Genomic DNA, 115,343 nt, shown 5'->3' on the forward strand with positions numbered 1-115,343 from the left:
GGCGTCTGGGCGGCCGACCGCGCCTGCATGCTCTCGCGCAGTGCCCCGGAGCAATTGGCGGAGAGCCTGTGTGCGGCGGCTGTCGACGACAAGGCAGTGGTGGACATGGCGTCTCTCCTGGCGCGGCTGGGCCGCGCCGCCGAACCCGCTGCGGACGTGCTCGCCCCTCTCGCGGGACGGAACCTGGACCGGGGGGACGATCACGCCGACCGTGCTCTGGCCGCATTCGTGCTCGTCGCACCCGAGCAGGCTGCCCCGTTCCTCGCCGCCGGCCTCGGGCGCCGCCCGCGTGCCCTCGACGCGGCGACCGGAATGTGGGACGAGGAGAGCGCGGCTTTCCCGTTCGACAGGGAACTCCGCGATGCCGTTCGCTCCCGCCTCTCCCAGCCTGCGGCGCTCAGCGGCAACGAACCGTGGCAGCTGACCAGTCTCTTGGCCGGGTGGGGCGCCGAGGCGGCGGCTGCGCTGCCCGAGCTGTGCGCAGCGGTTCCCCATATTCCCGGCCAGGCCACACGTGCCCTTGTCTCCGTCGCGGCAGATTGCGCTCCAGCGGATCGCGACATGGCTGTCGCCGCGCTGCGTGCGGCAGCCCAACGGGACATCCTCCCGGCGGCGAAGGCCCTGTACGACCTCACGAGCGAACCCGCGCCGCTACTGCGATGCCTCGAACAGGAACTCGGCCGGGGTGGCCGCGATCCGCGCGACGCAGCCAGGACCGCTGCCGTACTCGGTTCCCGCGGAGCGGCTCTGGCTCCACTCCTGCATGGGGCGCTCAGCGACCCGGGCAAGGACACCACGCCCGCGCTGGACACGGATACGGCCCTTGCCGAAGCTCTGTGGCGCGTCACAGGAGACCCGGAACCCGTCGTCGCCGTCCTCGCGTCGGTCTTCGACCGCGCCGCGCAGAGCCAGTGGGCCCGCTGGGCGGTGGTGAGAGCCGCCCGGGCGGCCGCGCTCCTGGGCCCTGCCGGCCGTCCGCTCACCGCCAGGCTGGAAGCGGCCCTCGACGATCCGGTGCAGGCGCCGGCCGTCGTCCTGGCCCTCGTAGCCGTGGCGGACCCTGCCGCCCTGGACCACGCCGCGCTCGCCTCCGCCGCCCTGGCCTCGGCCGAGTGGGACGCCGATCCGGCAGGGGCCTGCGACGCCCTGGAAGCCCTCGGACGCGCCGCCCTGAACGACGACCACCTGCGCCGGCTCGAAGTCCTCGCAGACGGCGACCCCCGGGTCGTCCGCTCGGGAGTCGAGAACCGCATCATCCGCCAGGACGAAGCCTTCCGGGGCCGCGCCCGGGCGCTCCTCGCCACGTTCAGGAACGCCGCGGCGTCCTGAACGAACGACCACGAGCGTCGTGCCGGCGGCGCGGGACGTTCCCCTGCGCCCCGGCCTACTCGGGCACCCCGGTCGACTTGGGTTCCGGCATGTGAACGGGCATGACGCCGAGAACGAGGTTCTCCATGGCCTCGGGCATACGGCCGAATCGGGCCGGCCAGTCGTTGACGACGTACAGTTCACCGTCCTCGTCCAGCCCGAGGAACGCGTGGCCGCCGGCGAGTTCTCCGACCGGGAAGAGGTGGTGGCCGATCTCCTCGCCCCATCCGCCGAACCGGTCGGCCTCGCCCAGCGCCAAGAGCGGGTCCAGGTCGAAAGGCTCCCTGGCGCGGGTGATGCCGGCACCGCCGTGCCCGACCGCCAACCCGCCGAACTCGCGCAGGAAGTCCTCGGCAGCGTCATGGGAGCGGAAGCCGTCCTGCTCCAGTAGCTGTTTCCACCCCGCCGTATCGACGGCCCGTCCGGGGTACCAGCCCGCTTCCCGCAGGACCCGCTCCACCTCGGACGACCAGGCGTGCGGCTCCACCGGCCTCACGGCGCCATCGGTGTGCACCAGGCCCGCCGCGAACACGACGGCCTCCGCCGGGTCGGGCGTCGCCAGCCGGACGATGTCTCCCCGCCTGTCGCGGCCCACGACCTCGTACCCGTCGGGGCGGGCGAACATCGCCGGAAGCGGCGCATGTCCCCACTCCTCCCAGCTGTTCTCCCCAGACACACTCAGCTGCTGCATCGAGACCCAGGGGTACATCGCGCCGAGCATGGTGTCACGGCCGGCTGCCTCGATCAGGCGTCCCAGGGACGGCGGCCCCTGCCGCTCGTCTACAGGCCGAGGACAGTACGTCTCCAGCAGCTTCGACCAGGCTGCCGCATGTGCGGGCGACACGGAGGTGGAATCCATGCACCGACCCTGACCGCGCCGAATGCTTCCGTCAATGGACGGCTCTGTGGCCACCGGCATTAGCCGTGTGACGATCCCGGGGTGAACGCTCCAGAAGATCTCTCCGCCGCCGAGCGCGCATTCATGCTGAACGCCTTTGAGATCGACATCCTGCCGGGCGTCCGCGGCGATCTGGACGAACCCCTCGCATCGGCGCCGCCTGGAGAGCTGGTTCCCATACTCCTTCCCCTGATCGACAAGGGGTGGATCGACGTGTGCCGCGTCATCCCCTGGACGCCCCCGAGCGGAGGCAGCGGCTTCCAGCCCGGCCCGCCCCTCGCCCGCGAGGAACTGCTGAACGCCCTGACCGACGCGGACAGCTGGGAGTACCCGGAAAGCGGTGACTGGATCGGCTGCGTGACGCTCACGCACACACCGGCGGGCCGTCTGATCTCCTGGTGAGTCCCTCTCCTCTTCAGCGGTCCGGAGAAGAGCCCAGTTCGCCCGAGGCAGACGGGGAAGAGTGCGAAAGGACTGGTCACGGCCCGGGGGCTATGTCAACGTGGACGACCGCCCGAGCCCTCGACCACGTGGAGGCGCCCCTGTACCCCCAACACTCCAGCGATTCCCGTCCTCCCGAACCTCCGTACTGGGTCACTCCTCGCCACTTGGCGGGCGATGACGAGGCCCTGGCTGACCAGGTCGGCGCGGCCCTCGCCGCCGCAGACTGGCGGATGTGGCCGACCGCCCGTGACACCCTCCTCTACACGAGCCCCACCGGGCTGTGCGGCGCCGAGTGGACGCGCGCCGCCTGTTCGTTCGAACTGGGAGACCTTCCGGTTGCCTGGCAGATCTCCGCCCGGTCGCATCCCGGCAGCACCCTGCCGGAATGGAACGCGTACTTCACCGCCGGCGTCCCCCACGAGACCCTGATCGACTTCCTTCTCGCTCTCGACGCCCACACGGAGCCGGCCTTCTGCTTCGACAGCCCAGAGGCTGTGCTGGCGGCGGTCTGCGCCCAGGGCTGGGCCCGCGACATCGACCGTCCGCGCACCGCCGCTCTTGCCCCCGGACTCACGGCCGGAATCTCCCTGGAGGAAGTGCCTTCGCTCGTTCGTGATGCCGACCCGCGGCCCGGGAGACTCGGCTGGCAGGCGTGGGCCGAACCCCGCGTCGGTGATGCCTACCTGTGGTGTGCGGCCTTCAGCGGCAGTACGCCGCATGACCTGGTCGCGGTCTTCGCCTCCTCGCTCGCCTCGCCACACCCTGTGCAGCGCTCAAGCCTGCCCGCCGGAGTCGAAGGGCAGCTCACCGTCATCCACCCGGGGTCCCAACGGCAACGAAAAGCACGCGGACCGGAGTGAGGCAGGTCAGCGGGCGGCCCCGAAACTTCGGGAAGTTTTCGGGAAATCCAGCCGCCAAGGGCCGTCTCTGACCGGATCCAGCCGTACAGATCCAGCCATCGGAGGTGCCCTGGCCGACACCTCCTCCGCTGACCGAAAACCACCCCTGACCAGCAAAAAGACCCTCCCGAAGGAGGGTCTTTCGTCATGCGCCCCCGGCAGGACTCGAACCTGCGGCCAAGTGCTTAGAAGGCACCTGCTCTATCCGCTGAGCTACGGGGGCCGGTCGTGGCCTCGGGCCTGGTGGCCCTGGTGGGTGGGGTGGGGCTGCCGGGACAAGGATAGGGGTCCTGGCGGCTCGGCCCTGGTGCTTCACCTGCGTGGCACGATGTGGAGGTTCGGTGAAGCGAACCGATAATCGCAGGCAGGTGCGATTCGCGCAGCGCTTTTCACGCCACTGGGGGCGGGTGTTGTGCACTCGTTATGCCCGGGCTGTGGGTCGCCCTTCCTTTCTTCGGCGCGTAGGGCCGCAATACGCTTCAAAAACGCTCATAAATTGGGCATTCTTCGCATGTGGTGACCTTGGACGAACGGCCTCAGCTGATCGACGCACTCTCCGCACTGCGCGACCGGGTCGCGGCCGTGCGTCTTCCCCTCCCCCTTCCCGACGTGCCGCGCGCCCGGCAGACCCGGGCCGAGCTGCTCGCGCAGCTCGACGACTATCTGGTGCCGCGGCTGAAGGATCCCGACGCGCCGCTGCTCGCCGTCGTCGGCGGGTCGACGGGGGCCGGGAAGTCCACGCTGGTGAACTCGCTCGTCGGGCGGCGGGTGAGCGAGGCGGGGGTGCTGCGGCCGACGACGCGGACGCCGGTGCTGGTCTGCCACCCCGAGGACCAGCACTGGTTCGCGGGGCTCCGGGTGCTGCCGCAGCTCACCCGCGTCTGGCTCCCGCAGGCCGACGAGGACCGTACGGCCGAGGCCGGCGACGCCGAGGACAACGCCCTCCGGGTCGAGACCTCCGGCACCGTGCCCCGCGGGCTTGCCCTCCTCGACGCGCCGGACATCGACTCCCTCATCGTCGAGAACCGGCTGCTCGCCGCCGAGTTGATGTGCGCCGCCGACATCTGGGTGATGGTCACCACCGCGTCCCGGTACGCCGACGCCGTGCCCTGGCACCTGCTCCGTACGGCCAAGGAGTACGACGCCACCCTCGTCACCGTCCTCGACCGGGTGCCGCACCAGGTGATCGGCGAGGTCTCCCGGCAGTTCGAGGCGCTGCTCGACAAGGCCGGGCTCGGGGACGTGCCCCGCTTCACCATCCCCGAGCTGCCCGAGTCCACCGGCGGGGGGAGCGGGCTGCTGCCCGAGAGCGCCGTCGCCGCGCTCCGGGGGTGGCTCGCGCACCGGGCCGAGGATCCCGCCGCGCGCCAGCAGGCCGTCTCCCGGACCGCCGCCGGCGTCATCGACTCCCTCGACACCCGCCTGCCCGAACTGGCCGGCGCCGTCGCCGCGCAGTACGCCGCCGCCGTACGCCTCGGCGGCGCCGTCGAGAGCGCCTACGGCCGGCAGGGCGCCCGGGTCCGCAAGGAGCTCGGCAGGGGGGCCGTCCTCGCCGGGGACGCGCGGGCCCGCTGGCGCGCCTACCCCCGCGACAGCACCGCCGACGAACTCCTCGACGCCCTCACCGAATCCCTCGCCGCCCTCCTCCACTGCGCCGTCTCCGCCGCGGAGGAGGCGATCCGAGAGGTCCACCGGCGCGAACCCGCGGCGGGCGCCCTCCGCGGCGTCCCGGCCGGCACCGACCGCGAGGTGGCCGAGCGGATCGGCCTGGAGGTACGGCGCTGGCGGCGGGTCCTGGAGGAACTCGCCGAGGACGAGGTGCGGGTCGTGGAGAAGCCCGCCGGGCGCGGCGCCGCCCGCGCCGCCGTCCCCGACGCCGAGACCGTCGCCGCCCTGCTTGCCGCCTCCCTGCTCGGCGGCCGGCGCGCCCGGCCCGCCGGCGAACGGCTCGCCGAACTCCTCGGCGCCCAGGCCGCCCTGCGCCTGCGCGACAAGGGCGGCGACCTCGTCCTCACCCACGTCGACCGCGTCCTGCACGCCGAGCGCGACCGCCGCCTCGCGCCGCTCGACGCCCTCGGCGTCACCCCCGAGCCGCAGGCGGAGCTGATCGCCGCGCTCTCCGTACTGCAGAAGGAGAAGTGACGTGGCCGAGAAGCCGACGGAAGCGAGCGGACGCGCGCGGTGGGACGACGGGCTGATCGCCCGGCGGGCCGCCGAGCGGGCCGCCCCCGAGGAGCCCGCCGCGGCGGACGCCACGGCGGACGCCGAGGCGGAGGACCTGCGGGGGTTCGGGGGGAGTTACGGCGGCGGGCTGCGGGCCCGGCTCGACGCCCTGCACGAGCTCGTCGGCCTCTCCCGCGCGCGGGTCGAGAGCGCCGCCCTCGCCGAGGCCGGACGGGTGCTCGACGAGGCCGCCGCGCGGCAGCGGCTCTCCTCCCGGCACACCGTCGTCGCCCTCGCCGGGGCCACCGGCAGCGGCAAGTCCACCCTCTTCAACGCCCTGGCCGGGGTCGCCGTCTCCGAGACCGGACTGCGCCGGCCGACCACTTCAGCGCCGCTCGCCCTCACCTGGTCGGAGGGGGCCGCCGGGCTCCTCGACCGGCTGGGCGTGCCCGGCCGGCTGCGGCGGCGCCCCCTCGCGGGCGGGGCCGCCGACGCCGGTCTCCAGTCCCTCGTCCTCATCGACCTCCCCGACCACGACTCGGCCGTCACCGCCCACCGCGACCAGGTCGACCGGGCGCTCGGCCTGGTCGACGCCGTCATCTGGGTCGTGGACCCGGAGAAGTACGCCGACGCCGCCCTCCACGAGCGGTATCTGCGGCCGCTCGCCGGCCACGCCGAGGTCACCTTCGTCGTGCTCAACCAGGTGGACCGGCTCGGCGCCGAGGCCGCCGAACTCGTCCTCGACGACCTGCGCCGCCTCCTCGACGAGGACGGCATGGCCCTCGGCGAGCACGGTGAGCCCGGCGCCACCGTGCTGCCCGTCTCCGCCCTCACCGGCGAGGGCGTGCCCGAACTCCGCGAACTCCTCGCCCGGTTCGTCCAGGAACGTACCGCCCCCGAGCGGCGCCTCGCCGCCGACATCGACGCCGCGGCGGCCAGGCTGCGGCCCGCGTACCTCGCCGACGGGAGGTCGGGGCTCGGGGAGCGGAGCCGCGAGGAGTTCGCGGGCCGGCTCGCCGTCGCGGTCGGCGCGCAGGCGGCGGGCGAGGCCGCCGAGCGGGTCTGGCGGCGCGGCGCCATCCGCGCCTGCGGCTCGCCGTGGCTGCGGATGCACCGCTGGTACGAGCGCAAGCGCGCGCACGGCTCCGCCGACCCGCACCCGGAGACCCCCGTCGAGGACGAACTGACCGCCCGGCAGCGCGTCGAGCAGGCGGTGCGGATCGTGTCCGACGAGGCCTCGCGGGGGCTCCCCGCGCCCTGGGCCCATGCCGTGCGGGAGGCCGCGGCGCGCGGTGCCGAGGGGCTGCCCGAAGCGCTGGACGAGCTGACGGTGACCCTCGGCGACCCGGCCGCCCGGCCGCCCCGCCCCGCCTGGTGGCCGGCCGCCGTCCTCGTCCAGGCCCTGATGACGCTCCTTCAGCTGTGCGGCGCGCTGTGGCTGGTCGCCCAGATCGTGGGCGTGGTGGAGCCGGGGCTGCTGCCGCCGGTCCTGGTCATGGTGGGCGGGATCGTCGGCGGGCCGCTGGTCGAGTGGGCTTGCGAGAGCGCCGTGAAGGGACCGGCCCGGAGGTACGGGCAGGAGGCCGAACGCAAGCTCGCGGAGGCCGCGGGCGCCTGCGGCCGGGCCCGGGTCCTCGACCCCGTCTCGGCCGAGCTGCTGCGGTACCGCGAGGTGCGCGAGCAGTACGCGAAGGTGGCCGGGCCCCGGCCCTCGCCGCGGATCGTCGGGACGGGCCCGCGCGGCACCGTCCCCCGACTGGGGGCGACCCGGACGGGAGCCCGGCTCCGCTAGTGCGGGGGACGGGGACCGGGCGCGGGTGCGTCGGCACGGAGTGCGCGGAACGGGCGCCCGGCTCCGTCGGCACGGCGTACGCGGACCGGCGCCCGGCTCGGCTTGCGCGGCGGACCGGACGGGGGCCGGCTGCGTCGGTACGGCGGACAGGGTGGGGTCGGCTTGGTCGGTACGGCGGACCGGACGGGGCCCGGCTCGTCGGCGAGGGCCTCGACGGAGCCGTCCTCGTACGCCGGGCAACGGCCAGCCGGCGTACGCGGACGGCGCCCGGCTCCGCCGACACGGCGGATCGGGCGGGCCCTTGCTCCGCTTGCCCTTGGCAGGGCCCGCTTCCTCGGCATAGCGCGCCGAACCGTCGCAATTCGCCCTTGAGGGTGAGCGAGTTGTCCACAGCCCGTCGGTCGTCCACAGGCGCCGGCGGGCTTTCCGCTGCCCCGTCAGCATGGTTCCGACCAGGAGGACGGCGGCGGAAGGAGCACGCACATGAACGACACGACGGTGACGCTGGTGGGGAACGTGGCGACGGCGGTGGAGTACCGGGACACGGTCGCCGGGGCGGTGGCCCGCTTCCGGTTCGCGGTGTCCGCGCGGCGGTGGGACCGCGAGCGGGCGGTCTGGGCCGACGGTCCCACCAGCTTCTACACGGTCTCGGCCTGGCGGTCGCTCGGCGCCAACCTGGCCGCCTCGGTCTCCGTGGGGGAACCGCTGGTGGTGCACGGGCGGCTGAAGGTCCGTGAGGACGAGCGCGACGGGCAGCGCAAGACCTTCGTCGACATCGACGCCCTTGCCGTCGGCCACGACCTGACCCGCGGCACCTCGGCCTTCCGGCGCACCACGCGGACCGAGGGGAGGCCCGGGGCGCAGGCTCCGCCGGGGGCGGGCGAGGGCGACCTGACGGATCGCGAGGGGGCTCCCGAACTCGTCCCGGCGGACGGGAAGGACCCCTGGACGACCGCCGCACACCAGCTGGTAACCGCCCCTTGACCTTGTGTTGTGGGGATTTGTCGACCAACTCGCCGGGGGTATAACGATTCCGAGACGGAATGGTTATCTCGTCGTATGACCGGGGACGGAGGTCTTCCGCCTCCCTAGGATCCCTGAATACTCATGAGGCACATGAGCCCATCGAGTCAGTGAGTCTGCTGGCGGGCGCTCCCCCCACGCGAACCGATCACGTTCGCGGAGCGACTCGCCCGGAGGGGAATGCAATGATTTCAGTTCGCGGGCGCGGTGCTGCCCGTTTGGCCGCAGCGACTCTGGTCTCGGGCCTGGTCGCGTCCAGCGCGATAGCGCTCGCGGCTCCGGCGATGGCCGAGGACGGCGCCGGCGCCGCCGCCACGCTGGGTGGACTCACCGAGTCCGGCAAGATCAAGATCGAGAGCGACCGGGGCAACTCGACGCAGCGCGGTGGTCTCTTCGAGCTGACCGTCGACGGCGGCGGTGCCCTCACGGCCTACTGCATCGACCTGTGGACGTCGACCGACGCGGGCACGAAGTACCGCGAGACCGACTGGGACAAGTCGACCCTGAGCAACAACCCGAACGCGGGCAAGATCCGCTGGATCCTGCAGAACTCGTACCCCGAGGTGAACGACCTCAACGCGCTCGCCGGCAAGGCCGGCGTGGGCGCCCTGACGGGTGACGAGGCCGCCACGGCGACCCAGGCCGCGATCTGGAAGTACTCCGACAACGTCACGGCCACCCCGGAGGACCCGGAGGCCAAGGCGCTCGCCGACTACCTGGTCGCCGAGGGCGCCAAGGCCCCGAACCAGGAGGAGCCCAAGGTCTCCCTGGCCGCCGCCCCGGCCTCCGTCGCGGGCAAGGCCGGCGACAAGCTCGGCCCGGTCAAGGTGACGACGACGGCCGCCGACGGCACCGTCAAGGTCTCGCTGCCCGCCGACGCCCCGGCGAACGTCAAGGTCGTGGACAAGGACGGCCAGGCCGTCACCGCCGCGAGCAACAACTCCGAGCTCTTCCTGGACGTCCCGGCCGGTACCCCCGACGGTTCGACCAAGATCAGCCTCCAGGCCGAGACCGAGGTCTCCATCGGCCGCGTCTTCGGCAGCGTCGAGGGCCACGAGCAGACCCTGATCCTGGCCGGCAGCAGCAAGTCCTCCGTCGGCGCCGAGGTCACCGCGGCCTGGGCGAAGAAGGGTGCGGTCCCGGCCGTCACCGTCGCCGAGAACTGCGCCAAGGGCGGCCTCGACATCACCGCCTCCAACGAGGGCGACGAGGACTGGACCTTCGAGGTGAAGGGCACCTCCTTCACCATCGCCGCCGGTGAGTCCAAGACCGTGACCGTCCCGGTCGGCGAGGACGAGGCGTACGACTTCACCATCACCGGCCCGAACGGCTTCTCGAAGTCGTTCCAGGGCGTCCTGGACTGCAAGACCGCCCCGAGCCCGGAGCCGTCCACCGGCACCCCGTCGGAGGAGCCGTCCGAGACCCCGTCGGAGACCCCCTCGGAGACGCCGTCCACCGGCACCCCGTCCGAGACCGCTTCGGCGAGCCCGTCCACCCCGGCGCCCAGCACCACCACGGACGCCTCCACCGGTACCACCGGCGGTGACCTGGCCGAGACCGGCAGCTCCAACGCCACCCCGATGATCGCCGGCATCGCCGTCGCGCTCGTCGTGGCCGGCGGCGGCGCGGTCTTCTTCCTCCGCAAGCGCAAGGCCGCCGGTCAGTAAGCACGGCACGGCATGACGTCACGGGGTGAACGCACCCCGTGACGGACGGCCCCGGACGCTCCCGCGTCCGGGGTCGTCGCACGTCCGGGGGCCGTCGCACGTCCGCAGTGCCCGCGACCGACGCCGGCCCGCCCGGCCCGGACCGGACGACGAGCTGGGGCCGAGGCGCCCCAGGGACGCGCCGGGAGACGCCGGGGAGACGCCAGGACACGTCAGGGACACGCCAGGGGCGCCGGGATGCGCCCAGGGACACGCCGGAAGACGCCCGGAGATACGCCGGGACACACCGGCGTCGCGGGCCGGGGACATGCCGACGGTCGCCCCGGGCAGCGGCCGGACGGTACTGGTTTCCGCCTGGGGGCGGCGGTGCGGCAAGATGGGTGTATCTGCCCACTCACTCTTTGCCGGACGGTTTCCTTTGGCTGAGTACATCTACACGATGCGCAAGACGCGCAAGGCGCACGGCGACAAGGTCATCCTCGATGACGTGACGCTGAGCTTCCTGCCCGGTGCGAAGATCGGTGTGGTCGGCCCGAACGGTGCCGGTAAGTCCACCGTTCTCAAGATCATGGCCGGTCTGGAGCAGCCGTCCAACGGCGACGCGTTCCTGAGCCCCGGCTACTCGGTCGGCATCCTCATGCAGGAGCCGAAGCTCGACGAGTCCAAGACCGTCCTGCAGAACGTCGAGGACGGCGTCGCGGAGATCAAGGGCAAGCTCGACCGGTTCAACGCCATCGCCGAGGAGATGGCCACGAACTACACGGACGCGCTCATGGAGGAGATGGGCAAGCTCCAGGAGGACCTGGACCACGCCGAGGCATGGGACCTCGACACCCAGCTGGAGCAGGCCATGGACGCCCTGGGCTGCCCGCCCGGCGACTGGCCCGTCGAGAACCTCTCCGGTGGCGAGAAGCGCCGCGTGGCGCTCTGCAAGCTTCTCCTGGAGGCCCCCGACCTGCTGCTCCTCGACGAGCCCACCAACCACCTCGACGCCGAGTCGGTGAACTGGCTGGAGCAGCACCTCGCCAAGTACAAGGGCACCGTCGTGGCCATCACCCACGACCGGTACTTCCTCGACAACGTGGCCGAGTGGATCCTGGAGCTCGACCGCGGCCGCGCCATCCCGTACGAGGGCAACTACTCGACCTACCTCCAGAAGAAGGCCGAGCGCCTCAAGGTCGAGGGCAAGAAGGACGAGAAGCGCGCCAAGCGCCTCAAGGAAGAGCTCGAGTGGGTGCGGTCGAACGCCAAGGGGCGTCAGGCCAAGTCCAAGGCGCGTCTCGCGCGCTACGAGGAGATGGCCGCCGAGGCCGACAAGATGCGGAAGCTGGACTTCGAGGAGATCCAGATCCCGCCGGGCCCGCGCCTGGGCTCCGTCGTCGTCGAGGTCAACAACCTCAACAAGGCCTTCGGCGACAAGGTCCTCATCGACGACCTCTCCTTCACGCTGCCCCGTAACGGCATCGTCGGCATCATCGGTCCGAACGGCGCCGGCAAGACCACGCTCTTCAAGATGATCCAGGGCCTGGAGACTCCGGACTCCGGCGAGATCAAGATCGGCGAGACGGTCAAGATCTCCTACGTCGACCAGGGCCGCGCCAACATCGACCCGAAGAAGACCCTCTGGGCCGTCGTCTCGGACGAGCTGGACTACATCAACGTCGGCCAGGTCGAGATGCCGTCCCGCGCCTACGTCTCCGCGTTCGGCTTCAAGGGCCCGGACCAGCAGAAGCCGGCCGGTGTGCTCTCCGGCGGTGAGCGCAACCGCCTCAACCTGGCGCTCACCCTCAAGCAGGGCGGCAACCTGCTGCTCCTCGACGAGCCCACCAACGACCTCGACGTCGAGACCCTGTCCTCGCTGGAGAACGCGCTCCTCGACTTCCCCGGCTGCGCCGTGGTCGTCTCCCACGACCGCTGGTTCCTCGACCGGGTCGCCACGCACATCCTGGCGTACGAGGGCGAATCCAAGTGGTTCTGGTTCGAGGGCAACTTCGAGTCGTACGAGAAGAACAAGGTCGAGCGGCTCGGCCCGGACGCCACCCGTCCGCACCGCGCCACGCACAAGAAGCTCACCCGGGGCTGAGCGGGCCGTGGCGAGACACCTCTACAGCTGCCCTCTGCGCTGGTCGGACATGGACGCCTTCGGGCACGTCAACAACGTCGTCTTCCTGAGGTACCTGGAAGAGGCGCGGATCGACTTCATGTTCCGGCTGGCGCCGGGGGACGGCAGCCCGTCCTTCTCCGGCGGGTCCGTCGTGGCCCGCCACGAGATCGACTACCTGCGGCCGCTCGTCCACCGGCACGCGCCGGTGACCATCGAGTCCTGGGTGACCAAGATCGGTGCGGCCTCCCTGACGATCGCGTACGAGATCAAGGACCCCGACGTGACCTACGTCCGGGCGTCCACGGTCGTCGTGCCCTTCGACCTGGAGGCGCAGCGACCGCGGCGCATCTCCGAGGAGGAGCGCCGTTTCCTCCAGGAGTACGTCGACGACGGGATGACGTCCGCCGCATGACCGTGCTCGCCCCGCTGCACTTCGCCGACCCCAGGGAGGCGGCGGCCCTCGCCGCCTTCCTGACCCGGCTCGTGCACTACGACCGCGCCGCCGCCGTCCGCCTCCAGGCCGGGGGCGGCGCGCTCGCCGTGTTCGGACGCCCGCCGTCCTTCGAGGTGCTGGCGATCCGTACGGCCCGTCTGGTGGACGACGTCGACCTCGACGTCACCGTCTCCGCCGGAGAGCTCCTCGACGGCGTGGAGGAGTCGGCCGGCAAGGCCGTCGTCCCCGGCGCCGTCACCGGCCCGCCCTGGGCCGGCGTCCTTCCCCCGCGCTCCGGCTGGCGGCCCGTCGAGGGTCTGCCCGGCGCGGCGGAGCTGCGCGGGGCGGTCGCCGCCGCCGTCGCCGAGTTCCGCCGCCGCGACGAGGAACTGCCCGAGGAGCGGCGCACCCGTGCCGAGCGCGACCGCATCGGCCGCGAGATCTGGTCCCGTACCCTCGGCGCCACCGGCCTGCCCCTGCGGGCCGTGCACGCCGCCCAGTCGCTGGGCTTCCTGCCCCCGCTCGACGCGCCGGTCGCCCTGATGGCCGCCGGACCGTGGCTGCGGTTGCGTACCCCCTACGGCTCCGTCGCCCTGCGTACGGCGCCCACCGCGCTCACCTTCACCCCGGCCTGATCCGGGCGAAGGCGCGCCGGACGGCCTGATCCGAGCGAAGACGCCCCCGGCCTGGCCGCAATACAGGCGGAGACGCCCCGGCCGCGGCTCACCAGATCCGCTTTCCCCTCCCCGTGAGCTCGTGCCGGAGCGAGGCGGCCGTGAGGGCCGCCGCGAGCAGCAGCAGGGCCGCGGGGACGAAGGGGGCGCCCCGCGCGATGTTCTCCTCGGCCGGGACCGGGTCCATCCGCCGCGCCGGGTCGTACGCGATCCGGACCGGCTTCCCCGGCTCGCCCAGCTGCCGCTCCCAGGAGAACTCCTCCGGGTAGCCGCCCGGGCAGTCCAGGGTGTGGTGGTACAGCCGCTTCGCCTCCGGGGCGCCCTCGCCGAAGGTGGGATGGTCGGTGACCCGCACCTTCCCCACCACCACGCACTCCGCCGTCGCCCCGCGCACCCGGGAGTCCCGGGCCTCGACCCACACCGCGCCGAGCCCGGCCAGCAGCACCACGAGGGCCAGGATGCTGCCGCCGGCCCGGAAGAGCCCGTTGAGCGCCACCACCGCCAGTGCGGCGACGACCAGCCCGCCCCCGTCCACGAGAGCGTTCGGCAGGCCGAGCGGGCTCCGCGCCGCCCAGCCCGTCCACAGGTGCAGCAGCACGCCCGCGCCGAGCGGCACGGCCACCGCGCCCGCGTACGACAGGGCCCCGCCCTTCTCCATCCCGACCACCCCCGGGACGTGGACGCGCCGGCCCGCGCCGCGGTTCCTCAGCCCTCGGCGTCGTCCGGCCACACCCCGATGTGGTCCTGCTCCAGCTCCAGCGCCACGCGGTGCTCCATGCCCAGTGCCTCGGTGTAGTCCGCGGGCAGCTGGAGCCGCCCGGCGCGGTCGAGCATCGCGTACTCCCGTGCCACCAGGGACTCCCGGCCCGCCTCGTCGACCTCGGTGCGGCGCAGCACCTCGGAGGAGGTGCGGCCGTCGCGGATGGCGACCGTGCGGCGCACCTCGGTGGCGACCGCCTGGTCGTGGGTGACGATCACGATCGTCGTGCCCAGTTCCTCGTTGGCCCGGCGGAAGGCGGCGAAGACCTGCTCGCCGGTGGCCGAGTCCAGCTCGCCGGTCGGCTCGTCGGCGAGCAGCACCTTCGGGTCGTTGGCGAGGGCGACGGCGATGGCGACCCGCTGCTGCTGTCCGCCGGAGAGCTGGTGCGGGCGCCGGTCCCGGCAGTGCGCGATGTCCATCATCGCGAGCAGTTCCTCGGCCCGCTCCGCCTTCTTCGCCTTGCTCCCCGCCAACTGCATGGGCAGGGAGACATTCTGAGCTGCCGTCAGGTAGGGGAGGAGATTGCGGGCGGTCTGCTGCCAGACGAAGCCGACCACCTCGCGCCGGTAGCGCAGCCGGTCCTTGCCGGTCATCGCGAGCAGGTCGCAGCCCGCGAGCCGGGCCGCGCCGGCGGTCGGCACGTCGAGACCGGCGAGGATGTTCATCAGCGTCGACTTGCCCGAGCCGGACGCCCCGACCAGGGCCATCAACTCGCCTTCCTTCACCAGGAGGTCGAGCCCCTGGAGCGCCTGCACCTCCACCCCGTCGGTGGTGAAGATCCGCACCAGGCGGTCGCAGGCGATCAGTGCGTCGTGGCCGTACGAGGGCCGGTCGCGGTGCGCGTTGGCCCGCCGCTCCAGCTCCTCCAGGGTCGCGTTCGCGGTCGTCGTCATCGTGCGTCTCCTGCCCTGAGTTCCTTCACCGAGCTCCTCCGCCCCGTCCACCACGCCTGGACGCCGGCCGCCACCCCCGTCAGGAGGACCACGGCCACGGCCGGCAGCACCAGCGACCACGGATCGGTCCGCAGCGGCGTACCGGTCAGCGCCGCCCCGCCCTCCGCCGTGGCCAGCGCCAGCCGGCGCAGGTCCACGCCCGGCGCGAGCAGCGGCACCGTCGCCCAGCCGGCGAGCGCCCCGCCGAGCGCGGCGAAGACCGCCGGCGGCAGCGCCTCCAGGCCGAGCAGCCGGCGTCCCTGCCGCCGGGTCAGGCCCATCGTCCGCAGCCGGGACAGCAGCGTCGCCCGCTCCGGGCCGCTCTGCATCAGCGACAGCAGCACGGCGGCCACCGCGTAGGCGGCGCCCGCTCCGATCGCCGCCGCGTAGAGCCCCTCGGCGCCGGACTGGAGCGGCGAGTCCACGTACGCGGCGCGGGCCTCCGCGCTGAGCGTCACCTCGGCGTCCCGGGACTTCGAGGCGACGGCCTTCCGCAGCGCGGGGCCGTCGACGTCCCCGCTGACCAGCACGGCGGTCGGCCGCTGGAGGGTGATGTCGGCGGCGTTGACGACGAGGAAGTTCTCGCCGCGGACCCCGGGCGTGGAGTCGCGGACCGCGACCACCCGCACGCGGAAGCCGCCGGCGTCGGAGTCGATCCGCTGCGGCTGGTCGCCGAGGCGCGCCGCGACCGCGGGGGAGGCGATCGCCGGCAGCACCCGGGCGGTGTCGAGGGCCGCCTCCCGGCCGCCCTTCCCGGTCGAGGCCAGCAGCCCCGCGGGGAAGGCGCCGTTGTCGGTCCGCCGGGCGAGCCCCGCGTAGGCGGCCGGGTCGACGGCGACGAGCGGGGCGTTCATCGGCGGGGCGGTGGTGACCGGGGACGGCAGGGCCACCCCGTACTCGATCTGCACGGACTGCGCCTCGCGGACGCCCTTCGCGCCGCGCACCGCCTCCGTCAGCCCGGCCGGGATGCCGCTCTCGGCGGCGGCCTCGACCCGGGCGTCGGCACCGGTGACGAGCAGGGACGCCCGGTCGCGGGCCTCGGTGACCCCGGCGAGGACCGAGCCGCCGAACGCGGCCGTGGTCAGCGACAGGACGAGCGCGAGCAGCGGCAGCACGCCGCCGGCCGGGGAACGCCCGGCGCGGGCGATCGCCAGGGGTCCGACGACGCCGCGCATCCGGCGGGCCTGGCGGGCCAGCAGACGCAGCGGCAGCGGCTGGAACCGTACGAGGACCAGGGCGGCGATCACACCGACGAACACCGGGGCGGCGCTGACCAGGTGGTCGCCCGCGTCGGCGGTCCCGCGCAGCCGCAGCGAGGCGATCGCGCCCGCCGCGAGGACGAGCAGGGTGAGCTCGACGACGGTGCGGCGGCGGGACGGCCGGGCGTCGACCAGATCCTCGCGGGCCCCGTGGACCCTCGGCGCCCGGTGCCGCAGCACGGCCCGGACGGGCAGCACCAGCGCGGTGACCAGGGCGACCAGGGCGGCACCGAGGACGGACGGGAGGAGCGGCGCGGAGCCCGTGAGAGCCGGGGCGCCGGGGGTGCCGGGGCCGCGGACCAGGGCGACCGCGGCCACCAGGCCGAGTGCGGCGGCCGGGACGGCGACCGCGGAGGTCTCGCCGAGCAGCCGGAGCCCGATCCCGGGCAGGGAGGCGCCGCGGGCGCGCAGCAGTGTCAGTTCGCTGTCGCGGCGGAAGAGCAGGAGCCCGCCGGTCATGGCGACGACCACGGCCCCCACCGCGCCGACGCCGAAGACGGCGACGGCCACCACCGGGGCGATCGCGGCGCCGGTGGCGTCGTGGGTGCCGAGGACCGTGCCGAGGTCCGTGGCGACCCGGACGGTGGGACCGGTGAGCTCATGGATCTTCGCCAGGGCCGGGCCGCCGGACAGCGAGTCGACGGAGGCGGCGAGCGGTCCGGCGTCCGCGGCGGTGAGATGCCCGGAGACCGGCGGGAAGCGCCAGTACGCCTCCGGGCTGCCCGTGGTCGAGGCCAGGGCGGAGCCCGCCTGCGGGGAGACGAGGAGGGCCGCCTGCCAGAAGTAGATGATCTGCGTCGGATCCGGCTTCGTGGCCAGCACCGGGGTCCGCAGCAGCGGCTCGACGGCCCAGTAGGGGCGCTCGGGTTCGCGCGGCTCCACGATGCCGGTGACGGTGACGGCCACCGGCTCGGGGGTGATGCCGGGCACGTGCACGACCGACCCGGGCTTGATCTTGAGGATCTCGGCGGTCCGCGCCGTCACCGCGGCCTCCGGCCGGGTGGGGCTGCCGGCGGGCATCCGGCCCTGGAGCAGCGTCGAGTGGTCGGAGAGGTCCGAGGGCGAGGCGAGGACGAACTCCGGTGCCACGTTGCTCGGCCGGGGCAGCCACGGGTCGAGCCCCGGGATCAGGACCATCGTCCGGATGCCGTGCGCGGTCTGCCCCGGGTCGGTGAGCAGCGGCGGCGGTATCAGGCCCCGCAGCCCCTCCTGGAGCTCCCGCAGCGTCTCCGGCGAGATCGTGGCCCCCTGCTCCAGCGGGACGGTGACCTCGACCTGGGAGAGATGGGCGGGGGCGGTGCGGACGCCGTGCCGCAGCCCCTCCGTCTCGTACGCGTCGACCACCCGCGGCAGCGCGGCGGCGAGCAGGGCGGTGACGAACACCAGCAGCGCCAGGCCGGCGGCGGCGCCCGGCGCGGCCCGCAGCCGGGTCCGCACCCAGGGCGCGACCGCCCGGACGCGGGCCTTCCCGGACCCGGCCGCCACCCGGGCCTCGGCCTTCTCGGACTCGCCTGCGGGCTGCATCGGGCGGGACTCCTCGCGCGGGACGTCGGACATCAGTTGTCTCCCTGGTGGCGCAGGGACACCGCCGGGTCGTTGCGGCGCAGGGCGATGGCCGCGACGACCGCGAGCGGCAGGGCGGCGACTCCGGCGAGGAGCAGGGCGACCTCGCCGAGGGGCAGTTCGACCAGGACGGGCGGCACGGGCCGGGTGGCGCTGCCGGTGAGCACCACCAGCGGGACGACGACCCGGGCCAGCAGGGTGCCGAGGGCGACGCCCACCAGGAGCCCCACGCCGATCAGGAGGCCCTGTTCGGCGGCGAGGAGCCGGGCGAGCCGGCGGCGGGGCGCGCCGAGGGCCCGCAGGACCGCGAACTCGGCGGCCCGTTCCCGTACGGAGCCGGCCGCGCCGACGGCGAAGCCGACCGCGGCCAGCGCCACCGCGGCGGCGGCCACCGCCATCAGGGCGGTGTGGGGGCCCGCGCCGAGCGGGTCGCCGAGCAGGCCCTCGGCGATCGCGTCACGGACGACGATCTCGCCGGGCTCGTCGTCGGCGGCGGCGCGCAGCGCCTGGGCGACGGCGTCCGCCCGGCCCGGTTCGGGGGTCAGCCACCACTCGGTGGGCGCCAGGGGCACGGCGGGGTCGCCGGTGGCCAGGACCCGGTTGACGGCCGTCAGGTCGACCAGCACGCCGCCGCCGTCCTGCTCGGCCTGTCCCGCGGCCCCCGCGCCGGTGGTCCGGCCCGCGGTCCCGGTGGTCGGCAGGCCCTCCACGACCCGGGTGACGACCACGTCGATCCGGCGGCCGCCGAGGGCGAGCTGGACGACGTCGCCCTGCTGCGCCCTGGACGCGGTCATGAACGCCTCGGTGGCGATCGCGGGCAGGTGCTTCGGCTGCGCGGCCATGGGCGCGGTCAGCCGCACCGTGTAGTCCTCCGCCAGGGGCCCGTCGAGGTCGTCGAACAGACCGCTGAGCGTGTACGGGACGGTGTACGGGGTCGTGCCGCCGGCCGCGGCGCGTCCGGCCGCGCCGGACAGCGTCTTCGGGTCGTCGGGCTCGCCGTTGACGGTCTGCCGGGCGACGGCGGTCCAGCGGGCGAGCGTGCGCGCCGGATCGACGGTGCGCGGCTTCCCGTCCGCCCCGGTCGTGGCGATCCGGTCGACGCGGAGGGTCTGGGCGCGGTGGGCGCCCTCGGTGAAGTCGGCGGCGAGCTCGACGCCGGTGAGGCTGAGCCGGCCGCCGGGGCGGGTACTCCCGGAGGTCAGCGGGGAGAGGTCGAGCGTGAGGCGGTGGGTGCGGCCGTCGGCGGGCAGGGTGCCCGCGGACTGCCGGTACGGGACGCCGTACGCGTCCTCCAGGGTGAGGACGATCCGGCCGGCGCCGGTGCCGGGCGGCGCCTCGCCGCGCAGGTCGACGGAGAGCGAGCGGCTGTCCTCCGGCAGGGCGAACCCCTGCCGTCCGGTGCCCTTCGGCTTGAGCGGGGCGAGCAGTCCGTCCGCGGGGACGCCCGCCAGGTCCTCGCGCAGCAGCAGGCCGCCGGCGAGCCGGTCGGTGTGGGCGGCGAGCACGGTGGCGGTGCGGCCGGCCACGTCCATGGAGGCCCGGTGGACCGGCGCGACCTCGCGCACCCCGGGAACGGCGGCGAGCCGGGAGGTCCTGGTCGGATCGCCGGAGCCGACGCCCAGGACCCGCACGGGCGCGCCGGACCGGAAGTCGGCCTGGTCGTGCTGCGAACGCTCCCAGGAGTTGCTCTGGCCGATCGCCAGCATGCCCATCGCCACGGCGAGGACGAGGAGCAGGACCGGGCCCGCGCCGCGCAGCGGCCGGCGGCTGAACTGCCAGCCGGCGAGCGCGGCGGACAGGCCGCGGCCGCCGGCCGCGCGCCGCTCGGCGAGCCTGGCGGCGGGCGGCAGCAGACGCAGCGTCAGGACGGTGCCGGCGAGCAGCGCGAGGGCGGGCGCGGCGACGAGCACCGGGTCGACCGAGGAGCCGTCGGCGGCTCCCTCCGGATTGCGCTGGAGCTGCCAGAGCGCGATGCCGGCGACGAGCAGCAGCGCGAGGTCCGCGCCCGCCCGCACCGACCGGGGGAGGCCGCCGCCCCGTGCCCCGCGGAGCGAGACGGCGTCGCCGTCCCGGGCGGCGAGCGCGGGGGCGACGACCGCCGCCGCGCAGGCGAGGGCGACCCCGGCGGCGACCAGCCAGACGGTCGCGGAGGGCGAGGTGTCGAGCCGGACGCCGAGCGAGGTGAGCGCCGACCGCTCGGCGAAGAGGCGGGTCAGCGGGCCGGCGAGCAGGGGGGCGAGGAGGGCGGCGGGCAGTGCGAGGAGCAGCGCCTCGGCGGCGGCGAGTCCCGCGACCCGGCGCCGGGAGCCGCCGCGAGCGCGGAGCAGCGCGGTCTCGCCGGAGCGTTCGGCGCTCAGCAGCCGGGCGACGAGCAGCAGCGCGTACGCGGCGAGCAGCACCAGCTGCACGGCGACGACGAGGAGGGTGGAGCGGGAGACGGTGAGGGCGCGTTCGGTCTGCGCGAGCAGGGTCGGCAGGCCGGTGGTCGCGTTGATCGTGGTGCCGAAGGATTCGCCGTCGGCGGTCATCGCCTCCGGCTCCCGGGTCGCCGCCTCGCGCAGCGCTCCGATCCCGCCGGTGTCGAGGCGGGAGAAGTCGGCGGTGCCGAGCCAGGACGTCCCGCCGACGCTGACGGAGCCGGAGGTCAGCACCGACGGGTCGGCGAGCAGCGGCCCGTACGTGGTGAAGGAGACGGTCCGCACGCCGCGGCCGCCGGCCGGGTCGAGCAGCCAGTACGGGTCGGTCGCGTCGGCCGGCGCGTAGACGCCGGTGATCCGTACCCGGAGGCGCTGCTCGGTGAGCCGGTCGGTGATCTCGAGGACGGAGCCCGGGCCGGTGCCGAGCCGCTTCGCCGCCTCCTGGGGCAGCGCCGCCTCCACCACGCCGTCGCCGGCGGTCTTCGGCCAGGCGCCGCGGACGAGGGTGAGGCGGGTGCGGTCGAGCGCCGCGAAGTGGGTCAGGTCGGGCTCGCCCTGGCGGGCCGCGGGCGACTGGAGCGAGCGGGGCAGCGCGTACGGCCCGGAGCTCTCCAGGCGCCGGACGGTGACGGGCAGTCCGTCGAAGGCGCGCCGGGCGCCGTCGGTGACGGCCCGGTCGGTGGCGGCCCGCCGCTCGGCGGGCACCTGCCCGGAGACGAGCAGGGTGGCGGCGGCCGCGGAGCGGTCACGCAGGACGGCCTGGAGCGCGGCGTTCCCGATGGAGCCGGAGAACCCCGCGAGGGTCGCGAGGACCGTGGTGGTCAGGACGACGGCGAGCAGTGCCGCGCCGAGCAGCAGCCGGTGTGCCCTGACGCGCAGAAGTACGAACCCCGTCACCCATCCCCCTGGCCGCTCCACGCGCCCCGGCATGTCACCGAACGCCTGTCGGAGTCTCGAAACGTCTCGAAACGTTCGGGGAATGCTTTCATCGGCCACGGGCCGCTGGAAACCGCTTGCGCACCGACCTTGATGGGATCGTGACCGTTATTCGGTCGGCGTTCCCCGGAATGTGTTCATCCGGTGGCGTGGAGTGGTCTGAACCTGTCGGTGGGGGAGGAATCCGCCCCGCGGTCTCAGCCGGCGGTGTTCACCATCGAGGCCGCCGCGTACGTCATGTACCGCCACAGCTGGGCCTCGTGCTCCGGCGCGAGCTCCAGGCTGTCGATCGCGTCCCGCATGTGCCGGAGCCAGGCGTCGTGCGCGGCCCGGTCGACGGCGAAGGGGGCGTGCCGCATGCGCAGGCGGGGGTGGCCGCGGCGCTCGCTGTACGTGCCGGGGCCGCCCCAGTACTGCATCAGGAAGAGCGCGAACCGCTCCTCGGCGGGGCCGAGGTCCTCCTCCGGGTACATCGGGCGGAGCAGCGGGTCCTCGGCGACGCCCTCGTAGAAGCGCCGGACGAGACGGCGGAACGTCTCCTCGCCGCCGACCTGCTCGTAGAAGGTCTGCTCCTGCACCGTGCCGTCCCCGGGAATCTCGTTCACCGTTCCATCGTCTCAGACGGGGCGGCGGAGGACCGGAGGTCTAGGACCTCCGCTCCTCCGCTCCACCGGTCCTCGGAGGTCAGCCGCGCCGGACGGTGATCGTCGTCCAGGCGCCGACGTGGACCCGGTCGCCGTCCTGGAGCTGGACGGGTACGTACGGCTGGATCGGCTCCTCGCCGCCGTTGACCGTGGTGCCGTTGGTGGAGTTCTGGTCCACCACCGCCCACGAACCGTCGGGCTGCTGCACCAGCACGGCGTGCTGGTGCGAGACGCCCGGGTCCTCCGGCGGCACGGCCAGGTCGATGTCGGGGGACTCGCCGGTGGAGTGCCGGCGGCGCCCGATCGAGACCTGGTTGCCCTGGAGCGGCAGCTGCTTCGGCGGCGCGTACGCGGGCAGGTTGAGGCCTGACGCCTCCGGGCCGCTGCGGCGCATCATCGCCAGGAAGTAGTCGCGGTCCGGCCCGATGTGGGCGGTCCACCCCTGCGGGCGCTGCGGCTGCTGCGGCTCCGGCGGCTGTGCCTGGGACGGCGGGGAGAGCACCCAGTCGTCGTCGGCGCGCGGCTGCGGCGGGGCCGGCGGGGCCGGGGCCTGAGCCTGTGCCTGGACGTACGGGGGCGGCGCCTGCTGGTGGGTCGGCTCGGCCCCCAGCGGCTCGGCCGGCCGGTTCACCTGCGACGGCCGCGAGTCGTGGTACCCGAACGGATCCCGCGGCGCGCCGGGAGCGCCGGGAGCGCTGGGCGCGACGGGAGCGGCCGGCGGCGGCCCGGCGGGCCGGTTGGCGGGCGCGATCGGCGTGTACGAGGTCGCGGTACCGGTCAGGAAGTTCCAGCGGCACTCCTCGCAGTACGGCGCCATGTGCTCGCGCGGCGTACGGCACTGCGGGCACAGCTCCGCCTGCGCGGTGGCGTTCGGATCCCCGCCGGCCCCGCCCCGGAAGGCGGCCGGAGGGCCACCGGGCCCACCGGGCCCACCGGAGAACGAGGACGCACCGGGGCCACCCGGTCCGGCGGGGGCGCCGGGACCACCCGGGAAACCGGGCGCACCGGGACCGCCGGGCGCACCGGGACCACCCGGACCGTCAGGGAAGCCGGGACCACCCGGGAATCCGGGACCCGCCGGGCCGCCGGGCGCACCGGGGAAACCGGGCCCGCCGGCACCGGCCGGAGCGCCCGGTCCGCCGGGAGCACCGGGGAACGAGGGGCCGCCGAGGGCACCCGGACCGTCGGGGAAGCCGGGGCCGCCGGCCGGACCGCCCGGGAATCCGGGACCGCCGGAAGCCGCCGGGCCACCGGGCGCACCGGGGAAACCAGGACCGCCGGCACCGGCCGGAGCGCCGGGAGCGCCGGGCGGGAAGCCGGGTGCACCGGGTCCGCCCGGCGGGGGCGGGAAGCCGGGACCTCCGGCGCCCGCCGGAGAACCGGGACCGCCCGGGAAACCGGAACGACCGGCGTCGGCCGGGCCCCCCGGACCACCGGGAAAGCCGGGACCGTCGGGTGAGCCGGGCCGGCCACCGCCCGCCGGGGCACCCGGACCACCAGGGAAGCCGGGGCCGTCGGCGCCGGGACCACCGGGCGCACCCGGGCTCCCGGGGAAGCCGGAGCCACGGGGACCGTCGGGCGCACCCGGACCGCCGGCGAAGCCGGGACCACCGGGACCGCCCGCACCCGGGCCGCCGGGGAAGCCGGGGCCACTGGGACCGCCCGGACCACCGGGACCGCCCGCACCACCGGGAGCACCCGGGAAGCCGGGACCACGGGGACCGTCAGGAGCACTCGGTCCACCAGGGAAACCGGGTCCGCCGGGTCCACCGGGACCGCCGGGCGCACCCGGACCACCGGAGAAGCCGGGGCCGTCGGGCGCCCCCGGACCTCCGGGAGCACCGGGACCGCCGGGGCTGCGGGGCCCCTCGGGAGACCCCGGGCCGCCGGGGAAGCCAGGACCGCCGGCACCGCCGGGCGCACCAGGGCCGTCGAAAAAGCCGGGACCGCGGGGACCATCAGGGGCGCCCGGACCACCGGGGAAGCCGGGGCCGCCAGGGCCACCGGACGCACCCGGACCACCGGGGAAGCCGGGGCCGCCAGGGCCGCCGGAACCACCAGGCGCGCCGGGGAAGTCAGGGCCACCGGGCGCACCCGGAGCACCGGGGAAGCCGGGGCCACCCGCGCCGCCCGGGCCGCCGGAGAAGTCAGGACCGCCGGGAGCTCCCGGGCCTCCGGGAGCACCGGGGAAGCCGGGCCCGCCAGGGCCGCCGGGGCCACCCGCGCCGCCCGGGCGACCCGGGCCGCCGGAGAAGTCAGGACCGCCGGGAGCTCCCGGGCCTCCGGGAGCACCGGGGAAGCCGGGACCGCCGGGGCCGCCGGAGAAGTCAGGACCGCCAGGCCCGCCGGGGCCACCCGCGCCGCCCGGGGGGTTCGGGTGGGGGTAGCCGTAGGCCGGCGGTGGGGGAGGGGGGCCGGGAGGGCCGGGGGGAGGGGGCGGTACGGCACCCGCAGGCGCGCCCGCCCCGGCCATGCGATGGCCGCAGACCTCGCACCAGTCGTCGGAGACCGACTGGTGTCCGTTCGGGCAGGTCGGCATGTCGGTGCTTCCCCCTCTCGTCGTCCGGCCCGGTGGGCCGGGCTACCTCTTGACGCGAACGGTCTTGGTGGAGCGGGTCTCGAGTGTCATCTCGTCCGCCTCCGCGACCTTCGCCTTCAAACGCACAGTACCCGCCGCCGCATCGACCACGTCCACCACCTTCGAAAGGAGTTTCGCCGTATCGGCGTTGCCGGAGGCCGCCGCGAGCTGCACCGCGCGGCCCAGTTTCGCGGTCGCTCCGTCCTGATCGCCCGATTTGCGGGCGTCCAGGCCCTCCTGAATGGCGTCCGCGAGCTCCGCCTGGCCCGTGTAGTGGGCGACCTGGGGGTTGATCGCGGTGGTCATCGCCACGTCGTGCGACCACACCGCTCGTATCAGCCCTTGGGACACCGGCCGGGCGTCCCCGCCCGCCGGGTCGGGCACGATCAGCGAGACCCGCGCGGCGAGCATCTCCTGCCCGACCGCGTTCGCCGGGACCCGTACGCGCACGTGGTAGTCGCGGGACTCGTCGCCCCAGGAGCCGGTCGGGTACTCCCCGGCGCGCGGCCCGGTGTCGGCCCGGCGGGTGGTCAGGTCGGCGACCGAGGGGGCGACCTGCTTGACGAAGACGAGCTCCGCGCCGACCGGCGTCCACAGCCGCAGCGCCACGTCGGCGACGCCCTTGCCCATGACGTTCTCCATCATGGCCGTGAAGTCGGCGGTGAGACCGGCCGGATCGGCGACGATGTCGGCGGAGCCGAGCAGCGCCGAGGCGATCCCCGTGACCTCCTTGACCTCCCAGTCGGTGCCGACCCCCCGCGCGTCGCAGGTGAAGCGGCCCGCGCAGGCGTCGAGCGCGCTCCGCAGCGCCTCGGGGGACTCGTGCTCGTTGCGTCCGTCGGTGAGCAGCACGGCGTGCCGGATGACCAGGTCCTCGTCCCCGAGGAGGGTGTCGGCGAGCCGCAGCCAGGTGCCGATCGCGGTGCCGCCGTCGGCGGTGAGCCGGGCCAGGGACGCCTTGGCGTCGGCACGGGTCCCGGCGCCGGCGACGGCGAGCCGCCCCCGCTCCGGGTAGACGGGGGTGGCGACGTGGTTGCCGGCGACGACGGCGAAGGAGGTGCCGTCGCGGAGGGTGTCGATCGCGGCGGCGGTGGCGGCGCGGGCGCCCTCCATCTTGGTCGGCGGGTAGTCCATCGAGCCCGAGCAGTCGACCATGATCACCACGCCGGCCGGTCCGCCCGCCGTGACGCCCCCGGCGCCGCTGGTGCCCCCGCCGGTCGCGGTGACGGTGACGATCGCGTCGACGTCCCGCCCGCCGGCCGGCAGGTACTCGTTCTGGTAGACGTCCACCGAGAACTGCGGCAGGGACGGCTTGGCGAAGTTCGCCATCTGGTTTCGGCTCCTCGGCGAGGGTGCGGACGCGGGTGGTGACGGGGGGTCAGGAAGAGCCTGCCCCCGGGGCCGGCGGGGCGAACGGCGTCAGGGCGACCGTGATGTTGTCGTGTCCGCCGCCGTCGAGCGCGTGCCCGACGAGGACCCGCGCCGCGTGCAGCGGCCGGGTCGCCGCGTCGGCCGGGACGGCCCGGGCCATCGCGTCGGCGGCCTCCGCGTAGTTCCACAGGCCGTCGGTGCAGACGACCACCACGCCGGGCCGGTCCGGCTTGAACGCGGCGGTGTGCGGCTCCAGTTCGTACGCGTCGGCGCCGAGCCAGCCGGTGATGGCGTGGGCGCGCTCGTCCGCGTACGCCTGCTCCTCGTTCATCAGGCCCGCCTTGACCATCTGCGCGGCCCACGAGTCGTCCTCGGTGAGCCGGGCGGCGGGCGCGGAGCGGTCGTCGGGCACCCAGTAGGCGCGGCTGTCGCCGACCCAGCCGACGACGAGCAGCCCGTCGGCGACGACGGAGCCGACGATGGTGCAGGCGGGGGAGTTGCCGCCGTGCGAGGAGTCGGGGCCGGCGCCCTCCGGGCCGTTCTCACGGGCCAGGGCGGTGACGGCCTCGGCGGCGGCGACGATCGCCTCGTGCAGGGCCTGCTGCGGGTGGGTGCCGCGGGGCAGGGCCTCGCCGAGCACGCGGCCGGCGGCGCGGGCCGCGGCGGCGGACGCCTCGTCGGGCCGGTGGGCGGAGGAGACGCCGTCGCAGACGATCGCGACGGTGGCCGGCCGCCCGTCGGGCAGCGCGGTCTCGGTGATCGCGAACGAGTCCTCGTTGCGGTGGTGGCGCAGTCCGCGGTCGCTGACCGCGGCGACCGTGCCGAGCTCCCGCTCCATGTGGTCCCGCTCGCGGGGCTGGGCGTGCCCGCAGTTCTCGCAGTAGCCGTCCCCGTCGACCCGCCCGGCCCGGCAGGCCACGCAGACCCCGTCGGGCACGTCCCCCGCGGCCTCGGCCGCTGCCACGGGCTCCGCCTGCACGGCGGTCCGCGGATCGGGCGCGGCCAGCTCGAAATCGCCCCCGCCGCGCACGGTCTCCCCGCGCGGCGGCACGGGCCCGTCGGTCCGGACGTCCCCGTCGGCCCGTACGGCCCCACCGCCGGACCCCGCCGGAGGTACGGCCGGCGGCGCGGACGGAGGTGCGACGGGTGGCGCGGCCGGTGGCGCGGACGGAGGTGCGACCGGTGGTGCGACCGGTGGCATCGGCGGTGCGGTCGTCAGGTCCCGGCCGCCCGAGTCGGTGCCGGGCAGCTCGCCGGGGTGCTGGGTCATCGTCGACAGCGAGCCGGGGTCCCGGGGCGGCGCCTCGGGCCAGACGGGCGCGGCGATCGGCATGGTCGGCCGGTCCTGCCCGGCGGGCAGCTCCACGACGGCCGACAGGTCATGGCCGCAGGCACCGCAGAAGCGGTCCCGCGGATCCACGGGCTCGCCGCACTCCGGGGCCGGGCAGACGGCGAGGCCGTGCGACGGCGGCTGGGGCTTCTGGGACATCCTCACACCCACGTCCTGGGGCGGTAGCGGTTGGCCCGCTCCACCAGTTCGATCCTCTCCTCGCCCCGCTGGGCGAGCCGGGCCAGCACCCGGTAGGCACGCTCCAGGCCGAAGCGGAGTCCGCTCTCGTCCAGAGCGCTCCCGAGCAGCGGCTCCCCGCCGCCCGGCGCGGCACCGGGACTACCGGAGAGTACCCAGTCGAGCGCCGTACCGAGCACCTCCGTCGCGAGCCGCTCCCGCCGCACCGGGTCGAGGCCGAAGCCGCCCAGCGCCGAGACCTGCCCGGCGGCCGCCGTCAGGTCGGCGCCGAGCGGCTCCCGCGGCGGACGGCGCCGCAGCCGGGCCCGGACGGCCGCGACCCGGGCCGCCGTGTAGTGGATGGACGACTCCGGTACGGATTCCAGCGCGGCGACCGCGCCCGTACGGTCCCCGGCGGCGAGCCGCACCCGGGCCAGTCCGAACGCGGCGCTGACGAAACCGGGGTCGGTCGTCCACACCAGGTGGTAGTACTCGGCCGCGTTGTCGAGCTGGCCCAGGACCTCCGCGCAGACGCCGAGCGCCAGCTTGGGCGCGGGCTCGCCGGGGAAGGCGTCGTAGACCGCGTCGAAGGCGAGCGCCGCGTGTGTCAGGTCGCCGCCCACCAGCGAGGCCACGCCGCGGTGCCACACCACCCGCCAGTCGTCCGCGTCCCACTGCTCCAGCGCGCCGAGCGTCTGCCCGGCCGCGACCAGGTCCCGCAGGTCGAGCTGGGCCCGCAGGGCCCGCAGCCGCAGCTCCGGGGTGTCCGCGGGCGCGGCCCGCAGCGCCCCGAGCAGCTCGGCGGGGGCCGCGGCCAGCAGACCGGCGAGGAAACCGGCGTTGGCGTCCGCCGGGTCCACCCGCGGCACCGGCAGCGCCAGCGCGGTGGCCGCCACGTCGAGCGGCGCGAGCAGCGCACCGAGCCCCTGCCCGGCGGGGACGCCCGCGGCGGCCGGCGGGGCGGCGCGCCGGGCCCGGCCGGTCCGGCGCGCCCCCAGCACCGACACGTCCTCGGTCAGCTCGCCGAAGAGCACGGTGTCGGTGACCCGCGTCTCCGCGCCGAAGAGCGTGGACAGCGCCGGCCGGGGCCGCCCCGACTGGAGGGCCACGACCTCCCGCAGCACCCCCGTCAGCTGCTCAGCCATCTCCTCCGCGGAGGAGAAGCGGCGCGCCGGGTCCGGGTCGGTCGCCCGCACCAGGAACCGGTAGAAGGACTCGTACCGCTGGAAGACCTCGATGTGCTGCGGCTCCGGCAGCGAGCTCGCGAAGACGTTGGTGTAGCCCTGGAAGTCGAAGGTGAGCACGGCGAGCGTGCGGGCCACCGTGTAGAGGTCGCTGGCGACCGAGGGGCCGACCTCCGCCACCTCCGGAGCCTGGTAGCCGACCGTGCCGTAGATCGCCGACTCGTCGTCGTCCATCCGCCGGACGGCGCCCATGTCGATGAGCTTCAGCTGGTCCTCGGTCTGGAGGGCGTTGTCCACCTTGAAGTCGCAGTACAGCAGGTTGCGGCTGTGCAGGTGGCCCAGGGCCTCCAGCGCCTCGATGCCGTACGCGCACGCCTGCTCGACCGGCAGCGGGTCGCGCCGGCCCTCCGGGGTCCGCCGGTCGTTGGCGATCTCCTTGAGCGACTTGCCGCCCACGTACTCCATGACGATGTAGCCGTCCAGGGAGCCGGTGCGCGGGTCGAGGTGCTCGACGAAGTTGTAGATCCGGACGATGTTGGAGTGCTCGATCTCGGCGAGGAAGCGGCGCTCCGAGATCGCCGCCTCCATGGCGTCCTGGTCGCCGGTGTCGAGCAGGCCCTTCAGGACCACCCACCGGTTCGCCACCGCCCGGTCCACGGCCAGGTAGATCCAGCCGAGTCCGCCGTGTGCGAGGCATCCCGCCACCTCGTACTGGCCGTGCACGACGTCACCGGCGCGCAGCTTCGGCACGAAGGAGTACGGGTGCCCGCACGAGGTGCAGAACCCCTCGGTGCGGCCCGGCCGGTCACCGCGCGCACGCCCCACCGGCGCACCGCAGTCGGAGCGCGAGCAGAAGCGCTTCCGCTCCGGGACCTCGGGGTTCGCCATCACCGCCGCGCGCGGATCCGGGCGCGGCACCTCCGGGATCGCGACGAGCCCGACGCCCAGCCGCTTCCTGGCCGACCGCTCGGCGGACGCACCGGAGCTGCGCACCGACACCGAACGGCCCGTGGCCTGCCCGGACAGCGACCTCGACAGACGCCCGGAGACCGAGCGGCGCGAGGACGCGGAGCGCGACGAGGCCCGCGACGACGCCCGCGAACCGCTGCGCGCGGACGCCGAGTCGGGCCCCCAGGCCGCCGCCTCGGACGGCGTGCCGAAGCCCGCGCCCGTCCCGGAGCCCCGGTCGCCGCCGTGCTTCCCCGGCACCGCGACCCCGGTCGGATTGGCCTGGAGGTGCCCGCTGGGCGCCACCACCGGCGCGAGCCCGCACGTGTCGCAGTACAGCTCGCCGCCGCCCACGTCCTCGTACGCGCCCTCGCAGCCGGGCCGCTGGCAGCTCCCCGGCGCTCTGAGACCGCTCACCACTGTCGTCCTCCCGTCTCCGACGGACCGGACAGCAGATCCGCCACCGCCCGCTGGAAGCGGAGCACGGCCTGCTCCGCCGCCCGCAGATCGCAGGGCGCGCTCCACAGCATCCGGCGCGCCGTGTCGTACCGCTCGGTCAGGAAGGGGTCGTCCGCCCCGCCGAGCCGGGCCGCCTTCGCCCGGTACGCGTCCAGCCGGCCGCGCAGCTCCGCCCGCACCGCGAGCGGGGCCGTCACCGCCGTCAGCGAGTCGCGGGCCCGCAGCAACTCCTCCTCCGCCTCCCGCTCCAGCGCGTCGAGCAGCGGCGAGAGCCGGTGCCACCGGGCGTGCCTGCGGTGCTCGGCGGCGGCCTGGAGCCGCTCCTGGAGCGCGGTCGGCGGCCCGCTCACGGCCGGCACCTCGGAGGCGGCGATCTTCGCCAGCACCTCGCCGCGCGCCACCCGCGCCTCCGCGAGCGTGCGGTCCGCCCGGGACAGCACGTCCCGCAGCCGCAGCAGCCGCTCCTCGGAGTCCTGCCGCACCGCGAGGACCGCCTCGATCTCCCGCCGCACGTCCTCCAGGGCGAGCGCCGCCCGGTCGTACCGCACGGTGTCCGGCCGGCCGCCGCCCGGTGCCGAACTGCCCTCCGCCGGGCGCCAGAAGGCCAGCGGATCGGTCACCACCCGGGACCGCAGCTCGGTCAGCTCGGCCGTGATCGACTCCAGCTCGTCACCGGCCGGGTGTTCCCCGGGCCGCACCCCGACGGAGTGCGCCAGCGAACGGGTCCGGCCCAGCTCGGCCGCGAGCAGGTCTATCCGCGCGGGCAGCGCCGACCACACGGCGTCCGCCGTGACCACCACGTCGAGCGAGTCCGCGTACAGCTCGTTCATCCGCCGCACCAGACCGTCGAGGGTGAACCGCTCGGCCAGCAGCGCCTGTTCGCCCGCGCCGCCCGGTACGTGCACCGAGTCGCCGCGCAGCCGCTCGGTCAGCTCCGCCAGCTCCTCCCGGTTCGGCCACCGGTGCCGCGACCGGACCTCGCGGGCCTCCCGCAGCGCCGCCGTGTACGCGTCGAAGCAGTTCCAGAGCGCGGTGATGGTCCGCTCGGTCGACTCCCACCGCTCCCGCGTGGTGCCGGTCAGACCGGCGCCTTCGAGGAGCCGCCTCCCGGCGTGGTCCTGGAGGGCGAGGAGCGAGTCCTCGACCGCCTTGTGCTCCGCGCCGAGGCGCGCCAGCGCACGGTCCACCTCGTCCCGGTCCATCACCGGCCCAGGGGGTCCCGTGACGCCCATCGCTCTCCTCAACTCCTTCTACTTGTACAGCGGGAGGGGCGGCTCGGCCTTGCCGAGCCCGGCCTCCAGCCAGGTCCTGTACGCGTCCTGCCAGGGGCCCTTCCGGTAGTCCTCCAGCACCTTGTTGACCCGGCGGACCAGGTCGTCGTTGCCGAGCCTCGCCGCCACCCCGTAGTACTCCTCGGTGAACGGCTCCCCCTTCAGCTCCACCGCCGGGTCCTGCGCGGCCTGCCCGGCCGCGAGCGCGTTGTCGGTGACGACCGCGTCGACCTCGCCCATCTGGAGCCGGGCCAGGCAGTCGAGCTGGTTGGGGACGGTCAGCAGGTTCCGGTCGGCGGGGGTGCCGTCGCCCTCGTCACGGAAGACCGCGCCGAAGGACTTCTCCTCCAGCGCCTCGTAGGCCGTGGAGCCCTCGGCGGTGCAGACCCGCCGGTCCTTCAGCGTGGTGTCGTAGCCGGTGACCGGGGAGTCCTTCGGGGCCAGCACCTGCTGCCCGGCACGGAAGTAGGCGGTGGAGAACGCCACCTGCTTGATCCGCTTGCAGTTGATCGTCATCGTGCGGACCACCAGGTCCACCTGGCCGCTGTCCAGGGCCGCGATCCGCTGGTTCGTGGGCACCGCGCGCAGGACGATCGCCTCCTCGTCGCCCAGCAGGTCCTTGGCGATCGCCCGCGCCAGGGTGATGTCGAACCCCTCCAGGGTGCCGGTCTCCGGGTTCCGGAACCCCCAGCGGTAGCTGGACTGGTCGACGCCGACGATCAGCTTCCCCCGCTTCCTGATCGCGGCGACCGAGGGCCCGTCCACCGCGGAGGGCCGCAGCGACGCCTGCGGGTCCTCGCAGGTGTCGGCCTTCACCTGGACGCCGGTGCCCACGCCGGGACCCGGCCCGAAGGGGCCGACGGGGGCGGTGCCGCCCGTGTCCCGGGTCAGCGGCAGCAGGGTGAGCGAGGCGGTCAGCGCGCAGGCCACGCCCATCGCGGCCACGCCGCCCCAGCCCCGCAGCCGCCGTGCCGCCCGCCGTGCCACCGACGCGCCGTCGTGTGCCATCCCGCCCCCTCTCACCGGTCCTCCGCCCCCTCTCACCGGTCCTCCGCCCCCTCTCACCGGTACTCCGACAGTCTTCGGTTGATGCCGAGCACCGCGCCCAGGGCGCCCAGCGCGCCGAGCGCCGCCGCCCCCAGCGGAAGCCCGGTCAGCGCGTCCACCGCCCCGCCCGCGGAACGGGTGAACTCGGCCTGCTCGTGCGCGAGGGCACGCTCCAGGGCCGCGTCGACCTTGTCGAAGCACCAGCCCGCCGACTCCTTGGGCTCCGCCTCGCCCTTGGGGCCGATGATCAGGTCGAGGGCGTCCCGGTACTCGCCGCTCTCGCCGAGCTCCCGCGCCGCCGCGTGCCGCTTCTGCCACTCGCCGGCCCCGGCGGCCGCCTCCCGCAGGGGCGCCTGGCCCGCCTCGTCGTCGGCGAGCCGCGTCGCCCGGGCGAGCGCGTCGGTGAGCGCGGACATGCCGGTCGCGTACTCGGCCTCGTACTTGTCGTTCTGCCCGTCCTCGGTGAGCACCGCGCCCCGGGCCACCTGGGTCAGGTTCTCGTTGGCACGGGCCTTGAGGGAGCTGATCCGCGCCTCGTTGAGCAGCTGGAGCGACTGCTGGCCCTCGGACTGCGCGGCGCCCAGTCCCGCCCGGGCCACGGTGTGCGCCCCGGCCACCCACAGCAGCACCAGTACGGCGGCCGCGGCGGCGGCGAGCAGCCCCCGGCTGAACACCCGGTTGGTGCGCCGGTACTCCCGCCGCTGCGCCCACACCAGGACGCCGAGAGCGAGCACCCCGGCGCCGAGCGCCAGGTACGGCCAGGCGCGGGCGGCCTCGTCGTCCTGGTGGAGCCGGGCGGTCTCCGCCCCGTAGAGCCTCTCCGCCGCCGGGAGCAGCCGGGTCGTCATCTCCTGGTTGGCGTAGCGGAGATACGCGCCGCCCAGCGGCAGGCCCTGCCGGTTGGCGGCCCTGGCCCGCTCGATCAGCCCGGTGTAGCGCGGCAGCAGTTCGTTCAGGGTGGCGATCTCGCGGGCCGCCTCGCCCGAACCGTCCGTGTTCGCCGCCGCCTTCACCAGGAGACGGGAGGCCGTCGCGATGTCCCGGTCGTAGCGGGCCCGGGACTCGGCCGGTTCGAGTATCCCGGCGAGGAAGCCGGCCGCGGCCGTCGAGTCGGCGTCGGCCAGGGAGCGGTAGATCGCGGCGGCGTCGGCGCTCAGCGGCTGGCTGCGCCCGACGACGTCCTCGGCGGAGCCGGCCCGGTCGGCGGCCTCAAGCCCGGCGACCGTGCCCAGCGCGAGGACCAGCAGCGCCAGCACGGCGCCCAGGATCCGCAGCCGGCCCGGCTCGGTCGTCGCGGCCTCGCGCAGCACCTCGCGCCCGGTCGCCCACGCGCCCTTCGCGGGCGGCGGGGCGGCGCCGACCGCGGCGGCGCGCGAGACCTGCCCCGGCACCGTCGGCCGGGCGGGCGCGGATGCCGGGCCCTGCGCCGCGGCGGGCGCGCTCGGCGGCTGTGTCACGTGACCTCCCCCTCGGTCTCGACGTCGATCGACCCCGGCGAGCAGTATGGCCGCAGGCGGCCCGCCCGCACACCGGGAATGACACGATCTTGTGCCTATCGTGCCCCACTCCCAAGGGAGTTCCGCGGGCGAGCCCCCTCCCGCCGCCTCCCCGGACCTCCGCGCACCCTCCCCGGGCTCTTCTCGAATCCTCCTCGAACCCTCCTCGAACACCCTTCCCTCTGTATACGTCGGCCGACCCCGACCGGTTCCGCCCCGGGCGTCGCTCGAACAGGTGAACATGCCGGTGGGGCGCCCCCCCGGAAGGAAGGGCGCCCCACCGCGACGGAAGCGGACCCACGTCAGACCGCGTAATGCCCCCGCAGCCGCTCCGCCGCCCCGGCGTCCGCCCCCGACTCGTCCAGGGCGAGCAGCCCCGCGCCCAGCACCGGCGGCGCCGTCACGAAGCGGACGACCGCCTTCGGGGCCCGCTCCGCGAGGAGTTCACGCAGCCGGTCCTCCAACTGCGGGTGCCGGGCGGCCAGCACGCTGCCGCCCAGGACCACGGGCGCCTCCTCGTCGAGCAGCCCGAGCCGCCGCAGCGCCACCGTCGACAGCGCCACGACCTCCTCGGCCATCCGGTGCACCAGGGAGAGCGCCACCGCGTCGCCCTCCGTCGCCACCCGGAACAGCACCGGCACCAGCTCGTGCCGCCGCGCCTGCGGGATCAGGCCCAGGTGCAGCGCCTCGATCAGCGCGTACATGGTCTTCCGGCCGAAGTGCGCGGGCAGCGCCACGGCCAGCTCGGTCGGCTCGCCCCGGCCGTCCTCGGCGCGGGCCGCGAACCACATGGCCTCGTCGGAGAGGCCCCCGCCCCCGCCCCAGTCCCCGGAGATCTTCCCGATCGCCGGGAAGCGGGCGGTCCGCCCGTCCGGGGTCATGCCCACGCAGTTCACGCCGGCGCCGCAGACCACCGCCACCCCGCGCGGCTCGTCGAGCCCGGCCCGCAGGATCGCGAAGGTGTCGTTGTGGACCCGTACCGAACGGCTCCACCCCCGTTCGAGGAGTTCCTGCTCCAGCGCGGCCTCCTCGACCGGCAGGTCGGCGTTGGCGAGGCAGGCGGTGACATGGGCGAAGTCGAGGGGGACGCCCGCGTCCGCGGCCGCCCGTCCCACGATCTCCTCCAGCCCGTCGACCGCCGCCGCCACCCCCACCAGCGGCGGCTGGAAGCCTCCGCCGCGCGCGGTTCCCAGCACCGTGCCGTCCGGCGCGAGGACCGCCGCGTCGGTCTTGCTGTTGCCCGCGTCGACCGCGAGCAGTATCCCGTTCACGCCCACGCGAGGTGCTCCCGGTTGTGGGCGATCAGCCGGTCGGTGAGCTGCTCGGCGTACGCGTACTGGCCGACCAGCGGGTGGGCGAGCAGCGCCTTGAAGACCCGCTCCCGGCCGCCGCGCAGGGCCGCGTCGAGCGCCAGGTCCTCGTACGCCGTCACGTTCGCGATCAGACCGGCGTACAGCGGGTCCACCGGCGCGACCGGCAGCGGCACCGCCCCGCCGGGGCCGACCGCCGCCTGCGTCTCGATGACGGCGTCGTCCGGCAGGAACGGCAGCGTGCCGTCGTTGCGGGTGTTCACCACCTGGTACGGCGAGCCCGAGCCGCCCAGCAGCGAGGCCGCGAGGTCCACGGCCGCCTCCGAGTAGAAGGCGCCGCCGCGCTTCCCGAGCAGCGCCGGCTTCTCGTCGAGCGCCGGGTCGCCGTACATCTCCAGGAGCTCCTTCTCCATCGCCGCGACCTCCGCGGCCCGCGACGGCTTGGTGCGCAGCTCCTCCACGACCTCGTCGTGCGCGTAGTAGTAGCGCAGGTAGTACGAGGGGACGACACCGAAGCGGTCCATCACCAGGCGCGGCAGGTGGAGGTCGCCGGCGATCGTGTCGCCGTGCTCGGCGAGCAGCCGGGGCAGCACGTCCTCGCCGTCCGGGCCGCCGAGCCGGACGCCCGTCTCCCAGGTGAGGTGGTTGAGGCCGATGTGGTCGAGGTGGATCTCGGAGGGGGCCACGTCGAGGAGGCGGGCGAACTTGCGCTGGAAGCCGATGGCCACGTTGCACAGGCCGACGGCCTTGTGCCCGGCCCGCAGCAGGGCGCGGGTGACGATGCCGACGGGGTTGGTGAAGTCGATGATCCAGGCGTCCGGGTTGGCGCGCCGGACCCGCTCGGCGATGTCGAGGACGACCGGGACGGTGCGCAGCGCCTTGGCGAGGCCGCCGGCGCCGGTGGTCTCCTGGCCGACGCAGCCGCACTCCAGCGGCCAGGTCTCGTCCTGGTTCCGGGCGGCCTGGCCGCCGACGCGGAGCTGGAGGAGGACGGCGTCGGCGCCCTCGACGGCGGCGTCGAGGTCGGTGGTGGTGGTGATCCGCCCGTCGTGGTCCTGCTTGGCGAAGATCCGCCGGGCCAGGCCGCCGACGAGGTCGAGCCGGTCGGCGGCCGGGTCGACGAGGACGAGTTCGGTGATGGGCAGGGTGTCGCGCAAGCGCGCGAATCCGTCGATCAGTTCGGGGGTGTAGGTCGATCCGCCCCCCACGACAGCGAGCTTCATTCTTGTCTCAGCCCTTCACTCCGGTCAGGGTGACTCCCTCGACGAACGCCTTCTGCGCGAAGAAGAACACGAGGATCACGGGGGCCATGACCAGGACGGTCGCGGCCATGGTCAGGTTCCAGTCGGTGTGGTGCGCGCCCTTGAAGGACTCCAGGCCGTAACTGAGCGTCCAGGCGGCCGGGTTCTCGGAGGCGTAGATCTGCGGCCCGAAGTAGTCGTTCCAGCAGTAGAAGAACTGGAAGAGGGCGACGGCGGCGATGCCGGGCTTCGCCATCGGCAGCACGATCCGCAGCAGCGTGCGCAGTTCGCCGCAGCCGTCGATCCGGGCCGCCTCGACGTACTCGTCGGGGATGGTGAGGAGGAACTGGCGCAGCAGGAAGATGGCGAAGGCGTCGCCGAAGGCCAGCGGGATGATCAACGGCCAGAGCGAGCCGGACAGGTCCGCCTGCTTGGCCCAGAACAGGTACATCGGGATGATCACGACCTGCGGCGGCAGCATCATCATCGAGATGACGAGCAGCATCGACAGGTGCCGGCCGCGGAAGCGGAACTTGGCGAGCGCGTAGGCGACGGGGATCGACGAGACGACGACGAGGACGGTGCCGAGCCCCGCGTACAGCAGCGAGTTCTTCCACCAGGTGAGGAAGCCGGGGGTCTCGAAGACCTTGACGTAGTTCTCGAAGTGCCAGGAGTTCGGGGTGAGGTCGCGGGTCAGCGCCTGCTGGTCGCTCATCAGCGAGGTGAGGACGACGAAGACGAACGGCAGGACGAAGAAGAGCGCCGCGGCGATCCCGAGCGAGTGCACGGCGATCCAGTGCAGCAGCGCCTTGCGGCGGGCCTGCCGCGCCGCGGGGGTCGCGGGGGCCGGGGCGGTCGGTGAGGTCGGGGAGGGGGCGGTGAGGGTCATGGTTCAGTCACCCGAGCCGATCAGGCCGCCGCGCCGGCGCATGAGCAGGGCGGTGAAGGCCATGGAGAAGGCGAAGAGCACGAGCGCCACCACGCAGGCGGCGCCGTAGTTGAACTGGCTGAAGCCGAGGCTGTAGACGAGCTGCGGCAGGGTGAGCGTGGAGTCGTCCGGGTAGCCGGGGACGAAGGTGACGCCGGAGCCGCCCATCACGCCCGAGGCGACCTTGGAGGCCACGATCGGCTGCGTGTAGTACTGCATCGCGCCGATGATGCCGGTGACCAGCGCGAAGAGGATGATCGGCGAGATGTTCGGCAGGGTGATGTGGCGGAACCGCTGCCAGGGGCCCGCGCCGTCCAGTTCGGCGGCCTCGTACTGCTCCTTCGGCACGTCGAGCAGGGCGGCCATGAAGATGACCATGAGGTCGCCGATGCCCCAGACGGCGAGGACGGTGAGCGCGGGCTTGGCCCAGGCCGCGTCGTTGAACCAGGCGGGGGCGGGCAGGCCGACCGCTTCCAGGAGCGAGTTGACGGGTCCGGTGCCGGGGTTGAGCAGGAAGACGAAGGCGAGCGTCGCCGCCACCGGCGGGGCCAGGTAGGGCAGGTAGAAGAAGGTCCGGAAGACCCCCGCGCCCGTCTTGATCTTCGTGATGAGCAGGCCGATGCCGAGGCCGAAGACGACCCGGCAGCTCACCATGACGACGCAGAGCCAGAGGGTGTTCTGGAGGGCCGGCCAGAACTGCGGGAAGGACGTGAAGACGTACTCCCAGTTGGCCAGGCCCCGCCACTCCGGCGGGTTGAGGCCGTCGTACTTCATCAGCGAGAAGTAGACGGTCGAGACGAGGGGGTAGACGAAGAAGAAGCCGAAGCCGATCAGCCAGGGCGACATGAAGGCCAGGGTGCGGAGCGCGTTCCGCCGGCGCTTCGACCGGAGCGTGTTCCGTCCCCCGGGGGCGGAGGCGGCCGGCGCGGCCGCCTCCGTCGCGGGCAGGGTGTCCGTGCTCATGGGTGGGGTCCGGCCGTCACTTCGCCGCGGCGATGTCGCGGTCGATCTGGGCGGCGGTGTCCGCGAGGCCCTTCTTCAGGTCGGTGACCTGGCCCTTCTCGTACTGCTGGGCGAACTTCTGGAGGGTGTCCTGGTACGCGGAGCCGTTCACCGCGCCGTCCGAGGTGGTGGACTTCGGGTGCTGGGCGATGTCCAGGAAGGTCTTGAAGCGCGGGTCGAAGGCCAGCTTCGGGGACTTCAGGGCCTCCAGGGTGGAGGGGACGTTCCCGATGGAGTTGGCGAAGCTCACCACGGCCTCGGTGTCCGTGGTCATGTACTTGACCAGCTCCCAGGCGGCGTTCTGCTTCTTGCTCTGCGGCGCGATGCCCATGATCGTGCCGGAGAGGTAGCCCTTGCCGTACTCGGCGACCTCGTCGTCGGCGACCGGCAGCGGCGCCACGCCGACCTCGAACGGCACCTTGGCCTCCTTGACGAAGTTCAGCCGCCACTCGCCGTCCAGCTGCATGGCGACCTGGCCGGTCTGGAAGGGGTGCTTGGCGCCCCACTCGTCACCGAAGGTGGTGCGGTACTTGTCGAGCTTCTGGAAGCCGCCGAGCGCGTCCACCAGCGACTTCTGGTACGTCATCATCTCGGCGAAGCCGGGGTCGGTGGCCACGGTCGACCTGCCGTCCGCGCCGAAGTACCCGTCGTGGCTCCACTGCGACATGTAGTGCGAGACGACCGTCTCGTAGCCGAGGTAGTTCGGCATGAAGCCGAGCCGCTCGTACGAGTCGCCCTTGGCCTTCGTCAGCTTCTTGGCGACCTCGGTGAACTCGCTCCAGGTCTTCGGCGGCGCCTCCGGGTCGAGGCCGGCGGCCTTGAAGGCGTCCTTGTTGTAGAAGAGCCCGTACGCGTCGGAGAGCAGCGGCAGCGTGCAGCGCTTCCCCTCGAACTGGGTGTACTCCTGGAGGACCTTCGGGAAGATCTTGTCCAGGTCCAGCTTGTCCTTCTCGACGAAGGGCTGGAGGTCGGCGAGCGCGCCCGTGTGGCAGAACTTGCCGACGTTGGCCGTGGTGAAGGAGGCGACCACGTCCGGGCCGTTGGAGCCGCCCGCGCGGAGCGCCTGGCCGAGCTTGTCGTCGTTGATGTTGCCGACGACCTTCACCTTGATGTTCGGGTGGGCCTTCGTGAAGCGGGCGACGTTCTCCTCGATCGCCTTGACCTCGGAGGGGGCCGACCAGCCGTGCCAGAAGGTGAGGGTGGTCTCCGCCTTCGGGTCGTCGCTCGCGGCGTTCCCGGCGGAGCCGGTACAGGCGGTGGCGAAGAGGGCGAGCGAGGCGGTGGCGGCGAGCGCGGCGGCCGTTCTGCGGGTGCGTACGGGCATGGCGGTGTCTCCCTGGAGGGGTGGAGGGCGTGGCGGGCCGGCCCCGGGCGCGCGGGGGCGGCCGGGACGGTCGTACGGGGGTCGGGACGGTCGTACGGGATCGGGGAAGGCGTACGAGGGGTCGGGAAGGCGCGGTCGGGCGGGTCAGCGCGAGGTGTCGAATACCTCGTCGCGGGTGGTGGCGAGGGCGCTCTCCAGCGCCCCGCGCAGCACGGGTTCACGGGGGACGGCGGCGAGCACGAGCCGGGGCCGGGAGGCCGCGAGGTCGGCGAGCTCGGCCTGGACGCGGGCGCGCAGCGGTTCGCCGCCCGCGACGAGGACGTCGCCGGAGAGGACGATCAGCTCGGGGTCGAGGACGGCGGTGAGCGAGGCGAGACCGGTGGCGACCCGCTCGGCGTACCGGTCGAGCAGCTCCGCGTACGGCCCCTCGTCGGGGGTCTCGGCGGCGCGGGCCAGCAGTCCGGACGCCACCGGTACGTAGGGGTGGTCGGGGGTGTCGAGGCCGGCCGCCCGGGCGATCCGGGGCACCGACTGGACGCCGGCGAGCTCCTGGAAGCCGCCGGAGTTGGCCTTGGTGACCTGCCGGACCAGCGGGGTGCCGGGGACCGGGAGGAAGCCGACCTCGCCGGCGCCGCCGGTGAAGCCGCGGTGCAGCCGGCCGCCGAGGACGAGGGCGGCGCCGATGCCCTCCTCGTTCCACAGCAGGACGAAGTCCTCGTGCCCGCGGGCTGCGCCGAGGGCCCGCTCGGCCACGGCCACCAGATTGACGTCGTTCTCGTACTCGAAGGGCATGGGCAGGACCGCGGCCAGCTCCTCCAGCAGGGTGGGGGAGTGCCAGCCGGGCAGGTGGGAGGCGTACCGGAGCCGTCCGGTGGCCGGGTCGAAGGCACCGGGGGTGCCGATGACCAGGCGGCGCACGTCGGAGCGGGTGAGCCCGGCGGCCTTGACGGCCCCGTCGAGGGCGTCGGTGACCTGGCGGACCACGCCGTCACCGGTGCGCCCGCCGGTGCGGAGCTCGTACTCGCCGGTGACGGCGCCGGTGATGTCGGCGACCGCGGCACGGATGCGGTGCTGGTTGACGTCGAGCCCGGCGGCGTACCCGGCGTCCGGCGCGAGCGCGTACAGCTGGGCGCTGGGGCCGGGGCGGCCCTCGGTGGTGCCGGTGACGCGGACCAGCCCCGCGGCTTCGAGGCGGGCGAGGAGCTGGGACGCGGTCGGCTTGGAGAGGCCGGTGAGCTTGCCGATCCGGGTCCGCGAGAGGGTGCCGTGCTCCAGGAGGAGGTCGAGCGCCGCGCGGTCGTTCATGGCCCGCAGGACGCGCGGGGTGCCAGGGGTTCCCTGGGTACCTGCCATGACGGTCGCACCTGCCCTTCGACGCCGGGAGGCCATTGTGGGGCCTGACGGCCGCCGCTTCCTCCACCACACTGTTAGGAAAGTTTCCTATCCGGTGGGAGGACGGTAGGACGGGCGTCGGCGGGGCGTCAATACCCCCACACGCACGACACCCCCGACGGCAACCGAAGCGTTACCGGCGGGGGCGTCGTGGGGGTGTCGTGGGGTCGGTCCCCGGGTCAGTTCTTGCCGAGGTCCGTCTTCGGCAGCGGGGTGGCCGCCGCCGACTGCGGCGAGGTGGCGCTGGAGAACGCCGAGGGGGCCGCCATGCCCGCCGTCGGATCGGGCGTCGCCTCCTCCGCCTGCGCGGGCAGCCCGCCGACGATCCGGATGCCGGCCTCGTCCAGGCCCCGCTTGATCCGCCACCGCAGCTCGCGCTCGACGCCCAGCTTCTTGCCGGGCATCGTCTTCGCGGAGACCCGGACCGTCATCGAGTCCAGCAGCACCTCGGTCAGGCCGAGGATCTCCACCGGGCCCCACAGCCGCTCGTTCCACGGCTCGTCCTTGGCCATCGCCTCGCCCGCCGCAGTGATCACGGACTGCACCTGGTCCAGGTCCTCCGTCGGCCGGACCGTCACGTCGACCGAGGCCGTCGCCCAGCCCTGGCTGAGGTTCCCTATCCGCTTGATCTCGCCGTTGCGCACGTACCAGACCTCGCCGTCGACGCCGCGCAGCTTGGTCACCCGCAGCCCGACCTCGACGACCTCGCCGGAGGCCACGCCCGCGTCGACCGAGTCACCGACGCCGTACTGGTCCTCCAGGATCATGAAGACGCCGGAGAGGAAGTCCGTCACCAGGTTCCGCGCGCCGAAGCCGATCGCCACACCGGCCACACCGGCCGAGGCGAGCAGCGGCGCCAGATCGATGGCGAAGGCGCCCAGGATCATCAGCCCGGCCGTGCCCAGGATCAGGAAGGAGGCCACCGAGCGCAGCACCGAGCCGATCGCCTCGGACCGCTGCCGCCTGCGCTCCGCGTTGACGAGCAGACCGCCGAGCGCGGTCCCCTCCACCGCCTGGGCGGAGCGGTTCATCCGCTCGATCAGCTTCGTCAGGGCGCGGCGGACGGCCCACCGCAGCAACAGGGCGACCACCACGATCAGCAGGATCCGCAGACCGGTGTTCAGCCAGGTGGACCAGTTCTGTTCCACCCAGCTCGCCGCGTTGGTGGCCTTCTCCGCCGCCTCGTCCAGAGTCACCGGGATGGACTCGGGGTCGTTGGCGGCCGCCAGGACGGACCAGGACACGGGACAACCTCCAGGCATCGCGTACGCAGGCCATCCACCCTACGGGGCCCAGGACACCGAACCGTTGCCCGTGTTCGAGGGAGAGACCGACCTCACCCGGGCACATACCGGGAAGACATGCCGATGTGGTCGAGAACACGTCCGGCCCGCCCCACGCGATCGCGGGAACGTGGTGGCGCTCCGACCAGGCATGAGGAGAGACTGAGAGCAGTTCGTCCCGGCGCGAGCCACGCGCCGCCGGCGCCATAGGAGGCATCCGTGCCGCATGTCCTGGTCCTCAACGCGTCGTACGAGCCCCTGGGCGTCGTACCGCTCCGCCGCGCACTCGTCCTCGTGCTCGAGAACAAGGCCCTCTGCATCGAGGAGTCCGGCGCCTTCCTGCACAGCGAGCATCAGATCGTCCCCGCGCCCAGCGTGGTACGGCTGAAGCGCTTCGTGCGGGTCCCCTACCGGGGGCCCGTTCCCTTGACCCGCCGGGCCCTCTTCGCCCGCGACGGCGGGCGCTGCATGTACTGCGGGGGAGTGGCGACCAGCGTCGACCACGTCATCCCGCGCAGTCGGGGCGGGACGCACGCGTGGGAGAACGTGGTGGCCGCCTGCCGCCGCTGCAACCACGTCAAGGCGGACCGGCACCTGCGCGAGCTCGGCTGGCGGCTGCGCCACCAACCCGCGCCGCCGACCGGCCTGGCCTGGCGGATCATCGGCACCGGCCACCGGGACCCACGGTGGCTGCCCTACCTCACGCCGTACGGCGCCGAGGACGCGATGGCCCGGATCGACTCCGTCGCCGACACCCCCGCGGGGGCGTTGACGACCGGCTGAGATCCGGGCCTCTCGCGTTCCCCGGCCTGCCGGGGGCGCGCCGGACGGAGGAGGGCGCCGCTCAGGGAGCGGTGCCCTCCTCCGGCGCGTCCCGCTCCGGCGCTCCGGACGTCCCGGTCGGTGCCGCGGAGGCCCCGGTCGGCGCCGTGGAGGCCGCGTTCGGCTCCGCGGGTGTCGCGGAGCCCTCCGGAGTGCCGGGGCCCTTCGGGGGCTTCGGCGTCTTCGGGGTCCCGGGGGCGTCCGGGGTCCGCTCCGGCGTCACCGCGTACGTCTCCACCGACCAGAGCGAGTAGCCGTACGGGGTCGCCCGCTTCTCGCCCTGCACCCGCAGGAAGCGGGTGTCCGCCGCGTCCATCCGGACCGACTCCCGGCCGCCCCGCCCGTCCGTGACGGTCGCCGCGGTCCGCCAGTTGCGGCCGTCGGCGGAGACCTGCACCCGGTAGCGGGAGGCGTGCGCGTCCTGCCAGTGCAGGACCAGCTGCCCTATGCGGGCCGGCTCGGCCAGCTCCAGCTGGAACCAGGCGCCGTCCTCCGCCGGCGAGGACCAGCGGGTCTCCGGATCGCCGTCCACCGCCAGCGCGGCAGGGAAGTCCGCCGTCTCGTCGCCGGAGGAGGAGGCCGTCGCCGACCTGGCCAGGTCCGGGCCGCCGGTGCGCGGGAACGCCCGCACCGTCAGCACCCGCTCCTCGCCCGCGAACGACACCGGCACCCGGTACTCCCCGGACGCCGTGCCCGGCGCCACCGACACCTCCATCGGCACCGTCCTCGTGCCGCCGCGCTCCACCGCGGCCCGCTCCGGCAGCCGTACGGTGATCCCCTTCGGCGCCTTCGCCGTCAGCGGGCCCCGCACCCCGGCCGCCCGCCGGCCCGTCAGCTCCACGTCCACCCGGCCCGCCGCGCCGCCGATCTCCAGGTCCGTCTCCGTCCTGGCCAGCTCCAGACCGGCCTCGGGACCGTCCGCGAACCACGGCACCAGGGAGCGCACGTCGGGCGCCGGGCCCTCGCCGTCCCAGACGATCCGCAGCGCCTCGGCGCGCAGCCCCTTCAGCTCGGTCTGCGTCCAGCCGGAGGAGGACAGCGGGCCCAGCGGCCGCCAGCCCTCGCCCGCCACGTACGCCTCCACGCGCGCGTGCGCCGGGACGTCCGCCCCGGGCTCGCCGTCCTCCGCCGGCCTCCCGGCGTCCTTCCGGTCCGCCGGCGGGCCCGCGAGCACCGTCACCGCCTCCACCGGACGCTCCCGGTCCAGCTTCACCGTGTACGAACCGGCGGCCCGGTCCACCTCGCGCTCCGGGTCCCGGTCGGTGCCCGTCCAGGCCGCCGCCTCCTTCACCGCCCGGTCCAGGAACGGATCCAGGACCCCGTCGCCGACCGTCGCCCCGCTCGCCGCGATCCGCGGCCGCAGCGGCTCCAGGCGCAACTGCGCCTGCCAGGCCGCGGGACCGTCGCCGCGCCCCTGGGCGAGCAGCATGTCGACCGCGGCCTCGCCCGCCGCCCCGTACCGCGACAGCTGCTCCAGCCACGGCCCGGACTCGGCCCGCAGCGCGCCGCCCGCGGTCTCCGCCAGCCGCTCCGGCGCCTCCCGCATCACGGTGAAGGCGTCCCGCAGCTCGCGCCCCGCCCGCTCCCGCGCCGCCGCCGTGCCCGACGCCCGGGCCGACCAGAAGGCGCTCATCAGCGGCTTCAGACCGGCCGACTCGGCGTCCGGCGCGAGGAGCGACGAGGCCGCGTTCCCGGCCAGCGCGCCGAGCGCCTCCCGCGCCGCCGGCGCGGGGCCCGCCAGTTCGTCGACGGCCGCCCGCCAGGATTCCGCGGGCCGGTAGCCGCGCGGGTTCCAGGCGAAGTCGGCGGTGGTGAAGAGCGGGATCCGGGAGGCCGAGGGCTGCTCCATCGCGTGCGCCAGATAGGCGGCGGAACCGGCCGCCACGGCCGGCTCCCGGCCCGTGGAGGGCCCCAGGAAGAGCCGGTCCTGCGCGTAGTCGTTCACCGGGTAGTTGTCCATGGTGACCAGCGGCCGCTGGCCCAGGGCCGCCCGCACCCCGGCCAGTTCGGTGCCGGTGATGGTGCGCGGCACCACGCCGACGCCCGTCCACGCCACCCGCACCCGCCCGTCCAGCGCCCGCGCGAGCGCCGAACGGTACTCGCTGGTGCCCTCCTGGTAGTACTCCGTCGGCAGCACCGTCAGCGGCTCCAGGCCCGGATACCGCTCGGCGAGGTGCCGGGCCACCGCGTTCGCCACGCGCGCGTGCGCCCGGGCCGCGCCCGCCGCGTCCCGCCCGAAGGCGTCGGCGTCCTCGTCGCAGGTCCACTCGCCGAACCCGGCGTCCGGGAACTGGAGCTGGAAGGAGCGGAAACCGAGCTCCCGCATCGCGTCCAGCTTCCGCGTCAGCACCGCCAGGTCCGCGTCCGAGGACAGGCACATCGACTGGGCCGGGGCCACCGCCCAGCCCAGCGACACGTGCCGGGCCCTGGCCCGCTCCGCCAGCGCGCGGAAGCCGGCCCGCTGCGCCTCCGGGTAGGGCTCGCGCCACTGCGCGGCGCGGTACGGGTCGTCACCGGGAGCGTAGAGATAGCGGTTCTGCTTGGTGCGGCCCAGGAAGTCGATCATCTCCAGGCGCTGCTCCGTCGTCCACGGGGTGCCGTAGAAGCCCTCCGTGATCCCCCGCTCGGCGGTGCCGGGCCAGTCCCGGACGACGACGCCCGGCACCTCGCCGCCGACGCCGTCCGGCCCCGGGCCGAGCAACTGGCGGAGCGTCTGCACCGCGTGGAACAGGCCGTCCTCGCCGGTCCCGTCCAGCACCACGGTGTCCCGGCCGCCGAACCGGCCGGTGGCGAGCCGGTAGCCGCCGTCCGGCAGGTCGCCCCGCTCGGCCACCCCGAAGGAGGCCAGTGCCTCCTGCGCCGCCGCCCCGGAGGGCCCCGAGAGGCGGAGCACCGGGCCCGCGCCGGGCAGCCCCTCGTGCACCGTCCGCACCCCGGCGTCGGCGAGCAGCTCCCGCAGCGCCCGCAGGGCGTACTTGTCGGCGTCCTCGTCCGCGACGAGGGTCACCCGCTCCCCGAGGCGCACGGCGGGCCCCGCGGCCGTCAGCGACTGCGGCCGGGGCCACACGGAGGGCGTGCGCGCGCGGGCGGAGCCGGTCCGGGGCGCGGGCGCGGCCGGGGCGGCGGCCGGCCCGGAGGGGGCCGCGGGAGCGGCGGCGAGGTCGGGCACCGAGGCGGGGAGCGGGGCGGCGCCCGCCGAGCCGGGCACGGCACCGCCGAGGAACCCGCCGATCACGGCGGCGGCGACCGCGGTCGCCGTACGAGGACCGCGGCCCGGACGCACGGGGGTCACGGGGTCTCCCTTCACCGGGACGGGGACCCGCCGGATCGTCAGACGCTGTCCCTGCCCGGCCGGTTGGTCACGAGCGGGTTACGACCCCACCACCCTTCGCACGGGGGTGTCAATGCGACGGGGCGAAGTGTCGGCTTTGCCCGGTGAACCTCCGGCGAGCTGTCGCCCTTTCGCCGTCTTCCCCCGGTAAAAGGGGCAAAGCGAGGCGCGATGGGTAGGGCTATCTCTCGTCGCACCCACGGCCCCGGCCACCAGCCGTACGGCCGGCCACCACGTCGAGACGAACCGGGAGACCCCCGTGACCACGACCGCCCGCCCCCAGAACGGACGGATACGGATTCCGCGCCAGACCGCCCCCGGCGGCGCCCCGCCGGACGCAGCGCCCGCGCCGGCCGACACCGCGCCGCTCATCAGCGAGCCCTCGTGGGCGGCGGTCGCCCCGCTGACCAGCGAGCCGCCCCTGGCCGGCGCCCCGCCCCTCACCAGCGAGCCGCCCCTCACCGGCGCCGCACCCCTCACCAGCGAACCCACCGCCCCCGGAAACCGGTGCGGCACGGAGTCAACCGGAGTGTGAAGTGACCCTGGCCCGCCTCGCCGCCCGTCACGGCGTCGCCACCGCGTTCAGCCCGTCCGAGGGCGTCACCGTGCCCGTGCCCGAGGCCACCGTGGTCGCCGTGCTCGGCGCCCTCGGGGTGGACGCGACCACCCCGGAGGCGGTCGCCGCCGCCCTCGGCGCGGCGGAGCGGGCCGACCGGGAGCGGCTGCTCCCGCCCACACTCGTCCGCCACACCGGGGACGGTCCGCCCGCCCCGCCCGCCGGCCTGCCCGAGGGGACCCTGCTCCGGGTCACCACCGAGGACGGCGACGTCCACACCGGCGGCGACTGGGAGCGGCTGCCGCTCGGCGTGCACACCGTGGACGCCGAGGCGCCCGACGGCCGCACCGCCCGCGCCACCCTCGTCGTCGCCCCCGCGCGGGTCCCGGCCCCCGCCACGCGCGCGTACGGCCTGCTCGTCCAGCTCTACTCGCTGCTCTCCGAACGCTCCTGGGGCATGGGCGACCTCGGCGACCTGCGCGACCTCGTCTCCTGGGCGGGCCGCGCGCACGGCGCCGGATTCGTCCAGGTCAACCCGCTGCACGCGGGCGTGCCCGGGGCCCCCTCCGACCCCTCCCCGTACCGCCCCTCCTCCCGGCGCTTCCCCGACCCCGTCCACCTGCGGATCGAACAGATCCCCGAGTACGCCCACCTGGGCCCCGGCCGGCGCGAGGAGCTGGACCGGATCCTCGCCGCCGCCGCCGAACTGCGCGAGCGCGTCCTCGGCAAGGGCACCGCCATCGACCGGGACGCCGTCTGGGCGCTCAAGCTGCGCGCCCTGGAGCTGATCGCCGCCGTCGAGCAGGGCCCGGGACGGCGCGCCGACTACCACGACTTCCTCGCCGAGCGCGGCCGCGCCCTGGAGGACCACGCCACCTACCAGGCCCTCGCCGAGCGCCACGGCCCCCACTGGCGCACCTGGCCCGAGGAGCTGCGCACCCCGGACGGCGCCGGGGCGGCCGTCCGCGCGGACGCCGCGCTCACCGCCCGGGTCGACTTCCACTGCCGGCTCGCCTGGCTGACGGACCGGCAGCTCGGCGAGGCCGCCGACGCGGCCCGGGAGGCGGGCATGGCGGTCGGGATCGTCCACGACCTCGCCGTCGGCGTGCACCCGGAGGGCTCCGACGTCTGGGCCCGGCAGGACGACTTCGCCACCGGGATGTCGGTCGGCGCCCCGCCCGACGCCTTCAACTCCCGCGGCCAGGACTGGGGTCTGCCGCCGTGGCGCCCCGACGCCCTCGCCGCCGCCGGCTACGCCCCGTACCGCGGCCTCCTCCGCGAGCTCCTGCGGCACGCGGGCGCGCTCCGGATCGACCACGTGATGGGCCTCTTCCGCCTCTGGTGGGTGCCGGAGGGCCGGGAGCCCACCGAGGGCACCTACGTCCGCTACGACGCCGAGGCGATGCTCGCCGTCCTCGTCCTGGAGGCGCACCGGGCCGGCGCCCTCGTCATCGGCGAGGACCTGGGCACGGTCGAGCCGGGGGTCCGCGAGGCGCTGGCCGCGCGCGGGGTGTTCGGCACCTCCGTGCTCTGGTTCGAGCGGGACTGGGGCGGCGGCGGCGCCCCGCTGCCGCCCGAGGCGTGGCGGTCCGGCTGCGTGGCCACCGCCACCACCCACGACCTGCCGTCCACCGCGGCCCGGCTCTCCGGCGACCACGTGCTGCTGCGCCACCGGCTCGGGCTGCTCGGCGGCGACCTGACCCGCGAGCGCGCCTCCGACGCGGCGGAGACCGCCGAGTGGCGCGGGGTCCTCCAGCGGCTCGGGCTGCTCCCGGAGGGGCCGGGGGACGAGGAGGCCGAGATCCGGGCCGTCCACCGCTTCCTGGCCCGCACCCCGGCCCGGATGGTCGGCGTGTGGCTGCCGGACCTGGTGGGGGACCGCCGGCCGCAGAACCTGCCGGGCACCTGGGACGAGTACCCCAACTGGCGGCTGCCGGTCGCGGGCCCGGACGGGCAGCCGCTGACCCTGGAACGGATCGCCGCCTCGCCCCGCGCGCACGCGCTGCTGCGGACCGTCGCGGAGGGGGTGGGAGCCCGTACGGCACCCCCGGGCGCGCGGGCCGTTTAGGTGTTCGCTACTTTTGCACCGTGGACAAGAAGAACGCCCTGCGCGCCGGCGCCGTCGCGGCCGGTACGACGCTGATGATGCTGCTCATGTCGTCCCCCGCGCTCGCGCTGACCCGCGACGACGGTGACGACCCGGCCCCCAAGCTGGAGGTCGTCGAGACCCTCGGCCTCTTCGTGGTGGCCCCGGTGGTGCTGTTCCTGGTCATCGTCGGTCTGGTGATGGTCCTCGACAAGTCCCGCAAGAAGGCATAACCGCCTCCCCCGTCCGTCTCCGAGGGCGCCGCACGGCCGACACCGGCCGTGCGGCGCCCTCGCACGTTCCGGGCCCGCTCACGCGGTCGTCGCGAGCAGCTTCCGCAGCAGTCCGGTCAGCTGCTCCGCCTCCTCCTCGGTCAGCGCCCCCTCCAGCGCCTCCCGCTGCCGCTCCAGGCCGGCGCCTACCGCCTGGTCCACCAGCTCCCGGCCGCGCTCGGTGAGCGTGACGCGCAGCCCGCGCCGGTCGTGCGGGTCGGGGCTGCGGGTGAGCAGCCCGGCCTTCTCCAGCTTGTCCAGCCGGCCGGTCATCCCGCCGGTGGTGATCATCAGCGTGGCGGTCAGCTCGCGCGGTGAGAGCGTGTACGGCGCCCCCGAGCGGCGCAGCGTCGCCAGGACGTCGAACTCCCCGAGCCCCATCCCGTAGGGCGCGTACGCCTTGTCCACCCGGCCCCGCATCGCGGCGGCCAGCCGGTAGATCCGCCCGAAGACCTCCATGGGGAGCGTGTCCAGGTCCGGGCGGACGACCGCCCACTGGGCGGCGATGGCGTCGACGGGGTCGGGCGCGGGCGGCTGCGTGTTCATGACCTCAGTGTTCCGCCTCCTTCCGGTCGATGGCAAGAAAGCCACTTGCAAGTAAGTAGCTTAGTGCTAAGTTAATTACCGCCAAGCAAGAAGTGCTCCGGGTCCACCGGAACCGCATCGCTCAGGGGGAGTCCTGTCATGTCCCGTAAGGCGGCCACCGTCGCGCTCACCGCCCTCGCCCCGATCTCCTGGGGCTCGACCTACTTCGTGACCACCGAGTTCCTGCCGGCCGACCGGCCCCTCTTCACCGGCCTCATGCGGGCCCTGCCGGCCGGCCTCCTGCTCCTGGCGCTCACCCGCAAGCTCCCGCGGGGCGCCTGGTGGTGGAAGTCGGCGGTCCTCGGCGCGCTCAACATCGGCGCCTTCTTCCCGCTGCTCTTCCTCGCCGCCTACCGGCTGCCCGGCGGCGTCGCCGCCGTCGTCGGCTCCGTCGGCCCGCTCTTCGTCGTCGGCCTCGCCGCCCTCCTCCTCGCCGAGAAGCCCACCACGCGGACCCTGCTTACCGCCGTCGCCGCCGCCTTCGGCGTCAGCCTCGTGGTCCTCAAGGCCGGGGCCGCCTTCGACCTGATCGGCGTGGGCGCCGGACTGCTCTCCTCCCTCTCGATGTCCGCCGGCGTCGTCCTCACCAAGCGCTGGGGCCGCCCCGAGGGCGTCGGCTCCCTCGCGCTCACCGGCTGGCAGCTCACCGCGGGCGGCCTGGTCATCCTGCCCGTCGCCTTCCTGGTCGAGGGCGCCCCGCCCGTCCTCACCGGCACCCACCTCGCCGGCTACGCCTACCTCGCCATCGGCAACACCGCGGTCTCGTACTTCCTCTGGTTCCGCGGCATCGAGCGGCTGGGCGCCTCCTCCGCCACCCTCCTCGGCCCGCTCTCCCCGATCACCGCCGCCGTCATCGGCTGGGCCGCGCTCGGCCAGGCGCTCGGGCCCGTGCAGGTGGTGGGCATGGTGATCGCCTTCGGCGCCACGCTGGTGGGCCAGATGGCCCCCGTGAAGTCGGCGCCCGCCCCCGTATCGTTCAGTTCTGCTGAAAAGAACGGTCAGGAAGTTTCGATGGACCTGGAGATTTCGGGGGTGCGACGGTAGGCGGCATGACCCTCACGACACCCCGCCACCCGCCCACGACCACCGCCCCCGACGACCTCCCGCCCACGACCGCCGCCCCCGGCGAATCCCCGAGACCGGCACCCGCCAAGGGTGCCGGTCTCGGTCTGCTCCTCGCCCTCCTCGCCACCGTCGTCTGGTCCGGCAGCTTCGTCGCCACCCGCGACATGGCCGACTCCGTGCCACCCGTCCAGGCGGTGTTCTGGCGCTGGATCATCGCCCTCCTCGCGGTCGCCCCCTTCGCCGCCCGCCGGCTCTGGCGGCAGCGGGCGGTCATCCGCCGCCACCTCGGATTCACCGCCCTCGCCTCGCTGTTCGGGGTCGCGCTCTACAACACCCTCGTCCACCAGGCCGGCCTCACCACCTCCGCCACCAACATGGGCATGATCATGGCCGCCTCCCCGGTGATCATGGCCCTCTACGCCCGGCTCGGCGGCGAACGCCTCGGCGCCCGCAGGATCCTGGGCACGGCCGTCGCCGTCCTCGGCGTGCTGCTGCTCGTCGGCAAGGGCTCCCTCACCGTCGACCTCGCCGCCGGCGACCTCTGGATGTTCGCGGCGGCCCTCTCCTTCGCCTCGTACAGCGCGCTCCTCAGGCGCAGGCCCCCGGAGCTCGACGGACTCGCCTTCCTCCTCACCACCTTCGTGCTCGGTGCCCTCATGCTCGCCCCCGCCTACGCCGTCTCCCTCACCGTCCAGGGCGGCTTCCCCGTCGTCCCCGGCACCGTCGGCCCGCTGCTCTACATCGGGGTGTTCTCCTCCGCCGTCGCCTTCTTCGCCTGGAACAAGGCGATCTCCCTGATCGGCGCCGCCCGCGCCGGAGTCGTGTACTACCTCCAGCCCGTCTGCGTCGCCCTGCTCTCGTACGCCCTCCTCGGCGAGCGGCTCGGCCCGGCCGGCGGCGCCTGCATGGCGCTGATCCTCGGGGGAGTGGCGCTCAGCTCCGCCTCCGGGCGCCCGGCCCCGACCGGGCGGGGGCGGACCCCCAGGTAGGTTGCGCCCATGACCGAGTGGGACATCAAGAAGCTGCACATCCTGCGCACCCTGCGCGACCGGGGCACTGTCACCGCCACCGCGGAGACCCTGCTCATGACCCCCTCGGCCGTCTCCCAGCAACTCACCAACCTCGCCAGGCAGCTCGGCGTGCCGCTCCTGGAGGCCCACGGCCGGCGCGTCCGCCTCACCGACGCCGCCCACCTCGTGCTCCGCCACGCCGAGGCCGTCTTCGCCCAGCTGGAGCGCGCCGACGCCGAACTCGACGGCTACCTCCGGGGCGAGGCGGGCCAGGTGCGGGTCGCCGCCTTCTCCACCTCCGTCCCCGCGCTCCTCGTCCCGGCCGTACGCCGGCTCCGCACCGCCCACCCCGGTCTCGACGTCCGCGTCCGCGAGGCCGAGGCGGGGGAGGCGTACGAACTCCTCACCGCCGGCGAGGTCGACCTGGCCCTCTCGCTCGCCGCCCACGCGCCCACCGCGCGCGACCCCAAGTTCAGCCGGATGCCGCTGCTCGCCGACCCCCTCGACGTCGCCCTGCCCGCCGGCCACCCCCTCGCCGACGCGCCCGGCCTCCGCCTCGCCGACCTCGCCGCCGAACCCTGGATCTTCGGCGGCTCGGGCCCCTGGTCCGAGATCACCACCGCCGCCTGCGAGGCCGCCGGCTTCGTCCCCGAGCAGGCCCACAGCGCCTCCGGCTGGACCGCCATCCTCGCCATGGTCGAGGCGGGGCTCGGGATCGCCCTCGTCCCCCGGATGGCCTCCGCGGAGCGGCGCGGCGGCACCGGGGTCGTCATGCGGGTCCTCTCCGCCGACCAGCCGCGCCGCCACGTCGTCGCCGCCGTCCGGCGCGGGGCCGAGGACGGGCCCGCGGTGGCCCGGGTGCTCGCCGCCCTCCGGCAGGCCGCCGCCGACCGCGCGACCTTTCAGCAGAACTGAACGACACCATCGAAAACATTCGATGGACCCCGGGCTCCCCCCGGAGGAGAGTCGAAGCATGACCGCTCTCGAAGACGCCCAGGACCCGCACGCCAACGACGCCGCCCCCTACGGCGGAGGCGACCCCTACGCCGACTACCGCACCGGTGACTTCCCCTTCACCGAGCTGGTCGACCTCGCCGACCGCCGCCTCGGCGCCGGCGTCGTCGCCGCCAACGACGAGTTCTTCGCCGAGCGCGAGAACCTCCTCGTCCGCGAGCGGGCCGTCTTCGACCCGGAGCACTTCGGGCACAAGGGCAAGATCATGGACGGCTGGGAGACCCGCCGCCGCCGCGGCGCCGACGCCCACAACGTCTTCCCCGCCCCCGAGGACCACGACTGGGCGATCGTCCGCCTCGGCGCCCCCGGCGTCATCAAGGGCCTGATCGTCGACACCGCCCACTTCCGCGGCAACTACCCGCAGAAGGTCAGCGTCCAGGCCACCGCCGTCGAGGGCAGCCCCGGCCCCGCCGAACTCCTCGACGCCAAGTGGGAGGAGCTGGTCCCGCCCACCCCCGTCCGCGGCCACGCCGCCAACGGCTTCACGATCGACAGCGACCGCCGCTGGACCCACGTACGCCTCTGCCAGCACCCGGACGGCGGCATCGCCCGCCTCCGCGTCCACGGCGAGGTGCTGCCCGACCCCGAGTGGCTCGACCTCCTCGGCACCGTCGACCTGCTCTCCGTCCTCAACGGCGGGTCGTACGAGGACGCCTCCGACAAGTTCTACTCCTCGCCGACCCAGATCATCCTGCCGGGCAGCTCCCGCAAGATGGACGACGGCTGGGAGAACCGCCGGCGCCGCGTCCGCGGCACCAACGACTGGGTCCGCTTCCGCCTCCCCGCCCAGGGCGCCGTCCGCGCCGTCGAGATCGACACCGCCTACCTCAAGGGCAACTCCGCCGGCTGGATCGCTCTCCAGGGCCGCAACGGCGAGGCCGGCGAGTGGTTCGAGATCATCCCGCGCACGCGCCTCCAGCCCGACACCCTGCACCGCTTCAAGCTCCCCGCCCACGCGGTCGTCACCCACGTGCGCCTCGACGCCTTCCCCGACGGCGGCGTCGCCCGCATGCGCCTGCACGGCTCGCTGACCGAGGAGGGCGCCGCCGACCTGCGCGCCCGCTTCGACCGCGCGAGCCGGTAGGGCCTGTCCGGCACCAGGAACCGGCGAAGGGGCGCCTCTGTGGGGGAGGCGCCCCTTCGTCGTACGGACATGGCCGCTCCCCACCGGTGGACACCGCGGGTGCCCACCGGTGGGGAGCGCCGGTCAGCGCCCGGCCGCCGCCGCGTCCGCCGCGCGGGCCTTCAGGGCCCGCTCGACGCCCGCCCGCGACTCCGTCACCAGGCGCCGCAGCGCCGGGACCGGGTCGGTGGCCGCGATCCACGCGTCCGTCGCGTCCAGCGTCTCCTGCGAGACCTGGAGCGTCGGGTAGAGACCGACCACGATCTGCTGGATCATCTCGTGGCTGCGGGTCTCCGACACGCGCTTGATCGACGCGAAGTACTTCTCCGTGTACGGGGCCAGCAGCTCGCGCTGGTCGGCCTGGACGAAGCCGCCGATCACCGCCTCCTGCACCGCGTTGGCCAGCTTGTCGTCCTCGACGACCGCCGCCCACGCCTCGGCCTTCGCCGCCTCGGTCGGACGCGCCGCACGGGCCGTCGCCGCGTGCCGCTCACCGGCCGCGGTGCGGTCCCGCTCCAGCTCGGCGGCGATCTCCGGCTCGTCGAAGACACCGGTCGCGGCGAGCCGCTGCACGAACGACCAGCGCAGCTCGGTGTCGACGGCCAGGCCCTCGATCGTCTCCCGGCCCTCCAGGAGCGCGGCGAGCAGGTCGAGCTGCTGCGGCGTCCTGGCGGTCGCGGCGAAGGCCCGCGCCCACGCCAGCTGGTGGTCGCTCGCCGGCTCCGCGGCCTTGAGGTGGGTGAGCGCCGCCTCGGTCCAGCGGGTCAGGCCCGCGTCCCGCCACTCCGGCGCCGCGTACAGCTCCAGGGCCGCCTTGACCTGGCCCTGGAGCGACTGCACCACGCCGATGTCCGACTCCTTGGCGATGCCGGACAGCACCAGCTCCAGGTAGTCGCGGGTGGCCAGCTCGCCGTCCCGGGTCATGTCCCAGGCGGCGGACCAGCACAGGGCGCGCGGCAGCGACTCGGTGAAGTCGCCGAGGTGCGCGGTGACGTTGTGCAGCGACACGTCGTCGAGGCGGACCTTGGCGTACGACAGGTCGTCGTCGTTCAGCAGGACGACCGCCGGGCGGGACTTGCCCACGAGCGCCGGCACCGGGGTCAGCCCGGCCGCGTCGATGTCCAGCTCCAGGCGCTCGGTGCGGACCAGCTTGCCGGCCGCGTCGAGGTCGTAGAAGCCGATCGCGATGCGGTGCGGGCGGAGCACGGCCTCGCCCTTGGCGCCGGCGGGCAGCGCCGGGGCCTCCTGCTTCACCGCGAAGGCGGTGATCGAGCCGTTCTCGTCGGTCTCGATCTCCGGGCGCAGGATGTTGATGCCGGCCGTCTCCAGCCACGCCTTCGACCAGGTCTTCAGGTCGCGCCCGGAGGTCTCCTCCAGCGCGCCCAGCAGGTCGCTCAGACGGGTGTTGCCGAAGGCGTGGCGCTGGAAGTACGCCTGCACGCCCTTGAAGAACTCGTCCTGGCCGACGTAGGCGACGAGCTGCTTGAGGACCGAGGCGCCCTTGGCGTACGTGATGCCGTCGAAGTTGACGAGCACGTCCTCCAGGTCGTTGATCTCGGCCATGATCGGGTGCGTCGACGGCAGCTGGTCCTGGCGGTAGGCCCAGGTCTTCTCCGCGTTGGCGAAGGTCGTCCAGGCGTGCGGCCAGCGGGTGCCCTCGACGGCCGCCTGGCAGGCGACGGAGGTGTAGGTGGCGAACGACTCGTTCAGCCAGAGGTCGTTCCACCACTCCATGGTCACGAGGTCGCCGAACCACATGTGGGCCAGCTCGTGCAGGATGGTCTCGGCACGCCGCTCGTAGGCCGCGTCCGTCACCTTCGAGCGGAAGACGTACTGGTCGCGGATGGTGACCGCGCCCGCGTTCTCCATCGCGCCCGCGTTGAACTCCGGCACGAACAGCTGGTCGTACTTGGCGAACGGGTAGGCGTACGCGAACTTCTCCTGGAACCAGCCGAAGCCCTGCCGGGTCACGTCGAAGATGTGGTCCGCGTCCAGGAACTCGGCCAGCGACGGACGGCAGTAGATGCCCAGCGGCACGACCTGCCCGTCCGGGCCCTCGTACGCCGAGTGCACCGAGTGGTACGGGCCGACGATCAGGGCGGTGATGTACGTGGAGATCCGCGGGGTCGGCTCGAAGGCCCACACCCCGTCCTTCGGCTCCGGCGTCGGCGAGTTGGAGATGACGCTCCAGCCCTCCGGGGCCTTCACCGTGAACTGGAAGGTCGCCTTCAGGTCCGGCTGCTCGAAGGAGGCGAAGACCCGGCGCGCGTCCGGCACCTCGAACTGGGTGTAGAGGTACGCCTGGCCGTCGACCGGGTCGACGAAGCGGTGCAGACCCTCACCGGTGTTGGTGTACGCGCAGTCCGCGACCACCCGCAGCTCGTTCGCGCCCTGCTTCAGGTGGGGCAGCGCGATCCGCGCGTCGCGGAAGACGGCGGCCACGTCCAGCGAGCGCCCGTTCAGGTCGACCTCGTGGACGGCGTCGGCGACGAGGTCGATGAAGCTCTCGGCGCCTCCCTCGGCGGAATCGAAGCGGACGGTGGTGACGGACCGGTAGGTGCCGCCCTCCTGCGCACCGGTGAGGTCCAGTTCGACCTCGTACGCGTCCACGGTCAGCAGCGCCGCCCGCTGCTGGGCCTCTTCACGGGTCAGGTTCGTACCAGGCACCCGGTCAACTCCTCGGTTTCGTGACGTTTGGGCCATCCTTCCACGGGGCGCTCGGCCCGCGCATCGAACATTTCCCAGGGCGAACACGACGAGGGGGCGGCCGTCCCGCGGACGGCCGCCCCCTCACCGGGAAGATCCGGCTCAGCCCTGGAGCTCGGCCGCCACCAGCTCCGCGATCTGCACCGCGTTCAGCGCGGCGCCCTTGCGGAGGTTGTCGTTGGAGAGGAAGAGCGCGAGGCCGTTCTCCACGGTCTCGTCGACGCGGATGCGGCCCACGTACGAGGCGTCCTTGCCGGCCGCCTGGAGCGGCGTCGGGATCTCGGACAGCACGACGCCCTCGGCGTCCTTCAGCAGCTCGTAGGCGCGCTCGACGCTGATCGGGCGGTCGAAGCGGACGTTCACCTGGAGGGAGTGGCCGGAGAAGACCGGGACGCGGACGCAGGTGCCGGAGACCTTCAGCTCCGGGATCTCCAGGATCTTGCGGGACTCGTTGCGGAGCTTCTGCTCCTCGTCGGTCTCGAAGGAGCCGTCGTCCACGATCGAGCCGGCCAGCGGGACCACGTTGAACGCGATCGGGCGCTTGTAGACGGCGGGCTCGGGGAACTCGACGGCCTCGCCGTCGAAGGCCAGCTGGTCGGCCTGCTCGGCCACCGCGCACGCCTGGGTGCGCAGCTCGGCGACGCCGGCCACGCCCGAGCCGGAGACGGCCTGGTAGGTGGTGGCGATCAGCGCGGTGAGGCCGGCCTCCTGGTGGAGCGGCTTGAGGACCGGCATGGCGGCCATCGTGGTGCAGTTCGGGTTGGCGATGATCCCCTTGGGGCGGTCCTTGATCGCGTGCGGGTTGACCTCGGAGACGACGAGGGGGACCTCGGGGTCGCGGCGCCAGGCGGAGGAGTTGTCGATCACGACGGCGCCCTGGGAGGCGACCTTCTCGGCGAGGGCCTTGGAGGTGGCGCCGCCGGCGGAGAAGAGCACGATGTCCAGGCCGGTGTAGTCGGCGGTCGAGGCGTCCTCGACGGTCACGCCGTCCACGACCGTGCCGGCGGACCGGGCGGAGGCGAAGAGCCGCAGCTCGTCCACGGGGAAGCTGCGCTCGGCCAGGATCTTGCGCATGACTGTGCCGACCTGACCGGTGGCTCCGACGATTCCGACCTTCACGGGGACTCCTCCGTACGTTTGTGCAGGCTGCTGCTGCTGTCCATGATGCGTATGTCCCGGCCCGCCTTGTCCAATCGATTGTCCGAGGGGCGGACGCGGCGCGGACGCGGGGCCGGACGCGGGCCGTGGGCGGGGCCGGACGCGGAAGGGGCGGGCACCCCGGTGGATGCCCGCCCCTCGTACCGCCCCGGGTGTTACGGGGTGACGCTGCCGATCAGGACGCTGCCGGTGCCCGCGACGGTGCCGCGCGCGTTGAGCAGCTGGACCTGGCCGAAGAACTGGCGTCCCTCGGGGGCCGGACCGCCGACGACGACCTCGGCCGGGACCTTGGTGCTCGCGCCGTTGGCGAGCGGGTAGGTCTTGGCCTCGTCCACCTTCACGGAGCCGAGCGCCGCGGAGTAGTAGACGTCCTTGTAGTCGTAGGTCGTGCCGCCCTCGGCGTGGACCGCGTAGCCGTCGATGACGACGGTGTACGTGCCGGCCTTCGGCTTGACGAGCGAGACGCTCTCCTCGGAGTCGCCGTCGGCCGACTGGGCGACGCGGACGCCGTCCAGGAGCACGCTCAGGTCGAGGTCGGCGGCCTTGTCGGAGGTGTTGCCGATCCCGATGTCGAGCCGCTCGACGCCCTCACCGATGGTGACGGTCTTCGTCTGCTGCTCGTGGTGCTGGATGGTCGGGGTCTCGACCTTGGCCGAGCCCAGCGGGCCGCCCTTCAGCTTGCCGTCGATGCCGGCGAACTTGTTGGTGACGGTCCACTCGACGGCGGACGGGGTGCCGACCTTCGCCTCGGCGACCGTCTGGACGGCCGGGTCGAAGGAGGCGCCGAGCACGGAGACGCCGAGCTTGTACGGGTTGTTCAGGTCCGGCGAGGTGCGGCGCGCCTCGACCTCGATCTCCCAGACACCGGCCTGCGGGTTGGCGTAGGAGCGGAGGTCCGGGCGGCAGGTGTTCGCCGGGTTGTAGTGCGGGTAGCAGCCCGTGGTCGCGGTCGGGTCGACCGGGACGCCGTACGGGTGGATGGCGATGAACCGGGTCTGGCTCTTCTCCTTCAGGCCGCCGATGGCGACCTCCAGGGAGGTGGCGCCCTGCGGCACGGTCACGAAGTACGACTTCGTGCTGTTGCGCTGGACCGAGCCCGAGGCGGAGAAGGAGTAGCCGGGGGCGGTCAGGTCGCTCGCGGCGACGACGGTCGACATGATCTGCTTGTCGACGCCCTCGGTGCGCCAGTCGTCGACCTCCAGGAGGACGCTGTGCACACCGGCGGTGCGCGGGCGGGCCTCCAGCTTGACGGTGACCGGCTTGTTCAGCGGCAGCGCGATCCAGTGGCTTCCGGAGATCCGGAAGGTGCCGTCGTCGTGCTTGAGGTCCAGCTCGTGCAGGAGGGTCCGGTCCGGGCCGCTGGTGCGGGTGACGGTGACGTCGTAGACCTTCTTCTGGCCGACCTTGAGGCCGCCCTCGCGGTCGTACACGCCGGAGCCGGTGTGCGGGGCCGGGAAGATCACGGTGTCGACCGGGGCCTCGACCTTGTAGGAGTGGGCGGTGGCCCCGTCCTTGATCGACTCCCAGGCCTCGTTGATGTCGATGAGACCGGCGCCCTGCTCGTGGGCCCCGACACCCGGGATCCGCTGCGCGGTCGAGGTGAGGGCGGTACGGAGGGTCAGCGGGGAGAGCTCGATGCCGCGCTGCTTGGCGGCGGAGAGCAGCAGCGCGCTCGCGCCGGCGACCTGCGGGGACGACATCGAGGTGCCGTTCAGCATGCCGTAGCCGGCCGGGAGGCTGTAGCCCGCCTCGGCGACGCCGGAGCCGGCCTGCCAGGTCGGGATGGTGTTCACGGCCGAACCCGGGCCGGTGATGGTCGGGGTGGCGCCGCCGTCCTCACGCGGACCGCGCGAGGAGAAGGGGAACATGGCGTACTTCTTGTCGACGGCAGAGCCGTAGTTGGCGGCCCAGGTCGACTGGGAGACGGCCGCGCCGACCGAGACGACCTTCTCGGCCAGGCTGGGGTCGCCGATGGTGTTGGTGCCGGGGCCGGAGTTGCCGGCCGAGATCACCAGCTGCACGCCGTACTCGTCGATGAGACGGGTGTAGAGGCGGGCGCGGACGTTGTCGCCGTCGTTCAGCGCGGGCAGGCCGCCGATCGACATGTTGACGATGTCGACGCCGCGGTTGACGACGAGGTCGACCATGCCCTCGGTGAGGGCGACGTTGGTGCAGCCGCCGTCCCAGGTGCAGGCGCGGGAGGAGACGAGCTTCGCGCCGGGCGCGGCGCCGTTCATCTTGCCGCCGAAGAGGCCCTTGGCGGCGGTGATGCCGGCGACGTGGGTGCCGTGCGAGGACTCGACGATGCCGATGTTGACGAAGTCGCGCTTCTGGCCGACCCAGGTGCCGCCGTACGGGTCCATCGGGACGTCCTTGCGGATCTCCACGACGAACGGGGTGCGCTCGACGACCTCGGTGGCGGGGTTGTCGGTGCCGAAGTGGCCGATGCCGTAGCCGTCCTTGTACGGCTTCAGCGGCGCGTTGTCCGTGAAGTCGTTGTTCTGGTCGGTGTCGACGCGGACGGTGCCGGCGGCGGGGTCGTACAGCATGCCGAAGACGTCGGTGGTGTCGCCGTCGCGGTTGATGTCACCGGCCGGGTCACCGCCCGCCGTGACGGACTCGCTGAAGCGGCTCCACTGGTAGGCGCCCGCGGGGGCCTTCCAGGACTGGGTGCCGGCGGTGAAGACAGGACCCGTGACCGGGGCGTTCTGGACGCGCCAGGTGAGGTCGCCCTCGGTGATCGGGTCGGTGGCCGTCACCCAGTCGACGATCTTGCGCTCGCCGGTGGTGGTCTTCTGGAGGGCCGGGTGGCCCAGGTCGACGCCCGAGTCGAGGATGCCGATGGTCACGCCGCGGCCGTCGGCGCGGGAGTGGTCCTCGACGAACTCGACGGCGCCCGTCTCGTGGGACGGGTTGTACGGGTTCTTCGCCGGGGTGCGGTTCGACGGCGCCGGGTAGGTCCGGTCCACCGTGGTGCCCTCGACGGCGCCGGCGACACCGGCGTCGGGACGCGGGTCGTCCAGCTGGATCTCGGCCTGGAGGTCGACCGACTGGACGGCGGAGAGCTTGGTGGCGGCCTTGATCGCGGCCTCGGCCTTGCCGGTCGGCAGGGTGGCGCGGACGTAGCCGAGCTCGTCGTTGCGGTTGCCGACCGAGCCGCCGGGGACGGCGTCGAGCTGGCCGGCGACCTGCTCGGTCGCGCCGGGCGCGGTCGCGACCAGGATGGTGACGTGAGCCTCGCCGGCGGCCTCGGCCTCGGCGAGGCGCTGCGCGTCGGTGGCGCCGAGCTTGTCGGCGGGCTCCGCGGTCTTCACCGGGGGAGTCGTCACCGGGTCGTCGGCGGCGAGGACCGGGGCGGCACCGGCCGCGACGAGCGCGGTCACCAGGCCGGCGGCGGCGGCGATCCGGGCCGCTCGTCTGGTCCCGGTCGAGCGCCCGGGTATGGAGCTCTGCGTTTCGGGGGTGGTCATTTACATCCCTGTTTGTGAAAGAAGAGGGTCCGGAATCCGGTACCGGATGACCGCTCAGCCTTTCGTAAATGACCAGCCTTTGTGGAGAGTTCGCGGAGGGCGGGTTGTCCCCGTGGCGTACATCCGCCACCGCGCGTCCTCCGCCACGGACGACGAATCGCCCCCAACGAGGGCGATTCGACCGCCGGTTGTGGATCACCGCTCCTTCGCCCGGGCGCGGCTTCGTCCGTGCCGAGGACCGGCGCGCGCCGGAACGCCGCGCGCCGGAACGCCGCGCGCCGGAACGGCGCGACTGTCGGGGCGGCGCGATGTTCCTCACGCTCGGCGACCCGGAGACCGGCGGCGGGGCCGGTCTCCGCTTCCTGGGCCGGGAGGACGGCGCGACCCTCCGGCTCGGCGGTCGGATGCAAATGGTATACCGTTTAGGGGGCGGTTCGTCCGCTTCCGGGTCGACAGCGTCGTCGAGACCCCGGCCGCCGGCCCCCGCGCCGGTCCGCGCCCGAGCGCTCCCCGGCCCGTCCGACCACCCCCTGAACCCGCTCCACCCGCTCCACCGCACCTGCCGCCCGCACGCGGACTCCCGATCCACGATCCCGAGGAACCCGTGACCACCACCCCGGCTCCCGAGGCCACCGTGCCCGCGCCGTCCGCGCCCACCGCCACCGCCACCGCCATCCCGACCTCCGCCCCCGCCCCCGCTCCCGTCCGTCCGGGCCCGCCGCCCCGCCCCCGCCCGCTCGCGGTCCTCGCCGCCACCGGCGCCAGCACCGCCGCCCTGCTCCTCCTGGTCGCGCTCGGCACCGTGCTGCACCACCCGCTGCTGATCCCGCCGCTCGCCGCGAGCATGGCCCTCGTCGCCGCCTCCCCGGACCTGCCGCTCTCCCAGCCCCGCTCGCTGATCGGCGGCCAGCTCCTCGCCGCTCTCGCCGGCTTCGCCGTCCTCGCGGTCGCGGGCCCCGGCCTGTGGAGCGCCGCCGTCGCCGGCGGACTCGCCCTCGGAGTGATGATGCTCGCCCGCGCCCCGCATTCCCCGGCCGCCGCCACCGCCGTGATCGTCGCCCTGGAGGCCCCGCCGTTCTGGACCTTCACCGGCCTCCTGCTCACCTCCTGCCTCCTCCTCGTCGCGGTCGGCCTGCTCGCCGCCCGCGCCGGCCGCCGCCGCTACCCCGCCTACTGGTTCTGACCGGCCGTCCCTCACCCCCCATCGCCTAACCTCGGCGCATGAGACAGGAGTTGAGGGTGGCGGCCTACGCCGTGTGCGTCCGTGACGGCGAGGTCCTCCTCGCCCGCTGGGTGGCCAAGGACGGGACGAGACGCTGGACCCTGCCCGGCGGCGGCATGGACCACGGCGAGGAACCCCTCGCCACCGTCGTCCGCGAGGTCGAGGAGGAGACGGGGTACGTCTCCGAGCCCGTCGCCCTCCTCGGCGTCGACTCGGTCGTACGCGAGTGGCTGCCGCGCGTCGGAGCCCCGGGCTCCTGGCAGGGACTCCGCCTCCTCTACGAGGCCCGGATCACCGGCGGCGCGCTCCGCCCCGAGACCGGTGGCTCCACCGACCTGGCCGCCTGGCACCCCCTCGACACCGTCCCCGGCCTCCCCCGGGTCCACCTCGTCGACGTCGGCCTCGACCTCTGGCGTGCCCGCCCCCCGCTCGGCCACTCCGGCCTCGCCGACCCCGGCCGCAACTGAACCCCCGCCGCACCCCGCGGGCCCGTCCGGCGCCCCTCCTTCCGCCGCCCCCGCCGAACGGCTGAAAACGGCTCAACCGGTACGCGACCGCTCAACCCTCCCGCCCCGCCCCCGGTCCTCCCGGCCGACCGCAGTACCGGAGCACCAGGGACACAGGGGACCCACATGACCGCCACCCGCACCACCCGCACCACCCGCACCGTCGTCGCCGCGGCCCTCGCCGCCGGCCTCACCGTCACGGCGCTCGCCGCGCCCGCCCTCGCCGCGAGCCCGGCGGCCCCCGCCCCCGCCGCCCCCGCCGCCCCCGCGAAGAAGGGCCACGCGGCCACCCAGGCGGCGCTCGACGCCAACGTCGCCGCCGGCGTCCCCGGCGCCGTCGCCCAGGCCCGGGTGGACGGCCGCTCCTGGACCGGCACCGCCGGCGAGCGCCGCGGCGACGACCGCTACCGCGTCGGCTCCATCACCAAGACCTTCACCGCCACCGTCCTCCTCCAGCTCCAGGCCGAGGGCCGGATCGACCTGGACGACCCGGTCGAGAAGTGGCTCCCGAAGCTGGTCCGGGGCAACGGCCACGACGGACGGAAGATCACCGTCCGCCAGCTCCTCAACCACACCAGCGGCGTCTACAGCTACACCGAGGACCCCGCCTTCCAGGAGAAGGTCTTCGGCCCCGGCTTCCTGAAGCACCGCTACGACACCTGGAACCCGCGCGATCTCGTCGGCATCGCCATGGAGCACGCCCCCGCCTTCGCCCCCGGCACCTCCTGGAGCTACTCCAACACCAACTTCGTCCTGGCCGGCCTGGTCATCGAGAAGGTCACCGGCCGCCCCTACGGCAAGGCCGTCGAGAACCGGATCATCAAGCCCCTCAAGCTCCGCGCCACCAGCGTCCCCGGCACCAGGGTGAACATCCCCCGGCCCAGCAGCCGCGCCTACTCCACCCTCGTCCCCGACGCGTCCGCCCCCGTCCACGACGTCACCGCGCTCAACCCCTCCCTCGCCCATGCCGCCGGCGAGATGATCTCCGACTCCGCCGACCTCCAGACCTTCTACCGCGCCCTCCTCAAGGGCCGGCTCCTCCCCGGGGCCGAGCTGCGCGAACTGACCACCACCGTGCCGGTCTCCCCCCAGCACCCCGACTTCCGCTACGGCCTCGGCATCTCCTCGCAGAAGCTGAGCTGCGGCACCGAGATCTGGGGCCACGGCGGCGGCATCCACGGCTCGCTCTCGGAGGCGTACACCACCCGCGACGGCCGACACACCCTCGCCGCCAACATCAACGCCGACTGGACCGGAGACACCCAGGCCGTCATCGAGGCCGAGTTCTGCGGCACGCTCCCGCCGAAGAAGTAGCCCTCACCGGGGCAGGACGACGACGTACGCGGCGGGCTGCCGCTCCGACGCGGCCATCAGCGCCGTACGGACCACGGTGGCCTGCTGGTCCATGGCCTCCCGCAGCTTGCGGGGGGTCAGGTGGACCACCGTGATCCCCAGCCGCTCCAGGTGCTCCCGCTTGCGGGTGTACTCGGACCACAGGGCGTCCTCGTCCTGCCGGGGCGCCCGGGTGTCCAGCTCCACCGCCACCGCCTGGTCCGGCCAGTAGGCGTCCACCCCGCCCAGGTGCGGGCCGCCCGGCAGCCGCAGGTCCACGTTCCACACCGGGTCCGGCAGCGCGAAGTCCCGCACCATCTCGTACAGCCGCTCCTCCGACAGCGCCCGCCCCTCCACCAGCAGCGAATCCACCGCGTCCACCACGTGCGGCCGGGTCAGCAGCCGCGCCCGGCTCAACTCGCGTACCAGCAGAGCCGGCTCGCAGTGGCCGCCACGCACCGCCTCGGTGAGCAGCCGGCGGACCGTCTCGGCGTCCTGGAGCCCCGACACGGCGTCGGTGACCGCCCGCGCGACCGGCGCCACCGGCAGCCCGGTCAGCTCCACCGGCTCCGGGGACTCCGGCGCCCGCACCACCCGCACGAAACCGGTCGAGCGCAGCCGCCGGGTCCGCCCCACCAGCACCTCGATCCGGTCCAGGGCGGTCAGCGGGGGAGCGGAGGAGAAGCCGTGCAGGGCGAGCGCGGCGAGTCCGGTGACCATCGCGCCCGGCCCGTCCAGCGGCGCCTCGCCGTCCCTGCGGGCGTACAGCAGCGCGGCCCGCAGCCGGTCGTCGCTGGTCGGCGCCCCGGGGTGGAGCAGGAAGACGCCCGGCAGCAGCTGCTGCCAGTCGCCGCCCGCCGCGGCCCGCCCGGCGACCTCCGCGGCGGGGACGCCCATGGCGCGCAACTGGCCGGTGGACGCGAGGCGTTGCGTGAGACCCGCGGGGGAGGAGAGGGGGCGGGGGCGGGGGGTGATGGGGGTGTTCTGGTTCATGCCGGGGGTCTTCCGCTCCCCGGTCCGGTCCTAACGGCCTGTTACAAGGCAGTGGCCGAACCAGCACAAGACGGGGCTAAAGTACGCACGTTCGACTGCCGAGAAGGACCGCGCGGACCAGCCCGCCGACCGCGGCCGGGCGGGTCCCCCACGCGTCACCCGCCGGCCCCGGACGTCGGGAGGGGCCCGCGCCCGCGGGCCCCTCCCGACCGCCGGTCAGTCCTCCAGCGCGTCGCACTCCTGGGCCCGCAGCGCGCGGGCCAGGTCGTCGCGGGCCTCCAGGACGAGCCGGCGCAGCGCCGGAGCCGCCTCCGCGTGCTCCGCCAGCCAGGCGTCGGTCGCCGCCAGCGTCTCCGGACGGTCCTGGAGCGCCGGATAGAGACCCCGCACCACGTCCATGCCGATCTGGATCGACCGCTCGGCCCAGATCCGCTCGATCGCCGCGAAGTACTTCTCCGCGTACGGGGCGGTCAGCTCGCGCTGCGAAGGCTGCGCGAACCCGGCGATCACCGCGCCGGCCAGCGCGTTCGACAGCGTGTCCGACTCGACGACCTGCGCCCACGCCTGCGCCTTGACCGCGGCCGACGGGCGCGCGGCGAGGAGGCGCACCTGGTGGCGCTTGCCGCTCGCGGTGTCGTCCCGGGCGAGCTCCTCGCCGATCCGCTTCTCGTCGGCCCGCCCCTGCTCGGCGAGCGCCGAGAGCAGCGCCCAGCGCAGCTCCTGGTCGACGTCCAGGCCGTCGATCCGGGCCGTGCCGGCGAGCAGCCCCTCCAGGAGCTGGAGGTCGGCGTCCGAGGAGGCGGTCGCGGCGAAGAAGCGGGCCCAGGTCAGCTGGTGCTCGCTGCCCGGCTCGGCGAGCCGCAGCTCACGCAGCCCGCCCTCGGCGAGCAGCCGGCCGCCCTCGGCGCGCCACGCCGGGGAGGTGTAGTGGGTGACGGCGGTCCGCGCCCAGGTGTGCACCATCTGGAGGACGCCGATGTCGGTCTCGCGGCCCGCGAAGGCGAGCACGGCGGCGACGAAGTCGCGGGCCGGCATCAGCCCGTCCCGGGTCAGGTTCCACAGCGCCGACCAGCACAGGGCGCGCGCCAGCGGATCGGTGATGTCGCCGAGGTGCTCGCGGAGGGTGTCCAGCGAGCCCTCGTCGAAACGGACCTTGCAGTAGGTGAGGTCGTCGTCGTTGACGAGCACGAGCGCCGGCCGCTCGCTTCCGGCCAGTTCCCCGACGACGGTCCGGACCCCGGCGACATCGGCCTCCACGCGCGCGTACCGGACGAGTTCGCCGTCGGTCAGCCGGTAGAGGCCGACCGCGACGCGGTGCGGGCGCAGCTCGTCGCCCTCCTGGAGGACGGCGAGCTCGGTGATCCGGCCCTCGGCGTCGTAGGTGAGCTCGGGGGCGAGCACATTGACGCCGGAGGTCTGCAGCCAGGACTTCGACCAGTTCCTCATGTCCCGGCCGGAGGTCTCCTCCAGGACGGCGAGCAGGTCGGCGAGGCGGGTGTTGCCGAACGCGTGGCGCTTGAAGTAGCGGCGGGCGCCCTCCAGGAAGGCGTCCCGGCCCACGTAGGCGACGAGCTGCTTGAGGACCGAGGCGCCCTTGGCGTAGGTGATGCCGTCGAAGTTGAGCTTGGCGGCCTCCAGGTCACGGATGTCGGCCGTGACCGGGTGGGTGGACGGCAGCTGGTCGGCGCGGTAGGCCCAGGCCTTGCGGTTGTTGGCGAAGGTGACCCAGCTGTCGGTGAAGCGGGTGGCCTCGGCGAGCGAGAAGGAGCCCATGAAGTCGGCGAAGGACTCCTTGAGCCACAGGTCGTCCCACCAGACCATGGTGACGAGGTCGCCGAACCACATGTGGGCCATCTCGTGCAGGATCGTGTTCGAGCGCCGCTCGTACGCCGCCCGCGTGACCTTGCCCCGGTAGATGTACTCCTCCATGAAGGTGACCATGCCGGGGTTCTCCATGGCGCCGAGGTTGTACTCGGGCACGAAGGCCTGGTCGTACTTGCCGAAGGGGTACGGGTAGTCGAAGGTGTCGTGGAAGAAGTCGAAGCCCTGCTTGGTGACGAGGAAGACGTCGTCCGCGTCGAAGTGCTTCGCGAGCCCCTTGCGGCACATCGCGCCGAGCGGGATCTCGATGTCGCCGCGCCGGTAGGTGTCGGTGACGTAGTGGTACGGCCCGGCCACCACGCAGGTGATGTACGTGGAGATCGGCGCCGTCTCGGCGAACCGCCACACCCCCTCGGCGTCGCGCTCGCCCGCGCCGTTGCTCCACACGTTCCAGCCGTCGGGCGCGGTGACCTCGAAGCGGTACGGGGCCTTGAGGTCGGGCTGCTCGAAGTTGGCGTAGACCCGGCGGGCGTCGGCCGGCTCGTACTGGGTGTACAGGTACACCTCGCCGTCCTCGGGGTCGACGAAGCGGTGCATGCCCTCGCCGGTGCGGCTGTACGCGCACCGCGCGTCGACGACCAGCACGTTCTCGTCGGCCAGCCCGTCCAGGGCGATCCGGGTGCCGTCGAAGACGACCGCGGGGTCGAGCGCCCGCCCGTTGAGGGTGACGGAGGTCACCGACGGCGCGACGAGATCCGCGAAGGTCGCGTCTCCCTCGCCGGTGCGGCGGAAGCGGATCGTCGTCACCGAGCGGAAGGTGCGTACCGCCTCCGTGGACTCGCCGACCGCGGAGCGCAGGTCGAGGGCGACCTCGTAGCCGTCGACGGACAGCAGGGCCGCCCGCTCGTGGGCCTCGTCGCGGGACAGGTTCTCACCGGGCACGGTCACTCCTTCGTGGCGTGTTCGAAACAGCACCGATCCTCCCATGCGCTCCTTTCACCGGGCGCACGGGAATGCCGACACGGACGCGTGGTGTTGCGACAGGTCGGCACATCCGTACCGCACGTCCGCATCCGAGGAGTGACATGTCCGAGAGCAGGACCACCGCCGAGTTCTTCTTCGACCCGCTGTGCCCCTGGGCCTGGATGACCTCCCGATGGATGCTGGAGGTGGAGAAGGTCCGCCCCGTGGACGTGCGCTGGAAGGTGATGAGCCTCGCCGTCCTCAACGAGAACCGGCTGGACGAGCTCCCCGCCGAGTACCGCGAGATGCTGGAGACCAAGGCGTGGGGCCCGGTCCGCGTCGTCATAGCGGCCCAGCAGCTGCACGGCGACGAGGTCGTCGGCAAGCTCTACACGGCGCTCGGCACCCGCTTCCACAACGACGGCGAGGGCCCCACCCGCGAGGCCATCACCGGCGCCCTGCGGGACGTCGGCCTCCCGGAGGACCTGGCGGACTACGCCGGCAAGGACACCTACGACGCCGAGCTGCGCGCCTCCCACGCGGAGGGCATCGACAAGGTCGGCCAGGACGTCGGCACCCCGGTGATCGCGGTCCCCGGCCCGGACGGCGACGAGGTCGCCTTCTTCGGCCCGGTCGTCACCCCCACCCCGCGCGGCGACGCCGCGGCCCGGCTGTGGGACGGCACGCTCCTCGTCGCCGCCACCCCGGGCTTCTACGAGATCAAGCGCACCCGGACGGCGGCGCCCAGCTTCGAGTAGTCCCCGGAACATGGAAGAACCCCCGCGATTCACGTCATCGCGGGGGTTCTTCTTTCATCCGCCTGCGAGTGAAGGTTGAGAAGACGATCACGAGCAGGACGAGCGGGGGGCCGCCGGACGGGGCGGCCGGACGGTCAGAACGAGATGAGCGGCACGCTGGCCTTGGCGGCCTGGTAGCGCTTGTTCACGTCCTGCCAGTTGACGACCTGCCACATGGCGTCGATGAAGTCGACCTTCTGGTTCTTGTACTGCAGGTAGAAGGCGTGCTCCCAGGCGTCGAAGACGAGGACCGGGATGGAGCCCTGACCGACGTTGCCCTGGTGGTCGTAGACCTGCTCGACGATGAGGCGGCCGCTGATCGGCTCGTAGGCGAGGACGCCCCAGCCGGAGCCCTGCGTGGTCGCCGAGGCCTTGGTCAGCTGGGACTTGAACTTGGCGAAGGATCCGAAGGACTCGGTGATCGCGTCCGCCAGCTCGCCCACGCCGTCGGCCGCGAGCGGCTCGCCGCCGCCGTCGCCGGCCTTCGGGCTGGCCATGTTGTTCCAGTAGATGGAGTGGAGGATGTGGCCGGAGAGGTGGAAGGCCAGGTTCTTCTCCAGGCCGTTGATGGAGCCCCACTGCTCCTTGTCGCGGGCCTCCTCCAGCTGCTCCAGGGTGTCGTTCGCGCCCTTGACGTAAGCGGCGTGGTGCTTGTCGTGGTGCAGCTCGATGATCTGCGGGTTGATCACCGGCTCCAGCGCCGCGTAGTCGTACGGCAGCTCCGGAAGTGTGTAGATCGCCATGTGTGCCGAGCCCTTCGACTGACTGGTTATTGCAACCTATATGCAAGTGCAGGCTAACAGCACGTGCACATGTTGTTGATCAGCCCTTCGACCTAGGCCCGTCGGCCCCCCTGTCTGCTTCCGCGCGCTCCGCCGATCGGCGTATCGGGTCCTGTCCACGGCCCGTTCAAGATCCATAGCGTGCGGGGCATGAAGCTCCCCCTGAGACTCGCCTCCGCCGCCGTCCTCGCCGCCCTGCTCGCCGGCTCCGCGCAGGCCGCCGCCCCCTGGCGGGAGGCCGGCTCCGGCGCCCGCGGCGGCGTCAGCGGCCTCGCCCACGAGGACGCCGGCACCGCCCTCGTCGTCCACGACGACAAGCGCCCCGGACAGCCGCGGCTCTCCCGGCTCGCGTACGGCACGGACCCCGTCACCGTCACCCCGCTGGACTGGGAGGGGGCCGAGCCCGTCGACCTGGAGGCGATCGAGGCGATCCCCGGCAGGCCGGGGGAGTACCTCGCGCTCGCCGCGCGCGGCATCGTCTACCGCCTGAAGGCCGAGGGCGCCACCGCCACCGTCGTCGAGTACACCCCGCTGCCCTCGATCGGCGACGGCGACGACTTCGAGGGCTTCGCGCTCGTCGCCCGCGACGGGCGGCTCGCCGCCCTCTGGGCCGACCGCGGCGCGGGCCCGGACCGGCCCGCCACCCTCTACTCCGCCCCGCTGACCCTCGCCGCGTGGGGCGAGCCGCGGTTCGGCGCCGTCACCCGGCGCGCCTTCACCGCCCCGCACCCCGCGGACGCGGGAGCCCGCCACATCTCCGACATCACCGTCACCGACTCCGGCCGGATCCTGGTGAGCTCGGCCTCGGACGCGGGCGACGACGGCCCCTTCGACTCCGCCGTGACCGACGCCGGGCAGGTCGTGCTGACCGCCGCCGGCCGGGTACGGGTGTCCCTCGTCGCCCGCCCGGTCCCGCTCGGCACCTTCCCCGGCCGCAAGGTCGAGGCCGTCGAGTGCCTGCCCGGCGGCGACGCGCTGCTCGGCACCGACGACGAGAACCTGGGCGGACACGTCCGCACGGCCCCCTACTGCGGGATCTGACCCCGGACACGCGGACGCCCCGCCGGGCGGGGCCCGGCGGGGCGTCGTGACGGGGGTGCGGGGGCGGGTCAGACCTTCTCGGCCGCCGCCCCGCGCGCCTTCTGGAGGCCGAGACCGACCGCCGCGAGGACCAGCGTCAGCGTGCCCGTCGCGTACAGCTGCACCCGGGTGCCCTCCTCGCGGGCCATCAGGAAGAAGATGGCCGCCATGCCGGCCAGCGCCACCCAGGTCAGCACCGGGAACGCCCACATGCGCACGACCAGCTTCTCGGGCGCCTCGCGCTCGGTGCGGCGGCGCAGCACCAGCTGCGAGGCGGCGATGAAGAACCAGACGACGAGGATGATCGCGCCGATCGTGTTGAGCAGCCAGATGAACGCCTTGTCCGGCGACCAGTAGCTGAGCAGGACGCAGCCGAAGCCGACGACCGACGAGGCCAGCACCGCCGCGCGCGGCACCCCGCCGGAGGTGCGGCCGAGCGCCTTGGGGCCCTGGCCGCGGGCGACCAGCGAGCGGGCCATGCGGGAGGCGCCGTAGATGTTGGCGTTCATCGCCGAGAGCAGGGCGACCAGGACGACCACGTTCATGATCTGGCCGGCCGCCGGGATGCCCAGGTGGTCGAGGGTGGCGACGTACGGGCCCTTCTCGACGACCGCCTTGTCGTCCCAGGGGACGAGGGTGACGATGACCGCCATCGAGCCGATGTAGAAGAGCGCGATGCGCCACATCGCCGTGCGGACCGCCTTGGCGACGCCCTGCACCGGGTGCTCGGACTCGGCCGCCGCGATGGTGACCGTCTCCAGACCGCCGTACGCGAAGACGGAGGCGAGGAGGCCGACGATCAGGCCCTCGGAGCCGTGCGGGAAGAAGCCGCCGTCACCGGTCAGGTTGGCGGCGCCGGGGGCGTCCGAGCCGGGCAGCAGGCCGGTGATGGCGAGCACGCCGATGCCGAGGAAGAGGACGATCGCGCCGACCTTCAGCGCGGCGAACCAGAACTCGAACTCGCCGAAGTTCTTCACCGCGGCGAGGTTGGTGCCGCAGAAGACCAGCATGAAGAGCGCCACCCAGGCCCACTCGGGGGTGCCCGGGAACCAGCCGGTCATGATGTTGGCGGCGCCGATGCCCTCCAGGCCGACGGCCACGCAGAGCAGGAACCAGAAGGCCCAGCCGGCGGTGAAGCCGGCCCAGGGGCCGAAGGCGCGCTCGGCGTGGACGGAGAAGGAGCCGGAGGCCGGGTTCGCCGCCGACATCTCGCCGAGCATCCGCATCACCAGCATGACGAGCACGCCGGAGATCGCGTAGGCGACGACGATCGAGGGGCCGGCGGCGGCGATGCCGGCACCGGAGCCGACGAAGAGGCCGGCGCCGATGACGCCGCCGAGGGCGATCATCGACAGGTGGCGCTGCTTGAGGCCGTGGGAGAGGCCCTCGGCGGGCGCGGCGCCGCCGTCCTGGCGGTCGGCCTGCGCGGGCGCGGTGGTCCGAGACATGGGCAACCCTGTTCATAGGCTGAGACGGGGGAGGGAAGCCCACAGTCTGGGCGCCCGCACCGCTCAGAGGGAACGGGTGTCCGCTATACGGTCACCACCTTCACACAAGGTGAAGATTCAATTCCGTTTCGTCGTGGACGTGCGGTCTTCCCCGGACGCCGCCCGCGAGGCCCCCCGTGACGCGCGCAGCTCCCGCAGCCACGCCACCCCCAGGACGGCCGCCGTCGCACCCGCCGACCACAGCACCTGCGGCCGTGCCCCGTCGTCGGTGAGCATGAGCACCAGCACCGCGCCCATCGCCGCCAGCGCCGTCCACGTCAGCCACGGGAACCCCCACATCCGCAGCGTCAGGGTCTCCGGGGCCTCCCGCTCGATCCGCGGCCGCAGCCGCAGCTGCGACACCGCGATCAGCGCCCACACGAAGAGCAGCACCGCGCCGACCGCGTTGAGCATGTAGAGGAAGACGGAGTCCGGCCACTTCAGATTGAGCAGCACCGAGACGAACCCGAAGGCCACCGAGGCGAGCACCGCCCGTCGCGGCACCCCTCCGCCCGACACCTTCAGCAGGCCCCGCGGCGCCTCGCCCCGCTCCGCCAGCGAGAAGACCATCCGCGAGGAGCCGTACAGATTGGCGTTGAGCGCCGACAGCAGCGCCACGAAGACCACCACGTTCATGATCTGGCCCGCGCCCGGCACCCCGATCGCGTCGAGCACCGCCACGTACGGCGACTCGCCCGGCACCATCGACGTCCACGGCAGCAGGGTGACGATCACCAGCATCGAGCCCACGTAGAAGAGCAGGATCCGCCACACGGCGCTGCGCACCGCCCGTGCCACGTTCCGCGCCGGGTCCTCCGACTCGGCCGCCGCGATGGTGACGACCTCCAGACCGCCGAAGGCGAAGACCACCGCGAGCACCCCGGAGACCACCCCGGACCAGCCGTTGGGCAGGAAGCCGCCCTGCCCGGTCAGGTTCGCGAGGCCCACCGGATCGGTGTCCGGCAGCCAGCCGGCGATCGCCAGCGTGCCGAGGACCAGGAAGAGGACGATCGCACCGACCTTCAGCGCGGCGAACCAGAACTCGAACTCGCCGAAGTTCTTCACCGCCGCCAGGTTGGCGAGGGTGAAGACCACCATGAAGAGCAGCACCCAGCCCCACTGCGGGACCCCCGGCACCCAGCCGTGCGCGATCCGCGCCGCGCCCGTCGCCTCCACCGCGAGGACGACGACCAGCAGGAACCAGTACAGCCAGCCCACCGAGAACCCGGCCCAGCGGCCCAGCGCCCGCTCCGCGTGCACCGAGAAGGCGCCGGAGGCCGGCATGGCCGCCGACATCTCGCCCAGCATCCGCATCACCAGCATCGCGAGCGTGCCCGCGATCAGGTACGAGAGCACGATGCCGGGCCCGGCGACGGCGATGCCCGCGCCCGAACCGACGAAGAGGCCGGCGCCGATGACCCCGCCGAGCCCGAGCATCGTCAGATGACGCTGCTTCAGGCCGTGGGAGAGGGGCTCGGGTTCGGCGAGGGAGGTGGGCGGTGCGTCGTCGCGCATGGTGGGGGACTCGCGCTCTGGAAGGAGGGGCACGTACACAGACACTTTATGGAGACCCCACAGTCTCTCCGCTGAGCGGCCCAGGACGCAAAAGGGGCGACACGTGCCGACTCCCCAGTGACAAGCGTCACGTGGCGCCCGGCGCCGCCACCCTCCTTTGTCGGAACCGCATGAAACCCCGGCCATCGGCTTTGTCGGCGGCTGACGGTGATCGGGCGTTCACTCCTGGCATACCGTCAAGCTGTCCCGACCTCCTCACCCTCGCGGAGTACCGATGAGTAGCACCGCCGCCGCCCCCGTCAGCACCCTCCGTGCGGGCACCGTCCTCGCCGACCTCCTGCCGTCGAGCCGCGTCCGCGACGTCGCGCTCGTCGTCGGCGGCGCCGCCCTGACCGGCCTGGCCGCGCAGATCTCCCTCCCGGTCCCCGGCTCCCCGGTCCCGGTCTCCGGCCAGACCTTCGCCGCCCTGCTCGTCGGCACCGCCCTCGGCGCCCGCCGCGGCTTCCTCTCCCTGGCCCTCTACGCCGTCGTGGGCATGGCGGGCGTCCCGTGGTTCGCCCAGGGCTCCTCGGGCTACACCATGCCGTCCTTCGGCTACATCCTCGGCATGCTGCTCGCCGCCACCGTCGTCGGCGCCCTCGCCCGCCGCGGCGCCGACCGCTCGGTCCTGCGCACCGCCGGCACCATGGTCCTCGGCTCCGCGATCATCTACGCGGTCGGCGTGCCCTACCTGGCCCTCGCCACCGGCATGAGCCTCGGCCAGGCGGTCGCCGCCGGCCTGACCCCCTTCCTCATCGGCGACGCGCTCAAGGCCGCGCTCGCCATGGGCGCCCTCCCGGCCGCCTGGAAGCTCGCCGGCCGCAAGGGCTGACCGTCCGCCGCACACGCCGGAGCCCGGCCCGCCCGAGAGGGGCGGGCCGGGCTCCGGCGTACGGCGTGCGGGCGGTGCCCGGCGGGAGCTAGACCGAGGCGGTCGGCTTCCGGCGCTTCATCCGCTCCTTGACCAGGCCCACCGCGACCACGAGCGCCGCGACCAGGGTGGACAGGAGCACGATCTCGCGGTTGGCGTCGTCGAAGAACATGTAGCCGATCACGAACATGATCAGGCCGGCGGTGGCCCAGGTCAGGTACGGGAACAGCCACATCTTGACGGTCAGCTTCTCCGGCGACTCGCGGAGCAGGATCCCGCGCATCCGCAGCTGGGTGAAGCAGATCACCAGCCACACGAAGAGCGCGATCGCGCCCGAGGAGTTCAGCAGGAAGTTGAAGACCGTGTCCTTGAACGCGTAGTTGAAGTAGACGGCGACGAAGCCGAAGACCACCGAGCTCAGGATCGCGACGGCCGGCACGCCCTTGGCGTTGACCTTGGCGAAGGACTTCGGGGCGTCCCCGCGCTCACCGAGCGAGAAGGCCATCCGGGACGCGGTGTACAGGCCCGAGTTCAGGCAGGACAGCACGGCGGTCAGGACGATGACCTCCATGATCGTGCCCGCGTTCGCGATGCCGATCGAGTCCAGGGCGGCGACGTACGAGCCCTTCTCGGTGATCGACTTGTCGTTCCACGGCAGCAGGGTCAGCACCACGAAGATGGAGCCCAGGTAGAAGACGCCGATCCGCCAGATCACGGAGTTGGTCGCCTTGGTCACCGCGCGGCGCGGGTCCTCGGACTCGCCGGCCGCCAGCGTGACGATCTCGCTGCCCATGAAGGAGAAGACGACCATCAGCACACCGGTCAGCACCGCGCCGTAGCCGTTGGGGAAGAAGCCCCCGGTGTCGGTCAGGTGCGCGAAGCCCGCCCCCGGGTTGTCGGAGCCCGGCAGCACGCCGAAGACGGCCAGCAGGCCGATCACGACGAAGGCGCCGATCGCCACCACCTTGATGCCGGCGAACCAGAACTCGAACTCGCCGTAGGAGGCGACCGAGCCCAGGTTGGTGACCGTGAGGAGCGCCGTCACGATCAGCGCCCAGGCCCACTGCGGGACGGCCGGCATCCAGTTCTCCAGGATCACCGCGCCGGCGGTGGCCTCCACGGCCAGCACGACGACCCAGAAGAACCAGTAGAGCCAGCCGATGGAGAAACCGGCCCAGCGGCCGAGCGCCTGGTCGGCGTAGGCGGAGAAGGAGCCGGAGTTCGGGCGGGCCGCGGCCATCTCGCCGAGCATCCGCATCACGAAGACGACCATCGCGCCGACGAGGGCGTACGAGATCAGGATCGCGGGGCCCGCCTTGGCGATGCCGCCGCCGGAACCGACGAAGAGGCCGGCGCCGATGACGCCGCCGATCGCGATCATCGACAGATGGCGGTTCTTGAGCCCCGCCTTGAGGCCGTCGGAGGGCGGAGTCCGACCGGGGTCACCGGTGCCGCTGCCTTCCTTGACGAGGGTCGGCTGCGTGTTCATGAACGCTTCCTTCGAATCCGGGGGTGGCTCGGGTCACGAGCCTGAGATATGAAACCTGGCGACGGGCCGGTACGGAAGAGCTAATTCCGGATCGTGATTCGAGCCACGTACAGGTGAAAAGGTCCGGACCAGCCAGGGGCGGAGGTCCATGACCCGTCGGGACCAAGGTCCCGACCCCGCTGACGCCTGCCCCGTCCCGGCCGTGCCACACTCAAAGCCATGCGCGTCTACCTCGGTTCCGACCACGCCGGCTACGAACTCAAGAACCACCTCGTGGAGTGGCTCACCGCCCACGGCCACGAGCCCGTCGACTGCGGCCCCCACATCTACGACGCCCTCGACGACTACCCGCCGTTCTGCCTCCGCGCCGCCGAGCGGACGGCCGCCGACGCGGGCAGCCTCGGCATCGTCATCGGCGGTTCCGGCAACGGCGAGCAGATCGCCGCCAACAAGGTCGAGGGCGTCCGTGCCGCCCTCGCCTGGAGCGAGCAGACCGCCGCCCTCGGCCGCGAGCACAACAACGCCAACGTCGTCGCCGTCGGCGCCCGCATGCACAGCGAGGAGGAGGCGACCAAGTTCGTCGAGATCTTCCTCGCCACCCCGTACTCCGGCGACGAGCGCCACACCCGCCGCATCGAGATGCTGAGCGCGTACGAGACCACCGGCGAGCTCCCCCCGATCCCGGCCCACCACCCGCAGGAGCCCACCGCCTGATGCCCGAAGGGCACACCATCCACCGGCTGGCCGCCGACCACCGCGAGCGGTTCGGCGGCCGGCCCGTGCGCGTCTCCAGCCCCCAGGGCAAGTTCTCCGACTCCGCCGCCCTCCTCGACGGCGCCACCCTGGAGACCACCGAGGCGCACGGCAAGCACCTCTTCCTCGGCTTCCCCCGCGACGAGTGGATCCACATCCACCTGGGCCTCTTCGGCAAGGTCGCCTTCGGCGACGCCCCCGCGCCCCCGCCGACCGACACGGTCAGGCTGCGCCTCACGAACCCCGAGTCGTACGTCGACCTCCGGGGCCCCACCACCTGCGCGCTCCTCACCGACGCGGAGAAGCGGGCGATACACGCCCGCCTCGGCCCGGACCCCCTCCGCGCCGCCGACGGCCCCGAGGCCGCCTGGCGCCGCGTCTCGAAGTCCCGCACGACGATCGCCGCCCTGCTGATGGACCAGAAGGTCATCTCCGGCGTCGGCAACGTCTACCGGGCCGAGGTCCTCTTCCGCCACGGCATCGACCCGTACCGCGCCGGCAGGGACCTCACGGCGGGGGAGTGGACCGCGATCTGGGACGACCTGAGGGCCCTCATGCGGGAAGGCGTCCGGCTCAACCGCATCGACACGGTCCGCCCCGAGCACACCCCCGAGGCGATGAACCGCCCGCCCCGCGTCGACGACCACGGCGGCGAGGTCTACGTCTACCGCCGCGCGCACCTGCCCTGCCACCTCTGCGGCACCGAGATCCGCACCGCCGACCTGGCCGCCAGGAACCTCTTCTGGTGCCCCACCTGTCAGCGGCGCTGACGCGCCCGCGCCCCGCCCGCCCGCGCCGGGCGGCACCGCTCAGCCCACCGTCACGTCCGCCATCCGCAGCGCCTCCACCAGATCGCGGTACAGCCCGTCGTCCGCCAGGAGCTCCGCGTGGGTCCCGCGCGCCCGGATCCGGCCGTTCTCCATCACCACGATCACGTCCGCGTCGACCACCGTGGAGAGCCGGTGGGCGATCGTGACCACCGCGCCCTCGGCCGCCCGGCGCCGGACGCAGTCGTGCACCGCCGCCTCGGTGAGCGCGTCGAGCTGCGCCGTCGCCTCGTCCAGCAACAGCACGTCCGGCCGGCGCAGCAGCGCCCGCGCGAGGGCGATCCGCTGGCGCTCACCGCCGGAGACGGCGGCCGTGGACAGCTCGGTGTCCAGCCCCTCGTCCATCGAGGCCACCTTCTCCGTGAGCCGCACGTCGGCCAGGACCCGGGCCAGCTCGTCCTCGCCGGCGTCGGGCCGCGAGAAGAGCAGGTTGTCCCGGACGGTGCCGGGCACCACGGGCGTGTCCTGCTCCACGTACGCCAGCCGGCTCCGTACCGCCGCGTGCCCGTGCTCGGCGAACGGCACGCCGTCCAGCAGCAGTTCGCCCCGCTGGGGCTCCAGGAACCGCAGCAGCAGCGAGAGCACCGTCGTCTTGCCCGCTCCGGACGGTCCGACGATCGCCACGTGACCGCGCCGCGGCACCGCCAGGCTCAGGTCCCGTACGGCCGGCTCCTGACCGGGTCCGTACGCCGCCGTGACACCGCGCAGCTCCAGCACCGGCGCGTCGCGGTCCGCGCGCGGCCCGTGCGGACCGTACGCCGACCGCCCCGGTCCGCTCCGGGCGTCTCCCCCGGCCCGGCCCGGCGCGTCCTCCTCCAGCGGCAGTTCCTCCACCGCCCTGATCCGCTCGGCCGCGGCGATGCCGGACTGGAGCGCGGTGAGGTTCTGCGACAGCTCGGTGATCGGCTCCATCAGCCCGAACGCGTACAGCAGGAAGGCGATCAGGCTGGAGACCTCCAGGTGGCCCTCGCCGATCCGCCACGCCCCGACGCCGAGGACGAGGATCACCGCGAGCTGGATCCCGGTCCAGGCGATCGTCCACACCGCGGCCTCCAGCCGCACCGACCGGATGCCGTACCGGGCGGAGGTCCGCGCGTCGACGGCGATCCGCTCGGCCTGCCGGTCCTCGGCGCCGCCGGCCTTGACCGTGCGGATCGCGCGCAGCGCGCCCTCCAGCGTGCCGCCGACCCGCCCGACGTGCTCCTGGGCCCGCTCCTGCGCCTTGGCGATCTTCGGCATCAGGGCGGCGAACAGCACGACCACGACCAGCACCGCGGCGACCGTGGTGCCGAACAGCACCAGATCCAGCACGCTCATCAGGACCAGGGTGCCGACGAGCATCACGACGCCGTTGATCAGCCCGATGACGCTGGACGACGCCGCCTCCCGCAGCAGCACCGTGTCGGAGACGGCCCGTGAGACCAGCTCGCCCGGCGGACGCCTGGTGACCGCCGGGACCGTGGCGTGGAACAGCCGCCGCACCATCCGGTCCCGCGCCTCCAGCACCACGCGCTCACCGAGCGTGCCGAGGAGGATCCACTGGACGCAGTAGAGGACCGCGCCCAGGACCAGGAGCCCCAGCAGCGCCAGCACCGGCCCGCGCAGCGAGGCGCCCTCGCCGAGCGCGTCCAGCACCCACTTGGTCACCATGGGTGTGGCGAGGCCCAGCGCGGAGGCGGCCAGCGCCAGCGCCAGCCCGCCCGCGAGCGACCTCCTGTGGGGCCGGGCGTAGGACCAGAGGACACGCAGACTCTCCGGAGCGTTCATGCTCATCAATGGAACACCACTGTTCCATTGTGGTCAATCTCGTTTCCCTCCGGAGCCGCGCTACGGTATGGCCATGGACACCGCCGTGAGCACCGACGCCAAGCGGGAGAGCGGCGCGCGCGGCCGCACCAGGCGCGCCATCCTCGACGCCGCCGCCACCGTGCTGTCCAAGAACCCGGCGGCCTCCCTCTCCGACGTCGCCGCGGCGGCGGAGGTCGGCCGCACGACGGTGCACCGCTACTTCCCCGAACGCTCCGACCTGCTGCGCGCCCTCGGCGCGGACGTCCTCGACAAGGTCGCCGCCGCCACGGAACGCGCCCGGCCGGACGACGGCCCCGCGCCGGCCGCCCTGGAGCGGCTGTGCCAGGAACTCTTCGGACTCGGCGAATCCCTCACCCTCGTCTTCGACGAATCGCTGGCGGCCACCTGGAACTGGGAGGGCTGGGAGGAGGACACCGAGGCCGACCGCGCCATGACCCGACTCGTCGAACGCGGCCAGGCCGAGGGCGCCTTCGACCGGGACCAGGACGCGCCGTGGATCGTCCAGGTCCTCTGGTCCCTCCTCTACGTCGCCTGGCAGCGGGCCCGCGAAGGCGCCACCCACCACCAGGCCCTGACGCTCTGCCTGCGCACCCTCCGCAAGGCGGTCGCGCCGTAGGGAGGGGGCGGGACCGCGTCCGTCAGAACCCGTGCGGCAGCCAGGGCGCGACCTCGGACCCGAACGCGAGCGACGCCTCCGCCAGCGCGCCCTCCCGCAGCTCCGTGACCCGCCCCGCCCCGGCCAGCGCCGCGAGGGACGTGCCGCCCAGGTACGCCGCACCCAACTCCCGTACGGACAAGGCCAGATCGGCCGCCTCGGACGTCCGTGAGCACACCGCGCCCTTCGCGTCCCCGGAGAGCCGCCACCGCCCCGCGTTCCACGGACAGAACACGTCCTCGACCTCGAACACCACGTCCACCGGCGCCCGGTACGTCCGCGCCTCCAGAGCCGCCCCCACCTCCACCGGCCGGACGAACAGCGCCTCCCGCACCACCGGTTCGCACCGCCGCACGTCCGAGACCAGATGCTGCCAGGCCGCGTCCACCGGCGAACTGTCCACCCGCACCTTCGCCGTCAGGTCCACCGAGCAGAGGAACCGCCACAGCGCCGCCTCCGCGGCACCGTCGAGCGCCATCACCTCCTGCGCGTTCACCGAGCCGTCCGCACCGGCCCAGCTCCACTCCGGCTTGATCGTGTAGTAGGCGTACCCGACGACCTCCCCGTCCCGCTCGGCCAGCACGCACTGCTTCGGCGAGGCGCCGTTGCGGGCGCCCGGCGGGTCCAGCAGCGGCAGCCGCTCCCAGCCGGGCGCCCGCGCCACCATCCCGGGCCGGCGCGGCACCATCCGCGCGTACACCGCCTCCGTCGCCGCCGAGGAATCCGCCGCCGGCACCGCCCGCAGCGCCACCGCGTCGGCCCCCGCCGGCACGTCGAGACGCACCCGCGCCGTGTCGATCACCGCCCGCTGCGACCAGCTCGCCGCCCCGTAGCCGAACCGCCCGTAGATCACCGGCTCCGAGGCGGTCAGCACCGCCAGCGGCTCACCCAGCGCCCGCACGTCGTCGAGCTGCCGTCGCATCATCGACGTCAGGATGCCCCGCCGGCGATGCGTTCCGGCCACGCTCACCATCGTGACGCCGGCGGCCGGCACCGAGGACCCGCCCGGAACGGTCAGCCGGAACGAGAACGCCCCCGCCGTCGCCACCGCCCGCCCGCCGTCCCAGACCGCCAGCGACCGCCCGCACTCGGTCAGGTCCCGCCACAGCGCCCGCTCCTCCGGCTCCTCCGGCACGCCACCGAAAGCGAGCTCCAGCGCCGCGAACCAGCCATCCCACTCCGACGGGTCGAGAACCCGCAGTTCAGTCGTCATATGCCATCGATATCAGCGCCCCGCGCCCGAGGCGACCCGATTTCAGGCACCTTGTCACCGGGGTACCCCTGCACGGACACAGCCTGGGTGGATAGGGTCCAGGCCAATGGCCCACCACGGAGTGAACACGTTCGCGGCCCGGTTGCGCAGACGCGCCCACCGGGCCCGCGTCGCGCTGCGCCGGACCGGCGTCGACTACTTCCGCGGCGGCGCCTCCGACCGGCTCGCCCTCGCCGGTCTCCTCCTCACCGTCCCCGCCATCGTCTGCGGCACCGTCGTCGACCCGGTCTGGTGCTCGCCCGCCGCCCTCGTCCTGCCGATCGTGGCCGGTGGCCTGCTGCTGCGGCCCGCCAGCCTTCTCGGCCTGTACGCGGCGGCCGCCGGCGGCCTGATCGTCGAGTCCGCGATCCTCGGCCCGTACGGCGAGGGACCCGCCCGCGTCACCCCCGGAATCGTCCTGGTGGTCGCCGCCTGCGGGCTCTTCGGCCTGCTCATCGCCCAGTTCCGGGCCCGGGTCGGAGTGCCCTGGCGGCGCGGCGGCACCATGCTCTTCGACCTGCGCGAACGGCTCCGCGTGCAGAGCGCGCTGCCCCGGCTGCCCCGCGGCTGGCACCGCGAGATGGCGCTCCGCCCGGCCGGCGGCCAGTCCTTCTCGGGCGACTTCGTCGTCGCCGCCCGCACCCACGGCGGCCGCACCCTGGAGGTCGTCCTCACCGACGTCTCCGGCAAGGGCATGGACGCCGCCTCCCGCTCCCTGCTGCTCTCCGGCGCCTTCGGCGGCCTGCTCGGCTCGCTCCCGCCGCACGGCTTCCTGCCCGCCGCCAACGGCTACCTGCTCCGGCAGAACTGGGACGAGGGCTTCGCCACCTCCATCCACCTCGTCCTCGACCTGGACTCCGGCGACTACGAGCTCTTCTCCGCCGGCCACCTGCCCGCGCTCCAGCTCCACTCCGGCACCGGCCGCTGGGAGGAGAAGGACGGCGAGGGCCCCCTCCTCGGCGTCTACGACGGCGCGGAGTTCCACCCGGTCAAGGGCACCCTGCACCCCGGCGACGTCCTCATGCTCTTCACCGACGGCCTCGTCGAAGCCGCCGACCGCGACCTCGCCGAAGGCATCGACCGCCTCACCGGAGAGGCCGACCGCTGCGTCTCCGGCGGCTTCGAGGGCGTCGCCTGGCACCTCATCGAGGCGGTGGCCAAGGACGTCAACGACGACCGCGCGCTCCTCCTCATCTCCCGCCCCGCCTGAACCTTTCGGACCCTGTGGCGCGTCCCACGATTCGTCACCCCCCGCCGAGGGCAGAGGGGTTGGTGGCACGATGGGGGCGCGGGGGTGTCCGGATGCATACCCCGGGCTGGGCAGGGACCGACCGAGGGTGTGATCAGTTGTGGCCATTTCGCTGTCTGTGGTGTTGCTGTTGGCGATAGTCCTCGTGGTGCTGATCCGCGGCGGAAGCCTGAAGGGCGGGCCGGCCGTGGTCGCCGTCCTCTTCGGCTTCTTCCTCGCCTCCACGGGCATGGCCGACGACATCCAGCGCTTCCTGGACTCGATAACCCAGACCGTCGGCTCCATCAAGTTCTGACGGAGATCCGACGCAGAACGGCTCCGGCCCGGTCCCTCGACGAGGGACCGGGCCGGAGCCGTACACAGAGCGGGCGACGGGAATCGAACCCGCGTAGCTAGTTTGGAAGACTAGGGCTCTACCATTGAGCTACGCCCGCACAGGACGCGCCACAGGCCTGAAGGCCGCGGCACGGACAGCATCGTAGCCGGTCCGGAGCCGTCCGTGCACACCCGCGAAAAGAGGGGGCGTCGCAGCGTCTCCGTGCATGTACCCTACGTGTCGCACCGACGGGGTGTGGCGCAGCTTGGTAGCGCGTCCGCTTTGGGAGCGGAAGGCCGTGGGTTCAAATCCCGCCACCCCGACCAGCATGATCCTCACGATCCGCCGCGGTCCCCGACCTCGACGGTTCTTGATCACGTTGTGGGCCTGATCCCACGTGCGGTTACTATGCAAGCTGCGTGCCCGTGTGTCTTTCTGACCGGGCCCATCGGCCGGAACCGCCCCGCGCGGCTCCGCCGGAATCCAGGAATCAGCCACAAGGAGACCGAACCGTGAAGAGCGCCGTGGAGACCCTGAACCCGACCCGGGTTCGGCTCACTGTCGAGGTGCCCTTCGAGGAGCTCAAGGACAGCCTCGACGCGGCGTACAAGAAGATCAACCAGCAGGTCACGGTCAAGGGCTTCCGCAAGGGCAAGATCCCCGCGCGCGTCATCGACCAGCGCTTCGGCCGTGGCGCCGTGCTGGAGGAGGCCGTCAACGACGCGCTTCCGAAGTTCTACACCGAGGCCGTGAACGAGGCCGAGGTCAACCCGCTGGGTCAGCCCGAGGTCGACATCAAGGAGCTGAAGGACGGCGAGCTGCTGTCCTTCACCGCCGAGGTCGACATCCGCCCGGCCATCGAGATCCCGGACTACTCCGGCATCGAGGTCGAGGTCGACGCCATCGAGGTCACCGACGAGGACATCGAGAAGTCGGTGGAGCAGCTCCGCGAGCGCTTCGCCTCCACCAACCCGGTCGAGCGCGCCGCCGCCGAGGGCGACGTCGTCACCCTCGACCTGACCGCCCAGGTCGACGGCGAGGTCCTGCCCGACGGTATCGCCGACGGCGTCTCGTACACCATCGGCTCCGGCGAGCTGCTCGACGGCATCGACGCCGCCGTCACCGGCCTGGAGGCCGGCGGCGAGGCCACCTTCACCTCGCAGCTGAAGGGCGGCTCCGCCGCGGGCAAGGACGCCGAGGTCACCGTCAAGGTCACCGCCGTCGCCGCCCGTGAGCTCCCCGAGCTGGACGACGAGTTCGCGCAGATGGCGTCGGAGTTCGACACCCTCGACGAGCTCAAGGCCGACAGCCGCAAGCGCCTCGAGAACATGAAGCAGTTCGACCAGGCGACCCAGGCCCAGGAGCGCGTCCTGGAGAAGTTCCTGGAGCTGGCGGAGATCCCCGTCCCCGAGAAGCTCCTCGAGGACGAGGTCAACACCCGCAAGCACAACCTGGAGCACCACCAGCTCGGCCAGATGGGCCTGAGCCTGGAGAAGTACCTGGAGCTCCAGGGCAAGACGGTCGAGGAGTTCGAGGCCGAGACCAAGGAGCAGGCGGTCAAGGGCATCAAGACCCAGTTCCTCCTCGACGAGCTCGTCTCCAAGGAGGAGCTGAACGTCGAGCAGGACGAGCTCACCGAGCACCTGTTCCGCCGTGCCGCCTCCTCCGGCATGTCCCCCGACCAGTTCGCCCAGGCCGTCGTCCAGGGCGGCCAGGTGCCGATGCTGGTCGGCGAGGTCGCCCGCGGCAAGGCCCTCGCGGTCGTCGTCGAGGCCGCCAAGGTCGTCGACACCAACGGCGAGGTCGTGGACCTCTCCGACGACGAGGACGAGGTCGAGGCCGCCGCCGAGACGGTCGAGGCCGTCACCGGCGAGGCCGAGGTCGCCGAGGAGAAGTAGGCCCCACCAGGCCGACCGCCGGGGCCCCGCCCCGCGCGCTCCGTATCGCGCCACGGGCCCGGCCGCACTGCTGTGCGGCCGGGCCCGTGGACGTACGCGGACCTTTTATGCGCCCCCAACTACCTTGCGCTCCCAGCGAACAGTTCGGGAACCGGGATGGCGTTGTCCCACCTGCGCGTTAGGGTCCATGAATACGGGGGCACTGCCCTCTGAACGAGACGCTGAGACGGCCTGGGGGCCGTCGGAGACGAGCAGGTGGATACGTGACGAATCTGAAGCCTTACGCCGCGGGTGAGCCGTCCATCGGTGGTGGCCTCGGCGACCATGTCTACAACCGGCTGCTCGGCGAGCGCATCATCTTCCTCGGCCAGCAGGTCGACGACGAGATCGCCAACAAGATCACCGCCCAGATGCTCCTCCTGGCCGCCGACCCGGAGAAGGACATCTACCTGTACATCAACAGCCCCGGTGGCTCCGTGACGGCCGGCATGGCCGTCTACGACACCATGCAGTACATCCCGAACGACGTCGTCACCATCGGTATGGGCATGGCGGCGTCGATGGGCCAGTTCCTGCTCACCGGCGGCACCCCCGGCAAGCGTTTCGCGCTGCCGAACACCGACATCCTGATGCACCAGGGCTCCGCCGGCATCGGCGGCACCGCCTCCGACATCAAGATCCAGGCCGAGTACCTCCTTCGCACGAAGAAGCGCATGGCCGAGATCACCGCGCACCACTCCGGCCAGACCGTCGACGCGATCATCCGCGACGGCGACCGCGACCGCTGGTTCACCGCGGAGGAGGCCAAGGACTACGGCCTCATCGACGACATCATCACGCACGCCGCGGGTGTTCCGGGCGGCGGCGGCACGGGCGCCTGAGCGCCGGCAGCCAGCCCCAGAGCCCCAGCCCCCCGCCGAACGCCACCAGGACGGTGAACACCCACATGCAGAACAACCTCTCCCCGAGCGGCCTGTACACCGGCGCGCCGATGGACAACCGCTACGTCGTCCCGCGCTTCGTCGAGCGCACCTCGCAGGGCATCCGCGAGTACGACCCGTACGCGAAGCTCTTCGAGGAGCGCGTCATCTTCCTCGGCGTGCAGATCGACGACGCCTCCGCCAACGACGTCATGGCGCAGCTGCTGTGCCTGGAGTCGATGGACCCGGACCGCGACATCTCGATCTACATCAACAGCCCCGGTGGCTCCTTCACCGCGCTGACGGCGATCTACGACACGATGCAGTTCGTGAAGCCGGACATCCAGACGGTCTGCATGGGCCAGGCGGCCTCCGCCGCGGCCGTGCTCCTCGCCGCCGGCACCCCCGGCAAGCGGATGGCCCTGCCGAACGCCCGTGTGCTGATCCACCAGCCCTCCGGCGGCACCGGCCGTGAGCAGCTCTCCGACCTGGAGATCGCGGCCAGGGAGATCCTGCGGATGCGCGACCAGCTGGAGACCATGCTGGCCAAGCACTCCACCACGCCGATCGAGAAGATCCGCGAGGACATCGAGCGCGACAAGATCCTCACGGCCGAGGACGCCCTCGCGTACGGCCTGGTCGACCAGATCGTCTCGACCCGCAAGAGCACGGCCGCCGCGGCACACTGACGCCCGACCTTCCCCTGGCACGGTCTCCACAGGCTCGCGTGGCCGAATCGCGACCATGTGAACCGTGCCAAGGGGGGCCCGAACGGGGGGCCCGGCAAGGTACCGTCGAATATGAGGCACCAGGAGTCGCTGAACCAGGCGCTCCCAGGCGAAGGGGAAGCACCTCGTGGCACGCATCGGTGATGGCGGCGATCTGCTCAAGTGCTCGTTCTGCGGAAAGAGCCAGAAGCAGGTGAAGAAGCTCATCGCGGGACCCGGTGTGTACATCTGCGACGAGTGCATCGACCTCTGCAACGAGATCATCGAAGAGGAACTCGCGGAGACGAGCGAGGTGCGCTGGGAGGAACTCCCCAAGCCCCGCGAGATCTACGAGTTCCTGGAGGGGTACGTCGTCGGCCAGGAGCCGGCGAAGAAGGCCCTCTCCGTCGCGGTGTACAACCACTACAAGCGCGTCCAGGCCGGCGAGAACGGCGGCGGGGCGGGCCGTGACGACGCCATCGAGCTGGCGAAGTCCAACATCCTGCTGCTGGGCCCCACGGGCTCCGGCAAGACGCTCCTCGCGCAGACGCTGGCCCGGATGCTCAACGTCCCGTTCGCCATCGCCGACGCGACCGCGCTGACGGAGGCCGGCTATGTCGGCGAGGACGTCGAGAACATCCTGCTCAAGCTGATCCAGGCGGCCGACTACGACGTCAAGAAGGCCGAGACCGGGATCATCTACATCGACGAGATCGACAAGGTCGCCCGTAAGAGCGAAAACCCGTCGATCACGCGCGACGTGAGCGGCGAGGGCGTGCAGCAGGCCCTCCTGAAGATCCTGGAGGGCACCACGGCCTCCGTCCCGCCGCAGGGCGGCCGGAAGCACCCGCACCAGGAGTTCATCCAGATCGACACGACGAACGTGCTCTTCATCGTGGGCGGCGCCTTCGCCGGCCTGGAGAAGATCATCGAGTCGCGCGCGGGCGCCAAGGGCATCGGCTTCGGGGCGACCATCCGCTCCAAGCGCGAGATCGAGGCGAGCGACCAGTTCCAGGAGGTCATGCCGGAGGACCTGGTGAAGTTCGGGATGATCCCCGAGTTCATCGGCCGTCTCCCCGTCATCACCTCGGTCCACAACCTGGACCGCGAGGCCCTCCTCAAGATCCTCGTCGAGCCGCGCAACGCCCTGGTGAAGCAGTACCAGCGCCTCTTCGAACTCGACGGCGTGGAGCTGGACTTCGACCGCCCCGCCCTGGAGGCCATCGCCGACCAGGCCATCCTCCGCGGCACCGGCGCGCGCGGCCTGCGCGCCATCATGGAGGAGGTCCTCCAGTCGGTGATGTACGAGGTCCCCTCCCGCAAGGACGTGGCCCGCGTCGTCATCACGGCGGACGTCGTCCGCAACAACGTGAACCCGACCCTGGTCCCCAGGATCGTCAAGAACGACGGCCGCCACGAGAAGTCCGCGTAGCGGCAGGCACGAACGCCGAAGGGGCGCCCCACCGGACCGGTGGGGCGCCCCTTCGGGCGTGTTTGGCCAACAGTGAAGGTGATCAAGCCGTTCTGCGTCCTCTTGTTGACCCCCCGCCCGCGTGAATCAAATGATTAATGCGCGGGTTCGGTTACCGAGATGAGGGGCTTTGCATTGTTGAGTTCAAGATTGAGGAAGACGCTGGTCGTCACAACTGTGATCGCCGCTGCGGGTGTCTTGCCTGTTGCGACCGCGGCTCCTGCGCAGGCTACGATCACTCAGTGTCAGACCTACCTGCGGAACCAGGGCTACATCGTCGGCTCCGGAGTCACAAACGCCTGCAACTATGGCGATTGGTGGGAGTGGGGCTTCTGTGTCAGAGGCCTGATGGTGCTCGGCGTACGGCAGGAGCACGCGTCGGTGGCGTGCAACTTGGCTTGACCGGCAGACTCGGCGATGAATCCCCCAGGTTCCGCTGGGGGATTCATCGCCCCCCAGCGGAGCATCGTTTGGCGAGCGCTCAGACCTTCGTGCGTGAGGTGTTGTAGAGCTTCGCGGTGAGGGCGGCGACATCTGCCTGCGCGAGCGGCTGGCCCGCGCCCATGATCTGCTGCATGTCGATCACGTTCACCGCGCCGACGGTGCTGTAGTCGGCCCAGACGCACATCGGGACCTCGAACTCCTTGGCCATCAGGGCCGCCGTGTCACCGGTCGCCGCAGGCTTGAACTTGGCGTTCTGGCACTTCATCAGTGCGCCCTTGAAGTCGTTCGGCGTCACCGAAGTCGGGTCACCGACCAGCTCGACGGTGAACTCCTCTTCCTCTTCCTTGGCGCCTTCCTTCATCTTCTGGAAGAAGCCGTCGATCGCCTTCTCGGGGTCCGTGACCTCGCCCCAGAGGCCGCTCAGGCTCAGCATCTTGCCCTTGAGGGGCTCGGACTCCGACCCGCTCTTGTAGGAGGCGCTCGCCTCCTGCGGGTTCTTCATGCCGAGGTAGGTCTCGGCTTCCTTCTTGTCCTTGTCGTCCATCGGCGAGCTGTCGCCGTCCTTGGACTTCTTGTAGTCGTCCACCGCCGCCGGAGGCGTCAGCTTGTAGCCCTTCGTGTCGGCGGCCACGTCGCCGTTGCCGCCGCCACCGCCGCCGATCAGGAAGTACGCGCCGACCGCGATCGCCGCGACGACGGCGACCGCGCCGATCATCAGCGGGGTCTTGGACTTCTTCGGGGCCGGGGGGTGGGGCACGTAGCCGCCGGGGCCCTGGGGGGCGCCGTACTGGGGCTGCTGGCCGTAGGGGCCGGGCTGCTGCGGGTAGCCGTAGCCGGGCTGCGGCGGCACGCCCTGGGGGGCCTGCTGGGGGTAGCCGTAACCGGGCTGCCCCTGCGGCTGGCCGTACGGGCCGGGCTGCTGGCCGTAGGGCCCGGGCTGCTGAGGCTGCTGGCCCCCGTACGGACCCGGCTGGTTGTAGCTCATCTACTGCTTCCCCTCACAGGACGTTTATGCGTAGCGAACATCCTGTCGGAAGCCGAGGGCCGGTGGAGCGGTGGGGGTCACACCGTTACGGAACAATCGCGTTTCGGGACAAGGCCGAGACCCCCCTAAACTGGGCCCGTGACCGAGAACACTCAGCAGCAGACAGCGCCCACGACCGAACTGCCGACCCAGTACGCGCCGGCCGAGGTAGAGGGGCCGCTGTACGAGCGCTGGGTAGAGCGCGGGTACTTCGAGGCGGACCCGAAGAGCGAGAAGCCGGCGTACACCATCGTCATCCCGCCGCCGAACGTCACCGGCCAGCTCCACCTGGGCCACGCCTTCGAGCACACGCTGATCGACGCCCTCACCCGCCGCAAGCGCATGCAGGGCTTCGAGGCGCTGTGGCAGCCCGGCATGGACCACGCCGGCATCGCCACCCAGAACGTCGTCGAGCGCGAGCTCGCCAAGGAGGGCAAGTCCCGCCACGACCTGGGCCGCGAGGCCTTCGTCGAGCGCGTCTGGGAGTGGAAGGCCGAGTCCGGCGGCCAGATCGCCGGCCAGATGCGCCGCCTCGGCGAGGGCCTGGCCTGGAGCCGGGACCGCTTCACCATGGACGAGGGCCTGTCCCGCGCCGTCCAGACCATCTTCAAGAAGATGTTCGACGACGACCTGATCTACCGCGCCGAGCGCATCATCAACTGGTGTCCGCGCTGCCTGACCGCCATCTCGGACATCGAGGTGGACTACCAGGAGGACGACGGCGAGCTCGTCTCCATGAAGTACGGCGACGGGGACGAGACCATCGTCGTCGCCACGACCCGCGCCGAGACGATGCTCGGCGACACCGCCGTCGCCGTCCACCCCGACGACGAGCGCTACGCGCACCTGATCGGCAAGCGGATCAAGCTGCCGCTGACCGACCGCACGATCCCGGTCGTCGCGGACACGCACGTCGACCCGGAGTTCGGCACCGGTGCCGTCAAGGTGACCCCGGCGCACGACCCGAACGACTTCGCGATCGGCCAGCGCCACGACCTCGAGTCCATCGAGGTCCTCGACGAGCGCGGAGTGATCACCACCCACGGCCCCTTCCAGGGCCTGGACCGCTTCGAGGCCCGCTCGGCGATCGTCGCCGCTCTGCGCGCCGAGGGCCGGATCGTCGCCGAGAAGCGCCCGTACGTCCACTCCGTGGGCCACTGCTCGCGCTGCAAGACGACGCTGGAGCCGCGTCTGTCGATGCAGTGGTGGGTCAAGGTCGAGACTCTCGCCAAGGCCGCCGGTGACGCGGTCCGCGACGGCCGGGTCGGCATCCACCCGGCCGACATGTCGCAGCGCTACTTCGACTGGGTCGACAACCTCAACGACTGGTGCATCTCGCGCCAGCTGTGGTGGGGCCACCGCATCCCCGTCTGGCACGGGCCGAACGGCGAGCTGGTCTGTGTCGGCCCCGACGAGCAGCCCCCCACGGGCGAGGGCTGGACGCAGGACACCGACGTCCTCGACACCTGGTTCTCGTCCGGTCTGTGGCCGTTCTCGACGATGGGCTGGCCGGAGCGGACGCCGGACCTGGAGAAGTTCTACCCGAACTCCGTCCTGGTCACCGGCTACGACCTCATGTTCTTCTGGGTCGCCCGGATGATGATGTTCGGCCTGTACGCGATGGACGGCCAGCCGCCGTTCCGCACGATCGCGTTCCACGGCATGGTCCGCGACGAGTTCGGCAAGAAGATGTCGAAGTCGTTCGGCAACACCGTGAACCCGCTCGACTGGATGGACAAGTACGGCTCTGACGCCCTGCGCTTCACCCTGGCCAAGGGCGCCAACCCGGGCGTCGACGTCCCGATCGGCGAGGACTGGGTCCAGGCGTCCCGGAACTTCGCCAACAAGATCTGGAACGCGACCCGCTTCGCGATGATGAACGGCGCCACCATCGAGGGCCCGCTGCCGGACGCCTCCGAGATGTCGGCGACCGACCGGTGGATCCTGTCCCGTCTCAACGAGACGGTCGCGCAGGTCGACGCGTACTACGACGACTTCCAGTTCGCGAAGCTGAGCGAGTCGCTCTACCACTTCGCGTGGGACGAGGTCTTCGCCTGGTACGTCGAGCTGTCGAAGACGACGTTCTTCGCGGGCGGCGAGGGCGCCAAGGTCTCCGGCCGGGTCCTCGGCGAGGTCCTGGACGTCATGCTGCGGCTGCTGCACCCGATCGTCCCGTTCGTCACGGACACCCTGTGGACCACGCTCACCGGTGGCGAGTCGCTGGTGATCGCGGACTGGCCGAAGGACTCGGGCTTCCGCGACGAGGCCGCCGAGCGGGAGATCGAGCTGGTCCAGCGGGTCGTCACCGAGGTCCGCCGCTTCCGCAAGGAGCAGGGCCTCCAGGACGCCCAGAAGGTGCCCGCCCGGCTCACCCTGACGGGCACCCCGCTCGTCGCGCACGAGGCCGCCATCCGCCAGATCCTGCGGCTCCAGCCGGAGGGCGAGACGTTCGCGGCGACCGCGTCGCTGCCGGTCGCCGGGGCCGAGGTCGCGCTCGACCTGTCGGGCACGATCGACGTGGCCGCCGAGCGGAAGCGGCTCGCCAAGGACCTGGCCGCCGCCGAGAAGGAGAAGGCGCAGGCCGAGGCCAAGCTCGGGAACGAGGCGTTCCTGGCGAAGGCGCCCGACAACGTCGTGGACAAGATCAAGGGCCGGCTGGCCAAGGCGGACGAGGACATCGCCCGCATCCAGTCCCAGCTGGAGAAGCTGCCGCAGGCGTAGCGCGTACGAGGGAAGGGCCCGGAACCGTCACGGTTCCGGGCCCTTCCGCGTCTCCCCGCCCCGCTCCGTCAGGACTCCGTGGCCACCGGCCCGACGCCCGCGCTCTCCGCGTTGCGGCGGGTCTTGGCCCAGCCGGTGCGGCCGCGCAAGAGGCGGACGAAGCCGCGGGCCGAGACGACGAAGAGGTGGTACGCGTAGAGCCAGAGCGCGAGGCCCCACAGGACGCCCTTCAGCCGGGAGCGGTCGGAGGCGAACTCGCGGCGGTAGACCGGGCCCCAGAGGACGAAGGGGACGATCGAGACCAGGGCGAGGCCCAGGGCGAGCGGCCAGGCGGCGAGGACGACGGCGGCGGCGCTGCCCCCGGCGAGGAGCGCGACGAACATGACGGCGGTCAGCAGCAGCGTCGCGAGGTGCGCGACCGGCTGGAAGAAGGTGTAGAGCGACTCCAGCACGCCGCGGGCCCTGTAGTGGCGGGAGGAGACGATCCGGCCGGCGTAGCGGACGCAGGCGATGTTGCCCTGCGCCCAGCGGGTGCGCTGGGTGAGGAAGCGGCGGGTGTACGGCAGCGCCTCCTGGCTGACCCAGGTGTCGTGGACGTGGGTGACGCGGTAGCCGGCGAGCCGCATGTGCAGGCCGAGTTCGTAGTCCTCCAGGAGCGCGTCCCGCTGCCACGGGCGGCGTTCGGCGGCGGCGATCCGGTCCAGCGCGGTGAGACGGGTGAACTGCCCGTTGCCGCCCAGGCCGACGGAGCCGGTGCGGCGGCGCAGCAGCTGCATCGCGGTGTTGGAGACGGCGAACTCCGCGTCCTGCATGCGGATCAGGAGCCGGGCGTACGCGTTGGCGGCCCGGCCCCGGTCGGGCAGCGGGCGCTCGTCGTCGACGTTCCGCATCCGGACGCCGATCTGCACGCCGCCCATGTCCGGGTCGCCGAACGCCTCGGGGCCGCTGACCAGGTCCAGGGCGTCGGGGGAGAGCTGTCCGTCGGCGTCGACGACGCAGACGACCACCCGGGCGCGGTCGGTGCCGGCCGGCAGGTGCTCGCCGAGCGCGTCGTAGGCGGCGTTGAGGGCCGCGCCCTTGCCGATCCGGGCGTCCGGGCGGTGGCGCCGGACGAGGTGGACGCGCGGGTCGCGGGCGCCGAGCGAGGTGACGATCGGGGCGGTCAGGTCGTCGCTGGCGTCGTCGATGACCCAGACGTGCCCGAGCGGGAAGCCGGCCCTCAGCCGGGCGACGGTGGTGGCGATCACGGCCTCCTCGTCACGGCAGGGCACGAAGAAGTGCCAGTCGTACGCGGCCGGTTCACCGGGCCGGGTGGGCCGGCGCCGGGCGTACGCGTGCCGGGCACCGGCCCAGTACACGAGGAAGCCGGCGAGGAGGGCGAACGGGAAGACGTACAGGACGAGTGGGAGGGTCATGGGGAACGGACTCCGCTGGGGTGGAGGGCAGGAGGGTGCGGACCGGCAGCTCAGGCGGCCATCGCGGGGACCCGGTCGGGGACGGCGCGGGCGACGGCCAGGCGGGCGGTGAGGGTGGCGATCCGGCGGGAGGCGGTGCCGTCGCCGTACGGACTGGGCAGCGCGGCCAGCCGGGCGAGGCCGGGCGCGCCCTCGGCGAGGCGGCGGCGGACGGCGGCGCCGATCCGCGGGCCGGGGGTGACGAGCTCGGCGAAGTCGGCCATGGCCTCGGGGCGTTCGGTGGAGCGGCGGACCACCACCAGCGGGCGGCCGAGGACCGTCGTCTCCTCCTGGACGCCGCCGGAGTCGGAGACGAGGACGGCCGCGTGCCGGGCGAGCGCGAGGAAGGTGCCGTAGCCAGCGGGCGGCAGCACGGTGACGCCGTCGAGGAGCCCGGTCAGTCCGGCGGCGTCGATCCGGGCCCGGGTGCGCGGGTGCAGGGGGAGGACGACGGGGAGCTCGGAGGTGAGGCCGGCGAGCTCGGTGAGGACGGCGCGCAGCGCGGCCGGGTCGTCGGTGTTCTCGGGCCGGTGCACGGTGGCCAGCAGGTAGGTGTCGGGCGCGAGGCCGTGCGCGGCGAGCAGCGCGGCCCGGACACCGGCGGGCGGCAGGTGGTCGCGTACGGCCTCGACGACCGGGTTGCCGGTGACGGCGATCCGCTCCTCCGGCAGGCCCTCGGCGAGCAGCAGCGCGCGGTTGTCGGGGGTGGCGGCGCAGAGCAGGTCGGCGAGGCGGTCGATGAGGACGCGGTTGTGCTCCTCGGGCATCGCCCGGTCGTGGCTGCGCAGCCCGGCCTCGACGTGGACCAGGGGCAGGTCGCGGGCGTTGGCGGCGAGCGCGCCGGCGAGGGCGGCGTTGGTGTCGCCCTGGACGATCACCGCGAGCGGCGGTTCGGCGGCGAAGAGCTCGTCGAGGGCGGCGAGCGCGGCGGCGACCTGGACGGCGCGGGGGCGGCCGCCGACGCCGGTGAGGTACTCCGGTTCGGGCAGGCCCAGCTCGGCCAGGAAGCCGCCCGACAGCTCCTCGTCGTAGTGCTGGCCGGTGTGGACGACCCGGGCGGCGGGACCGAGCACCCGGACGAGCTCGGCGAGTTTGACCAGCTCGGGGCGGGTACCGAGGACGACGGCGACACTGCGGGCAGGAAGGGTGTGCATGGAGCCGACGGTGGCGCCGGCCGGTGGCGCGCTCCGGTGGCACATGGTTGCCGGACGGTTGTCTTGGGCGATTCGCCCGTTCTTGTGACGGTGGGCCCGGGACCTTGGTCCCTCGCATCAGCTGCCCTCCGTCAGCCCGGCTCGTACCGGTAGCCGAGGCCCCGGACGGACTCGATCGGGTCGCGGGAGTGCGGCCCGCCCGCGTACCGCAGCTTCCGGCGCAGCCGCAGCACGCCGAACTTGACCCGGTCGCGGCCGATGGCCGAGGCGTCGTCCCACACCTGGTCCAGGAGCTGCTCGGTGGTGACCACCCGGCCCCGGTTGCGGACCAGGAGCTGGAGGAGGCGGTACTCGATGTCGCTGAGCCGGATCTCGGAGCCGAGCCAGAGCGCGGAGCGGCGCTCCGGGACCAGCCGCAGGTCCTCCTCGACCGCCTCGCCGGCCCAGGAGCCCGGCCCGGTACGGCGGAGCAGGGCCTCGATCCGGGCCAGCAGCTCGGCCTGGGCGAACGGCTTCACCAGGTAGTCGTCGGCGCCGGACCGCAGTCCCCGGACCCGGTCGTCGAGCTCGCCGAGCCCGGAGAGGACGAGGACCGGCAGGTCGCTCATGTCCCGGGTGCGGTCCAGCACCTCCCAGCCGTCGAGCTCGGGCAGGCGGAGGTCGAGCACCATCAGCGCGGGCCGCTCGGCGAAGAGCAGCCGCAGCCCTTCGCGCCCGTCGGCGGCGAGGGAGACGTCGTACCCGCTGCGGGTCAGGAGCACCCGCAGGGCGAGCGCGAGGTCGGGGTCGTCCTCGACGACGAGCAGCCGGGTCACGGGCGGGAGCCGCCTTCGGCCGTGGGCCCGTGGTCGGAGTCGGCTCTGGTCGTGGGTCCGTGGTCGAAGCCCCCGCCCGCCACGGGTCCGTGGCCGGAAGTGCCGTCGGTCGCGGGCCCATGGTCGGAGCCGCCGTCCGCCGTGCGTCCGTGGCCGGGGTCCTCCGTACGTCCCGGGGCTTCGTCCGGCCCCGTCAGCGGCAGCCGTACGGTGAAGACCGCGCCCGGTCCGTCGCGCCGGTCCCGGACGGTGAGGGTGCCGCCGTGCAGCCGGACCGCCTCCAGGGCGCTCGCCAGGCCGAGGCCGGTGCCGGGGTGGCCGCCGCGCCGGGCGTTGGGGGCGCGGACGTACGGCGTGAAGACCTCCTCCTGGTACTCCAGCGGGACGCCGATCCCGGTGTCCCTCACCTGGACGGTCCAGTGCCCGTCCTCCGCCCGCGCGCCGATCTCCACCCGCCCGTCGGCCGGGGTGAACCGCAGCGCGTTGGCGACCAGCTCCTCCAGCGCCCCGGTCAGCAGCCAGCCGTCGGCGGTCAGCGGCGGACCCCCGGCGGGCACGTCGACGCTGAGGTAGGGCCCCGCCCCGCCGGTCCGCTGGAGCGCTTCCAGGGCCACCCGCTGGACCAGCTCGGGGACGAGGACCCGGTCGCGGCGGGGCGCGGCGTGCCGGGGGTCTGCGGGGTCCTCGCCCGCGGCCCGGGGGAGGTTCTCGGTGATCGAGGTCATCCGGCGGGCGTTGCGCAGGATCGCCTCCAGATAGGCGGTCCGCTCGGGGCCGAGCGGACCGCTCGCCGGGTCGAGCAGCAGCTCGGTGAAGCTGACGACCGTGGCGAGCGGGGTGCGCAGCTCGTGCAGGGCGCGGCCGGCGAAGGCGGTGCGCTCGTCGGTGAGCTCCGCCAGCCGGCGTACCCGCCGGTCGAGCTCGTCCCGGGCCTCGTACGCGCGGGTCACGTCCTCGATCAGGAGCAGATGGGCGCCGGCGCCGGCGGGGGAGCGGCGGCGGCGCAGGATCCGCCCGTCCGCCAGGTGGTAGTCGGCGGTCCGGGTGACGGGGCCGTGGGCGCGGGCATCGGCGAGGAAGCGGGCGCGTTCCTCCGGACGGGCGAGGAGCCCGGCGACGTGGGCGAGGAGCAGCTCGCCTCCGTCCCGCCCGGTCGGGTCCAGACCGTCCGGCAGCCGAAGCAGGGCGCGGAAGCGCCGGTTCGCCCCCAGGACCCGGGGGCCGTCCCCGACGACGGCCGCTGCCTGGGGCAGGGCGTCGAGGAGGTCCGCGACCGAGGGCTCCGGGGCGGGGTGGGAATCGGGCACGTCTCCGAGTCAAACAGGAATCAGGACGAAGTGCCCGATCTCACAACAGACGGGACTTCAGGTCCACGGCGTCGGGACCAAGGACCCTGGATGATGGAGGCATGGTCCGCCTCCCCACCGTCCCCGCGCTGCGCCGCCGCGCGGACCGGTGGGCCGCCTCGCCGCGCGCCCTGGACGTCGTCGCCGCGCTCAGCGCCTTCGCGCTGATGCTCCTGGACGTGCCCGGGCTCGCCCGCGCCGACAACTCGCTCACCGGCGTCACCGCCACCCTCGTCCTCGCCGCCGGCGCGGCCACCCTGGTCCTGCGCCGGCGGGCCCCCTGGGTGCCGTACCTCGTGGCGCTCGGCCTGATGGGCTGGCTGCACGAGGTGACCCTGATCCAGTTCGCGCTGTACTCGATCGGCCGCTTCCGGGGCCGCCGGGCCGCCGTGGCCGCCACCCTGCTCTACATCGGGGTGGCGTACGGGTACTTCCTGACGCCCGGCTGGCCCGTCCGGCACGGCGCCACGCTGAGCGACTTCCTCAGCCTCGTCATCCCCATCGGGGTGCTCGCGGCCGGCGTCGGCATCGCCGCCCACCGCCACGACCTCGTCCGCGCCCTGGAGGTCCAGGGGTGCGAGGCAGCCGCCCGGCAGGCCGTCCAGGAAGAGCGCATCCAGGTCGGGCGGGACGTGCACGACCTGGTCGGGCGGGAGCTGACGGTGCTGGCGGTACGGGCCGAGGTGCTGGCGGTACGGGCCCGCGGGGAGGCCCACCGGAAGGACTTCGAGGAGCTGGCCGACACCGCCCGGCGCGCCCACCTCATGCTGAACGAGACGATCGTGCGGCGCGCCGACCGGGAGGGCGCCACGCCCGGCCTGGAGGGCCTCGCCGACCTGGCCGCCGAGAGCGAGCGGATGGGCAGCCCGGTGGATCTGGAGGTGGCCGAGGAGGTCAAGGCGCTGTCGCCGCTGCGGCAGACCGCCGTCCACCGGGTGGTCCAGGAGTGCCTGACGAACGCGGCGAAGCACGCGCCGGGGCTGCCGGTGCGGATCGCGATCGGCGTCGAGGGTCCCGACCTGTGGATCGAGGTCCGCAACCCGCTGCCGAAGACCCCGCCGGACCGTGCCCCCGTCTCCACCGGCACCGGTCTCGTCTCGATGGACGAACGGGTCGCCAGCATGGGCGGCGCCCTCACGGCGGGCGCCCGCGACGGCACCTACACGGTCCGCGCCACCCTCCCGTCCGGCCTCCGCCGCTGAGCCTCACGGCCGCCCCACGCTTCCCGCGGGTTCCTGCCCGCCTCCATGCCCGCCGGGTCCGCCGGTCCGCCCCGCCGGACGGCGGGCCGGAGGCCGCGAAAGGGGTGGGTCCACGGTCCTGTCGGCGGGTCTCCGTAGACTTGGGTCCGTGAGTGACCCGAGCGACCCGCGCGACCACGCCGACGAGACCGCCGACGACTTCGACGAGCTCGTCGACGAAGCGACGAGCCGAGACCCCGACCTGGCGGTGATCGAGGCCGGCAGCCGCACCCTGCGCACCCAGGCCGGACCGCCGCAGGGCGACCCCGTGCCGACCCGCCCCGAGGACCCGGAGCTGGACAAGGCGCTGCGCGAGGTCGAGACGGAGCTCTCGACCCGCTGGGGCGAGACCAAGCTGGAGCCCTCGGTCACCCGGATCGCGGCGCTCATGGACGTGCTGGGCGAGCCGCAGCGCGCGTACCCCTCGATCCACATCACGGGCACCAACGGCAAGACGTCGACGGCCCGCATGATCGAGTCCCTGCTCGGCGCCTTCGAGCTGCGCACCGGCCGCTACACCTCGCCGCACGTGCAGACCATCACCGAGCGCATCAGCCTGGACGGCGCCCCGATCTCCGCCGAGCGGTTCATCGAGACGTACCAGGACGTGAAGCCGTACGTGGAGCTGGTCGACGCCCGGGAGGAGTACCGCCTCTCCTTCTTCGAGGTCCTCACCGGAATGGCCTACGCGGCCTTCGCGGACGCCCCGGTCGACGTGGCCGTCGTCGAGGTCGGCATGGGCGGCACCTGGGACGCGACCAACGTGATCGACGGCTCCGTCGCCGTCGTCACCCCGATCGACCTGGACCACACCGACCGGCTCGGCGAGACCACCGGCGAGATCGCCGGCGAGAAGTCCGGGATCATCAAGGAGGGCGCCACCGTCATCCTGGCCCAGCAGCCGGTCGACGCCGCCCAGGTGCTCCTCAAGAAGGCCGTCGACGTCGACGCGACCGTGGCCCGCGAGGGCATGGAGTTCGGCGTCGTCTCCCGCGAGGTGGCCGTCGGCGGCCAGCTGCTGACCCTGCGCGGCCTCGGCGGCGAGTACGAGGAGGTCTTCCTCCCGCTGCACGGCGCCCACCAGGCGCACAACGCGGCCGTGGCGCTCGCCGCCGTCGAGGCGTTCTTCGGCATTGGCGCCGAGCGGGCCCGCACCCTCGACATCGACACGATCCGGCGCGCCTTCGCCGCGACGACGTCGCCCGGCCGCCTCGAAGTGGTCCGCTCCTCCCCGACGGTCATCCTCGACGCGGCGCACAACCCGCACGGCGCCCGCGCCACCGCCGAGGCCGTCTCCGAGGCGTTCGGCTTCTCCCGGCTCATCGGCGTCGTCTCCACCAGCGGCGACAAGGACGCCCGCGGGCTGCTGGAAGCCTTCGAGCCGATCTTCGCCGAGATCGTCGTCACCCAGAACTCCACCTCCCGCGCCACCGACGCCGACGCGCTCGCCGCGGTCGCCGTCGAGGTCTTCGGCGAGGACCGGGTCGTCGTGGAGCCCCGGCTGCCCGACGCCCTGGAGGCGGCGATCACGCTCGCCGAGGAGGAGGCCGAGTACGGCGGTGCCGGCGTGCTGGTGACCGGTTCGATCTTCACGGTCGGCGACGCCCGGCTGCTGCTCAAGAGGGGCTGACCCGGAATGCGTACGCTCTGCTCCTCCACCCTCATCGGCGAGTTCTTCGTGATCGGCTTCGCCGGTCTCGTCGCCATGAAGGACGACTCGCTCACCACCTCCACCGTCTGGTGGGTGTGTGGCGTCGCCATGGTCCTCTCCGTGCTGCTCTGCGGGATGATCACCCGCCCCGGTGGGGTGCAGCTCGGCTGGGCCCTCCAGATCGGCCTGATCCTCAGCGGCTTCTTCGTCCCCGTGATGTTCTTCCTCGGGGCCGTCTTCGCCGTGCTGTGGTGGTGCTCGGTGCACTACGGGCGCAAGGTGGACGAGATCAAGGCCCGCTGGGCCGCCTCGAACACCGCGGCCCAGGGCTCCGCAGGGCCTGACGCTGCGTGACGGAGGGCGGTGCGGGCCCTGTAGATTCATAGGCCCGCACACCCCTCCCGAAGGAGTTCCCCCCGTGAGCCAGCGCACGCTCGTCCTGCTCAAGCCCGACGCGGTCCGCCGCGGCCTGATCGGCGAGATCATCGGCCGCATCGAGCGCAAGGCCGGCTGGACCCTCGCGGCCCTGGAGCTGCGCGAGCTGGACCAGGAGACGCTGGAGCAGCACTACGGCGAGCACAAGGGCAAGCCCTTCTACGAGCCGCTGATGGGCTTCATGTCCTCCGGTCCGGTCGTCGCGCTCGTCGTCGAGGGCGAGCGGGTCATCGAGGGCGTCCGGCAGCTGGCCGGCCCGACCGACCCGATCGCCGCCGCCCCGGGCTCCATCCGCGGCGACTTCGGCACCATCGTCCGCGAGAACCTCATCCACGCCTCGGACTCCGAGGAGTCCGCCGCGCGCGAGCTGAAGATCTTCTTCCCGGGTCTCGCCTGACCCGTCCGCCGCGCACGGGTCGCGCCTGACCCGTTCGGCCGTGCGGCCTCCGGCTGAGCCACCGTCGGCCGAACAGCAGCCAGTTGTGGGGCGACCGAAGGAATTCGGCCGCCCCCAGGCATATGAACGCCAATCCCGGGAACGGATCGCCGCGTCCTACCGTCACCTAGTACAGAGGTGGACCAGCGCGCGCCATCCGCGTGAGCGGCACTACGATGAAAACTCTTCGCCGCACCACCCTCAGCCATGGGAAACAAGGGGAACTTCATGTCGTTCATCGGCCGTGACATGGCTGTCGACCTCGGGACCGCCAACACGCTGGTGTACGTCAGGGGTCGAGGCATCGTCCTCAACGAGCCGTCCGTCGTCGCGATCAACACCAACACCGGCGGAATCCTCGCGGTGGGTGCCGAGGCGAAGAAGATGATCGGCAGGACCCCCGGCAACATCGTCGCCGTGCGCCCTCTGAAGGACGGCGTCATCGCCGACTTCGAGATCACCGAGCGGATGCTCCGCTACTTCATCCTCAAGATCCACAAGCGGCGCTACCTCGCCCGCCCCCGGGTCGTCGTCTGCGTGCCCTCCGGCATCACCGGAGTCGAGCGCCGCGCCGTCATCGAGGCGTCCACCCAGGCGGGCGCCCGCCAGGTGCACATCATCGAGGAGCCCATGGCCGCCGCCATCGGCTCCGGCCTCCCCGTCCACGAGGCCACCGGCAACATGGTCGTCGACATCGGCGGCGGCACCACCGAGGTCGCGGTCATCTCCCTCGGAGGAATCGTCACGGCACAGTCGATCCGGGTGGCCGGCGACGAGCTGGACAACGCGATCATCCAGCACATCAAGAAGGAGTACTCGCTCCTCCTCGGTGAGCGCACCGCCGAACAGATCAAGATCACCATCGGTTCGGCCTACGACCTGGAGCAGGACGAGCACACCGAGATCCGCGGCCGCGACCTCGTCTCCGGCCTCCCCAAGACCGTCGTCATCTCGGCGGCCGAGGTCCGCAAGGCGATCGAGGAGCCGGTCAACGCGATCGTCGACGCCGTGAAGACCACCCTCGACAAGTGTCCGCCGGAGCTCTCCGGTGACGTGATGGACCGCGGCATCGTTCTCACAGGTGGCGGCGCCCTGCTGCGCGGCCTGGACGAGCGGCTCCGCCGGGAGACCGGCATGCCGATCCACATCGCCGAGGACCCGCTGGACTCGGTCGCCCTCGGATCGGGCAAGTGCGTCGAGGAGTTCGAGGCCCTCCAGCAGGTCCTGGACGCCCAGCCGCGCCGCTGACCCGTCGGCCGGGCGCGAGCCCGTACGGTACGGACATCTGCACAACGAACCACGAGGAAGGGCACGGCCGCCGCACGTGAGGGACACACGAGAGAGCCGGCTGCTCCTGGTGCTGCTGGTCGCCGTCGCGTTCGCGCTGATCACGGTCGACATCCGCGGCGGCCAGGAGTCGCCGGTCGACGGCGCCCGGCAGGCCGCCGCCGCCGTCTTCGGCCCGGTCGAGAACGGCGTCGCCGCCGCGGTCGACCCGATCGGCAACGCCATAGGCGCCGTCCGCGACTCCGGAGAGCGCCACAACCGCATCGCCGCCCTGGAGAAGGAGAACGCCGCGCTCAAGGCCGAGCTCGGCAGCGACGACCGCAACCGCAACCGGGTGCGCGAGCTCGACGCCCTCCTCAAGACCGCCGGCGCCGGCCAGTACGGCATCAAGGGCGCGCAGGTCATCGCCATAGGAGCGGCCCAGGGCTTCTCCTGGACCGTCACCATCGACGCCGGCGCCCGCGACGGCATCCAGCGCGACATGACCGTCCTCAACGGCGCCGGACTCGTCGGCCGGGTCACCACGGTCGGGCCGTCCACCTCCACGGTCCTCCTCGCCAACGACCCCGACTTCACCGTCGGCACCCGGATGGAGAAGTCCGACGAACTCGGCTTCGCCACCGGCCAGGGCGACCGCCCGCTCCTCGTCCAGCTCCTCAACGGCAAGGCCAAGGTGAAGGCGGGCGACCGCCTCGTCACCTTCGGCTCGGCCGGCGACCGGCCCTTCGTACCCGGCGTGCCCGTCGGCGAGATCGTCCGCGTCGACCCCCTCGGCGGCGGCCTCACCCGCAACGTCTACGTCCGCCCGTACGTCGGCTTCAGCAAGCTCGACATCGTCGGCGTCGTCGTCCAGGCCCCCCGCTCCGACCCGCGCGACACGGTGCTCCCGCAGAAACCGAAGCCCGCGCCGACCGTCACCGTCACGGTCACCGCGAAGCCGCCCGCCGACGGCGAGCAGGCGAACGCGCAGCCCCAGGGCCAGGCCGAACAGCCGATCCAGGACCCGGCCCGGGAACAGGACCAGGCCCCGCAGGACCAGGCCGGAAAGCCCGACGGCCAGGCGGCGAACCCGAACGACCAGGAGGACGCGACACCGTGAAGTTCAACCGCATCCTCCTCTCCGCGACCCTGATCGTGGTCGCCCTCGTCGTCCAGGTCTCCGTCCTCGCCCGGCTCCAGCTCCCCGGCGCCGTACCCGACCTCGTCCTCCTCACCGTCGTCGCCCTCGCGCTCGTCCACGGCCCCGTCACCGGCTCGCTCGTCGGCTTCTCCGCCGGCCTCCTCGCCGACCTCGCCCCGCCCGCCGACCACGCCGCCGGCCGCTACGCCCTCGTCCTCTGCGTCGTCGGCTACCTCGTCGGCCTCGCCCGGCCCGAGAACGGCCGCTTCACCTCAGCGATCGGCCCGATGGCCGCGGTCGTCGGCGCCGCCGTCGGCTCGACCCTGCTCTACGCGGGCGTCGGCGCCCTCGTCGGCGACACCGCCGCCCGCCACGTCGGGCTCGCCTCCCTGCTCTTCACCGCCGTCGTCTACGACCTGCTGCTGGCCCCCTTCACGGTGCCGCTCATCATGGCGCTGGCCCGCCGCGCCGAGAACGACCCGGTCGCGGACGCCACCGGAGCCGGCGCGGGAGACGTCGCCTCCGGCTGGCTCTCCTCCGGCACCGGCCTGAGGATCGGCACCCAGCGCGGCGGCCTCCGCGTCAAGACCGCACGCACCCGCGCCGGACGCGCCGGACGCATCAAGGGAGTCAAGCGACTGTGACCGAGGGGGCACCGGCAGCATGAGCAACATCCCCGAGACCGGACGGACCCCACGGGTCCAGACCCGGCTCATCGTCATCCAGGTCCTCGTCTTCTCGCTGCTGCTCACCCTGGGCGGCCGGCTCTGGTACCTCCAGATCCGCAACGGCAAGGAGTACGCCGACGAGGCCAAGAGCAACAACATCCAGCAGGTCGTCACGCCGGCCGTCCGCGGCTCCATCCTCGACGCCCGCGGCGTCCCGCTCGCCGACAACGAGACCCGGCTCGTGGTCTCCGCCTCGCGCACCGAGCTGATGAAGATGAAGGACGACGGCAAGGAAGTCCTCACCCGGCTCGCCGGCGTCCTGAACATGAAGCCCGAGGACGTCGTCAACAAGATCCGGCTCTGCGACTCCAAGACGCCCAAGCCCTGCTGGAACGGTTCCCCCTACCAGCCGATCCCGGTCACCGACGAGGCCACCGTCCAGCAGGCGCTCACCATCCGCGAGAGCACCGAGGACTTCCCCGGCATCACCGCCGAGCTCACCGCCGTCCGCCGCTACCCGGCCCCCGGCAAGGCCCGCACCGCCCAGGTCCTCGGCTACCTCTCGCCGGTCACCGACGACGAGATCACCAAGGCCAAGGACACCGACTCGCCCTTCCTCCGCTCCGACCAGGTCGGCCGCTCCGGCATCGAGCGCACCTACGACAAGGAGCTGCGCGGCAAGGCCGGCGTCACCCGCTACGAGGTCGACAACCTCGGGCGCGTCATGGGCCAGACCAAGTCCGACCCGGGCGTGGCCGGCTCCACCCTGGTCACCAGCATCGACGCCCGCGTCCAGTCCGTCGCCGAGTACGAGCTCGCGCAGGCCATGAAGACGGTCCGCGGCGAGACCGACAAGATCACCGGCCGCAAGTACGAGGCCGACTCCGGCGCCGTCGTCGTCATGGAGACCAGGACCGGGCGGGTCGTCGCCATGGCCTCCCAGCCCGACTACGACCCCAACGTCTGGATCGGCGGGATCTCCGCCAAGGACTACGCCGCCCTGACCAGCAAGAACTCCAACTACCCGCTGCTCAACCGCGGCATCCAGGGCCAGGCCCCGGCCGGCTCCATCTTCAAGGTGATCTCGGCGAGCGCCGCCGTCCGCGCGGGCTACGACTTCAACGACAAGTACAACTGCAGCGCCTCCTACAGCCTCGGCAGCCGCAGCTTCGCCAACTTCGAGTCCCAGGGACACGGCCCCATCACCCTCGGCGACGCCCTCAAGTACTCCTGCAACACCGTCTTCTACGCCCTCGGCCACAAGGAGTGGCAGAAGGACGGCGGCATCACGGCGAACAAGGACTCCAAGGACTGGTTCTACGTGACCGCCCGCGACTTCGGCCTCGGCTCGGAGACCGGCGTCGACCTGCCCAACGAGGTCAAGGGCCGGATTCCGGACCGCCAGTGGAAGCAGGCGTTCTGGGAGGCCAACAAGGACGCCTGGTGCAAGCAGGGCAAGAAGGGCGGCAGCTACGTCGAGCAGATCGCGTACGAGAACTGCCTCGAGGGCAACCAGCTGAAGGCGTACGACAGCATCAACTTCGCCATCGGCCAGGGTGACGTCCTCGTCACCCCCATCCAGATGGCCACCATCTACGCGGCCATCAGCAACGGCGGCACCCTCTACGACCCCTCCGTCGGCAAGGCGATCATCAGCCCCGACGGCAAGCAGGTCCGCGAGATCAGGCCCAAGGCCCACGGCAAGCTCCCGGTCGACGCCGAGACCGTCCGCGACCTCGACAAGGGCCTGCGCTCCGTCGTCGAACCCGGCGGCACCGCCGCCTGGCGCTTCGGCGGCTGGCCCCAGGACAAGATCCCCATGCGCGCCAAGACCGGCACCGCCCAGGTCTACGGCAAGCAGACCACCTCCTGGCTCGCGACCTACACCGACGACTTCACCATCGTCATGACCATCTCCCAGGGAGGCACCGGCTCCGGCGCCTCCGGCCCCGCCGTCCGCAACATCTACGACGCCCTCTACGGCCTCGACGACGCCGGCAACCAGGACCTCAAGCGCGCCCTTCTCCCCGGGCCGCAGAAGACGCTGCCGAAGGTCGACGCCGACGGCACCATCGACGCGCCGACGATCAAGGCGTACGACCCCAAGTCCCAGCTGGTCGACCCGAACGAGCAGAACGGCGCCGCGCCGCCGCCGCTCGCGGGCACGCCCCCCAACAGGAGGGACTGACCCGATGCCGACGCGGACGAGCTTCTCCGTCTCCCGCTACGCCCCCGAACGCGGCACCGTCGCCCGGCTGACCGCCCGCGACTCGGTGCTGCGCCGGCTCGACTGGCCGATCCTGCTCTCGGCCCTGGCGCTCTCCCTCATCGGCTCGCTGCTGGTGTGGTCGGCGACCCGGGGCCGTACCGAGCTGAACAACGGCGACCCGTACTACTTCCTCTTCCGGCACCTGCTCAACACCGGCATCGGCGTGGCGCTGATGATCGGCACGGTCTGGCTCGGCCACCGCACCCTGCGCGGCGCCGTCCCGGTCCTCTACGGCCTGTCGATCGTGCTGATCCTCGCCGTCCTCACCCCGCTCGGCGCCACCATCAACGGCGCCCACGCGTGGATCGTGGTCGGCGGCGGCTTCTCGCTCCAGCCCAGCGAGTTCGTCAAGATCACCATCATCCTGGTGATGGCGATGCTGCTGGCCTCGAAGGTGGACGCGGGCGACCAGCTCCACCCGGACCACGGCACCGTCGCCAAGTGCCTGGTGCTCGCCGCCCTCCCCATGGGCATCATCATGCTCATGCCCGACCTCGGCTCGGTCATGGTGATGATCGTGATCGTGCTCGGCGTCCTGCTCGCCTCCGGCGCCTCCAACCGCTGGGTCCTCGGCCTGATCTTCTCCGGCATCGGCGGCGCGGTCCTCGTCACCGCCCTCGGCATGCTCGACGAGTACCAGATCAACCGCTTCGCCGCCTTCGCCAACCCCGACCTCGACCCCTCCGGCGTCGGCTACAACACCAACCAGGCCCGCATCGCCATCGGCTCCGGCGGCCTCTACGGCGCGGGCCTCTTCAACGGCCACCAGACCAGCGGCCAGTTCGTCCCCGAACAGCAGACCGACTTCGTCTTCACCGTCGCCGGCGAGGAGCTGGGCTTCGTCGGCTCCGGCTTCATCCTGCTGCTGCTCGGCATCGTCCTCTGGCGGGCCTGCCGGATCGCCCGCGAGACCACCGAGCTGTACGGCACGATCGTCGCCGCCGGCATCGTCGCCTGGTTCGCCTTCCAGGCCTTCGAGAACATCGGCATGAACCTCGGCATCATGCCCGTCGCCGGCCTGCCGCTCCCCTTCGTCTCCTACGGCGGCTCCTCCATGTTCGCCGTCTGGGTCGCCATCGGACTCCTCCAGTCGATCCGGGTGCAACGCCCGATGACCGCCTGATCCGCCACCGCCCCGGCGGCCCGATCCGGCGCGAGGACGCATGGAGGGCCGCCCCGGCGGTTAGATTCGACCTATGGCGGAGACCACACGCGAGATCGAGCGGAAGTACGAAGCCACCGCGGACACCCGGCTGCCGGACCTCACCCGCGCCGCCGGCGTCGCGGCGGTCACCGGCGAGGGCGTCATGGAGCTCGACGCCGTCTACTACGACACGGCCGACCTGAGACTCGCGGCCGACTCCCTCACCCTTCGGCGCCGCACCGGGGGGAAGGACGCCGGCTGGCACGTGAAGTTCCCGGTCGCCGCCGGTGTCCGCGACGAGATCAGGGCCCCGCTCTCGGAGACCCTCCCGCCCTCCCTGGCGGAGCTCCTGCGCTCCCGGCTCCGCCACGCCGAGGTCGTCCCCGTCGTCCGGCTCCGCTCCTCCCGCGACGTGCGGCACCTGAGGGACGCCGACGGCACGATCCTCGCCGAGCTCTCCGTGGACACCGTCCGCGCCGACCGGCTCCTCGGCGACGGGGGCTCGGCCGCCTGGACCGAGATCGAGGTCGAGCTCGCCGGCGACACCGACCCGGAGGTCCTCGACGCCGTCGAGAAACGGCTCGGGAAAGCCGGCATCCACCCCTCCGACGCCCCCTCCAAACTGGCCCGCGCCCTCGACGAGACCGGCCTCGCCCCCGAGCCCCGCGACCCCGCGGAGACGGCCGGCGACTCCACGGCGGGCGCCGCCGTCCTCGCGTACGTACGGGAACAGGCCGAGGCCGTCGTCCGGCTCGACCCCGCCGTCCGCCGGGAGCTCCCCGACTCCGTCCACCAGATGCGGGTCGCCTGCCGCCGCCTCCGCAGCGCCTTCAAGACCTACCGCAAGGTCCTCGACCGGGACGTCACCGATCCGATCGGCGACGAGCTGAAGTGGCTCGCCGGCGAGCTCGGCCACGCCCGCGACCAGGAGGTCCTGGACGCCCGGCTGGGCGAAGCGCTCGACGCGCTGCCCCGCGAGCTGCGCCACGGCCCCGTCCGCGGCCGGCTCCGCACCTGGGGCAACGCCCGCTCCCGAGCCGCCCGGCACCGCGCCCTCGACGCCCTCGACTCGCCCCGCCACCTCGCGCTCCTCGACGCCCTCGACGCACTGCTCGCCGACCCGCCGCTGCGCCCCGCCGCCCGGAAGAAGGCCGCCAGGGTCCTGCCGAAGGCGATCCGCCGCGACCACCGCCGCCTCGCCGGCCGGATGGGCACCGCGCTCGCCCTCGCCCCCGGCCACGCACGCGACCTCGCCCTCCACGAGGCCCGCAAGGCCGCCAAACGGGCCCGCTACGCCGCCGACGCCGCCGTACCCTCCCTCGGCAAGCCCGCGAAACGGTTCGCCAAACGGGTGAAGGCCGTCCAGAGCCTCCTCGGCGACCACCAGGACACGGTCGTCGCCCGCGCCGCCCTGGACGATCTCGCCCACCAGGCCGAATCCGCCGGCGAACCCTCCTTCACCTGGGGCGTTCTCCACGCCCGCCAGGAGGCCGCCGCCGAGGCCCAGGAGCGGAGGCTGCCGGGGGTGTGGAAGCGGGCCGTCGCCCCCGGACTCCGGGCGGCACTGGGCCGCTGAGCGACGGGGTACGCTGGAGAGTCGCCCCCCTGCCAGCTCACGAAGGTTCGAGATGTCTGCTGCCGAGTCTGTCTTCCCGCAGCTCGAAGCTCTGCTCCCGCACGTGCAGAAGCCGATTCAGTACGTCGGTGGAGAGCTGAACTCCACGGTCAAGCCGTGGGAGTCCGCCGACGTCCGCTGGGCGCTGATGTACCCAGACGCGTACGAGGTCGGTCTGCCCAACCAGGGCGTCATGATCCTCTACGAGGTGCTGAACGAGCGCGAGGGCGTCCTCGCCGAGCGCACCTACAGCGTGTGGCCGGACCTCGAAGAGCTGATGCGCGAGCACAAGGTCCCGCAGTTCACGGTCGACAGCCACCGCCCGGTCGGCGCCTTCGACGTCTTCGGCCTGTCCTTCTCCACCGAGCTGGGCTACACCAACATGCTCACGGCCCTCGACCTGGCGGGCATCCCGCTGGAGTCGAAGGACCGCACCGTCGACCACCCCATCGTGCTCGCCGGAGGCCACGCCGCCTTCAACCCCGAGCCGATCGCGGACTTCATCGACGCGGCGATCATCGGCGACGGCGAGCAGGCCGTCCTCGACATGACCGAGATCATCCGCGCCTGGAAGGCCGAGGGCCGGCCCGGCGGCCGCGAGGAGGTCCTCTTCCGCCTCGCGAGGACCGGCAGCGTCTACATCCCGCGGTTCTACGACGTGGAGTACCTGCCGGACGGCCGCATCGGCCGTGTCGTGCCCAACAGGTCCGGTGTGCCGTGGCGCGTCTCCAAGCACACCGTCATGGACCTCGACGAGTGGCCCTACCCCAAGCAGCCCCTCGTCCCGCTCGCGGAGACCGTCCACGAGCGCATGTCCGTCGAGATTTTCCGCGGCTGCACCCGCGGCTGCCGTTTCTGCCAGGCCGGCATGATCACGCGCCCCGTGCGGGAGCGAAGCATCACCGGCATCGGCGAGATGGTCGAGAAGGGTCTCAAGGCGACGGGCTTCGAGGAGGTCGGCCTCCTCTCCCTCTCCTCCGCGGACCACTCGGAGATCGGCGACATCGCCAAGGGCCTCGCCGACCGGTACACCGAGGACAAGGTGGGCCTCTCGCTCCCCTCGACCCGCGTCGACGCCTTCAACGTGGACCTCGCCAACGAGCTGACCCGCAACGGCCGCCGCTCCGGTCTCACCTTCGCCCCCGAGGGCGGCTCCGAGCGCATGCGCAAGGTCATCAACAAGATGGTCTCGGAGGAGGACCTGATCCGGACCGTCTCCACCGCGTACGGCAACGGCTGGCGCCAGGTGAAGCTGTACTTCATGTGCGGCCTGCCGACGGAGACCGACGAGGACGTCCTCCAGATCGCCGACATGGCGATGAACGTGATCGCCGAGGGCCGCAAGGTCTCCGGCCAGAACGACATCCGCTGCACCGTCTCCATCGGTGGCTTCGTCCCCAAGCCGCACACCCCCTTCCAGTGGGCCCCGCAGCTCTCGGCGGAGGAGACGGACGAGCGCCTGCGCAAGCTCCGCGACAAGATCCGCGGCGACAAGAAGTACGGCCGCTCGATCGGCTTCCGTTACCACGACGGCAAGCCCGGCATCGTCGAGGGCCTGCTCTCCCGCGGCGACCGCCGCATCGGCGCCGTCATCCGCGCGGTCTACGAGGACGGCGGCCGCTTCGACGGCTGGCGCGAGCACTTCAGCTACGACCGCTGGATGGAGTGCGCCGGGAAGACCCTCCCCGAGTTCGGCCTGGACGTCGCCTGGTACACCACCCGCGAGCGCTCCTACGAGGAGGTCCTGCCCTGGGACCACCTGGACTCCGGCCTCGACAAGGACTGGCTCTGGGAGGACTGGCAGGACGCCCTCGACGAGACCGAGGTCGAGGACTGCCGCTGGACCCCGTGCTTCGACTGCGGCGTCTGCCCCTCCATGCAGACCGAGATCCAGATCGGCCCCACCGGCAAGAAGCTGCTGCCGCTCTCCGTGGTCAAGTAGGTCCCCGCACGCACGAGAAAGGGGCGCCCGGACGGAACTCCGTCCGGGCGCCCCTTTCTCGTGCGCGGGTGCCGGGGTCAGCTCGTGATGTGTTCCGGGCGGGTGGTGACGGTCTCCGCCGCCTCGGGGGTGGGGGCGGGGGTGCGCTCGGCGACCGGGACCACGGGCGGGGTCGGGGTGTTCTCGGCCAGGAAGACGGCGCGGGCGACGCGCTCGGCGGCATGGCCGTCGTCCCAGGCGCAGAAGCGCTCGCGGAAGGCCCGGCGCAGCTCGGCGGCGGGCTCGGCGGCCCAGGCGCCGCCGCGGAACGCCTCGATCAGCTCGTCCTCCGTGGTGGCGATCACACCGGGGGTGTCACCGGGCTCGCCGGAGAGCAGGTCGAAGGTCACACCGCGGCAGGTGCGGTACATCTCCCAGTCGTCGGCGTAGGTGACGATCGGCCGGTCGAGGTTGGCGTAGTCGAACATGATCGACGAGTAGTCGGTGATCAGCGCGTCCGCCGCGAGGCACAGCTCCTCCACCGACGGGTGGCGCGAGACGTCGACCAGGGCGCCCCGCTCGGCGAGCGCGCTCAGCTCCCGGTCGGCGCCGTAGAAGTAGTGGGCGCGGACCAGGAGGACGTAGTCGGGGCCGAGCTCGCGGGCGAAGCGGGCGAGGTCCAGACGGGAGACGAACGCGTCCCTCTGGTGGTCGCGGACGGTGGGCGCGTACAGGATCGCCTTCTTGCCGGGGGCGATGCCCAGCGCGCCGCGGATCCGGCGCACGTCCTCGGCGCCGGCCCGGTAGTAGACGTCGTTGCGCGGGTAGCCGGTGTTGAGGGTGCGGAAGGGCGCCGGGTAGACCCGCTCCCACTGCTCGGTGGAGTGCTGGTTGGAGGAGACGCTCCAGTCCCAGCGGTCCACCCGCTCCATGAGCTTGTCGAAGTCCATGCTCCTGGCGACGGCCGGGTAGTGCTGCTGGTCCATGCCCATCCGCTTCAGCGGGGTGCCGTGGTGGGTCTGGAGGTGGACCTGGCCGGGGCGCTTGACCACCGAATCCGGGAAGTTCACGTTGTTGACCAGGTACTTCGCCCGGGCCATGGCCTTCCAGTAGCCGAAGGTGGCGGGGGCGATCCGGGTGATGCCCGCGGGCAGCTTGCCGGCGTACGCCTGGTTGACCACCCAGACCCCGCGCAGCTTCGGCGCGACCTTCTTGGCGGCCTCGTGGACGGCGAGCGGGTTGCAGCCGGGGGTGCGGCCCCAGTAGGCGGAGTAGACGGCGAGGTTCTCGTCCACGGGGAGCCTGCGCTGCACCGCGTAGTACGTCTTCAGGGCCTTGCGGCCGCCCCAGCGCTTCGACCGGCCCAGCGCGCGGAAGGTGGTCTCGCGGGTGCCGTTGGCCGCCTTGAGCGACTCGAAGGCCGCGTACGAGCCGGTCCTGAGGACCTTGAACTTCAGGCCGGTGATGCCGGGCGGCGGGGTGAAGCCCTTGGGCTCGTTCCTGCGGTACAGCTTGCCGGCCTCGCGGATGTAGGCGCGGCGGTGGCTGCGCGGTATTCGGAAGCCGCGGGCGAGGGTGTAGAGAAAGTGGCTGACCATCCGCTCGAAGACGATCTTGCGGTACTCGTCGAGGCCCGGGCGGCCTTCGAGCTGGTCGAAGACCCGCTGGTACTGCTCGAAGATCACGAAGTGCTTGCGCGGCGAGCTGCTCCGCATGGAGCTGCCCTGGCGGCGCTGGCGGTACTCGACGACGACGTACTCCAGGCCGGCGACGCGCCGGGCGGCGGCCATGGTCGTGTAGACCATGAGCGCGTCCTCGTAGAGGCCGTCGGTGAAGCGGAAGCCGCCGGTGGTGAAGAAGTCGCGGCGGTAGACGCGGTTCCAGACGACGGCGAAGAGCCGCAGCAGTTCGAGGTGGTCGACGGGGTCGACCTCCTCGCCGCGGATACCGGCCAGGATCGGGCCGCTGCGGCTGGGCTCGACGGAGCCGTCGACGTGGGTGCGGACGTGGTCGAAGACGAGGATCGCGGGGTCCCGGGCCTCGCCGAGCCGCCGCGCCAGGGCTTCGAGGGAGCCGGGGCGGATCGAGTCGTCGCCGTCCAGGAAGAGGAGGTAGTCGCCGCGTGCGTGCTCGACGCCGGTGTTGCGGGCGGCGCCGATGCCGCCGTTCTGCTCGCGGTGGACGGCGCGGACGCGCGCGTCGCGGGCGGCGAACTCGTCGATGATGGCGCCGCTGCTGTCCTGCGAGCAGTCGTCGACCGCGATGATCTCGAAGTCCGGGTAGCTCTGCGAGGTGATCGATTCGAGGCACTCGCGTATGTAGCCCTCGACCCCGTAGACCGGGATGATCACGCTGAACCGGGGGGTAGCTGCAGACGGCATACCGTGTGTCTCTCCTCAGTCGAACCGCTCAAGCGCAGTATGACAGGAGTACTCGAACGCCTCTCGGGGACGCGGGTGCCCGCACGGGCCTCCGACCGGGTGAACAGCGTGCTCCCAGTGGGTGAGGTGCGGGCCAATCGGGCTCGAACAGCCGGGGGGACCATCGTCTATTCTGAAGAGCTGTGGCGGTGCTGCGCTCCGGCGCCGGGACGCAGCGGGCCGGCGGACCTCCCCTCTGGGACGGGGAGGACACCTCTTACGAGCCCGCTGGAACAACCGAGAGCACTGCCCGTCACTCTCTCAGACGCTCGAGCCTGTCGAGCGGGTCTGAACCGGAAAGGAACGCAGAACTACATGACTCCCAGGCTCAGTGTCATCGTCCCGATCTACAACGTGGCGGAGTACCTGCCCGCTTGCCTCAACTCGCTGGCCGTCCAGACCTTCCAGGACCTGGAAGTGCTGATGATCGACGACGGGTCGACGGACGAGTCGAATGCCATAGCCGCGGAGTTCGCGGAGCGGGACGAGCGCTTCCGGCTGATCCGCAAGGAGAACGCCGGCCTGGGTGCCGCGCGCAACACGGGCCTCGACGCCCTGTCCCCGGAGAGCGAGTACTTCGCCTTCGTCGACAGCGACGACATGATCCCGCCCGACGCCTACCGGATCATGGTCGAGACGCTGGACGAGACCCAGTCCTCCTTCGCCGCGGGCAACGTCGAGCACATCAACTCGACCAAGGTGTGGCAGTCGCCGATGCACCGCTTCATCTCGCAGGGCACGGTGCGCAAGACGCACGTCCGCAAGAAGCGGATCCTGCTCAACGACCGCATCGCCTGCAACAAGGTCTTCCGCCGCTCCTTCTGGGACCAGCACGCGTTCCGCTTCCCCGAGGGTGTGCTGTACGAGGACATCCCGGTCACCATCCCGGCCCTGTACCTCGCCGAGTCCGTCGACGTCATCAGCCAGACCACGTACTACTGGAGGCTCCGCGACGGCGTCTCCAACCCGTCGATCACCCAGCGCCGCAACGTGCCCAAGGCCGTCCGCGACCGCGCGTCCGCCGTGACGGGCGTCAGCCGCTTCCTCGCCGAGCAGCCGGGCGCCGAGGCCCTGAAGCGTGACTACGACCGCACGGTGCTCACCGGCGACCTGCGCATCTTCCTCAACGTCATGCCCGACGGCGACGCGGAATACCACGCCGAGTTCATGCGCACGACCAACGAGTTCCTCGACGGCATCGACTTCAGCCTGATCGAGACGCTCCCCACCCCGCTGCGCGTCAAGTGGCTGCTCACCCGCAAGCGCGCCGTCAAGGAGCTCATCGCCTTCGTCCAGGCCGAGCGCATCGGCGAGCCGGTCCCGCTCGAGGGCGTCCTGCGCAAGTACGCCAAGTACTCCGCGCTCGACACCCAGCCGGACCTGGTCCCCAAGAAGCTCCTCCGGGTCGACAAGGAGCTCCAGCTGCGCGCCCCGCTCACCGAGCTGTGCTGGGAGGACGGCAAGCTGAAGATGGCCGGCCACGCGTGGATCGACCGCGTGGACCACTCCGGCAAGCGCAGCGTCGTCAAGCTGCTCCAGCTGAAGAAGGACGGCAGCCAGCGACGTACGCTCATCCCGCTCGGCAACACCTTCGCCCCCGAGGCCACCACCGAGTCCGGGCACAAGGGCCGCGGCCACAACTTCGACTGGGCCGGCTGGGAGACCGTCATCGACCCGGCGCGCCTGCGCAAGGGCGACCAGTGGCAGGAAGCCATCTGGCACGTCGGCATGCGCGTCATGTCCGGTGGCCTCGTGCGCTCCCGCTCCGTGCACTCGTACGGCTACGACCGCCTCTCCTACCCGCCCTACCAGTGGCTCGACGAGGACTACCGCCTGCTCCCCGAGGTGCGGAAGGCCGCGCTCAAGCTGCGCGTCGAGAAGGTCTCGGCCCTCGTCACGGCCTTCCGTC

The 115,343-nt window shown here is 73.1% G+C and carries 84 protein-coding genes, 3 tRNA genes and 1 pseudogene (2 of these 88 cut by a window edge); 47 read left to right on the forward strand and 41 right to left on the reverse strand.

Annotation, left to right across the window (positions count from 1 at the left end):
• On the forward strand, positions 1-1,329 hold the 3' portion of the coding sequence (locus ACFYT9_RS01270) for a hypothetical protein (RefSeq protein ID WP_389160166.1). Its footprint begins 819 nt before the window's first position; the window shows 1,329 of its 2,148 coding nt (coding positions 820-2,148); the start codon falls outside the window, past its left edge; the stop codon is at positions 1,327-1,329.
• Between the two features lie 55 nt (positions 1,330-1,384).
• Here ACFYT9_RS01270 and ACFYT9_RS01275 read toward each other — a convergent pair whose 3' ends face one another.
• A complete protein-coding gene (locus ACFYT9_RS01275; protein ID WP_389160168.1) occupies positions 1,385-2,227 on the reverse strand; it encodes an SUKH-3 domain-containing protein in 843 nt (280 codons plus the stop codon).
• An 81-nt stretch (positions 2,228-2,308) separates the two neighbouring features.
• Between ACFYT9_RS01275 and ACFYT9_RS01280 the strand changes: the two genes are divergently transcribed.
• Both ACFYT9_RS01280 and ACFYT9_RS01285 read left to right on the forward strand, forming a co-directional pair.
• Positions 2,309-2,668 (forward strand): hypothetical protein, encoded by a 360-nt coding sequence (locus ACFYT9_RS01280; protein WP_150228245.1) that lies wholly within the window; start codon positions 2,309-2,311, stop codon positions 2,666-2,668.
• Positions 2,669-2,796: 128 nt separating this feature from the next.
• Positions 2,797-3,570 (forward strand): DUF317 domain-containing protein, encoded by a 774-nt coding sequence (locus ACFYT9_RS01285; RefSeq protein WP_150228244.1) that lies wholly within the window; start codon positions 2,797-2,799, stop codon positions 3,568-3,570.
• 189 nt (positions 3,571-3,759) lie between these two features.
• On the opposite strand, the gene ACFYT9_RS01290 is transcribed toward ACFYT9_RS01285, so the two are convergent.
• Positions 3,760-3,832 (reverse strand) — tRNA-Arg (locus ACFYT9_RS01290).
• 299 nt (positions 3,833-4,131) lie between these two features.
• Here ACFYT9_RS01290 and ACFYT9_RS01295 point away from each other — a divergent pair.
• From ACFYT9_RS01295 to ACFYT9_RS01325, 7 genes are all read left to right on the forward strand, one after another.
• Positions 4,132-5,751: a dynamin family protein gene (locus ACFYT9_RS01295; protein ID WP_387272368.1), complete on the forward strand. Its 1,620-nt coding sequence runs from the start codon at positions 4,132-4,134 to the stop codon at positions 5,749-5,751.
• Between the two features lies 1 nt (position 5,752).
• On the forward strand, positions 5,753-7,564 hold the full coding sequence (locus ACFYT9_RS01300; protein ID WP_389160170.1) for a GTP-binding protein: 1,812 nt from the start codon (positions 5,753-5,755) through the stop codon (positions 7,562-7,564).
• Positions 7,565-8,047: 483 nt separating this feature from the next.
• A complete protein-coding gene (locus tag ACFYT9_RS01305; protein WP_376600758.1) occupies positions 8,048-8,548 on the forward strand; it encodes a single-stranded DNA-binding protein in 501 nt (166 codons plus the stop codon).
• Positions 8,549-8,772: 224 nt separating this feature from the next.
• Positions 8,773-10,254 (forward strand): Cys-Gln thioester bond-forming surface protein, encoded by a 1,482-nt coding sequence (locus ACFYT9_RS01310; protein WP_389160172.1) that lies wholly within the window; start codon positions 8,773-8,775, stop codon positions 10,252-10,254.
• Between the two features lie 418 nt (positions 10,255-10,672).
• Positions 10,673-12,337: an energy-dependent translational throttle protein EttA gene (ettA, locus tag ACFYT9_RS01315; RefSeq protein WP_387272362.1), complete on the forward strand. Its 1,665-nt coding sequence runs from the start codon at positions 10,673-10,675 to the stop codon at positions 12,335-12,337.
• Between the two features lie 7 nt (positions 12,338-12,344).
• On the forward strand, positions 12,345-12,770 hold the full coding sequence (locus ACFYT9_RS01320) for an acyl-CoA thioesterase (protein ID WP_376600763.1): 426 nt from the start codon (positions 12,345-12,347) through the stop codon (positions 12,768-12,770).
• Entirely contained in the window at positions 12,767-13,426 is a 660-nt protein-coding gene (locus ACFYT9_RS01325) for a hypothetical protein (RefSeq protein WP_376600765.1), read from the forward strand. The genes ACFYT9_RS01320 and ACFYT9_RS01325 overlap by 4 nt, the downstream gene beginning before the upstream one ends.
• 88 nt (positions 13,427-13,514) lie before the next feature.
• Here the strand turns inward: ACFYT9_RS01325 and ACFYT9_RS01330 are convergent, their stop codons facing one another.
• The 19 genes and pseudogenes from ACFYT9_RS01330 to ACFYT9_RS01420 form a co-directional block, all read right to left on the reverse strand.
• Positions 13,515-14,123 (reverse strand): hypothetical protein, encoded by a 609-nt coding sequence (locus tag ACFYT9_RS01330; protein ID WP_389160175.1) that lies wholly within the window; start codon positions 14,121-14,123, stop codon positions 13,515-13,517.
• 47 nt (positions 14,124-14,170) lie between these two features.
• Positions 14,171-15,118 carry an ABC transporter ATP-binding protein gene (locus tag ACFYT9_RS01335; protein WP_387272358.1) on the reverse strand — a complete coding sequence of 316 codons (948 nt, stop codon included), beginning with the start codon at positions 15,116-15,118 and terminating at the stop codon, positions 14,171-14,173.
• Complete coding sequence (locus ACFYT9_RS01340) at positions 15,115-17,973, reverse strand: FtsX-like permease family protein (protein WP_389160178.1); 2,859 nt, start codon at positions 17,971-17,973, stop codon at positions 15,115-15,117. The genes ACFYT9_RS01335 and ACFYT9_RS01340 overlap by 4 nt, the downstream gene beginning before the upstream one ends.
• Positions 17,973-21,293, reverse strand: coding sequence for an FtsX-like permease family protein (locus ACFYT9_RS01345; RefSeq protein ID WP_389160180.1), 3,321 nt, complete (start codon positions 21,291-21,293; stop codon positions 17,973-17,975). The genes ACFYT9_RS01340 and ACFYT9_RS01345 overlap by 1 nt, the downstream gene beginning before the upstream one ends.
• A gap of 236 nt (positions 21,294-21,529) precedes the next feature.
• Positions 21,530-21,937, reverse strand: a complete 408-nt coding sequence (locus ACFYT9_RS01350; protein WP_389160182.1) for a globin — start codon at positions 21,935-21,937, stop codon at positions 21,530-21,532.
• A gap of 79 nt (positions 21,938-22,016) precedes the next feature.
• Positions 22,017-22,901, reverse strand: a pseudogene (locus tag ACFYT9_RS01355) (FHA domain-containing protein); the annotation flags it as partial.
• A 1,656-nt stretch (positions 22,902-24,557) separates the two neighbouring features.
• On the reverse strand, positions 24,558-25,883 hold the full coding sequence (locus ACFYT9_RS01360) for a VWA domain-containing protein (protein ID WP_387272350.1): 1,326 nt from the start codon (positions 25,881-25,883) through the stop codon (positions 24,558-24,560).
• A gap of 49 nt (positions 25,884-25,932) precedes the next feature.
• The gene (locus tag ACFYT9_RS01365; protein WP_389160184.1) at positions 25,933-27,414 is read right to left on the reverse strand and encodes a PP2C family serine/threonine-protein phosphatase; all 1,482 of its coding nucleotides are present in this window, start codon (positions 27,412-27,414) and stop codon (positions 25,933-25,935) included.
• A 2-nt stretch (positions 27,415-27,416) separates the two neighbouring features.
• A complete protein-coding gene (locus ACFYT9_RS01370; protein WP_389160186.1) occupies positions 27,417-29,981 on the reverse strand; it encodes a tetratricopeptide repeat protein in 2,565 nt (854 codons plus the stop codon).
• Complete coding sequence (locus ACFYT9_RS01375) at positions 29,978-31,255, reverse strand: hypothetical protein (RefSeq protein WP_387272345.1); 1,278 nt, start codon at positions 31,253-31,255, stop codon at positions 29,978-29,980. The genes ACFYT9_RS01370 and ACFYT9_RS01375 overlap by 4 nt, the downstream gene beginning before the upstream one ends.
• Positions 31,256-31,273: 18 nt before the next feature.
• The gene (locus ACFYT9_RS01380) at positions 31,274-32,302 is read right to left on the reverse strand and encodes a glutamate ABC transporter substrate-binding protein (protein ID WP_387272343.1); all 1,029 of its coding nucleotides are present in this window, start codon (positions 32,300-32,302) and stop codon (positions 31,274-31,276) included.
• Positions 32,303-32,355: 53 nt separating this feature from the next.
• Positions 32,356-33,798 (reverse strand): hypothetical protein, encoded by a 1,443-nt coding sequence (locus tag ACFYT9_RS01385; protein WP_376602230.1) that lies wholly within the window; start codon positions 33,796-33,798, stop codon positions 32,356-32,358.
• Positions 33,799-34,139: 341 nt separating this feature from the next.
• Positions 34,140-35,114, reverse strand: coding sequence for an N-acetylglucosamine kinase (locus ACFYT9_RS01390; protein WP_389160188.1), 975 nt, complete (start codon positions 35,112-35,114; stop codon positions 34,140-34,142).
• A complete protein-coding gene (locus ACFYT9_RS01395) occupies positions 35,105-36,370 on the reverse strand; it encodes a 6-phospho-beta-glucosidase (RefSeq protein ID WP_389160190.1) in 1,266 nt (421 codons plus the stop codon). Before ACFYT9_RS01395 ends, ACFYT9_RS01390 begins: the two co-directional genes overlap by 10 nt.
• A gap of 7 nt (positions 36,371-36,377) precedes the next feature.
• Positions 36,378-37,277: a carbohydrate ABC transporter permease gene (locus ACFYT9_RS01400; protein WP_387272335.1), complete on the reverse strand. Its 900-nt coding sequence runs from the start codon at positions 37,275-37,277 to the stop codon at positions 36,378-36,380.
• A 3-nt stretch (positions 37,278-37,280) separates the two neighbouring features.
• Entirely contained in the window at positions 37,281-38,162 is an 882-nt protein-coding gene (locus ACFYT9_RS01405; RefSeq protein WP_387272427.1) for a carbohydrate ABC transporter permease, read from the reverse strand.
• 133 nt (positions 38,163-38,295) lie between these two features.
• Complete coding sequence (locus tag ACFYT9_RS01410) at positions 38,296-39,642, reverse strand: ABC transporter substrate-binding protein (RefSeq protein WP_389160192.1); 1,347 nt, start codon at positions 39,640-39,642, stop codon at positions 38,296-38,298.
• Positions 39,643-39,786: 144 nt separating this feature from the next.
• Positions 39,787-40,995: an ROK family protein gene (locus ACFYT9_RS01415; RefSeq protein ID WP_376604438.1), complete on the reverse strand. Its 1,209-nt coding sequence runs from the start codon at positions 40,993-40,995 to the stop codon at positions 39,787-39,789.
• Between the two features lie 218 nt (positions 40,996-41,213).
• Complete coding sequence (locus tag ACFYT9_RS01420) at positions 41,214-42,296, reverse strand: mechanosensitive ion channel family protein (protein ID WP_387272331.1); 1,083 nt, start codon at positions 42,294-42,296, stop codon at positions 41,214-41,216.
• Between the two features lie 240 nt (positions 42,297-42,536).
• Here ACFYT9_RS01420 and ACFYT9_RS01425 point away from each other — a divergent pair, with 240 nt between their 5' ends.
• The gene (locus ACFYT9_RS01425; protein WP_360309477.1) at positions 42,537-43,100 is read left to right on the forward strand and encodes an HNH endonuclease; all 564 of its coding nucleotides are present in this window, start codon (positions 42,537-42,539) and stop codon (positions 43,098-43,100) included.
• A 61-nt stretch (positions 43,101-43,161) separates the two neighbouring features.
• Here the strand turns inward: ACFYT9_RS01425 and ACFYT9_RS01430 are convergent, their stop codons facing one another.
• Entirely contained in the window at positions 43,162-46,422 is a 3,261-nt protein-coding gene (locus ACFYT9_RS01430) for a beta-N-acetylglucosaminidase domain-containing protein (protein WP_389160609.1), read from the reverse strand.
• A 340-nt stretch (positions 46,423-46,762) separates the two neighbouring features.
• Here ACFYT9_RS01430 and ACFYT9_RS01435 point away from each other — a divergent pair, with 340 nt between their 5' ends.
• Genes ACFYT9_RS01435 through ACFYT9_RS01445 form a run of 3 tightly spaced genes read left to right on the forward strand, consistent with a single transcriptional unit; the run spans position 46,763 to position 49,345 of the window.
• Entirely contained in the window at positions 46,763-47,005 is a 243-nt protein-coding gene (locus ACFYT9_RS01435; protein ID WP_376603650.1) for a hypothetical protein, read from the forward strand.
• A gap of 1 nt (position 47,006) precedes the next feature.
• Positions 47,007-49,094, forward strand: a complete 2,088-nt coding sequence (malQ, locus tag ACFYT9_RS01440; RefSeq protein ID WP_389160195.1) for a 4-alpha-glucanotransferase — start codon at positions 47,007-47,009, stop codon at positions 49,092-49,094.
• A 20-nt stretch (positions 49,095-49,114) separates the two neighbouring features.
• The gene (locus ACFYT9_RS01445) at positions 49,115-49,345 is read left to right on the forward strand and encodes a hypothetical protein (protein ID WP_376603649.1); all 231 of its coding nucleotides are present in this window, start codon (positions 49,115-49,117) and stop codon (positions 49,343-49,345) included.
• Positions 49,346-49,423: 78 nt separating this feature from the next.
• On the opposite strand, the gene ACFYT9_RS01450 is transcribed toward ACFYT9_RS01445, so the two are convergent.
• Complete coding sequence (locus tag ACFYT9_RS01450; protein ID WP_389160197.1) at positions 49,424-49,930, reverse strand: MarR family winged helix-turn-helix transcriptional regulator; 507 nt, start codon at positions 49,928-49,930, stop codon at positions 49,424-49,426.
• Positions 49,931-50,068: 138 nt separating this feature from the next.
• Between ACFYT9_RS01450 and ACFYT9_RS01455 the strand changes: the two genes are divergently transcribed.
• Genes ACFYT9_RS01455 through alc form a run of 4 tightly spaced genes read left to right on the forward strand, consistent with a single transcriptional unit; the run spans position 50,069 to position 54,142 of the window.
• The gene (locus ACFYT9_RS01455) at positions 50,069-51,013 is read left to right on the forward strand and encodes an EamA family transporter (RefSeq protein ID WP_389160200.1); all 945 of its coding nucleotides are present in this window, start codon (positions 50,069-50,071) and stop codon (positions 51,011-51,013) included.
• A 5-nt stretch (positions 51,014-51,018) separates the two neighbouring features.
• Entirely contained in the window at positions 51,019-52,023 is a 1,005-nt protein-coding gene (locus tag ACFYT9_RS01460; protein ID WP_389160202.1) for a DMT family transporter, read from the forward strand.
• A 9-nt stretch (positions 52,024-52,032) separates the two neighbouring features.
• Positions 52,033-52,959 carry a LysR family transcriptional regulator gene (locus ACFYT9_RS01465; protein ID WP_376604444.1) on the forward strand — a complete coding sequence of 309 codons (927 nt, stop codon included), beginning with the start codon at positions 52,033-52,035 and terminating at the stop codon, positions 52,957-52,959.
• Between the two features lie 58 nt (positions 52,960-53,017).
• Positions 53,018-54,142 carry an allantoicase gene (gene alc / locus ACFYT9_RS01470; RefSeq protein WP_389160204.1) on the forward strand — a complete coding sequence of 375 codons (1,125 nt, stop codon included), beginning with the start codon at positions 53,018-53,020 and terminating at the stop codon, positions 54,140-54,142.
• Between the two features lie 123 nt (positions 54,143-54,265).
• Here the strand turns inward: alc and pepN (ACFYT9_RS01475) are convergent, their stop codons facing one another.
• From pepN (ACFYT9_RS01475) to ACFYT9_RS01485, 3 genes are all read right to left on the reverse strand, one after another.
• Positions 54,266-56,848, reverse strand: coding sequence for an aminopeptidase N (pepN, locus tag ACFYT9_RS01475; RefSeq protein ID WP_389160206.1), 2,583 nt, complete (start codon positions 56,846-56,848; stop codon positions 54,266-54,268).
• Positions 56,849-56,989: 141 nt separating this feature from the next.
• Positions 56,990-58,006, reverse strand: coding sequence for an aspartate-semialdehyde dehydrogenase (locus ACFYT9_RS01480; RefSeq protein WP_376602729.1), 1,017 nt, complete (start codon positions 58,004-58,006; stop codon positions 56,990-56,992).
• Positions 58,007-58,200: 194 nt separating this feature from the next.
• Positions 58,201-61,515 (reverse strand): S8 family serine peptidase, encoded by a 3,315-nt coding sequence (locus ACFYT9_RS01485; protein ID WP_389160208.1) that lies wholly within the window; start codon positions 61,513-61,515, stop codon positions 58,201-58,203.
• A gap of 604 nt (positions 61,516-62,119) precedes the next feature.
• Between ACFYT9_RS01485 and ACFYT9_RS01490 the strand changes: the two genes are divergently transcribed.
• The 3 genes from ACFYT9_RS01490 (at position 62,120) to ACFYT9_RS01500 (ending at position 64,557) form a co-directional block, all read left to right on the forward strand.
• Complete coding sequence (locus ACFYT9_RS01490) at positions 62,120-62,698, forward strand: HPP family protein (protein WP_389160210.1); 579 nt, start codon at positions 62,120-62,122, stop codon at positions 62,696-62,698.
• A 38-nt stretch (positions 62,699-62,736) separates the two neighbouring features.
• Positions 62,737-63,204: an NUDIX hydrolase gene (locus ACFYT9_RS01495; protein WP_389160212.1), complete on the forward strand. Its 468-nt coding sequence runs from the start codon at positions 62,737-62,739 to the stop codon at positions 63,202-63,204.
• 165 nt (positions 63,205-63,369) lie between these two features.
• Complete coding sequence (locus ACFYT9_RS01500; protein ID WP_389160214.1) at positions 63,370-64,557, forward strand: serine hydrolase domain-containing protein; 1,188 nt, start codon at positions 63,370-63,372, stop codon at positions 64,555-64,557.
• A gap of 3 nt (positions 64,558-64,560) precedes the next feature.
• Here the strand turns inward: ACFYT9_RS01500 and ACFYT9_RS01505 are convergent, their stop codons facing one another.
• Positions 64,561-65,568: a hypothetical protein gene (locus ACFYT9_RS01505; protein ID WP_389160215.1), complete on the reverse strand. Its 1,008-nt coding sequence runs from the start codon at positions 65,566-65,568 to the stop codon at positions 64,561-64,563.
• A 216-nt stretch (positions 65,569-65,784) separates the two neighbouring features.
• Complete coding sequence (pepN, locus tag ACFYT9_RS01510) at positions 65,785-68,331, reverse strand: aminopeptidase N (RefSeq protein WP_389160217.1); 2,547 nt, start codon at positions 68,329-68,331, stop codon at positions 65,785-65,787.
• Positions 68,332-68,474: 143 nt separating this feature from the next.
• Here pepN (ACFYT9_RS01510) and ACFYT9_RS01515 point away from each other — a divergent pair, with 143 nt between their 5' ends.
• Positions 68,475-69,110, forward strand: coding sequence for a DsbA family protein (locus tag ACFYT9_RS01515; protein ID WP_387272046.1), 636 nt, complete (start codon positions 68,475-68,477; stop codon positions 69,108-69,110).
• 134 nt (positions 69,111-69,244) lie between these two features.
• Here the strand turns inward: ACFYT9_RS01515 and ACFYT9_RS01520 are convergent, their stop codons facing one another.
• A complete protein-coding gene (locus ACFYT9_RS01520) occupies positions 69,245-69,892 on the reverse strand; it encodes a superoxide dismutase (protein ID WP_376604135.1) in 648 nt (215 codons plus the stop codon).
• 189 nt (positions 69,893-70,081) lie between these two features.
• Here ACFYT9_RS01520 and ACFYT9_RS01525 point away from each other — a divergent pair, with 189 nt between their 5' ends.
• A complete protein-coding gene (locus ACFYT9_RS01525) occupies positions 70,082-70,972 on the forward strand; it encodes an esterase-like activity of phytase family protein (protein ID WP_389160219.1) in 891 nt (296 codons plus the stop codon).
• Between the two features lie 68 nt (positions 70,973-71,040).
• Here ACFYT9_RS01525 and ACFYT9_RS01530 read toward each other — a convergent pair whose 3' ends face one another.
• Both ACFYT9_RS01530 and ACFYT9_RS01535 read right to left on the reverse strand, forming a co-directional pair.
• Entirely contained in the window at positions 71,041-72,459 is a 1,419-nt protein-coding gene (locus ACFYT9_RS01530) for an amino acid permease (RefSeq protein WP_389160221.1), read from the reverse strand.
• Positions 72,460-72,576: 117 nt separating this feature from the next.
• On the reverse strand, positions 72,577-74,013 hold the full coding sequence (locus tag ACFYT9_RS01535) for an amino acid permease (RefSeq protein ID WP_387272054.1): 1,437 nt from the start codon (positions 74,011-74,013) through the stop codon (positions 72,577-72,579).
• A gap of 274 nt (positions 74,014-74,287) precedes the next feature.
• Here ACFYT9_RS01535 and ACFYT9_RS01540 point away from each other — a divergent pair, with 274 nt between their 5' ends.
• On the forward strand, positions 74,288-74,884 hold the full coding sequence (locus ACFYT9_RS01540; RefSeq protein ID WP_376605100.1) for a biotin transporter BioY: 597 nt from the start codon (positions 74,288-74,290) through the stop codon (positions 74,882-74,884).
• An 88-nt stretch (positions 74,885-74,972) separates the two neighbouring features.
• Here the strand turns inward: ACFYT9_RS01540 and ACFYT9_RS01545 are convergent, their stop codons facing one another.
• Positions 74,973-76,412 carry an amino acid permease gene (locus ACFYT9_RS01545; protein ID WP_389160223.1) on the reverse strand — a complete coding sequence of 480 codons (1,440 nt, stop codon included), beginning with the start codon at positions 76,410-76,412 and terminating at the stop codon, positions 74,973-74,975.
• A gap of 219 nt (positions 76,413-76,631) precedes the next feature.
• Here ACFYT9_RS01545 and ACFYT9_RS01550 point away from each other — a divergent pair, with 219 nt between their 5' ends.
• On the forward strand, positions 76,632-77,126 hold the full coding sequence (locus tag ACFYT9_RS01550; RefSeq protein ID WP_376602104.1) for a ribose-5-phosphate isomerase: 495 nt from the start codon (positions 76,632-76,634) through the stop codon (positions 77,124-77,126).
• Positions 77,126-77,935, forward strand: coding sequence for an Fpg/Nei family DNA glycosylase (locus ACFYT9_RS01555; protein ID WP_389160225.1), 810 nt, complete (start codon positions 77,126-77,128; stop codon positions 77,933-77,935). The genes ACFYT9_RS01550 and ACFYT9_RS01555 overlap by 1 nt, the downstream gene beginning before the upstream one ends.
• Positions 77,936-77,974: 39 nt before the next feature.
• Here ACFYT9_RS01555 and ACFYT9_RS01560 read toward each other — a convergent pair whose 3' ends face one another.
• Positions 77,975-79,759: an ABC transporter ATP-binding protein gene (locus ACFYT9_RS01560; RefSeq protein ID WP_389160227.1), complete on the reverse strand. Its 1,785-nt coding sequence runs from the start codon at positions 79,757-79,759 to the stop codon at positions 77,975-77,977.
• Between the two features lie 73 nt (positions 79,760-79,832).
• Here ACFYT9_RS01560 and ACFYT9_RS01565 point away from each other — a divergent pair, with 73 nt between their 5' ends.
• Positions 79,833-80,417 (forward strand): TetR/AcrR family transcriptional regulator, encoded by a 585-nt coding sequence (locus ACFYT9_RS01565; protein WP_376602101.1) that lies wholly within the window; start codon positions 79,833-79,835, stop codon positions 80,415-80,417.
• 22 nt (positions 80,418-80,439) lie between these two features.
• Here the strand turns inward: ACFYT9_RS01565 and ACFYT9_RS01570 are convergent, their stop codons facing one another.
• Positions 80,440-81,669, reverse strand: a complete 1,230-nt coding sequence (locus ACFYT9_RS01570; RefSeq protein WP_389160229.1) for a GNAT family N-acetyltransferase — start codon at positions 81,667-81,669, stop codon at positions 80,440-80,442.
• Between the two features lie 106 nt (positions 81,670-81,775).
• On the opposite strand from ACFYT9_RS01570, the gene ACFYT9_RS01575 reads away from it, so the two are divergent.
• Together ACFYT9_RS01575 and ACFYT9_RS01580 are read left to right on the forward strand one after the other, a co-directional pair.
• The gene (locus tag ACFYT9_RS01575) at positions 81,776-82,918 is read left to right on the forward strand and encodes a PP2C family protein-serine/threonine phosphatase (protein ID WP_376602099.1); all 1,143 of its coding nucleotides are present in this window, start codon (positions 81,776-81,778) and stop codon (positions 82,916-82,918) included.
• Positions 82,919-83,057: 139 nt separating this feature from the next.
• Positions 83,058-83,252, forward strand: a complete 195-nt coding sequence (locus ACFYT9_RS01580) for a hypothetical protein (RefSeq protein WP_362006602.1) — start codon at positions 83,058-83,060, stop codon at positions 83,250-83,252.
• A gap of 68 nt (positions 83,253-83,320) precedes the next feature.
• Here ACFYT9_RS01580 and ACFYT9_RS01585 read toward each other — a convergent pair.
• A tRNA-Gly gene (locus ACFYT9_RS01585) sits at positions 83,321-83,391 on the reverse strand.
• Positions 83,392-83,522: 131 nt separating this feature from the next.
• Between ACFYT9_RS01585 and ACFYT9_RS01590 the strand changes: the two genes are divergently transcribed.
• From ACFYT9_RS01590 to clpX, 5 genes are all read left to right on the forward strand, one after another.
• Positions 83,523-83,599, forward strand: a tRNA-Pro gene (locus ACFYT9_RS01590).
• 186 nt (positions 83,600-83,785) lie between these two features.
• Positions 83,786-85,171 (forward strand): trigger factor, encoded by a 1,386-nt coding sequence (tig, locus tag ACFYT9_RS01595; RefSeq protein WP_376602098.1) that lies wholly within the window; start codon positions 83,786-83,788, stop codon positions 85,169-85,171.
• Between the two features lie 263 nt (positions 85,172-85,434).
• Positions 85,435-86,052 carry an ATP-dependent Clp protease proteolytic subunit gene (locus ACFYT9_RS01600; RefSeq protein ID WP_376605529.1) on the forward strand — a complete coding sequence of 206 codons (618 nt, stop codon included), beginning with the start codon at positions 85,435-85,437 and terminating at the stop codon, positions 86,050-86,052.
• A 65-nt stretch (positions 86,053-86,117) separates the two neighbouring features.
• A complete protein-coding gene (locus ACFYT9_RS01605) occupies positions 86,118-86,780 on the forward strand; it encodes an ATP-dependent Clp protease proteolytic subunit (protein WP_376605531.1) in 663 nt (220 codons plus the stop codon).
• Positions 86,781-86,946: 166 nt separating this feature from the next.
• On the forward strand, positions 86,947-88,230 hold the full coding sequence (gene clpX / locus ACFYT9_RS01610) for an ATP-dependent Clp protease ATP-binding subunit ClpX (RefSeq protein ID WP_360309418.1): 1,284 nt from the start codon (positions 86,947-86,949) through the stop codon (positions 88,228-88,230).
• A gap of 520 nt (positions 88,231-88,750) precedes the next feature.
• Here clpX and ACFYT9_RS01615 read toward each other — a convergent pair.
• Positions 88,751-89,698, reverse strand: a complete 948-nt coding sequence (locus tag ACFYT9_RS01615) for a hypothetical protein (protein WP_389160232.1) — start codon at positions 89,696-89,698, stop codon at positions 88,751-88,753.
• Between the two features lie 138 nt (positions 89,699-89,836).
• Between ACFYT9_RS01615 and ACFYT9_RS01620 the strand changes: the two genes are divergently transcribed.
• On the forward strand, positions 89,837-92,458 hold the full coding sequence (locus ACFYT9_RS01620) for a valine--tRNA ligase (RefSeq protein WP_389160234.1): 2,622 nt from the start codon (positions 89,837-89,839) through the stop codon (positions 92,456-92,458).
• Between the two features lie 68 nt (positions 92,459-92,526).
• On the opposite strand, the gene ACFYT9_RS01625 is transcribed toward ACFYT9_RS01620, so the two are convergent.
• The 4 genes from ACFYT9_RS01625 to ACFYT9_RS01640 form a co-directional block, all read right to left on the reverse strand.
• Positions 92,527-93,873, reverse strand: coding sequence for a glycosyltransferase family 2 protein (locus ACFYT9_RS01625; RefSeq protein WP_389160236.1), 1,347 nt, complete (start codon positions 93,871-93,873; stop codon positions 92,527-92,529).
• A 50-nt stretch (positions 93,874-93,923) separates the two neighbouring features.
• Positions 93,924-95,066 carry a non-hydrolyzing UDP-N-acetylglucosamine 2-epimerase gene (gene wecB / locus ACFYT9_RS01630; protein WP_387271378.1) on the reverse strand — a complete coding sequence of 381 codons (1,143 nt, stop codon included), beginning with the start codon at positions 95,064-95,066 and terminating at the stop codon, positions 93,924-93,926.
• Positions 95,067-95,197: 131 nt separating this feature from the next.
• Entirely contained in the window at positions 95,198-95,881 is a 684-nt protein-coding gene (locus ACFYT9_RS01635; RefSeq protein ID WP_389160238.1) for a response regulator transcription factor, read from the reverse strand.
• Positions 95,878-97,188: an ATP-binding protein gene (locus tag ACFYT9_RS01640; protein ID WP_389160240.1), complete on the reverse strand. Its 1,311-nt coding sequence runs from the start codon at positions 97,186-97,188 to the stop codon at positions 95,878-95,880. Before ACFYT9_RS01640 ends, ACFYT9_RS01635 begins: the two co-directional genes overlap by 4 nt.
• A gap of 101 nt (positions 97,189-97,289) precedes the next feature.
• Between ACFYT9_RS01640 and ACFYT9_RS01645 the strand changes: the two genes are divergently transcribed.
• From ACFYT9_RS01645 to ACFYT9_RS01695, 11 genes are all read left to right on the forward strand, one after another.
• Positions 97,290-98,429: a sensor histidine kinase gene (locus tag ACFYT9_RS01645; protein ID WP_389160242.1), complete on the forward strand. Its 1,140-nt coding sequence runs from the start codon at positions 97,290-97,292 to the stop codon at positions 98,427-98,429.
• A 148-nt stretch (positions 98,430-98,577) separates the two neighbouring features.
• A complete protein-coding gene (locus tag ACFYT9_RS01650; protein ID WP_387271386.1) occupies positions 98,578-100,098 on the forward strand; it encodes a bifunctional folylpolyglutamate synthase/dihydrofolate synthase in 1,521 nt (506 codons plus the stop codon).
• A 6-nt stretch (positions 100,099-100,104) separates the two neighbouring features.
• Positions 100,105-100,473 carry a DUF4233 domain-containing protein gene (locus tag ACFYT9_RS01655; protein WP_376600315.1) on the forward strand — a complete coding sequence of 123 codons (369 nt, stop codon included), beginning with the start codon at positions 100,105-100,107 and terminating at the stop codon, positions 100,471-100,473.
• A 64-nt stretch (positions 100,474-100,537) separates the two neighbouring features.
• Positions 100,538-100,951 carry a nucleoside-diphosphate kinase gene (ndk, locus tag ACFYT9_RS01660; protein WP_351107245.1) on the forward strand — a complete coding sequence of 138 codons (414 nt, stop codon included), beginning with the start codon at positions 100,538-100,540 and terminating at the stop codon, positions 100,949-100,951.
• 267 nt (positions 100,952-101,218) lie between these two features.
• A complete protein-coding gene (locus ACFYT9_RS01665) occupies positions 101,219-102,238 on the forward strand; it encodes a rod shape-determining protein (RefSeq protein ID WP_019886273.1) in 1,020 nt (339 codons plus the stop codon).
• A gap of 76 nt (positions 102,239-102,314) precedes the next feature.
• Positions 102,315-103,376 carry a rod shape-determining protein MreC gene (mreC, locus tag ACFYT9_RS01670; RefSeq protein WP_376600313.1) on the forward strand — a complete coding sequence of 354 codons (1,062 nt, stop codon included), beginning with the start codon at positions 102,315-102,317 and terminating at the stop codon, positions 103,374-103,376.
• Positions 103,373-104,041: a rod shape-determining protein MreD gene (gene mreD / locus ACFYT9_RS01675; protein ID WP_376600311.1), complete on the forward strand. Its 669-nt coding sequence runs from the start codon at positions 103,373-103,375 to the stop codon at positions 104,039-104,041. Before mreC ends, mreD begins: the two co-directional genes overlap by 4 nt.
• Before the next feature lie 19 nt (positions 104,042-104,060).
• Entirely contained in the window at positions 104,061-106,253 is a 2,193-nt protein-coding gene (mrdA, locus tag ACFYT9_RS01680; RefSeq protein ID WP_389160247.1) for a penicillin-binding protein 2, read from the forward strand.
• A gap of 4 nt (positions 106,254-106,257) precedes the next feature.
• Positions 106,258-107,457, forward strand: coding sequence for a rod shape-determining protein RodA (rodA, locus tag ACFYT9_RS01685; protein ID WP_376600308.1), 1,200 nt, complete (start codon positions 106,258-106,260; stop codon positions 107,455-107,457).
• Positions 107,458-107,530: 73 nt separating this feature from the next.
• Positions 107,531-109,054 (forward strand): CHAD domain-containing protein, encoded by a 1,524-nt coding sequence (locus ACFYT9_RS01690; protein ID WP_389160249.1) that lies wholly within the window; start codon positions 107,531-107,533, stop codon positions 109,052-109,054.
• A 52-nt stretch (positions 109,055-109,106) separates the two neighbouring features.
• Positions 109,107-111,035 (forward strand): TIGR03960 family B12-binding radical SAM protein, encoded by a 1,929-nt coding sequence (locus ACFYT9_RS01695; RefSeq protein ID WP_387271392.1) that lies wholly within the window; start codon positions 109,107-109,109, stop codon positions 111,033-111,035.
• Positions 111,036-111,112: 77 nt separating this feature from the next.
• On the opposite strand, the gene ACFYT9_RS01700 is transcribed toward ACFYT9_RS01695, so the two are convergent.
• Positions 111,113-113,395 carry a CDP-glycerol glycerophosphotransferase family protein gene (locus tag ACFYT9_RS01700; RefSeq protein ID WP_389160251.1) on the reverse strand — a complete coding sequence of 761 codons (2,283 nt, stop codon included), beginning with the start codon at positions 113,393-113,395 and terminating at the stop codon, positions 111,113-111,115.
• Positions 113,396-113,749: 354 nt separating this feature from the next.
• Between ACFYT9_RS01700 and ACFYT9_RS01705 the strand changes: the two genes are divergently transcribed.
• A protein-coding gene (locus tag ACFYT9_RS01705; RefSeq protein ID WP_387280501.1) for a CDP-glycerol glycerophosphotransferase family protein crosses the window boundary here: on the forward strand, positions 113,750-115,343 show its beginning. The gene runs 1,994 nt beyond the window's last position; the window shows 1,594 of its 3,588 coding nt (coding positions 1-1,594); it begins with the start codon at positions 113,750-113,752; the stop codon falls past the right edge of the window.

Source organism: Streptomyces sp. NPDC004435 (assembly GCF_042873895.1).
Lineage (GTDB): Bacteria > Actinomycetota > Actinomycetes > Streptomycetales > Streptomycetaceae > Streptomyces.

Bases quoted from the DNA above. Each gene is read 5' to 3' on its own strand.
- ACFYT9_RS01275 (WP_389160168.1), bottom strand. From the start codon at position 2,227: ATGGATTCCACCTCCGTGTCGCCCGCACATGCGGCAGCCTGGTCGAAG.
- ACFYT9_RS01305 (WP_376600758.1), top strand. From the start codon at position 8,048: ATGAACGACACGACGGTGACGCTGGTGGGGAACGTGGCGACGGCGGTG.
- ACFYT9_RS01310 (WP_389160172.1), top strand. From the start codon at position 8,773: ATGATTTCAGTTCGCGGGCGCGGTGCTGCCCGTTTGGCCGCAGCGACT.
- ACFYT9_RS01325 (WP_376600765.1), top strand. From the start codon at position 12,767: ATGACCGTGCTCGCCCCGCTGCACTTCGCCGACCCCAGGGAGGCGGCG.
- ACFYT9_RS01330 (WP_389160175.1), bottom strand. From the start codon at position 14,123: ATGGAGAAGGGCGGGGCCCTGTCGTACGCGGGCGCGGTGGCCGTGCCG.
- ACFYT9_RS01335 (WP_387272358.1), bottom strand. From the start codon at position 15,118: ATGACGACGACCGCGAACGCGACCCTGGAGGAGCTGGAGCGGCGGGCC.
- ACFYT9_RS01340 (WP_389160178.1), bottom strand. From the start codon at position 17,973: ATGTCCGACGTCCCGCGCGAGGAGTCCCGCCCGATGCAGCCCGCAGGC.
- ACFYT9_RS01360 (WP_387272350.1), bottom strand. From the start codon at position 25,883: ATGGCGAACTTCGCCAAGCCGTCCCTGCCGCAGTTCTCGGTGGACGTC.
- ACFYT9_RS01365 (WP_389160184.1), bottom strand. From the start codon at position 27,414: ATGTCCCAGAAGCCCCAGCCGCCGTCGCACGGCCTCGCCGTCTGCCCG.
- ACFYT9_RS01375 (WP_387272345.1), bottom strand. From the start codon at position 31,255: ATGGGCGTCACGGGACCCCCTGGGCCGGTGATGGACCGGGACGAGGTG.
- ACFYT9_RS01380 (WP_387272343.1), bottom strand. From the start codon at position 32,302: ATGGCACACGACGGCGCGTCGGTGGCACGGCGGGCGGCACGGCGGCTG.
- ACFYT9_RS01395 (WP_389160190.1), bottom strand. From the start codon at position 36,370: ATGAAGCTCGCTGTCGTGGGGGGCGGATCGACCTACACCCCCGAACTG.
- ACFYT9_RS01400 (WP_387272335.1), bottom strand. From the start codon at position 37,277: ATGACCCTCACCGCCCCCTCCCCGACCTCACCGACCGCCCCGGCCCCC.
- ACFYT9_RS01405 (WP_387272427.1), bottom strand. From the start codon at position 38,162: ATGTCGCCCTGGCTGATCGGCTTCGGCTTCTTCTTCGTCTACCCCCTC.
- ACFYT9_RS01410 (WP_389160192.1), bottom strand. From the start codon at position 39,642: ATGCCCGTACGCACCCGCAGAACGGCCGCCGCGCTCGCCGCCACCGCC.
- ACFYT9_RS01415 (WP_376604438.1), bottom strand. From the start codon at position 40,995: ATGGCAGGTACCCAGGGAACCCCTGGCACCCCGCGCGTCCTGCGGGCC.
- ACFYT9_RS01420 (WP_387272331.1), bottom strand. From the start codon at position 42,296: ATGCCTGGAGGTTGTCCCGTGTCCTGGTCCGTCCTGGCGGCCGCCAAC.
- ACFYT9_RS01450 (WP_389160197.1), bottom strand. From the start codon at position 49,930: ATGAACACGCAGCCGCCCGCGCCCGACCCCGTCGACGCCATCGCCGCC.
- ACFYT9_RS01455 (WP_389160200.1), top strand. From the start codon at position 50,069: ATGTCCCGTAAGGCGGCCACCGTCGCGCTCACCGCCCTCGCCCCGATC.
- ACFYT9_RS01460 (WP_389160202.1), top strand. From the start codon at position 51,019: ATGACCCTCACGACACCCCGCCACCCGCCCACGACCACCGCCCCCGAC.
- ACFYT9_RS01465 (WP_376604444.1), top strand. From the start codon at position 52,033: ATGACCGAGTGGGACATCAAGAAGCTGCACATCCTGCGCACCCTGCGC.
- alc (WP_389160204.1), top strand. From the start codon at position 53,018: ATGACCGCTCTCGAAGACGCCCAGGACCCGCACGCCAACGACGCCGCC.
- ACFYT9_RS01485 (WP_389160208.1), bottom strand. From the start codon at position 61,515: ATGACCACCCCCGAAACGCAGAGCTCCATACCCGGGCGCTCGACCGGG.
- ACFYT9_RS01495 (WP_389160212.1), top strand. From the start codon at position 62,737: ATGAGACAGGAGTTGAGGGTGGCGGCCTACGCCGTGTGCGTCCGTGAC.
- ACFYT9_RS01500 (WP_389160214.1), top strand. From the start codon at position 63,370: ATGACCGCCACCCGCACCACCCGCACCACCCGCACCGTCGTCGCCGCG.
- ACFYT9_RS01505 (WP_389160215.1), bottom strand. From the start codon at position 65,568: ATGAACCAGAACACCCCCATCACCCCCCGCCCCCGCCCCCTCTCCTCC.
- ACFYT9_RS01515 (WP_387272046.1), top strand. From the start codon at position 68,475: ATGTCCGAGAGCAGGACCACCGCCGAGTTCTTCTTCGACCCGCTGTGC.
- ACFYT9_RS01520 (WP_376604135.1), bottom strand. From the start codon at position 69,892: ATGGCGATCTACACACTTCCGGAGCTGCCGTACGACTACGCGGCGCTG.
- ACFYT9_RS01525 (WP_389160219.1), top strand. From the start codon at position 70,082: ATGAAGCTCCCCCTGAGACTCGCCTCCGCCGCCGTCCTCGCCGCCCTG.
- ACFYT9_RS01530 (WP_389160221.1), bottom strand. From the start codon at position 72,459: ATGTCTCGGACCACCGCGCCCGCGCAGGCCGACCGCCAGGACGGCGGC.
- ACFYT9_RS01535 (WP_387272054.1), bottom strand. From the start codon at position 74,013: ATGCGCGACGACGCACCGCCCACCTCCCTCGCCGAACCCGAGCCCCTC.
- ACFYT9_RS01540 (WP_376605100.1), top strand. From the start codon at position 74,288: ATGAGTAGCACCGCCGCCGCCCCCGTCAGCACCCTCCGTGCGGGCACC.
- ACFYT9_RS01545 (WP_389160223.1), bottom strand. From the start codon at position 76,412: ATGAACACGCAGCCGACCCTCGTCAAGGAAGGCAGCGGCACCGGTGAC.
- ACFYT9_RS01550 (WP_376602104.1), top strand. From the start codon at position 76,632: ATGCGCGTCTACCTCGGTTCCGACCACGCCGGCTACGAACTCAAGAAC.
- ACFYT9_RS01555 (WP_389160225.1), top strand. From the start codon at position 77,126: ATGCCCGAAGGGCACACCATCCACCGGCTGGCCGCCGACCACCGCGAG.
- ACFYT9_RS01560 (WP_389160227.1), bottom strand. From the start codon at position 79,759: ATGAACGCTCCGGAGAGTCTGCGTGTCCTCTGGTCCTACGCCCGGCCC.
- ACFYT9_RS01565 (WP_376602101.1), top strand. From the start codon at position 79,833: ATGGACACCGCCGTGAGCACCGACGCCAAGCGGGAGAGCGGCGCGCGC.
- ACFYT9_RS01570 (WP_389160229.1), bottom strand. From the start codon at position 81,669: ATGACGACTGAACTGCGGGTTCTCGACCCGTCGGAGTGGGATGGCTGG.
- ACFYT9_RS01575 (WP_376602099.1), top strand. From the start codon at position 81,776: ATGGCCCACCACGGAGTGAACACGTTCGCGGCCCGGTTGCGCAGACGC.
- ACFYT9_RS01605 (WP_376605531.1), top strand. From the start codon at position 86,118: ATGCAGAACAACCTCTCCCCGAGCGGCCTGTACACCGGCGCGCCGATG.
- ACFYT9_RS01615 (WP_389160232.1), bottom strand. From the start codon at position 89,698: ATGAGCTACAACCAGCCGGGTCCGTACGGGGGCCAGCAGCCTCAGCAG.
- ACFYT9_RS01625 (WP_389160236.1), bottom strand. From the start codon at position 93,873: ATGACCCTCCCACTCGTCCTGTACGTCTTCCCGTTCGCCCTCCTCGCC.
- wecB (WP_387271378.1), bottom strand. From the start codon at position 95,066: ATGCACACCCTTCCTGCCCGCAGTGTCGCCGTCGTCCTCGGTACCCGC.
- ACFYT9_RS01645 (WP_389160242.1), top strand. From the start codon at position 97,290: ATGGTCCGCCTCCCCACCGTCCCCGCGCTGCGCCGCCGCGCGGACCGG.
- ACFYT9_RS01655 (WP_376600315.1), top strand. From the start codon at position 100,105: ATGCGTACGCTCTGCTCCTCCACCCTCATCGGCGAGTTCTTCGTGATC.
- ACFYT9_RS01665 (WP_019886273.1), top strand. From the start codon at position 101,219: ATGTCGTTCATCGGCCGTGACATGGCTGTCGACCTCGGGACCGCCAAC.
- mrdA (WP_389160247.1), top strand. From the start codon at position 104,061: ATGAGCAACATCCCCGAGACCGGACGGACCCCACGGGTCCAGACCCGG.
- rodA (WP_376600308.1), top strand. From the start codon at position 106,258: ATGCCGACGCGGACGAGCTTCTCCGTCTCCCGCTACGCCCCCGAACGC.
- ACFYT9_RS01690 (WP_389160249.1), top strand. From the start codon at position 107,531: ATGGCGGAGACCACACGCGAGATCGAGCGGAAGTACGAAGCCACCGCG.
- ACFYT9_RS01695 (WP_387271392.1), top strand. From the start codon at position 109,107: ATGTCTGCTGCCGAGTCTGTCTTCCCGCAGCTCGAAGCTCTGCTCCCG.
- ACFYT9_RS01700 (WP_389160251.1), bottom strand. From the start codon at position 113,395: ATGCCGTCTGCAGCTACCCCCCGGTTCAGCGTGATCATCCCGGTCTAC.